Origin of the sequence: Ochrobactrum sp. SFR4 (assembly GCF_019730395.1) — a bacterium.
GTDB lineage: Bacteria > Pseudomonadota > Alphaproteobacteria > Rhizobiales > Rhizobiaceae > Pseudochrobactrum.
This window is the reverse complement of the sequence record NZ_JAAPBB010000008.1, coordinates 57672-173014: the sequence shown is the minus strand read 5'-3', so window position 1 is coordinate 173014 and position 115343 is coordinate 57672. Positions and strand designations below refer to the sequence as shown.

The 115343-nt window shown below is 51.7% G+C and carries 107 protein-coding genes, 1 other RNA gene, 1 pseudogene and 1 riboswitch (2 of these 110 cut by a window edge); of the genes and pseudogenes, 42 read left to right on the top strand and 67 right to left on the bottom strand.

Annotated features, from left to right (window positions below; translation table 11 throughout):
• The 5 genes from ruvA to HBA93_RS12180 all read right to left on the bottom strand — a co-directional run.
• Positions 1-87, bottom strand: partial view of a Holliday junction branch migration protein RuvA gene (gene ruvA, locus HBA93_RS12200; protein ID WP_121994086.1) — the 5' portion only. 531 nt of this gene lie to the left of the window's left edge; 87 of the gene's 618 nt are visible here — the first part of the coding sequence; it begins with the start codon at positions 85-87; its stop codon lies beyond the left edge, outside the window.
• Positions 84-617, bottom strand: a complete 534-nt coding sequence (gene ruvC / locus HBA93_RS12195) for a crossover junction endodeoxyribonuclease RuvC (RefSeq protein WP_022710526.1) — start codon at positions 615-617, stop codon at positions 84-86. Before ruvC ends, ruvA begins: the two co-directional genes overlap by 4 nt.
• 263 nt (positions 618-880) lie before the next feature.
• Positions 881-1387 (bottom strand): protease adaptor protein RcdA, encoded by a 507-nt coding sequence (rcdA, locus tag HBA93_RS12190; protein ID WP_028233530.1) that lies wholly within the window; start codon positions 1385-1387, stop codon positions 881-883.
• Between the two features lie 732 nt (positions 1388-2119).
• Positions 2120-3340 carry an OpgC family protein gene (locus tag HBA93_RS12185; RefSeq protein ID WP_121994087.1) on the bottom strand — a complete coding sequence of 407 codons (1221 nt, stop codon included), beginning with the start codon at positions 3338-3340 and terminating at the stop codon, positions 2120-2122.
• A gap of 44 nt (positions 3341-3384) precedes the next feature.
• A complete protein-coding gene (locus HBA93_RS12180) occupies positions 3385-3660 on the bottom strand; it encodes a hypothetical protein (RefSeq protein ID WP_221723430.1) in 276 nt (91 codons plus the stop codon).
• 74 nt (positions 3661-3734) lie between these two features.
• On the opposite strand from HBA93_RS12180, the gene HBA93_RS12175 reads away from it, so the two are divergent.
• The 6 genes from HBA93_RS12175 (at position 3735) to HBA93_RS12150 (ending at position 10206) form a co-directional block, all read left to right on the top strand.
• The gene (locus HBA93_RS12175) at positions 3735-4400 is read left to right on the top strand and encodes a thiamine phosphate synthase (RefSeq protein ID WP_221723429.1); all 666 of its coding nucleotides are present in this window, start codon (positions 3735-3737) and stop codon (positions 4398-4400) included.
• Between the two features lie 12 nt (positions 4401-4412).
• Positions 4413-5582, top strand: coding sequence for a tetratricopeptide repeat protein (locus tag HBA93_RS12170; protein ID WP_221723428.1), 1170 nt, complete (start codon positions 4413-4415; stop codon positions 5580-5582).
• A 335-nt stretch (positions 5583-5917) separates the two neighbouring features.
• Positions 5918-6478, top strand: coding sequence for an elongation factor P (gene efp / locus HBA93_RS12165; RefSeq protein ID WP_022710520.1), 561 nt, complete (start codon positions 5918-5920; stop codon positions 6476-6478).
• A gap of 445 nt (positions 6479-6923) precedes the next feature.
• On the top strand, positions 6924-7715 hold the full coding sequence (locus tag HBA93_RS12160; RefSeq protein ID WP_121994089.1) for an inositol monophosphatase family protein: 792 nt from the start codon (positions 6924-6926) through the stop codon (positions 7713-7715).
• A gap of 441 nt (positions 7716-8156) precedes the next feature.
• Positions 8157-9167 carry a MotA/TolQ/ExbB proton channel family protein gene (locus HBA93_RS12155; RefSeq protein WP_122092612.1) on the top strand — a complete coding sequence of 337 codons (1011 nt, stop codon included), beginning with the start codon at positions 8157-8159 and terminating at the stop codon, positions 9165-9167.
• Between the two features lie 10 nt (positions 9168-9177).
• Positions 9178-10206 (top strand): peptidoglycan -binding protein, encoded by a 1029-nt coding sequence (locus HBA93_RS12150; protein WP_121994091.1) that lies wholly within the window; start codon positions 9178-9180, stop codon positions 10204-10206.
• Between the two features lie 98 nt (positions 10207-10304).
• Here the strand turns inward: HBA93_RS12150 and HBA93_RS12145 are convergent, their stop codons facing one another.
• Positions 10305-12110, bottom strand: coding sequence for an ABC transporter transmembrane domain-containing protein (locus HBA93_RS12145; RefSeq protein WP_221723427.1), 1806 nt, complete (start codon positions 12108-12110; stop codon positions 10305-10307).
• Between the two features lie 183 nt (positions 12111-12293).
• Between HBA93_RS12145 and rpmE the strand changes: the two genes are divergently transcribed.
• Positions 12294-12515, top strand: coding sequence for a 50S ribosomal protein L31 (gene rpmE / locus HBA93_RS12140; protein ID WP_121994094.1), 222 nt, complete (start codon positions 12294-12296; stop codon positions 12513-12515).
• Between the two features lie 129 nt (positions 12516-12644).
• Here the strand turns inward: rpmE and HBA93_RS12135 are convergent, their stop codons facing one another.
• The gene (locus HBA93_RS12135) at positions 12645-13430 is read right to left on the bottom strand and encodes a glutamate racemase (protein WP_221723426.1); all 786 of its coding nucleotides are present in this window, start codon (positions 13428-13430) and stop codon (positions 12645-12647) included.
• Positions 13431-13717: 287 nt separating this feature from the next.
• The gene (locus HBA93_RS12130; RefSeq protein WP_121994096.1) at positions 13718-14464 is read right to left on the bottom strand and encodes a YebC/PmpR family DNA-binding transcriptional regulator; all 747 of its coding nucleotides are present in this window, start codon (positions 14462-14464) and stop codon (positions 13718-13720) included.
• A gap of 369 nt (positions 14465-14833) precedes the next feature.
• On the opposite strand from HBA93_RS12130, the gene HBA93_RS12125 reads away from it, so the two are divergent.
• Both HBA93_RS12125 and HBA93_RS12120 read left to right on the top strand, forming a co-directional pair.
• Positions 14834-15520: a GntR family transcriptional regulator gene (locus HBA93_RS12125; RefSeq protein ID WP_353619353.1), complete on the top strand. Its 687-nt coding sequence runs from the start codon at positions 14834-14836 to the stop codon at positions 15518-15520.
• Positions 15521-15859: 339 nt separating this feature from the next.
• Positions 15860-16435 carry a biotin transporter BioY gene (locus tag HBA93_RS12120; RefSeq protein ID WP_121994097.1) on the top strand — a complete coding sequence of 192 codons (576 nt, stop codon included), beginning with the start codon at positions 15860-15862 and terminating at the stop codon, positions 16433-16435.
• An 82-nt stretch (positions 16436-16517) separates the two neighbouring features.
• Here HBA93_RS12120 and HBA93_RS12115 read toward each other — a convergent pair whose 3' ends face one another.
• The 6 genes from HBA93_RS12115 to HBA93_RS12090 all read right to left on the bottom strand — a co-directional run bounded on the left by HBA93_RS12115 (position 16518) and on the right by HBA93_RS12090 (position 20340).
• Positions 16518-17264, bottom strand: a complete 747-nt coding sequence (locus HBA93_RS12115; RefSeq protein ID WP_121994098.1) for a TerC family protein — start codon at positions 17262-17264, stop codon at positions 16518-16520.
• A gap of 298 nt (positions 17265-17562) precedes the next feature.
• Positions 17563-18387, bottom strand: a complete 825-nt coding sequence (locus HBA93_RS12110; RefSeq protein ID WP_075657296.1) for a TIGR00282 family metallophosphoesterase — start codon at positions 18385-18387, stop codon at positions 17563-17565.
• Between the two features lie 48 nt (positions 18388-18435).
• Positions 18436-19026, bottom strand: a complete 591-nt coding sequence (locus HBA93_RS12105; RefSeq protein ID WP_122092617.1) for a 5-formyltetrahydrofolate cyclo-ligase — start codon at positions 19024-19026, stop codon at positions 18436-18438.
• Positions 19027-19218: 192 nt separating this feature from the next.
• Positions 19219-19377, bottom strand: a non-coding RNA gene (gene ssrS / locus HBA93_RS12100) — 6S RNA.
• A gap of 101 nt (positions 19378-19478) precedes the next feature.
• Positions 19479-19844: a cell division protein ZapA gene (locus HBA93_RS12095; protein ID WP_221723425.1), complete on the bottom strand. Its 366-nt coding sequence runs from the start codon at positions 19842-19844 to the stop codon at positions 19479-19481.
• Between the two features lie 223 nt (positions 19845-20067).
• On the bottom strand, positions 20068-20340 hold the full coding sequence (locus HBA93_RS12090) for a DUF4164 domain-containing protein (protein WP_028233611.1): 273 nt from the start codon (positions 20338-20340) through the stop codon (positions 20068-20070).
• 416 nt (positions 20341-20756) lie between these two features.
• On the opposite strand from HBA93_RS12090, the gene tkt reads away from it, so the two are divergent.
• The 3 genes from tkt (at position 20757) to HBA93_RS12075 (ending at position 25125) form a co-directional block, all read left to right on the top strand.
• Entirely contained in the window at positions 20757-22742 is a 1986-nt protein-coding gene (tkt, locus tag HBA93_RS12085; RefSeq protein ID WP_121994102.1) for a transketolase, read from the top strand.
• 96 nt (positions 22743-22838) lie between these two features.
• Positions 22839-23846, top strand: a complete 1008-nt coding sequence (gap, locus tag HBA93_RS12080) for a type I glyceraldehyde-3-phosphate dehydrogenase (RefSeq protein WP_075657293.1) — start codon at positions 22839-22841, stop codon at positions 23844-23846.
• Between the two features lie 85 nt (positions 23847-23931).
• Positions 23932-25125, top strand: a complete 1194-nt coding sequence (locus HBA93_RS12075) for a phosphoglycerate kinase (protein WP_221723424.1) — start codon at positions 23932-23934, stop codon at positions 25123-25125.
• Positions 25126-25192: 67 nt separating this feature from the next.
• Here the strand turns inward: HBA93_RS12075 and HBA93_RS12070 are convergent, their stop codons facing one another.
• Entirely contained in the window at positions 25193-26395 is a 1203-nt protein-coding gene (locus HBA93_RS12070) for a PQQ-dependent sugar dehydrogenase (RefSeq protein ID WP_502910105.1), read from the bottom strand.
• Positions 26396-26641: 246 nt separating this feature from the next.
• On the opposite strand from HBA93_RS12070, the gene HBA93_RS12065 reads away from it, so the two are divergent.
• Positions 26642-27667, top strand: a complete 1026-nt coding sequence (locus HBA93_RS12065) for a class I fructose-bisphosphate aldolase (protein ID WP_221723423.1) — start codon at positions 26642-26644, stop codon at positions 27665-27667.
• Positions 27668-27728: 61 nt separating this feature from the next.
• Here the strand turns inward: HBA93_RS12065 and HBA93_RS12060 are convergent, their stop codons facing one another.
• Complete coding sequence (locus HBA93_RS12060; RefSeq protein ID WP_022711757.1) at positions 27729-27896, bottom strand: hypothetical protein; 168 nt, start codon at positions 27894-27896, stop codon at positions 27729-27731.
• Between the two features lie 203 nt (positions 27897-28099).
• On the opposite strand from HBA93_RS12060, the gene HBA93_RS12055 reads away from it, so the two are divergent.
• Positions 28100-30028, top strand: coding sequence for a propionyl-CoA synthetase (locus HBA93_RS12055; protein WP_221723422.1), 1929 nt, complete (start codon positions 28100-28102; stop codon positions 30026-30028).
• A 150-nt stretch (positions 30029-30178) separates the two neighbouring features.
• On the opposite strand, the gene HBA93_RS12050 is transcribed toward HBA93_RS12055, so the two are convergent.
• Complete coding sequence (locus tag HBA93_RS12050) at positions 30179-30865, bottom strand: DUF1013 domain-containing protein (RefSeq protein ID WP_121994106.1); 687 nt, start codon at positions 30863-30865, stop codon at positions 30179-30181.
• Between the two features lie 143 nt (positions 30866-31008).
• The gene (locus HBA93_RS12045) at positions 31009-32013 is read right to left on the bottom strand and encodes an NAD(P)H-quinone oxidoreductase (protein ID WP_221723421.1); all 1005 of its coding nucleotides are present in this window, start codon (positions 32011-32013) and stop codon (positions 31009-31011) included.
• Positions 32014-32139: 126 nt separating this feature from the next.
• Between HBA93_RS12045 and HBA93_RS24760 the strand changes: the two genes are divergently transcribed.
• On the top strand, positions 32140-32436 hold the full coding sequence (locus tag HBA93_RS24760; protein WP_502910103.1) for a DUF1192 domain-containing protein: 297 nt from the start codon (positions 32140-32142) through the stop codon (positions 32434-32436).
• 241 nt (positions 32437-32677) lie between these two features.
• Complete coding sequence (locus HBA93_RS12035; RefSeq protein ID WP_221723420.1) at positions 32678-33964, top strand: MFS transporter; 1287 nt, start codon at positions 32678-32680, stop codon at positions 33962-33964.
• Between the two features lie 33 nt (positions 33965-33997).
• On the opposite strand, the gene HBA93_RS12030 is transcribed toward HBA93_RS12035, so the two are convergent.
• The gene (locus tag HBA93_RS12030) at positions 33998-34396 is read right to left on the bottom strand and encodes a helix-turn-helix domain-containing protein (RefSeq protein ID WP_221723419.1); all 399 of its coding nucleotides are present in this window, start codon (positions 34394-34396) and stop codon (positions 33998-34000) included.
• 68 nt (positions 34397-34464) lie between these two features.
• Between HBA93_RS12030 and HBA93_RS12025 the strand changes: the two genes are divergently transcribed.
• A complete protein-coding gene (locus HBA93_RS12025; RefSeq protein ID WP_353619352.1) occupies positions 34465-35850 on the top strand; it encodes an MFS transporter in 1386 nt (461 codons plus the stop codon).
• 96 nt (positions 35851-35946) lie between these two features.
• Here HBA93_RS12025 and HBA93_RS12020 read toward each other — a convergent pair whose 3' ends face one another.
• On the bottom strand, positions 35947-36129 hold the full coding sequence (locus HBA93_RS12020; protein ID WP_028233180.1) for a YdcH family protein: 183 nt from the start codon (positions 36127-36129) through the stop codon (positions 35947-35949).
• Between the two features lie 334 nt (positions 36130-36463).
• Between HBA93_RS12020 and HBA93_RS12015 the strand changes: the two genes are divergently transcribed.
• From HBA93_RS12015 to HBA93_RS11995, 5 genes are all read left to right on the top strand, one after another.
• Complete coding sequence (locus tag HBA93_RS12015) at positions 36464-36667, top strand: YdcH family protein (protein ID WP_033315775.1); 204 nt, start codon at positions 36464-36466, stop codon at positions 36665-36667.
• Positions 36668-36799: 132 nt separating this feature from the next.
• Positions 36800-37306, top strand: a complete 507-nt coding sequence (gene purE / locus HBA93_RS12010) for a 5-(carboxyamino)imidazole ribonucleotide mutase (protein ID WP_221723418.1) — start codon at positions 36800-36802, stop codon at positions 37304-37306.
• Between the two features lie 3 nt (positions 37307-37309).
• Positions 37310-38383, top strand: coding sequence for a 5-(carboxyamino)imidazole ribonucleotide synthase (locus tag HBA93_RS12005; protein ID WP_221723417.1), 1074 nt, complete (start codon positions 37310-37312; stop codon positions 38381-38383).
• Positions 38384-38624: 241 nt separating this feature from the next.
• On the top strand, positions 38625-38750 hold the full coding sequence (gene ykgO / locus HBA93_RS12000; protein WP_075657282.1) for a type B 50S ribosomal protein L36: 126 nt from the start codon (positions 38625-38627) through the stop codon (positions 38748-38750).
• Positions 38751-38881: 131 nt separating this feature from the next.
• Positions 38882-39607, top strand: a complete 726-nt coding sequence (locus tag HBA93_RS11995; protein ID WP_221723416.1) for a hypothetical protein — start codon at positions 38882-38884, stop codon at positions 39605-39607.
• Positions 39608-39704: 97 nt separating this feature from the next.
• On the opposite strand, the gene HBA93_RS11990 is transcribed toward HBA93_RS11995, so the two are convergent.
• From HBA93_RS11990 to thiB, 4 genes are all read right to left on the bottom strand, one after another.
• Positions 39705-41210, bottom strand: a complete 1506-nt coding sequence (locus tag HBA93_RS11990) for a M48 family metalloprotease (RefSeq protein ID WP_221723415.1) — start codon at positions 41208-41210, stop codon at positions 39705-39707.
• A gap of 360 nt (positions 41211-41570) precedes the next feature.
• A complete protein-coding gene (locus HBA93_RS11985; RefSeq protein WP_122092626.1) occupies positions 41571-42305 on the bottom strand; it encodes a thiamine ABC transporter ATP-binding protein in 735 nt (244 codons plus the stop codon).
• Positions 42302-43948 (bottom strand): thiamine/thiamine pyrophosphate ABC transporter permease, encoded by a 1647-nt coding sequence (thiP, locus tag HBA93_RS11980; RefSeq protein ID WP_221723442.1) that lies wholly within the window; start codon positions 43946-43948, stop codon positions 42302-42304. Before thiP ends, HBA93_RS11985 begins: the two co-directional genes overlap by 4 nt.
• Positions 43949-44018: 70 nt before the next feature.
• On the bottom strand, positions 44019-45020 hold the full coding sequence (gene thiB, locus HBA93_RS11975; RefSeq protein WP_221723440.1) for a thiamine ABC transporter substrate binding subunit: 1002 nt from the start codon (positions 45018-45020) through the stop codon (positions 44019-44021).
• Between the two features lie 67 nt (positions 45021-45087).
• Positions 45088-45198, bottom strand: a riboswitch (TPP riboswitch).
• 185 nt (positions 45199-45383) lie between these two features.
• On the opposite strand from thiB, the gene HBA93_RS11970 reads away from it, so the two are divergent.
• The 3 genes from HBA93_RS11970 to HBA93_RS11960 all read left to right on the top strand — a co-directional run bounded on the left by HBA93_RS11970 (position 45384) and on the right by HBA93_RS11960 (position 48392).
• Entirely contained in the window at positions 45384-46025 is a 642-nt protein-coding gene (locus HBA93_RS11970; RefSeq protein ID WP_221723414.1) for a thiamine diphosphokinase, read from the top strand.
• A 110-nt stretch (positions 46026-46135) separates the two neighbouring features.
• The gene (locus HBA93_RS11965; RefSeq protein ID WP_075657278.1) at positions 46136-46420 is read left to right on the top strand and encodes a YMGG-like glycine zipper-containing protein; all 285 of its coding nucleotides are present in this window, start codon (positions 46136-46138) and stop codon (positions 46418-46420) included.
• A 160-nt stretch (positions 46421-46580) separates the two neighbouring features.
• Positions 46581-48392, top strand: coding sequence for an ABC-F family ATP-binding cassette domain-containing protein (locus HBA93_RS11960; RefSeq protein WP_221723413.1), 1812 nt, complete (start codon positions 46581-46583; stop codon positions 48390-48392).
• 63 nt (positions 48393-48455) lie between these two features.
• Here the strand turns inward: HBA93_RS11960 and HBA93_RS11955 are convergent, their stop codons facing one another.
• Both HBA93_RS11955 and HBA93_RS11950 read right to left on the bottom strand, forming a co-directional pair.
• Positions 48456-49403: an aldo/keto reductase gene (locus HBA93_RS11955; RefSeq protein ID WP_221723412.1), complete on the bottom strand. Its 948-nt coding sequence runs from the start codon at positions 49401-49403 to the stop codon at positions 48456-48458.
• A 111-nt stretch (positions 49404-49514) separates the two neighbouring features.
• Positions 49515-49970, bottom strand: a complete 456-nt coding sequence (locus tag HBA93_RS11950; RefSeq protein WP_221723411.1) for a MarR family winged helix-turn-helix transcriptional regulator — start codon at positions 49968-49970, stop codon at positions 49515-49517.
• A 72-nt stretch (positions 49971-50042) separates the two neighbouring features.
• Between HBA93_RS11950 and HBA93_RS11945 the strand changes: the two genes are divergently transcribed.
• Entirely contained in the window at positions 50043-50396 is a 354-nt protein-coding gene (locus tag HBA93_RS11945; protein ID WP_022709937.1) for a DUF1428 domain-containing protein, read from the top strand.
• A gap of 62 nt (positions 50397-50458) precedes the next feature.
• On the opposite strand, the gene HBA93_RS11940 is transcribed toward HBA93_RS11945, so the two are convergent.
• From HBA93_RS11940 to HBA93_RS11930, 3 genes are all read right to left on the bottom strand, one after another.
• Positions 50459-50728: a DUF2312 domain-containing protein gene (locus tag HBA93_RS11940; RefSeq protein WP_075657274.1), complete on the bottom strand. Its 270-nt coding sequence runs from the start codon at positions 50726-50728 to the stop codon at positions 50459-50461.
• A 162-nt stretch (positions 50729-50890) separates the two neighbouring features.
• Positions 50891-51196: a DUF1244 domain-containing protein gene (locus HBA93_RS11935; RefSeq protein WP_221723410.1), complete on the bottom strand. Its 306-nt coding sequence runs from the start codon at positions 51194-51196 to the stop codon at positions 50891-50893.
• 18 nt (positions 51197-51214) lie between these two features.
• Positions 51215-52012: an N-formylglutamate amidohydrolase gene (locus HBA93_RS11930; RefSeq protein ID WP_221723409.1), complete on the bottom strand. Its 798-nt coding sequence runs from the start codon at positions 52010-52012 to the stop codon at positions 51215-51217.
• Positions 52013-52719: 707 nt separating this feature from the next.
• Between HBA93_RS11930 and HBA93_RS11925 the strand changes: the two are divergent.
• A pseudogene (locus tag HBA93_RS11925) lies at positions 52720-53112 on the top strand (DUF1036 domain-containing protein); the annotation flags it as partial.
• Positions 53109-54545, top strand: a complete 1437-nt coding sequence (gene pyk, locus HBA93_RS11920) for a pyruvate kinase (protein ID WP_221723408.1) — start codon at positions 53109-53111, stop codon at positions 54543-54545. The pseudogene HBA93_RS11925 and the gene pyk, both read left to right, overlap by 4 nt.
• Positions 54546-54714: 169 nt before the next feature.
• On the opposite strand, the gene HBA93_RS11915 is transcribed toward pyk, so the two are convergent.
• From HBA93_RS11915 to mtgA, 9 genes are all read right to left on the bottom strand, one after another.
• Positions 54715-55620 (bottom strand): RNA polymerase factor sigma-32, encoded by a 906-nt coding sequence (locus HBA93_RS11915; protein WP_221723407.1) that lies wholly within the window; start codon positions 55618-55620, stop codon positions 54715-54717.
• A 50-nt stretch (positions 55621-55670) separates the two neighbouring features.
• The gene (locus tag HBA93_RS11910) at positions 55671-55940 is read right to left on the bottom strand and encodes a hypothetical protein (RefSeq protein ID WP_221723406.1); all 270 of its coding nucleotides are present in this window, start codon (positions 55938-55940) and stop codon (positions 55671-55673) included.
• Complete coding sequence (locus HBA93_RS11905) at positions 55918-56496, bottom strand: CarD family transcriptional regulator (protein WP_121994125.1); 579 nt, start codon at positions 56494-56496, stop codon at positions 55918-55920. The genes HBA93_RS11910 and HBA93_RS11905 overlap by 23 nt, the downstream gene beginning before the upstream one ends.
• 437 nt (positions 56497-56933) lie before the next feature.
• Entirely contained in the window at positions 56934-57272 is a 339-nt protein-coding gene (gene fdxA, locus HBA93_RS11900) for a ferredoxin FdxA (RefSeq protein ID WP_121994126.1), read from the bottom strand.
• Positions 57273-57866: 594 nt separating this feature from the next.
• Positions 57867-58271: an RNA-binding S4 domain-containing protein gene (locus HBA93_RS11895; RefSeq protein WP_221723405.1), complete on the bottom strand. Its 405-nt coding sequence runs from the start codon at positions 58269-58271 to the stop codon at positions 57867-57869.
• Between the two features lie 4 nt (positions 58272-58275).
• Positions 58276-61347, bottom strand: a complete 3072-nt coding sequence (locus HBA93_RS11890) for a helicase-related protein (RefSeq protein WP_502910106.1) — start codon at positions 61345-61347, stop codon at positions 58276-58278.
• An 875-nt stretch (positions 61348-62222) separates the two neighbouring features.
• The gene (locus HBA93_RS11885; RefSeq protein WP_221723403.1) at positions 62223-63407 is read right to left on the bottom strand and encodes an acetyl-CoA C-acetyltransferase; all 1185 of its coding nucleotides are present in this window, start codon (positions 63405-63407) and stop codon (positions 62223-62225) included.
• Between the two features lie 301 nt (positions 63408-63708).
• The gene (gene rpmF / locus HBA93_RS11880; protein WP_022709922.1) at positions 63709-63891 is read right to left on the bottom strand and encodes a 50S ribosomal protein L32; all 183 of its coding nucleotides are present in this window, start codon (positions 63889-63891) and stop codon (positions 63709-63711) included.
• 259 nt (positions 63892-64150) lie between these two features.
• Positions 64151-64918 carry a monofunctional biosynthetic peptidoglycan transglycosylase gene (gene mtgA, locus HBA93_RS11875; RefSeq protein ID WP_122092637.1) on the bottom strand — a complete coding sequence of 256 codons (768 nt, stop codon included), beginning with the start codon at positions 64916-64918 and terminating at the stop codon, positions 64151-64153.
• A gap of 215 nt (positions 64919-65133) precedes the next feature.
• On the opposite strand from mtgA, the gene HBA93_RS11870 reads away from it, so the two are divergent.
• A complete protein-coding gene (locus HBA93_RS11870) occupies positions 65134-66054 on the top strand; it encodes a polyprenyl synthetase family protein (RefSeq protein WP_221723402.1) in 921 nt (306 codons plus the stop codon).
• Positions 66055-66114: 60 nt separating this feature from the next.
• Here the strand turns inward: HBA93_RS11870 and ispG are convergent, their stop codons facing one another.
• From ispG to HBA93_RS11845, 5 genes are all read right to left on the bottom strand, one after another.
• Positions 66115-67386, bottom strand: coding sequence for a flavodoxin-dependent (E)-4-hydroxy-3-methylbut-2-enyl-diphosphate synthase (ispG, locus tag HBA93_RS11865; RefSeq protein ID WP_221723401.1), 1272 nt, complete (start codon positions 67384-67386; stop codon positions 66115-66117).
• A 132-nt stretch (positions 67387-67518) separates the two neighbouring features.
• Positions 67519-68712 carry an MFS transporter gene (locus HBA93_RS11860; RefSeq protein ID WP_353619351.1) on the bottom strand — a complete coding sequence of 398 codons (1194 nt, stop codon included), beginning with the start codon at positions 68710-68712 and terminating at the stop codon, positions 67519-67521.
• Between the two features lie 172 nt (positions 68713-68884).
• Positions 68885-70210, bottom strand: coding sequence for a TRAP transporter large permease (locus HBA93_RS11855; protein WP_122011010.1), 1326 nt, complete (start codon positions 70208-70210; stop codon positions 68885-68887).
• Complete coding sequence (locus tag HBA93_RS11850; RefSeq protein WP_113945284.1) at positions 70207-70821, bottom strand: TRAP transporter small permease; 615 nt, start codon at positions 70819-70821, stop codon at positions 70207-70209. The genes HBA93_RS11855 and HBA93_RS11850 overlap by 4 nt, the downstream gene beginning before the upstream one ends.
• 206 nt (positions 70822-71027) lie before the next feature.
• Positions 71028-72026, bottom strand: coding sequence for a TRAP transporter substrate-binding protein (locus tag HBA93_RS11845; protein WP_121994221.1), 999 nt, complete (start codon positions 72024-72026; stop codon positions 71028-71030).
• Between the two features lie 185 nt (positions 72027-72211).
• Here HBA93_RS11845 and HBA93_RS11840 point away from each other — a divergent pair, with 185 nt between their 5' ends.
• Together HBA93_RS11840 and HBA93_RS11835 are read left to right on the top strand one after the other, a co-directional pair.
• A complete protein-coding gene (locus tag HBA93_RS11840) occupies positions 72212-74212 on the top strand; it encodes a sensor histidine kinase (RefSeq protein ID WP_221723400.1) in 2001 nt (666 codons plus the stop codon).
• A complete protein-coding gene (locus HBA93_RS11835; RefSeq protein WP_121994136.1) occupies positions 74209-74808 on the top strand; it encodes a response regulator transcription factor in 600 nt (199 codons plus the stop codon). The genes HBA93_RS11840 and HBA93_RS11835 overlap by 4 nt, the downstream gene beginning before the upstream one ends.
• Positions 74809-74876: 68 nt before the next feature.
• Here HBA93_RS11835 and HBA93_RS11830 read toward each other — a convergent pair whose 3' ends face one another.
• The 12 genes from HBA93_RS11830 to HBA93_RS11775 form a co-directional block, all read right to left on the bottom strand.
• The gene (locus tag HBA93_RS11830) at positions 74877-75908 is read right to left on the bottom strand and encodes a fucose-binding lectin II (protein ID WP_221723399.1); all 1032 of its coding nucleotides are present in this window, start codon (positions 75906-75908) and stop codon (positions 74877-74879) included.
• A gap of 155 nt (positions 75909-76063) precedes the next feature.
• The gene (pyc, locus tag HBA93_RS11825; RefSeq protein ID WP_221723398.1) at positions 76064-79522 is read right to left on the bottom strand and encodes a pyruvate carboxylase; all 3459 of its coding nucleotides are present in this window, start codon (positions 79520-79522) and stop codon (positions 76064-76066) included.
• A gap of 342 nt (positions 79523-79864) precedes the next feature.
• A complete protein-coding gene (locus tag HBA93_RS11820; protein WP_221723397.1) occupies positions 79865-80983 on the bottom strand; it encodes a branched-chain amino acid ABC transporter substrate-binding protein in 1119 nt (372 codons plus the stop codon).
• 242 nt (positions 80984-81225) lie between these two features.
• Positions 81226-82338, bottom strand: a complete 1113-nt coding sequence (locus HBA93_RS11815; RefSeq protein ID WP_028233388.1) for a branched-chain amino acid ABC transporter substrate-binding protein — start codon at positions 82336-82338, stop codon at positions 81226-81228.
• A gap of 295 nt (positions 82339-82633) precedes the next feature.
• Positions 82634-82978, bottom strand: a complete 345-nt coding sequence (locus HBA93_RS11810) for a DUF6867 family protein (protein ID WP_022709909.1) — start codon at positions 82976-82978, stop codon at positions 82634-82636.
• A 169-nt stretch (positions 82979-83147) separates the two neighbouring features.
• Positions 83148-83879, bottom strand: coding sequence for an ABC transporter ATP-binding protein (locus HBA93_RS11805; RefSeq protein ID WP_370637837.1), 732 nt, complete (start codon positions 83877-83879; stop codon positions 83148-83150).
• Positions 83879-85156 (bottom strand): ATP-binding cassette domain-containing protein, encoded by a 1278-nt coding sequence (locus tag HBA93_RS11800; protein WP_221723396.1) that lies wholly within the window; start codon positions 85154-85156, stop codon positions 83879-83881. The genes HBA93_RS11805 and HBA93_RS11800 overlap by 1 nt, the downstream gene beginning before the upstream one ends.
• Positions 85157-85173: 17 nt before the next feature.
• On the bottom strand, positions 85174-86568 hold the full coding sequence (livM, locus tag HBA93_RS11795) for a high-affinity branched-chain amino acid ABC transporter permease LivM (RefSeq protein ID WP_121994141.1): 1395 nt from the start codon (positions 86566-86568) through the stop codon (positions 85174-85176).
• Between the two features lies 1 nt (position 86569).
• On the bottom strand, positions 86570-87478 hold the full coding sequence (locus HBA93_RS11790; protein WP_022709905.1) for a branched-chain amino acid ABC transporter permease: 909 nt from the start codon (positions 87476-87478) through the stop codon (positions 86570-86572).
• A gap of 422 nt (positions 87479-87900) precedes the next feature.
• On the bottom strand, positions 87901-88902 hold the full coding sequence (locus tag HBA93_RS11785; RefSeq protein ID WP_221723395.1) for a 4-hydroxyproline epimerase: 1002 nt from the start codon (positions 88900-88902) through the stop codon (positions 87901-87903).
• 8 nt (positions 88903-88910) lie between these two features.
• Positions 88911-90188 (bottom strand): NAD(P)/FAD-dependent oxidoreductase, encoded by a 1278-nt coding sequence (locus tag HBA93_RS11780; protein WP_221723394.1) that lies wholly within the window; start codon positions 90186-90188, stop codon positions 88911-88913.
• Positions 90189-90306: 118 nt separating this feature from the next.
• Positions 90307-91200: a dihydrodipicolinate synthase family protein gene (locus HBA93_RS11775; protein ID WP_221723393.1), complete on the bottom strand. Its 894-nt coding sequence runs from the start codon at positions 91198-91200 to the stop codon at positions 90307-90309.
• A 294-nt stretch (positions 91201-91494) separates the two neighbouring features.
• Between HBA93_RS11775 and HBA93_RS11770 the strand changes: the two genes are divergently transcribed.
• The 4 genes from HBA93_RS11770 to HBA93_RS11755 all read left to right on the top strand — a co-directional run bounded on the left by HBA93_RS11770 (position 91495) and on the right by HBA93_RS11755 (position 93279).
• Positions 91495-92157: a GntR family transcriptional regulator gene (locus tag HBA93_RS11770; RefSeq protein ID WP_122092649.1), complete on the top strand. Its 663-nt coding sequence runs from the start codon at positions 91495-91497 to the stop codon at positions 92155-92157.
• 172 nt (positions 92158-92329) lie between these two features.
• Positions 92330-92614, top strand: a complete 285-nt coding sequence (locus HBA93_RS11765) for a hypothetical protein (protein WP_221723392.1) — start codon at positions 92330-92332, stop codon at positions 92612-92614.
• A 141-nt stretch (positions 92615-92755) separates the two neighbouring features.
• The gene (locus HBA93_RS11760; protein ID WP_162994584.1) at positions 92756-93055 is read left to right on the top strand and encodes an ElaB/YgaM/YqjD family protein; all 300 of its coding nucleotides are present in this window, start codon (positions 92756-92758) and stop codon (positions 93053-93055) included.
• Between the two features lie 77 nt (positions 93056-93132).
• Complete coding sequence (locus HBA93_RS11755; protein WP_162994585.1) at positions 93133-93279, top strand: hypothetical protein; 147 nt, start codon at positions 93133-93135, stop codon at positions 93277-93279.
• A 104-nt stretch (positions 93280-93383) separates the two neighbouring features.
• On the opposite strand, the gene HBA93_RS11750 is transcribed toward HBA93_RS11755, so the two are convergent.
• The 7 genes from HBA93_RS11750 to HBA93_RS11720 all read right to left on the bottom strand — a co-directional run bounded on the left by HBA93_RS11750 (position 93384) and on the right by HBA93_RS11720 (position 101678).
• On the bottom strand, positions 93384-93791 hold the full coding sequence (locus HBA93_RS11750) for a F0F1 ATP synthase subunit epsilon (protein ID WP_121994146.1): 408 nt from the start codon (positions 93789-93791) through the stop codon (positions 93384-93386).
• Between the two features lie 176 nt (positions 93792-93967).
• Entirely contained in the window at positions 93968-95449 is a 1482-nt protein-coding gene (gene atpD, locus HBA93_RS11745; protein ID WP_121994147.1) for a F0F1 ATP synthase subunit beta, read from the bottom strand.
• A gap of 17 nt (positions 95450-95466) precedes the next feature.
• Positions 95467-96357 carry a F0F1 ATP synthase subunit gamma gene (locus HBA93_RS11740; protein WP_121994148.1) on the bottom strand — a complete coding sequence of 297 codons (891 nt, stop codon included), beginning with the start codon at positions 96355-96357 and terminating at the stop codon, positions 95467-95469.
• 22 nt (positions 96358-96379) lie between these two features.
• Positions 96380-97909 (bottom strand): F0F1 ATP synthase subunit alpha, encoded by a 1530-nt coding sequence (gene atpA / locus HBA93_RS11735; RefSeq protein WP_121994149.1) that lies wholly within the window; start codon positions 97907-97909, stop codon positions 96380-96382.
• Positions 97909-98469: a F0F1 ATP synthase subunit delta gene (locus tag HBA93_RS11730; RefSeq protein WP_022709893.1), complete on the bottom strand. Its 561-nt coding sequence runs from the start codon at positions 98467-98469 to the stop codon at positions 97909-97911. The genes atpA and HBA93_RS11730 overlap by 1 nt, the downstream gene beginning before the upstream one ends.
• 531 nt (positions 98470-99000) lie before the next feature.
• Entirely contained in the window at positions 99001-99390 is a 390-nt protein-coding gene (locus HBA93_RS11725) for an AGROH133_08824 family phage infection protein (protein WP_221723391.1), read from the bottom strand.
• A 152-nt stretch (positions 99391-99542) separates the two neighbouring features.
• The gene (locus HBA93_RS11720; RefSeq protein WP_121994151.1) at positions 99543-101678 is read right to left on the bottom strand and encodes a primosomal protein N'; all 2136 of its coding nucleotides are present in this window, start codon (positions 101676-101678) and stop codon (positions 99543-99545) included.
• Positions 101679-101945: 267 nt separating this feature from the next.
• On the opposite strand from HBA93_RS11720, the gene fsa reads away from it, so the two are divergent.
• Positions 101946-102599 carry a fructose-6-phosphate aldolase gene (gene fsa, locus HBA93_RS11715; protein WP_121994152.1) on the top strand — a complete coding sequence of 218 codons (654 nt, stop codon included), beginning with the start codon at positions 101946-101948 and terminating at the stop codon, positions 102597-102599.
• A gap of 196 nt (positions 102600-102795) precedes the next feature.
• Here the strand turns inward: fsa and lptE are convergent, their stop codons facing one another.
• Together lptE and leuS are read right to left on the bottom strand one after the other, a co-directional pair.
• Entirely contained in the window at positions 102796-103377 is a 582-nt protein-coding gene (gene lptE, locus HBA93_RS11710) for an LPS assembly lipoprotein LptE (RefSeq protein ID WP_221723390.1), read from the bottom strand.
• On the bottom strand, positions 103364-105979 hold the full coding sequence (leuS, locus tag HBA93_RS11705; protein ID WP_221723389.1) for a leucine--tRNA ligase: 2616 nt from the start codon (positions 105977-105979) through the stop codon (positions 103364-103366). The genes lptE and leuS overlap by 14 nt, the downstream gene beginning before the upstream one ends.
• Before the next feature lie 114 nt (positions 105980-106093).
• Between leuS and HBA93_RS11700 the strand changes: the two genes are divergently transcribed.
• Together HBA93_RS11700 and acs are read left to right on the top strand one after the other, a co-directional pair.
• Complete coding sequence (locus HBA93_RS11700; RefSeq protein WP_221723388.1) at positions 106094-106786, top strand: YggS family pyridoxal phosphate-dependent enzyme; 693 nt, start codon at positions 106094-106096, stop codon at positions 106784-106786.
• Positions 106787-107088: 302 nt separating this feature from the next.
• Positions 107089-109044, top strand: a complete 1956-nt coding sequence (gene acs, locus HBA93_RS11695; RefSeq protein ID WP_221723387.1) for an acetate--CoA ligase — start codon at positions 107089-107091, stop codon at positions 109042-109044.
• 20 nt (positions 109045-109064) lie between these two features.
• Here acs and HBA93_RS11690 read toward each other — a convergent pair whose 3' ends face one another.
• Both HBA93_RS11690 and HBA93_RS11685 read right to left on the bottom strand, forming a co-directional pair.
• Positions 109065-109943, bottom strand: coding sequence for an NAD-dependent epimerase/dehydratase family protein (locus HBA93_RS11690; RefSeq protein ID WP_221723386.1), 879 nt, complete (start codon positions 109941-109943; stop codon positions 109065-109067).
• 134 nt (positions 109944-110077) lie between these two features.
• Complete coding sequence (locus HBA93_RS11685) at positions 110078-110278, bottom strand: hypothetical protein (protein WP_221723385.1); 201 nt, start codon at positions 110276-110278, stop codon at positions 110078-110080.
• Here HBA93_RS11685 and HBA93_RS24525 point away from each other — a divergent pair.
• Positions 110257-110484, top strand: a complete 228-nt coding sequence (locus HBA93_RS24525; protein WP_221723439.1) for a GNAT family N-acetyltransferase — start codon at positions 110257-110259, stop codon at positions 110482-110484. The genes HBA93_RS11685 and HBA93_RS24525 overlap by 22 nt on opposite strands.
• Positions 110485-110502: 18 nt before the next feature.
• Here the strand turns inward: HBA93_RS24525 and HBA93_RS11675 are convergent, their stop codons facing one another.
• Complete coding sequence (locus HBA93_RS11675) at positions 110503-110754, bottom strand: DUF1674 domain-containing protein (RefSeq protein ID WP_122092660.1); 252 nt, start codon at positions 110752-110754, stop codon at positions 110503-110505.
• 149 nt (positions 110755-110903) lie between these two features.
• Here HBA93_RS11675 and htpX point away from each other — a divergent pair, with 149 nt between their 5' ends.
• The 3 genes from htpX to HBA93_RS11660 form a co-directional block, all read left to right on the top strand.
• Positions 110904-111944 (top strand): zinc metalloprotease HtpX, encoded by a 1041-nt coding sequence (htpX, locus tag HBA93_RS11670; protein WP_221723384.1) that lies wholly within the window; start codon positions 110904-110906, stop codon positions 111942-111944.
• On the top strand, positions 111941-113401 hold the full coding sequence (locus HBA93_RS11665) for an RsmB/NOP family class I SAM-dependent RNA methyltransferase (protein ID WP_502910097.1): 1461 nt from the start codon (positions 111941-111943) through the stop codon (positions 113399-113401). Before htpX ends, HBA93_RS11665 begins: the two co-directional genes overlap by 4 nt.
• 283 nt (positions 113402-113684) lie before the next feature.
• Positions 113685-115343: the 5' portion of a heparinase II/III family protein gene (locus HBA93_RS11660; RefSeq protein ID WP_121994162.1), read on the top strand. Its footprint extends 69 nt past the window's final position; 1659 of the gene's 1728 nt are visible here — the first part of the coding sequence; the start codon lies at positions 113685-113687; its stop codon lies beyond the right edge, outside the window.

Genomic DNA, 115343 nt, shown 5'->3' with positions numbered 1-115343 from the left:
GAAAGCCACATAGCCGACCCCATGCACATCAAGAATGACGTGATCGTCAGCAATTTCATCGACAACACCTTTCAGTTTCCCGATCATGATATGGCTGCAATCCTCCCGCTTTTCTTCAGTTCCGCCAGATTATACAGGCTGTGCCGGTTATGGGCATGACAAATGGCAATCGCCAGCGCATCCGCCGCATCACTGGTATCAAAGCTCGCCCGTGGCATTAGTACTTTGACCATCATATGAATTTGCTGTTTTTCACCGTGGCCGACACCGATGACCGATTTCTTCACCGCATTCGGCGCATATTCAGCTACACGCAATCCGGCCTGTGCCGGCACCAGCAGTGCAATACCGCGCGCCTGCCCCAGCTTCAGCGTAGCACCTGCATCTTTATTGACGAAGGTATGCTCAACAGCCGCTTCATCCGGCATCATCTGATGCAGAACAGCGCTTAACCCTTCATGCAGCTGGCATAAACGCGAGGCAAGATCCATTTTGTCATCAGAGGTGACTGTTCCGGCTGCAATAAAATGCAGGGAATTACCCATGGACTCAATCACGCCCCAGCCGGTGCGGCGCAAGCCCGGATCAATACCAATAATGCGAATCGCCTGTTTCATATGCTGACCTTACCTTGTGTAAGGTGCATTCAACAATCAAAATGTGAACAAAATGGAAACATCGCTATTTAAAGACGGGAGAATATGTTAAAGCATGTCTGGCTCAAATGGATTCATTTAGCGGTCGCGAACATGCGACAATTAAATGAAACCAGAGCGTGTCGCGTTTAATTATATCCACTGCGTTCGCTCTGTCTTTTTGTCTTAACGCATGTCGCTATCGGAAAACCGGCACCCACTTTTCCGCGACATGCTTAGGCAGATCAATTGCTGCCAAATGCTGTACGCAGCAGAATGATCTGATCCGAAACCGGATTACCTTTGCACTCAACCAGTTCACGGATCGGCTGATGATAGCTGTCACCATCCATGCAACGCACACGATCCTGAAGATGCAGCGAATGCGCAATCATATCGCGGAAAGCCTGCGGCAGTTCTTTCCAGCCTGCGGTTTTTTCACCGGCAGAATGGGTTTCCAGACTGACCTTTGCCTTCTCTTTTGCCACCATTTCGCGCGGCATATCGCCGGAACGGCTGGCACGCAGCAGCAAAAGCCAGGAGGCAATATGCATCAGACGCGAGGTCAGACGCATGGATTCAGCGGCATAAAGTGTTGCAGCCTTATGAGACAGAGAACGCGCAGCGTCTTTCCCCTCACCGTCAAGATAAGCGGCGGCTTCTTCCACCAGCGCCATACCTTCACTGTAAAGCGGTTTGAAACTGTCTGAAAACACCATACGCTCCGACAGACGGATCATATTGTCCGGCACTCTGTTTTCGCTGCGATGTGTCTGTTCCATCATCTTGTTCTGCTCACTGGCAACTGCAGCTCACTGAACCGCAGTTGTAATTTTTGACAAGCATTCCGATCTCATAAGGCACCGCATTTCCTCCGGTTTATAACCGGCCAAACAGGCGAATCCCCTATAATCAGGCTGCACTTCACTTGTTTGCATCACAAAGCGTGATCGTAAAAAACCGTTTGGCTATGGCCTATCCAAGCAAAATGCACGCTCATACACGCTCGCGCAATAATATGGTTAAAGAAAGATGAATTATAATTTTGTGCTTGCCAGAGTAAATAATGCCATCCAAGCGAATAAAGCCAGCTTGTTCAGGTAGTTAAGCAGAATCGCCTATATTTTCCGGCAACAGCAACGCCTGCCCGCAGATTTTCGCAGAAACTCTTTATCCACAAAGCGGCTCTCAACTGCGGATAAACAAAGCAAGCTCAGAAATAAAAAAAGAGCCGCAAAAGCGGCTCTCAGAAGTTTAACAGGGAGGCGTCATACAGAGGGACCAAGTCCACTCGGTAAGAATCCGGCAAAACCGGATAGCCCTATATTCTTTTGTTAACTTTAATATTTAGTTAATGCGGTGAGTTCAGTTTCTAGAGCGTGTCGCGTTTAATTGTATCCACTGCGCTCGCTCTATCCCTTATTTTTACGCATGACGTTATCGGAAAACCGGTGTCCACTTTTCCGCGACATGCTCTATCTCTTTCAGGAAGCAGGAACCGAACGCGGCTTCACAGCTATAGGAGCTGGTTTCCGGCTTTCTGCTGCTCGTGCAGATCTTGCGATTTCCGGCACAGGACTTTTCGAAACCGCTTTGCCTTTCCAGCCGATGCGTGGCAGCCATTCCAGATAATAGACCAGCGCAAACTGAGCCATAATACCACCCGCGATCAGCAAGGTATCAAAGGACAGGCTCACCGGATAAACATGGCGCAGTGCCTGACCGGCCATCGCCAGAATAGTACCCGCCACAAAAACCGGCAGCGAATGCTTACCCAGCAAAGCCAGCGGATGGTTCATATCAAGACGGGCTTTTTCCGACAGCGCAGGAATACCGGCAATAACATAGGCAAGCGCCAGCACATGCAACAAACGGGTTGCCGAGAGATAGGTCTTGTCAAAACCCGTCAGCACCGCAGGCAGTCCGAAGGAAATATCCCAGTTCGGATGCGGGACGCGCAGCCACAGCAGGGAGAAAACCAGATAAGAAATCGCCGCAATCATCAGCGGACGGTTCTGATCAAAGCGGCCGCCCTGCTTCACGTAGGCCATGGCACCAATACCGATGGCGAACAGAAACTGCCACGACAGCGGATTGAGGAACCAAACGCCCTGCGTCGGATAATTCATCGGCGCAATATAATAATAACCGGACAGAAACCAGATCGAACCGGAAATCGTCAGCATCAGCGAAATACTGATCCGTGACAGATAAAGCATAACCGGCGCAAACAGCATCAGCACCAGATAGAGCGACAGGATATTATTATAGCCGAGCTGGTGGCCAAGCGTGGCCAGACCGACAAAAGCCTGAGCAGGCTGCTCCATCACAGTCTTGATATTGATCATTTCCAGCATTTCCGGCCGCTTCATATAAATGGCCGTAAAACCGAAAATCGCCAGCGTGATGAGCGTTGTCATCATCTGCGCCATATAAAGCGTCATCGACCGGCGTGCCATTTTCAATGACAGCAACAGACGATTACCTTCAACAAATTTGGAACTATAGGCAAGCGCAACAGCCAGACCGGAAATCAGCACAAAAGCTTCAGCGGAATCGGAAAAACCGAATTCGCGATGCGTGAACTTTTCATAAATTGTGCCCGGAACATGGTTGATGAAAATCGTCAGCAATGCCAGCGCCCTGAAAACATCAAGACGCGTATCGCGCATTTTCACCATCTGTCCTGCATTATGTATTGTCATTGCCAGCCTGCCTTTTGCCTGACTTGCCTGAATGTTTTCATCTCTTAAGAAACGAAAACATGTCCTGCAGACAGTTTTTGTCTGCATACAACAATACGACTCAAATGGGACACGAAAGCGGCTAAGCCACCGCTTACCCCCATCACATTATTTTCCAGAACTAAACAAAACGGCAATGACAATAAGTTGTTAGCGTCACGCACAAGGGAAAATTCAGGGAAAAAGGACAGCGCTCTGATGTTTTTCTGCCTGTCTTTAAAAACCGCGTTATCTTTTGGCAAATATGCTCTAAACAGAAGATAATGACCGGTATATTGCATATTTTACTCTGTGCAATTCCCGAACTTTGCCATTTTTATGGGCTATTGGCGCCCGCTCAACGAGGCTTTATCTGATGAAATTTCCTGAAAACCGTCCGCGTCTGGTGCTGGTTGTCCCCTCTCCTTCTTCAGAAGGGCATACAGCAGACACGCTGCTTGCCACGCTGGATAAAGCGCTGACCGCAGGCGACATTGCCAGCGTCATTCTCGACAACGGGAAAACCGACGAAGCATCCTTTCAGGCTTTTGCAACACTGGCCGTTGGCAAAATTCAGGCAGCAGGCGCCGCAGCCATCATCCTGAACGACACCCGCACTGCCGGCCGTGTCGGCGCAGACGGCGTGCATATTGAAGGTTCTCTGGCCGATATTGCAGATGCTGTTGAGCGCTATACGCCAAAAATGATTGTCGGCACCGGCAATGTGAAAGAGCGTCACACAGCACTGGAAGTCGGCGAATTACAGCCGGACTATATGTTCTTCGGCAAAATCGGTGCAGATACCAAACCGGAAGCCCATCCGCGCAATCTTTCACTGGCTGAATGGTGGGCGGCAATGGTCGAGATTCCGGCTATTTTGCAGGCCGGTGCACAACTGGATGACCTCGCGGCTTGCTTCGCCACAAATGCGGAATTTATCGCATTGGGTACGGCTGTGTTTTCCGCAGAAGATCCTGCACAGGTTATTGCCGATGCAAACCGCCGGCTCGATGAGATGAGCGCCGCTGAGACTGAAGAGTAACAGAGTTAGACCATGCTGAAAAAATCCGTTTTGTTCAACAGCACCTGTGCCTTCTGGTTGGTTGCCGCAGCGGCATCTATACCGGCAACCACTGTAATGGCTGCGGAGGCCGCAAAACCGGCACCTGAGAAAACAGTGCCGGAAGCTGACAAGCCCAAAACTGATAAGACAGAGACGGATAAACCGGCAGACCCGACCGGCGCATCTATGGATGTACCGGCGGTTTCAACTGGTTTCACTATTCCGGAACTTGCCGGATCATGGTCGAAAAATCAGACTGAAAAAGCCGATATGCTTCAGCAACCGGCAACGACCGATGCCATGCCCGCTTTTAACGAGAACCGGTTCGGGGACAAAATTGCTGATCCGGCCTTCGGTGCATTTCAGCGCGGTCTTTATCTGACAGCCTTCAATCTTGGCATGGAACGCGCCAAAGCCGGTGATCCGGCAGCGCAAACACTGGTAGCTGAAATCTATGCCCGCGGCCTTGGCGTCAAAGCTGATCAGAAACAAGCAGCACACTGGTATGGTCTGGCCGCAGAAAAAGGCGAGCATGAAGCCCAGTTCCGCTACGCCGCCATGCTGCTTCAGGGCATCTACGTCACCAAGGACGCGAAAAAAGCTGAAGAACTGATGCAAAAAGCGGCCGAGGCAGGCAATGCCATGGCGCAATTCAATTATGCGCAAATGCTGATGATGCGCCGTCCCGGAGCCAAAGGGCTGGATGAAGCCGCACCATGGTTCCGCAAAGCGGCAGATGCCGGACTGGCCGATGGTGAATATGCTGTCAGTCAGCTGCTTGCCAATGGCACGACAACTATCAAACGCGATGATGCGCAGGCGCGGGAATATTTATTACGTGCTGCCCGCAAAAATTATGACACGGCACAGCTTGATCTGGGCACATGGCTGGTCGAAGGGCGTGGTGGCGAGCGCAATTATGATGCCGGTTTCCGCTGGATGCTGACAGCAGCGCGCGGCGGCAATATTGCAGCCATGGCGCGTGTGGCACGGCTTTATCGTGACGGCATCGGCACAGACGGTAATTCGGTTGAGGCTGCGGCATGGTATATTCTGGCGCGGCGCTCAAAACTCAATGCCAAAGACCTCGATTCTTTCATGGACGGGCTGACAGATGAAGAAATTCAGCAGGCCATCGCCCGTGCAAACAATCTGCGCTGACCGGTAAAATTGCATTTTTACTAACATAGAGTGCTGTGCGCCCGATCAGGTGCACAGCGCTCTAACACTTTAAATGGGAGCATAATTTTCGCTTAAACTGATTCAAGTTTAAGAAATTATGCTCTAGTGCAGCCTGAAGTCCGGCAAAGCACCGTATCAGACTTGCTAAAATTGCAGATTTATGGTCTTGAAAACCCCGATTGATATGGCTTGAGAGCCCTCTGATACCGCCTGCGGCATTTTTTGCCAAACCGCCACCGGTTTTGCGCGAAGCGACGCAGAATTTCAAAGGGTAAATCAGAGAAAATTTCACACTAATTCCGGATTTAACGAACATGAAGATCAACGGTAACGAAATCCGTCCCGGCAATGTCATTGAGCACAATGGCGGCCTGTGGGCAGCAGTTAAATGCAACGCGGTTAAACCAGGTAAAGGCGGCGCCTATAATCAGGTTGAACTGAAAAACCTTATCGACGGCACCAAGCTGAATGAACGTTTCCGTTCTGCTGAAACTGTTGAGCGCATCCGTCTTGAGCAGAAAGACTTCTCTTTCCTCTATGAACAGGGTGAAGCTCTGATTTTCATGGATACCGAAAGCTACGAACAGCTCGAACTGAACAAAGACTTTGTTGGTGAACGCGCTGCATTCCTGCAGGACGGCATGATGGTCACCGTTGAAATGCACGAAGAACGCCCGATCGGCATTCGTCTGCCGGATCAGGTTACACTGGCAATCACCGAAGCTGATCCGGTTGTTAAAGGCCAGACAGCGGCTTCTTCCTACAAGCCTGCAATTCTGGAAAACGGCATCCGTATTCTCGTGCCGCCTTTCATTGAATCCGGCGAACGCGTTATCGTTGACACCAACGAACTGACCTACGTATCCCGCGCCTGATCCGGCTCGAAAGACACCCTGTAATCTTCAGGATTTAAATATTGTTTCATCCGCAAGGCATGCTTTGCGGATGAAAAAGCTGTTAAGCACATTGACATTTGTGAATAGATCCAGAAAACGAAAGCACTTTTCGGAGAATGTGCGCGTGCTCATATTAGTGGGCTGCGTCGATCTGATCCGGCCGTGCCGGACTATGCTCTAAACAGTCTCTCGCTTTTAGCTCAGATATTATTTATGCATGATCTCTATGCATATAAAAGATTATCCGGCGAACAGACGCTGCTCACATTTAACGTCTGTGCCAGCCGGTTTCCACACATGAAAACTGCCCCTCGTCTTTGGTGAGGCTTAGCGGTTTTCTCTTTGACACGAACGCATAAATTGTACCGGCCGGCGATGCAGACTTCAGCCAGCACCGGACTTATGCACTGACAGGACGAAAAATATGGCGCGCTCAGCAATTCTCAACGTTATGGTTCAGGCCGCAATCAAGGCCGGACGCTCACTGGCGCGTGATTTCGGTGAAGTACAGAATCTGCAAGTCTCGCTCAAAGGCCCGGGCGATTATGTAAGTCAGGCCGATAAAAAAGCCGAAGATATTATTTTCAGCGAACTGCGCCGTGCGCGTCCTGATTATAGCTTTTTGATGGAAGAACGCGGCGCGGTTGAAGGTGCTGACAGCCAGCACCGCTGGATCGTTGATCCTCTCGACGGCACCACCAACTTCCTGCACGGTATTCCGACCTTTGCCGTTTCCATCGCTCTTGAGCGTCAGGGACAGGTTGTTGCCGGTGTGATCTACAATCCGGCAACGGACGAACTTTATACCGCGGAACGTGGTGGCGGTGCATTTCTCAACGACCGTCGCCTGCGCGTTGCAGCCCGCTCCAAGCTTTCCGACGCCGTGATTACCCATGGTATGCCGCATCTGGGTCGCGGCAAACACGGTCATTATCTGATTGAACTGCGCAATGTTATGGGTGAAGCCGCCGGTATGCGTGCGTTTGGCGCCGCTTCTCTGGAACTCGCTTATGTCGCTGCAGGCCGTGTTGACGGCTACTGGGATGAGCCGCTCTCTCCTTGGGATATGGCAGCCGGTATCCTGATGGTGCGTGAAGCCGGTGGCTTTATCTCCGACAAAAACGGCCAGCAGGATATGTATGAGCAGAAAAACATCGTAGCCGGTAATGAGATCATTCACGGCCAGCTGCTGCGGACAATCAAAAAGCCGGTCTGATTAAAACTATCAGGCTGAAATCATCAATCCTCCGTTCATCTCTGATGTGCGGGGGATTTTTTTATGCCCTGCTCCCGTTTTCACCGCTCTAGAGCGGTTTACGTCCAGATTGGATCATAGCGCTCGCTCTAGATTCTTTATTTGGTCGCATTATCACTGCCGTCAAGTTGATCCAACTTGACTGTAAAATGCTCTAGAGCGCGTCGCATTTAATGATATCCGCAGCGCTCGCTCTATCGCCTTATTTTTACGCATGTCGTTATCGGAAAACCGGTGTCCACTTTTCCGCGACATGCTATAGCTTGCCACAGTCGGAAATATGACAGGAATAAAAGTTTCAGTTTTGAAAATTTTGCAGTAGCGTCCTGTATCACAAAGCGGTTTCAGACAATGCAGAACAGCATCTGAAGCAAAACACATCAGGCTCAGCGAGAGAATATTATGGCGCAGCGGGATATCAGCATGGGAACAGAATACGACCCGAACCGGCTTTCCAGCCCGCGGCAGGTCATGATGATTATGATTATATTCCTCGCTCTTGTCGCTTTTCTGGCTCTCGTTCTGGCACGGCAGATCCAGACCTTCTTTGTCACCAATCCCGGCCTCAACGGCCTGATTCTCGGCGTATTGCTGGTTGGTATCATACTGGCTTTCATTCAGGTTCTGCGGCTTGTACCGGAAATCCGCTGGGTCAATTCCTTCCGCGACGGTGATGACGGCGCGACGGATCCGGTTCTGCTTGCACCAATGCGTGCAATGATCGGGCGTCGCCAGTCTATGGCACTATCCGCCACATCCATGCGCTCGATCCTTGATTCCATTGCTACCCGTCTTGATGAAAGCCGCGATATCTCCCGCTATCTCATCGGGTTGCTGGTGTTTCTCGGCCTGCTCGGTACATTCTGGGGCTTGCTGGAAACTATCGGCTCCATTGGTCAGACCATTCAGTCGCTTGACCCGAAATCCAATGATACCGGCACTGTGCTGGATTCGCTCAAGAGCGGATTGCAGGCACCGCTCAGCGGCATGGGCACGGCTTTCTCGTCCTCCCTGTTCGGTTTGTCAGGCTCGCTGATTCTCGGCTTTCTCGATCTGCAATCCGGCCGCGCCCAGAACCGTTTCTATACGGAACTGGAAAACTGGTTGTCCTCGGTTACCGATCTTAATTCCGACCTGCGCGTTGACGCGGAAAACGGCAGCACAACGCTGGAAGAAATCCGCCTGTTCTCTGACCGCCTGCAAACAATACAGGACGGTAACGGCACCAGCCAGCGCACAACCGCAGCTCTGGCCAATCTGGCAGACGGCGTGCAGGCATTGGTAAAAACCATGCGCCATGATCAGCAGAGCATGAGTGACTGGGTTGAGCGGCAGGCCGAGGAGCAGAAAGCTCTGCGACAAACAGTCGAGAAGCTGAACACAATCCTCTCCGCTACCAAGCGCGAACAATAAGGCAGAACCGATGGCCTTATCCCGCAACCGCCGCAGTGAACGCCAAGTGGATTACTGGCCGGGCTTTGTTGACGCCCTGTCCACATTGCTTTTGGCGATCATGTTCCTGCTGTCCGTCTTTGTGCTGATGCAGTTTCTGCTGTCACAAGAAGTCAATAACAAGGATTCCGTGCTGAACCGGCTCAACAGCCAGATCAGCGAACTGACCGAGCTTTTGTCGCTGGAACGCGGCAAGGGGCAGGATCTGGAAGATACTCTGGCCGGTCTTCAGGCTTCGCTCACCGCTGCTGAAAATGAAAAATCCCGCCTGCAAAGCCTGCTGTCCTCCGGTGGTTCCGGTGCGGCTGCGGAGCAACGTGCCGGTGAGTTGTCTGCTACGCTGGATGCGGAAAAACAAGTCAGCGCACGAGCCTTGTCGCAAGTTGAATTGCTTAATCAGCAGATCGCAGCCCTGCGCCGCCAGATCGGTGCGCTGGAAGACGCACTCAATGCATCCGAGGCCCGTGACCGCGAATCCAATACCAAGATCGCCGATCTCGGCAAAAGGCTGAATGTGGCACTTGCCCAGCGTGTGCAGGAGCTAAACCGTTACCGCTCGGACTTCTTCGGACGCTTGCGTGAGATTCTCTCCGATCGTGAAAATATCCGCATTGTCGGTGACCGCTTCGTCTTCCAGTCAGAAGTTCTGTTCCCGACCGGTTCGGCAGATATCAATCCGCAAGGCCTGATTGAAATGAAAAAACTTGCCGATGCGGTAGTGGAACTGAACAAGGAAATACCGGACGATATCAACTGGGTGCTGCGTGTGGACGGGCATACGGATAATGTGCCGCTCTCCGGCACAGGCCGTTATCGCGACAACTGGGAACTATCCTCAGCGCGTGCAACGGCGGTAGTTAAATTCCTGATTGCCAATGGCGTACCGGCAAATCGTCTGGTTGCTGCCGGTTTTGGTGAGTATCAGCCTTTGGAAGCTGACGACAGTTCCGATGCCCGCAGCCGCAACCGGCGTATCGAGCTGAAACTGACTGAAAGATAACAAAAAGCCCCGTTTTAAACGGGGCTTTTTCATTTCAATGCGTTTGCTGAAATTGCAACTATTTTTTTAGTTTACGCCTGCTGAAACTGCAGGCTTTGTTAATTTACCGCCTGCTGAAACTGCAGGCTGGCAAGGCGGGCATAAATCCCGCCGGACTGGCTCAGGCTTGCATGGGTGCCCTGCTCAACAATGCGCCCCTGATCCATAACCAGAATATGATCCGCCTTCAGCACGGTTGCCAAGCGATGCGCGATCACCAGTGTCGTGCGCCCCTGCATCAGATGTTCCAGCGCTTTCTGCACCAGCATTTCACTCTGCGCATCCAGTGCCGAAGTCGCTTCATCGAGCAACAGCACCGGCGCATCCCGCAGCAAAGCGCGGGCAATGGCAATACGCTGACGCTGGCCACCGGAGAGCATTACACCGCGTTCACCGACCGGTGCATCATAGCCACCTTCAAGCGCCATGATAAATTCATGTGCCTGCGCAGCCTTTGCGGCAGCTTCAATTTCCGCATCACTGGCATCCGGTCGTCCGAAAGCGATATTTTCACGAATACTGGCAGCAAAAATCGTCACATCCTGCGGTACAAGCGCAATATTGCCGCGCAGATCATCCAGCGACAATTGCCGCAGATCCTTACCATCCAGCAGGATTTTCCCCTGCAACGGATCATAATAACGCAGCAGCAAGGCGATCAGTGTCGATTTACCGGCACCGGAGGCACCGACAATCGCAACAGTCTTGCCCGGTTCAATCACAAAGCTCATATCGTGAAGGGCTTGGTGCTCCGGTCGTGTCGGATAAGCAAACTCCACATGGGAAAATTCAACGCGGCCTTCAGCACGGATAAGTCTGACCGGCTGTGCCGGTGAAGCGACAGCTGATTCTTCATTCAGCAATTCCACCAGCCGCTCCGCCGCACCGGCAGCCTGTGCCAGTTCCGCCCAGACTTCTGACAAAGCACCAAGAGAACCTGCCGCCACCACTGCATAAATCAGAAACTGCCCCAACGTGCCTGCAGACATCCGGCCGTTCATCACATCATGGGAGCCGAACCAAAGCACGGCCACAACACTGGCGAAGATGATGAAGATTGCAAAAGCCGTCAGGATTGAGCGGGAGAGAATCGATTGCTGTGCCGCATCATAAGCGTGATCAACCGCGCCGGTATAATGCGCAATCGCCGGTGCTTCATGGGTAAAAGCCTGTACGGTGCGCACTGCGGCAATTTTTTCTCCCGCATAGGCAGTCGCCAGCGCCAGCTCATCCTGCGCACGGCGCGAACGGCGGCGGACAGAGCGGCCAAAGGCCACCAGCGGCAATACGATGAGCGGAATAGCGGCCAGTACCAGTGCCGATAATTTAGGACTGGTGACCACCATCATAACCACCGCACCAATCACCAGAATCAGATTGCGCAAAGCAATAGAAGCCGTGGCGCCGACCGCAGATTTCACTTGTGTTGTATCGGCTGTCAGACGGGAAACAATCTCTCCGGACTGCACTTCATCAAAAAAAGCAGGCGAAAGACGGGTAACATGGGCAAAAACATCGCGCCGCAGGTCAGCAACGATGCGCTCCCCCAGCGTAATCACGAAATAATAGCGTGCAGCAGAGGCCACAGCTAGCACCGCAGCCAGAACCATTAGAGCAGCAAAAGATGTATCAACCAGGCTGCTCGAAGCCGATATCAACCCGTTATCCAGCAAGCTGCGCACAGCCACCGGCAGAACCAAGGTCGCCATTGCGGCAGTGACCAATGCAACCAGCGCACCGGCAACTGAGCGGGGATATTGACGGACGTATGGAAAGATTCGCGCCAGCGGCTTTAAGGACCGGCTTGGCTTTTTACCGCTCCCGGCCTCAGAAACCGCTTTGTTTTGTAAATTCGTCGCTGTCATTCTGCTTGCTTGCTATATTGCGCCCTTGTTATTAGCTGCTGCCTGATGTATAGGCTCCCCAACCCTTTTGGAAGCCGTAGCCGTATTGTCTGCAGCTTCAATGAGACAAGTGGGCGTATCTGCCGCAGTTCCGGTGATGGCCGGAGCGTGGCTAAATGCCATAAACCTTTCAGGAAGCTGACTATGAAAGCAGACATTCATCCGGATTACCACACCATCAAAGTTGTTATGACCGATGGTACTGAATACTTCACACGCTCCACCTGGGGTAAAGAAGGCGATACGATGAACCTCGATATCGATCCTTTGAGCCATCCGGCATGGACCGGCGGCAACCAGCAGCTGATGGACCGCGGTGGCCGCGTTACCAAGTTCAAGAATCGCTTCGGCAATCTGGGTATCTAATTCCCGGCTTCTTGATGAAATTAAAAAAGCTCCGCAATGCGGAGCTTTTTTTATGGCCGGCCTCTTTGTTTTTTGCGCATTTACCTTACGCAAAACCGGTTCCCACTTTTGCTGGAAATGCACCAGGTTCTAATAAGGCCGCACCGGTTCCAGAGGAATATCCACGCCAATCGCACTAAGCATCCGGCGGAATGTCGCCAGATCGTAGCGCTCATCTTCCGTCACCAATGCGCGGATTTTCCCCTGCCCCTTAGTGCCCTGCCCGATCCTTGAAACCATATCTTTGGCGGGGTCGAGAAAATGGCACTGCGGACGGGCATTTTCGAAAAACCGGCGCAACCATGGCAGATGTGTGCTGGAAAGGGTCAGCACATCAATCTCCGGATATTTAGCAAAAACCTGCGCCAGAAATGCATCAACCGCTGCCTGTGTTTTCTCCGGTGCAAACAGAAACTCACCTGATTCTACCAACTCCACCATCGGCGAGGCATTAATCAGCGCCACACGGTCACTGTAAGCACTGTGTTCAGCCACGAATTCACCGATCATCGGGCTTTCCACCAGCGACTGAACGCCCATGATCCCGACTTGCCCGCTATGGGATAATCCCCATGCTTCACGCAGAGGCGGATAGACGCCAAAAAGCGGCAGATGAATATCCTGACTGAGCTCCTCCAGCACCATGATCGACGGCGCATTGGAAGCAATGACAATCGCACAAGGATTGAAGCCCGAGAGATAATCAATCGTGCGACGCATCACCTGAATCAGTTCAGCGCGGCTTTTGCCGCCATAGGGAAAACTGGCACGGTCAGCAAAATAAATAATATCCTGATGCGGCAAACGGTTGCGTATTTCCGCAACGACAGCATAACTGCCGATACCGGAATCAAAAACAGCAATCGGTCTGTGCATAGATTATTCTCCCGTTTCCGTATTGCGGAACGGTGTCCGCTTCCAAAGCGATTTACATCCGGATTGGATCTCAGCACCCGCTCTCGATTCTTTGAGTTGTCGCATTTCACTGCCATCAAATTATTCAACCTGACGGTGAAATGCTCCAGCCCATCCCGGATATGCTCTATCAATTTAGTGTCCCGATTTTACCTGCCAAGGTCAACAGGACGATTATATGGCACAAAAAGAAAAACCTCCGGCAACGTCAGCTGCCGGAGGTTTTTATATTGAGCAAGGATGCTAAATTATACGCTCAGCTTGGCCAGCACTTCTTCGCTGACTTCAAAATTGGCGTAGACGTTCTGCACATCATCATCGTCTTCCAGTGTCGAAATCAGACGCAGAACGGACTGCGCCCTTTCTTCATCAACCGGAGCTGAAGTTTGCGGCTTCCAGACTGCCTTGATGGATTCAGCTTCGCCAAGTGCTGCTTCAAGCGCTTTGGAAACTTCACCGAGATCTTCAAAAGCACAGATAATAACGTGACCTTCTTCATCAGACTGCACGTCTTCAGCACCGGCTTCGATCCCTGCTTCCATAACGGTGTCAGCATCGCCGGCAGCCGGCTTATAAACGATCTCGCCAACACGGGAGAACATGAAGCCCACGGAGCCGGTTTCCCCCAGCGCACCGCCGGATTTGGTGAAAGCAGCGCGCACATTCGATGCGGTACGGTTGCGGTTGTCTGTCAGTGCCTCAACGATAACGGCCACACCACCCGGGCCGTAGCCTTCGTAGCGTACTTCATCATAGTTCTCGGAATCGGCACCAGCAGCTTTTTTGATCGCGCGCTCGATATTGTCCTTTGGCATGGACTGCGCTTTAGCGTTCTGAATTGCCAGACGCAAACGCGCATTCATCGTCGGATCAGGCAGACCCTGCTTGGCTGCAACGGTAATTTCGCGTGCAAGCTTGGAGAACATTTTCGACCGCATGGCATCCTGTCTGCCTTTGCGGTGCATAATATTTTTAAACTGTGAATGGCCGGCCATAGCACCCCTGTTCAGGTTCTAAAATTTGGGCACGGGATTGAATATGCGGCGCAGCAAGAGCGAGGCATCCGCATTCATCCCTGCGGAATGTGCGCTTTATAAGGAAAATGGTGCGCCACGTCCAGCCACACCACACCGCACTTCTTTGCAGGCAGCTATAATATCGTCTTTTCATTGCTGATGATAGTTTTTTACGCCGGTTCCGGGCGCTGCAACTGGACAGGGTCTGATATGCACCTTATCAATAATGTGAATATATTATGCCGCATCCCTGGCATTAAGCTCATTCTCAAACCTTTATTTGAAACTCAGAATGCTCTATCCACGGGCAAGCTCTGAAACTGCCCGTTAAACCGGATATAGATTGACGTGACCGAACAGCCAGCCGCACCGCGACAGAAAAACGACACGATAGCCGCACAGATCAGCAAGATTCTGTCGCAGCGCATCATCGCCGGTGAGCTGGAACCGGGTGCAAAACTGCGTCAGGATCACATTGCCGATGAGTTCGGCACCAGCCATGTACCGGTGCGCGAGGCTTTTCGCCGTCTTGAAGCGCAGGGGCTTGCCGTGTCTGAGCCGCGCCGTGGTGTGCGTGTCGCTTCTTTTTCGCTCGCAGAAATCCGTGAGGTTGCCGAAATGCGTGCAGCGCTGGAAGTGCTGGCACTGCGCCATGCCGCACCGCATCTGACCCGCGCCATTCTGGATGAAGCGGAGGAAGCCACCCATGCCGGAGATAACTCCCGCGATGTGCGTTCATGGGAAGCAGCCAACCGCAAATTTCACCGCCTGCTGATCACGCCTTGCGCCATGCCGCGTCTGCTGGCAACGATTGATGATTTGCATGATGCCAGCGCACGCTTTCTGTTCGTCTCATGGCGTGCGGAATGGGAAGCCCGTACCGATCATGATCATCTGGCTATTCTTGCAGCACTGCGGGACGGCGATGTGGAGCAGGCAGCGAATATTCTCACCCGCCATGTTCAGTGGATCGGGCGTAAGCCGATTACCAGCCCGTCGGGCAAAGTGCGTGATGCCTTTGCAATTGTCGGTTAAATAAAACCAGTTCCGCATAAATTATCTATAAAATATATCAATTCATAAGCCTCTGAACGGGTGCAAATACTTAAACCCGCTTCATGCAATGCATAAGCTCAACCCGGCTCTGTCTACGACCCGTTTATAAACAATTTTACGACAATTCTGTCTGGCCAAGTCGTATAAATTGACCTAATGATTTTTACGATAGATGCACATTGCAAACTATCTATAATTTCACCAGAGTGTGTCGCATTTCATTTTACCCGCTGCACCCGCTCTTAGTTTTTATTTATCGCATGATCGTGTTGTCCGATAAGATCACTTGAATACACACCATGCTATAAGGAGCTTTTCATGTCTCTCGCACATGCAGTTCGCAAACCGGCTTTCAGCCCGCTCAATCTCGGCAATCGCAGCGCAGCCATGAAATTGTTTGCTGTCATTTCCGGCACCATGATTCTCGCACTGACCTCCCAGATCACAGTGCCTATGCTGCCGGTACCAATCACCCTGCAGACACTGGTTGTACCGCTGATCGGCGCACTCTATGGCTGGCGTCTTGGCGCACTGACCGTGCTTGCATGGCTCGGTGAAGCAGCAATGGGCATGCCGGTTCTCGCCGGCGGCAACGGCACTCTGGCAGCTTTCGCGGGCCCGACAGCCGGCTACCTGTTTGCATTCCCTGTTATCGCAGCCCTTACCGGCTACCTGGCTGAGCGTGGCTGGAACGGCAGCAGCCTGCCAAAAGCTTTCGCCGTTTTCCTGACCGCCAATATTCTGGCTCTGGTTCTCGGCGCAGCCTGGCTGAGCCTGACAATCGGTGTTGAAAAAGCTGTACTGGTCGGCGTTACACCATTCCTGATCGGCGCACTGATCAAATCCGCACTCGGCGCCTCGATCCTGAAAGCCTCTTTCCGTAAAGACGCTTAATAGCTTTTGAGCCTGGAAAAAGTAAAAGCCCCGTTGCAGATCACTGCAACGGGGCTTTTTCATACGCGGATTTTATACTGATTTACTCAGCAGGCTTATTACGGCGGCGTGCCAGCATATTCAGGATTTCGACCAGCGCCGAGAAACCCATAGCGGCATAGATATAGCCTTTTGGCACATGGAAGCCAAAGCCGTCGGCAATCAGCGTCATACCGATCATCAGCAGGAAACCCAGCGCCAGCATGACAATAGTCGGGTTCTTACCGATAAAGCGTGACAGCGGATCAGCAGCCAGCAACATTACAGTTACAGCACCAACAACAGCGATGACCATGATAACGATCTCATCAGTCATACCAACCGCAGTGATGATACTGTCAACCGAGAATACCAGATCAAGCAACAGGATCTGCGTAATGGCAGCACCCATGCTCAGCATTACCACTTTACCGGCACCGGCTTCATGACCATCATTTGGATCAACTGTATGGTGAATTTCTTTGGTCGCCTTCCAGACAAGAAACAGACCACCGGCAATCAGAATAATATCGCGCCATGAGAAAGCATGACCGAAGGCTTCAATCACCGGATCTTTCATCTGCACGATGATAGAAATTGTGAAAAGCAGGCCGAGACGCAGGATCAGCGCAGCGCCAATACCGATACGACGGGCTTTGGCCTGCTGATGTTCAGGCAGTTTATTGGTGAGAATGGAAATAAAAATAAGATTATCAATACCGAGAACAATTTCCATGACCAGCAATGTGATCAGAGCAGCCCATCCCGCAGGGCTGTTTAAAAAACCAAAATACTCAGCGAAAAATTCCATTCAGGCGCCCTTTGCGTCGAACAAGTGTTGATGCATCTGCTGCATTAATAATGAAATCGCGTCTTGAAACATAAACCTGCCCTTATCGGACAAAGATCAAGCTGAACTAAAACGAGATATCCCGCAATCTCTTGAAATCACGAAAAAAGCACATGGGAAAAGAATGTTTGTTTTTCAATAAAACAGAAGCCCAACATTTTATTTCTACCTGAAATATTTCGCATATTCAGCTAAACAAAACCCGCACCTCCGATAAAAGATGCGGGTCTGAACATTTTTACTCAATACAAGTTCGATTTTAACGCCAGAAAGACGGGATCGTTTCTTCAAGCCGTGGCCCGATGCGCAGAGGTGCCGCCTTTTCTGCCAGACCTGTGCGATCTGAGATTTCAACTCCGATGCCGCTGATAGTTGCAGGGCCGCTGGCAGCCTCAAAGCGCCCCTTCGGCACTTTAGAGAGGAAGCGGTTGAGCGGCTCTTCTTTATCCATACCCAGCGATGAATCATAATCACCGCACATACCGGCATCTGACATATAGGCTGTACCATTGGTCAGAATCTGGCAGTCAGCGGTCGGTACATGGGTATGTGTTCCCACAACCAGACTGGCGCGACCATCAACAAAATGGCCGAAACACTGTTTTTCACTGGTGGCTTCCGCGTGGAAATCAAAGATCACCGCATCTGCCTGTTCACCAAGCGGGCAGGCTCCGAGAATTTCCTCACCGGCCTTAAACGGATCATCCAGATCGGGATGCATGAAAACGCGCCCCATAATATTGGCGACCAGCACACGTGCACCGTTTTTAGCAATATAAAGACCGGAACCTTTACCCGCAGTGCCTTTCGGAAAATTGGCAGGGCGCAAAAAGCGATCTTCGCGGCGGGAGAAGTCCAGAGCCTCGCGCTGATCCCAGACATGGTTGCCGGTGGTCATGACATCAGCACCGGCACGAATGGTCTCATGGAAGATTTCTTCCGTCACCCCGAAGCCACCGGCAGCATTTTCACCATTAACGACGACAAAATCCAGTTTCAGATCAGAAATCAGACCCGGTAATTTTTCAAAAACTGCTGTGCGGCCGGAGCGGCCAACCATATCACCCAAGAAAAGAAAACGCATAGATCCTTCAAACCTGCTTTTGGATTTTCCGCAAATATCACGCAAATATCACACTGGCGATGCCGCAATAAGTCCGGTTTCAGTCAGAATATAATTCAATGCCACATCATGCGGCTCATGGGCTATGTGATCTACCCGTTGGGCATCAAACGCAACACCTATCAGCAGCGGATGCTTATTTTTATGGTGTAAAGCTGCAATTGCACGGTCATAATAGCCTGCACCATAGCCGATCCGGTTACCTGCCCGGTCAAATGCCGCCAGCGGAATCAGCATAATATCCGGATCAACAACCGGCGCATCTGCCGGTGGCCCCATTGTACCAAAGCCCGTCTCAACCAGTGCATCCCCAAAAGACAGAGAGCGGAATTCAATAGTCTGCTTATCCAAAATCGCCGGCACACAAAGCGTCATGCCGCGCGCTTCAAGCACCCGCATCAGCGGCCGCGGATCAATTTCCGAGCGGATCGGCCAGAAACCGGAGACACAGGCCTTCTCAGGCAGAGTTATGCCGTTCAGAAAGTTCTGAACAATGGTCTCAGAAGCAGTGTTACGGAAAATTTCAGGGAGAGCATTGCGTGCCTGCAGAACAGATTTTCGCAAATCGGCCTTCTGCATTTTCAGATCACCATCCGCCATGCTCTTTTTCCTTTACTTCACACACCTAGAGCGCCGTGTGCCAGACTTGGCACACAAAGGTCGCTCTAACACTTTAAAATTAGAGCATAATTTCACCTTAAACTGATCCAAGTTTAAGGAATTATGCTCTAAACGCCTCTTTCCGAATAAAACAGAAAGACGCGAAAAAAGGCAAATGTGAAAAAGGAAGAGCGGCGAACCACAGCGACCGATGAAGCGATTGATCCCGGGAACCTACAACGTAGGTGGGCACCATATGAAGAAGCCCTCGAGCCTCCTCAGGGACAGTTCCCTTAGAGATCAATAAGGCCCCGGGGATGTTAAACCTTCTGTCGTGAAGAGCAGTACGCCTGTATTTATTATAGGGATTCTGATGCCGCTGTACCAGAGGGCATTCTCGCGAATACAGATTTTTTTTATTCAACTCATCACAATCAATCAGAGCTACCCGATCAATTGCCGCGTGGTGCAATTTTTTTAGCCAGACCTTCAATCTGCTGGGCTGCACGTGCCACTGCCTGCGTCAAAGCGCTGTCGCTTTTATCGGCGCGGGACAAGGCATCATCGCGGGAGCGACGCAGCGTTTCCGCTTCATTTTCCAGCCCCTGCAAGCGCTTTTGCAATTCGGCCAGCTCGTCCATCACCATGATACCCGCCATAACGGTCAGGCGCAGATCACCGATTTCACCGAATGAGCCTTTGAGATGCATGACATACTGGTCAAAACGATCAGCCAGACCGGAAAGATGCTCTTCCTGCCCCTCGTCACAGGCCATACGATAGGCTTTGCCATCGATTGTCACTGTTACTGTAGCCATGGGACCTCCGTTCTGCCGTTTTTTATTATTTTGCCGTGCAAGCTATAGAATATAAATAGCTGCTAAATTTTGTCCGGCAAGCATCTTAGAGCGGTTTATGCCCAGATTGGAGCAGAGTGCTCGCTCTGGACTCTTTATTCTATCGCATTGTCACTGCCGTCGAACTGATTGAACTTGACTAAATCAAGAATGTCCAAGTTCATGAACTTGACTGTGAAATGCTTTAACGATCGAGAACCGTGCGGATTGTTTCCATGGCTGTTACCAGCCGCCGCGAGACTTCACGATTGGCCGTCTCCAGCCGTTCGGCACGAGCCTCAGACAAATCAAGTTCCTGTGCCAGTTTGGAGCGGTCAGCATTCATACGCTGCACTTCTTCTTCCGCTTCCACAAAGTCCCCCTCTTTTTCAAGCCGTAATTCAACAGCCTGCTCAAGAGTTGTCATTGCTTTTTCCAGTTGTTCAATCGCCTGTCTGAGCGTAATTTCTGAAGCCATATTCTTTCCCTTTGCCGATAACGGCTTTTCAAAATAAGGCCGAATCGTCATGCCGGAAGCGGCAGATTTGCCATCACTTTAATAAGCACAATGCTGTGAAGCAACAAATGTCACACAAAGGCGTTAACTCATACACCATAATTACAACAGCGTTTGACAAGCCCAGTTGTAACTTCAACCGTTTTAAGCACGCACACTGTGTCGCATGCAGGCCTGAAATCCCCTGTTATGCGTGCAGAATGCCAGCGCTTTGTTGACTCTCTTCATGCAAATGTTATGTGTCGCCAACCCTTGCAGCAGAGCTCTTTTTATCTTTTTACTGCAAGTTATGTCCTAATGCTCACAAATCTGCCGATGTCTGAGGCTAACAGCTCTTTACACATTCTGCAGGCACCACAGGAAAGACAGCTGAAACCATGAGTAATTCCGATAAACAGAACCAGATGGCCAACGCAATCCGCTTCCTGTCTGTGGATGCAGTAGAAAAAGCCAATTCTGGCCATCCGGGCCTGCCGATGGGCGCAGCTGACATTGCGACCACGCTTTACACCCGCTTCATGTCCCATGACCCGCAGAACACCACATGGCCTGACCGTGACCGTTTTGTCCTGTCCGCAGGTCACGGCTCGATGCTGCTTTATTCCCTGATGTATCTGACCGGCTATGAAGACATCACGCTCGACGAAATCAAAAATTTCCGTCAGCTCGGTCACCGCACCGCAGGTCATCCGGAATTCGGCCATGCTGCCGGTATTGAAACCACGACCGGTCCGCTCGGTCAGGGTATTGCCAATGGCGTTGGTATGGCACTGGCAGAACGTATTCTGAATGCAGAATTCGGTGACGCGCTCGTAAACCACCACACCTATGTTCTGGTTGGTGACGGCTGCCTGATGGAAGGTATCAGCCAGGAAGCCATTTCGCTGGCCGGCCACCTCAAGCTGAACCGTCTGATCGTTCTCTGGGATGACAATAACATCTCCATCGACGGTCCGATCTCCCTGTCCGATTCTACCAATCAGTGCGCCCGCTTTGAAGCTTCCGGCTGGAACACGCTGAAAGTTGACGGTCACGATCAGGATGCAATCGCCAAGGCTATTGAATTTGCCAAAGCTTCTGACAAGCCGACCATGATTGCTTGCAAAACCACCATTGGTTTTGGTTCGCCGCATAAGGCAGGCACCAGCAAGGTTCACGGTTCGCCGCTCGGCGCAGAAGAAATTGCGGCCACCCGTAAGGCACTCGGCTGGGAATATGAGCCATTTGTTGTCCCGCAGGATGTGCTTGATGCATGGCGTCTGGCCGGTCTGAACTCCGCAAAGAAGCGTATCGAATGGGAAAAGCGCTTTGCTGCCGCTGACGCATCGGTTCGTGCAGAATTTGAACGCCGTATGCGCGGCGATCTGCCAAGCGCCTTCGATCAGGCGATCATCGACTATAAGAAAAAACTCTCGGAAGATAAGCCGAAGGTTGCCACCCGTAAATCTTCGGAAATGGCTCTGGAAGTTATCAACGGTGTTGTACCGGAAACCATCGGCGGCTCCGCTGACCTTACCGGCTCCAACAACACGCTGACCTCGCAGACCAAGCCGATTACACCGGATAATTACCATGGCCGTTTCGTCCATTACGGTATCCGTGAGCTTGGTATGTCCGCTGCAATGAACGGTATGGCGCTGCATGGCGGTGTTATCCCTTATTCCGGCACCTTCCTCTGCTTCTCCGACTATGCGCGTCCGGCCATGCGTTTGTCCTCACTGATGGGCATCCGCGTTGCTTATGTCATGACCCACGATTCCATCGGTCTTGGTGAAGACGGCCCGACACACCAGCCGGTTGAACATCTGGCTGCATTGCGCGCTATTCCGAACCATTTCGTATTCCGTCCGGCTGATGCGGTTGAAACTGCAGAATGCTGGCAGATTGCACTGAATTCGACCAAAACACCGTCGACACTGGCTCTGACCCGTCAGAACCTGCCGACCGTGCGTACCCAGCACGATGATGACAATCTCTGCGCCTATGGTGCCTATGAACTGGCAACGGCTTCGGATGATGCAAAAGTCACCATCTTCGCCACCGGTTCCGAAGTTGAAATCGCGCTCAATGCCCGCACACAGCTGGAAGCCAAAGGCATTCCGACCCGCGTGGTTTCCGTTCCTTGCTTTGAACTGTTTGAAAACCAGACAGCAGCCTACCAGAAAGCACTGATCGGCAATGCGCCGGTACGTATTGCGGTTGAAGCAGCAATTTCCATGGGCTGGGAACGCTTCATCGGCGAAAACGGCGCATTCATCGGCATGAAAGGCTTCGGCGCTTCCGGCCCGATCAATGATCTCTACAAGCATTTCGGCATCACTGCAGAAGCTGTGGTTGCCGCAGCAGAAGCCAAGCTGGGCTAATTTATCAGGAGTAATCAGGTGACCTGATTACTCCTTTTTCTCTCTCAGCCTGCAAAAGCAGACTGAAAAACATCGAACAGTTTCGGGAGTCATAATATGGCAGTTCGCGTCGCTATTAACGGTTTTGGTCGTATCGGCCGTAACGTCCTGCGCGCCATCATCGAATCGGGTCGTACCGATATCGAAGTTGTAGCAATCAACGATCTGGGTCCGGTTGAAACCAATGCGCATCTGCTGCGCTATGACAGCGTTCACGGCCGCTTTCCGGCAGAAGTGACTGTCAAAGGCGACACCATCAATGTTGGCCGCGGCGCGATGAAAGTTCACGCTGTGCGCAATCCTGCTGAACTGCCATGGGCAGCTGAAGGCGTGGATATTGCTCTGGAATGCACTGGTATTTTCGCAACCCGCGATAAAGCTGCTGCTCATCTGGAAGCCGGTGCAAAGCGCGTTATCGTTTCCGCGCCTGCGGACAATGCTGACCTGACCGTTGTTTACGGCGTCAACCATGACAAGCTGAGCAAAGATCATCTGGTCATTTCCAACGCTTCCTGCACCACCAACTGCCTTGCACCGGTGGCTCAGGTTCTCAATGACGCAATCGGCATTGAAAAAGGCTTCATGACCACGATCCACTCCTATACCGGTGACCAGCCGACGCTGGATACCATGCATAAGGATCTGTATCGTGCCCGCGCTGCTGCCCTGTCGATGATCCCGACTTCAACCGGTGCGGCTAAAGCTGTTGGTCTGGTTCTGCCGGAACTCAAAGGCAAGCTCGACGGCGTTGCAATCCGCGTACCAACCCCGAATGTTTCCGTTGTTGACCTGACATTTGAAGCAAAGCGCTCCACAACTGTTGAAGAAATCAACAATGCAATCCGCGAAGCTGCCAATGGCCGCCTCAAAGGCATTCTCGGCTTTACTGATGAGCCGCTGGTTTCTATCGACTTCAACCACAACCCGCATTCATCCGTATTCCACATGGATCAGACCAAAGTTATGGACGGCACTATGGTGCGCATCCTGACCTGGTACGACAATGAATGGGGCTTCTCAAACCGCATGAGCGATACTGCGGTTGCGCTTGGCAAGCTGATCTAAGCATCTGCTCGGACCAAATATGCCGAAGCCGCGTGACCTCACTGGACGCGCGGCTTTTTTATTCCGCAAAAACCGGAGACCTCATATGAATTTCCGCACTCTTAAAGACGCAGATGTTGCTTCAAAGCGCGTGCTTGTCCGCGTTGACCTGAACGTACCGATGCAGGACGGCAAAGTCTCGGATACCACCCGTATTGACCGTATCATTCCGACCATCAATGCTTTGCGTGAACGTGGCGCCAAAGTCATTCTGCTTGCTCATTTCGGTCGCCCGAAAGGCGAAGTCAAAGCTGAATTCTCGCTGGAACAGATCGTGCCTGCTTTGGCACATGCCGTTAAGCATCATGTTGCTTTCGCAAAGGACTGCATCGGTGATGCAGCTGCTGCAGCCGTTAACGCCATGAAGGACGGCGATGTTCTGCTCCTTGAAAACACCCGTTTTCACAAAGGCGAAGAAAAGAACGATGCCGATTTCGTCAAGGCGCTCGCTGCCAACGGCGATATCTATGTCAATGATGCTTTCTCGGCTGCGCACCGCGCTCATGCCTCGACAGAAGGTCTGGCGCATGTTCTGCCAGCTTTTGCCGGTCTGACCATGGAAGCCGAGCTGACAGCACTGGAAAAAGGTCTCGGCCAGCCAGCCCGTCCGGTAATCGCGATTGTCGGCGGTGCCAAAGTTTCCACCAAGATTGACCTGCTTTCCAACCTCGTTGAAAAGGTTGATGCTCTGGTGATCGGCGGTGGTATGGCCAATACTTTCCTTGCAGCACAAGGCCACAATGTCGGTAAATCGCTCTGCGAACACGATCTGGCCGATACAGCCCGTGCGATCATGGCAAAAGCGGAGAGCGCCAATTGCGCCATTATTCTGCCGGTTGATGCTGTGGTTGCATGGCATTTTGCAGCGGATGCCCCGCACCAGAATTATGGTGTGGATGCAATCCCGCATGACGGCATGATGCTGGATGTGGGCCCGCTCTCGGTTGACCGCATCAATGCGGCAATCAGCGATGCTTCCACTCTTGTCTGGAACGGCCCGCTCGGCGCTTTTGAACTGCATCCTTTTGATGCGGCGACTGTATCCGCAGCCAAACATGCGGCTGAACGCACCAAACAGGGCAAGCTGGTTTCCGTTGCCGGTGGTGGTGATACTGTTGCAGCGCTGAACCACGCCAAAGTCAGCGATGATTTCTCCTATGTCTCCACCGCAGGCGGTGCTTTCCTTGAATGGATGGAAGGCAAACCGCTTCCGGGTGTAGACGTGCTGAAAAAGCACTAAGACACATACAATAAGAAAAAGCCCGCTGAAATCAGCGGGTTTTTTCAATTATCATTACTGGGATCACTTATCGTGGTGTCAGACGCAGCAGGCGCCCCGGAATATCATCTTCGATCACATAGACGGAACCGTCTTTGGCAATCGCCACATCGCGGATACGGTTTTCCATATCATAGCGTTCCGCTTCATCGGCACTGCCATCCTCTTTGAACTCAACCCGTATCAAAGCCATGGAAGCAAGACCGCCAATCAGAGCAGAGCCTTTCCAGTCTTTAAACAACCCGCCCTCGTAAAAGGCTAGTCCGGCAGGGGCAATCACCGGTGTCCAATAAACAACCGGCGGTTCAAATTCCGGTCTTGTCTGATGGTGCGGGATCGGTTCACCACTATATTGCGTACCATTCGACACGACCGGCCAGCCGTAATTTAAACCCTGTTTAATCAGGTTCAGCTCATCCCCGCCTTTGGGGCCCATTTCATGCAGCCATAATTTGCCATCGGGCGCAAAAGCCAGTCCGTAAGGATTGCGGTGGCCGGTTGTCCATGTCAGCGCCCGTGCATTATCCTCATCCTGCCCTGCCAGATCGGCACGCGGATTATCCTGTGGCACAGAACCGTCGCGGTTAAAACGCAGCACTTTACCCAGTGCCAGTTTCGGGTCTTGCGCGGTTTTCGGGTTCATCCGGTCGCCGGAGCTTAAATACAGATATTTTCCGTCCGGTGAGAAAGCGATAATGCCGCCCGGCTGCCCCCATTTGCTTTTCGGCATCTGCCGCCACATTACGGTCAGATCATCAAGTGTGGCCTTACCATCCTTTTCGCTTAATTCTGCCCGTGCCAGCACCAGCGAACTGACAATATCTTTCCCGCTGCGTTCCGGCTCAGCATAGGTAAAATAGACCAGCCGGTCAGAGGCAAAATCCGGCGAGACAGCAATATCCAGCAGGCCGTTCTGTCCTTCAAAAGACACAGCAGGCACATTGCTGATTTCGGTCTTTTTACCGGCCTGATCAGCCAGAAAAATATGCCCTGCTTTTTCCGTTACCAGCAGGCGTTGATCCGGTAAAAAAGCAATCGCCCACGGCGTATTGAATTCGGCAATTTTCTGCACATTAAACGGATTTTCAGCAACCGCTGCGCGGCCACCGGCATTAACAGATTGGGATGCAAAAACCGGCGAACTGAACAGGCCGGCTGCTATTGCAGATGCCAGAAAACAACGAATGCCTGTATGTTTCAGACCTGTAATCTTGACGCGTCCGTTCAGCACGCTCTCCCCCTTGACCGGTTGATTATGACTGGCTGTATCAAACGCAATCCGGCGGCTGTTGACAAGTCTGTTGTGCAGATAAACTTATCCGGTAATTTTAACCAGTTTTAAGAAAACTTGTCCGAACTTAATCGGTTAAAATTAATTCAATCGGTTCAAGTGCTTGGCACAGTATTTGTTTTATCCGGCACATCTGCTATCGGCTGGGTACCAATTTCCAACGCCCTTCTTAACACGGAGTTTTTTATGAGCGAACGTCTCGAAGATATTGCAGTTGCCATGGTAGCAAAAGGCAAAGGCATTCTTGCCGCCGATGAAAGCTCCGGTACAATTAAGAAGCGCTTTGACAGCATCAACCTGACTTCGACAGAAGATGCACGCCGCGACTACCGCGAAATGCTGTTCCGTGCAGATGATGCGATGAAGAACTACATCTCCGGCGTTATTCTCTATGATGAAACCCTGCGCCAGAGCGCCCGTGACGGCACTCGTCTTGCAGACCTCATCAAAGCAGCCGGCTCGATCCCAGGTATCAAGGTTGATACCGGTGCCAAGTCTCTGGCCGGTTTTGCTGACGAAACCATCACCGAAGGTCTTGATGGCCTGCGTGAACGCCTGAACGAATATTACGAACTCGGCGCACGTTTTGCCAAATGGCGCGGTGTTATCGCAATTTCCGACAAGCTGCCGACATGGGGCGCAGTTCGTCAGAATGCACAGGCACTGGCTCGCTATGCAGCTCTGTGTCAGGAAGCCGGTATCGTGCCGATCGTTGAGCCGGAAATCCTGATGGACGGCGTACCGGGCAACCATTCCGTTGAACGTTGCTACGAAGTGACCGATCTGGTTCTGAAAACCGTTTTCAACGAACTCTATGATGCCCGCGTTAAGCTCGAAGGTATGATCCTCAAGCCAAACATGGTTATCGACGGCAAGAACGCCCGTAAGGCTTCTGTTGAACAGGTTGCTGAACTCACCGTTCGCGTTCTCAAAGCCAATGTTCCTTCCGCGGTTCCTGGTATTGCATTCCTCTCCGGCGGTCAGTCGGATGTTGAAGCAACTGCACATCTCTCCGCAATGAATGCCGGTTATGATATGCCTTGGAACCTGACCTTCTCCTACGGCCGCGCTCTGCAGGCTGCTGCCATCAAGGCATGGGGCGGTAAAGACGAAAACGTTCCTGCAGCACAGGCTGCCTTCACCCACCGCGCCCGCATGAACGGCCTTGCCGCGACCGGTGCATGGACTGAAGCACAGGAAAAGAATGCTTAACCAGCTTTCTTATTAAATTAAAAAGCCCGCGTTTAACGCGGGCTTTTTTTATATCTGACCTTTAATAACCGGTATGAGCCTGCAGCAAGACTGTAATCATCATCACGGCAATGGCAGCAACGGCGATTTTCCAAAAATCACTGCGCCGCTTCAACCCCGGCAGTCCCAATGGCTTAAGCAGATGTAATCCCATCAGGATCAGCAATAAAACCGGTGCAATCTTTGCCATTGCGCATCCTCTGAATATTATTACGACCTGACTTGTATCTTGCCCCCTCTTTAGTCGAATGGACGTCACTTTAACAGTGTGGATTAATATCGGCTGAGGAGAATGGCGTAGTTTATATTTTTCAAAACCGCACAAAGATCCGGTGAAAGTTATTCTGCGCCTGAGAGGTGCAAGCAAAGCTTGCATTGCAATGGGAGGAATACATGACTTCGGCTTATCCCGAAATTTATCAGGCATGGAAAAATGATCCCCAAACTTTCTGGGGCAAAGCATCCGCACTCATTGACTGGTATAAACCAGCGACAAAAATCTTTGACCCTGCACAAGGCCCTTACGGACGATGGTTTGCAGGCGCTGCATGTAACACCTGCTACAACATGCTTGACCGCCATATCGAGGCCGGTCGCGGTGATGTTCCCGCTATTCTCTATGACAGTCCTGTCAGCGGCCAGAAGGCTCGTTTTACCTATAGCGAGACTCTGGAACAGGTGATGCGGCTCAGTGCCGTGATGCAGGATTTCGGCATTCAAAAAGGCGATCGGGTACTGATTTATATGCCGATGGTGCCGCAGGCATTATTTGCCATGATGGCCTGTGCCCGCCTTGGTGCAATTCATTCTGTGGTTTTTGGCGGTTTCTCAGCCGATGAGTTGGCAGCACGCATTGATGACGCCACCCCTGCCCTGATTATTGCCAGTTCCTGCGGGCTGGAAGCCAATAAAACGGTCAGCTACAAACCGCTACTCGACAAAGCCATTGCCAGCGCCAAACATCAGATAAAGCATTGTCTGATCCATCAGCGTGAACAATGCCGATGCGAACTCATCACAGGCCGCGATCACGACTTTACAGAGCTTTGTGAGCAGGCAGCAGGACGTGATGTGCCTTGTACATCCGTTGCCGCCACCGATCCGCTTTATATTCTCTACACTTCCGGTACCACAGGCAAACCTAAGGGTGTGGTGCGCGACAATGGCGGCTATATGGTTGCGCTAGCCTGGTCGATGGGCGCGCTTTATGACATTCGTGCAGGTGATATTTTCTGGACAGCATCAGATATCGGCTGGGTCGTCGGCCATTCCTATATTGTCTATGCCCCGCTGCTGATCGGCGCCACAACAGTGCTGTTTGAAGGCAAACCGGTCGGCACGCCCGATGCCGGTACATTCTGGCGCGTCGTTGCCGAGCACAAGGTGAAAGTGCTGTTCACTGCCCCAACCGCTCTGCGCGCGATTAAGCGAGAAGACCCCGAAGGTAAGCTTCTGCATCAATATGATCTCTCTACCCTTGAAGCACTTTATCTCGCCGGAGAACGCGCTGATCCGAATACGCTGGAATGGGCAGAGCAGATGCTCAACCGCCCTGTGATTGATCACTGGTGGCAAACCGAAACCGGCTGGCCGATTGCCGGCAATCCGCGCGGCCTTGGCATATTGCCGGTCAAACATGGTTCCACCTGCGTGCCAATGCCCGGTTATGATGTACAGGTGCTGGATGATGCCGGACATCCGGCAAAAACCGGTGAGCTGGGCAATATTGTCATCAAACTGCCGATGCCGCCCGGCTGCCTGCCGACTTTATGGCAGGCCGACCAGCGCTTCCATGAAGCCTATCTTGATGAATTCAAAGGTTATTATAAATCCGCTGATGCCGGTTACATGGATGAAGACGGCTATATTTTCATTATGAGCCGCACTGATGACATCATCAATGTTGCGGGACATCGCCTGTCTACCGGCTCGATGGAAGAGGTGATTGCCGGTCATCCACAGGTGGCAGAATGTGCGGTGATCGGCATTGCCGATAAGCTCAAAGGACAAATTCCTTGCGGCTTTATCGTGCTCAAGGCCGGTGTGACACAAGCCCATAGTGAAATTGAAGCAGAATGTGTGGAACGGGTACGCGATCAGATCGGGCCTGTTGCCGCGTTGCGCACAGTTCTGACAGTCAGCAAATTACCCAAAACCCGCTCCGGTAAAATTCTGCGCTCAACCATGCAAAAAATTGCTGACCACGAGCCATGGAAAATGCCTGCCACAATCGAAGACCCGCAGACACTGGATGATATCCGTGACTGTCTTCATAAACGCGGCATCGGCACCTGCTCGGAAAGCACCAAGCCCGCTGCTTAAAGCATTTCCAGCAACAGTGGGAACCGGTTTACGTAATACCAATAATCAGAGCGGTTCCAATGTTTCAGTCATAACTGGAACCGCTCTGATACAAAAAAAGCCGCCGGAGATAATTCGGCGGCTCTTTCAAACTACAAATACAAAGAGATCTTACAGATCGTCTTCTTCGTCTTCCGGCGCGCTCTTCATCGAAGAAAGCTTGGCGAAGACTTTATCCGCATCCAGCTCATCCGATTCGTCATTACGGCTGTAATCCAGATTTTCTGTTGCCGATGCCGGCAGCAATGTATCACCGGATTCCGGCTCAATCGGACGATTGCGTGCTGCGCGGTCAACTTCGATATCCAGATCAATCTGCGAGCAGAGACCCAATGTTACCGGATCCATCGGCTGAAGATTGGCCGAGTTCCAGTGAGTACGGTCACGAATTTGTTCAATGGTCGATTTGGTGGTGCCGATCAGACGGGAAATTTGGGCATCTTTCAGTTCCGGATGGTTACGCACCAGCCAGAGAATCGCATTCGGGCGGTCCTGACGCTTGGACAAAGGTGTATAACGCGGGCCTTTGCGTTTGGCTTCCGGTACACGCACTTTTGGTTCGGACAGTTTCAGACGGTAATTAATGTCTTTTTCAGCCCGCGCAATTTCTTCACGGGAAAGCTGACCGGTAATAACCGGATCAAGACCCTTGATACCCTGTGCAGCTTCACCATCTGCAATCGCTTTCACTTCAAGCACATGCAGTTTGCAGAAAATTGCAATCTGGTCAAAAGACAGAGCAGTATTATCGACAAGCCATACGGCTGTTGCCTTAGGCATAAGAAGCTGAGTGGCCATAAGATATAATCCTCTCGTTCGCCCGCTCCGGTAGCGCGGGACGTGGGGTAAACCACAATTTCCGGGAATTCGTTCCCTCTATAACCAAATTTTACACAATGAGCAAGAAAACCCTGCACAGGAATTCAGCGCATTCTCAGTGGTTATGCGACGTCGAGGACGATTTTACCGATATGATTGCCCTCTTCCATACGTTCATGGGCACGCCATGCATCTTTCAGCGGATAAATCATATCCATCACCGGAGAAATAGTGCGGCTTGCCAGCAACGGCCAGACTTTTGATTCCAGTTCCGCCGCAATCTGCGCTTTGAAAGCAACATCACGCGCACGCAGGGTCGAACCGGTATGGGTCAGACGTTTAGTCATCAGCTTGGCAAAATTGGCTTTCGCTTTGGCTCCGCCAAGAAAAGCGATCTGCACAATGCGTCCTTCAACCGCCGCCGCATCATAATTACGGTCGACATAATCCCCGCCAACCATATCGAGAATAACATCTGCACCCTTGTTATTGGTGGCAGCTTTAACCTGCTCGACAAAATCCTGCTCACGGTAATTAATCGCAACATCCGCCCCAAGCTTCAGACAGGCAGAGCATTTCTCCGCAGAGCCGGCCGTCACAATTACTTTGGCACCCAGTGCCTTGCCAAGCTGAATTGCCGTTGTACCGATACCGGAACTGCCGCCGTGAATCAGCAATGTCTCACCGGTCTGCAACTGTCCGCGCTGCACCACATTGTGCCAGACCGTGAAAAGTGTTTCCGGAAGAGCCGCCGCTTCCACATAGCCATAACCGGATGGCAGTGGCAGCGCATTGCTCTCATAAACCACAGCATATTCAGCATAGCCGCCACCTGCCAAAAGAGCAGTCACGGCATCACCGACCTTATAGCGCTGCACGCCTGTGCCAATAGCCACCACATCACCGGCCACTTCCAGCCCCGGCAAATCTGAAGCACCGGCAGGCGGCGGATAATGCCCTTGTCGTTGCAACACATCAGGACGGTTCACACCCGCAGCTTTCACACGGATCAGAATTTCGCCTTTGCCCGGATGCGGCACGGCACGCCTGACCGATTTCAGTACCGATGGCGCACCGGCCTGTTCAATCGCAATTGCCGTCATCTGGGAAGCAAGTTCTGTTGTCATATCCGCTCCTTAAATTCTCTGATCCGCCCAAAGCGCTTTCCCTGATCTAGCCATATTATGCAGAAAAGATGCAATCCATAAAAATCATATCGCTAATGATGCAGGTTTGTGAGATGCTGAAAACTTATGTGGCCTGCCCGCCCTGCATTTAAAGGCAGACAGGTCACGAATATTGCGAACCATATTGAAAGCTGCCGTGGACAGGCTGCAGCAGGAAGTGAGGAAAACGCCATGTTCTTTGATAATGATGCGCAGGAAAAGCCAGCATTCACCCACTCTGTCGGTGAGGATGTCACCCTGCTTTCAGCCGCTGAAATCGACAACCGTATTGCTCTGCTTAAAGCGGAAATCCGCCGTCTCGAAACCGATCGCAATGACAGAAACAGCAGCCGCGCAGCCGCTGAGGCACTGTTTCGTCTGTAAGCCTTTGCTATTTCCGGATGTACCAAGTTTCAGAACCTCTGCTCTCAAACAGGCGGAGGTTCTTTTAATTTTACCTGACACAATATCTCATCAATACAAAGCCTTGCACTCTTTCAAGTGATAGGTCAGCATGGTTACACTCAATCTGTCCGAAGCGGCAATTTCACCTTGCAGTTTCGGACGAACAGGTTTCAAGATCAGAAAACTGTAAAACAGCCTGCAATAAAATAAAGGATTCTGCGTGTTCCGTTCTTATGTCCAGATTTTCGCACTGCTTTGCGGTACCGCTTTTCTGCTGATCGGTTCAGGTCTGCATGGTCTTTTATTGCCACTGCGCGGAAATGTGGAAGGCTTCTCGGTTACGGCTCTGGGTCTGATTGGTACGACATGGGCAGGCGGTTTCGTTGCTGGCTGTATTTTTGCACCGCGTCTGGTGCGCCGTGCCGGACATGTGCGGGCTTTCGGCTTTTTCGCATCAACTGCGGCGATTGTGGTTTTGCTGACCGGCCTGATGGTTGACGCTTCAATCTGGGTGGTTCTGCGCGCCATTACCGGTTTTGCCATGGCCGGTATTTTCATGGTGATTGAAAGCTGGCTGAATGAAAAAGCCACCAATGAAACACGCGGTAAAATTTTCGGCCTCTATATGATGGTCAACTACGGTGCTGTCATGACCGGCCAGATGCTGGTGATTACCGGCGATGTCGAAGGCAGTTCGCTGTTTATGATTGCCGCGATCTTCTTCTGCCTTGCGCTGCTACCAACCGCAGCATCCAAAGCATCTTCGCCGCGCCCGCTGACCGAAGTCCAACTTGATCTGAAAAAGCTTTATTCCAATTCTCCGGTTGCCTTTGTCAGCGTTATTCTGATTGGTATTGCCAATGGTGCATGGGGTACACTCGGTGCGGTTTTCGGCTCGCTCAGCGGTATTGATAAAACCACAATCGCGCTGATGGTCAGCTTCACCATTACTGCCGGTGCATTAATGCAAATACCTGTCGGACGTTTTTCCGACCGTATTGACCGCCGTTATGTCATGGCCAGCGTTGCCGGTTCCGCAGCTCTTATCGGTTTTCTGATTTTTGCAATCGCACCAACCAACGGCACACTCATTCTGGTCATGACCGCATTATACGGTTCGCTTGCTTATGCGATTTATCCGGTTGCGGTTGCCCACGCCAATGACCACGCAACACCTGAGACTTTCGTCAAGGTTTCCGGTGGTTTGCTGCTGCTTTATGGTTTCGGCACCATGCTCGGGCCGCTGATTGCTGCGGAATCGATGAATAATTTATGGCCTTCCGGCCTGTTTCTGGTCACTGCTTTGTCCCATCTGACCATTGCCGGTTATGCTATTCTGCGCTCACGTAAACGCGCATCACCTTTGCCATCGGAAAAAGAACAGTTCCAGAGCATGGCTGCCGAACGCCCTGCCACACAGGAAAGTGTGCTGCTTGATCCGCGCTCTGAAGCTGCACAGGAAGATAAATCCGCCCCTGTACCGGAACCGGCAAAATCAGAGGACTGACGCACGAATAGTTAGCTCTTTTACCCAATATAGCTATTTACGGGCATGGAGCGCTGCCTGCATCAGCCTGCGGAATTTCGGACATTCCGTATGGGTTTCTGCAGGGCATTCAGCCACATGCCGCAAGGCTTTGCTGAGTGTTGCCAGCTGGCGGACCTGCAAATCCAGCTGGTCTGCCCGCTGATGCAATGCCTGCCGCGGCAGATCAGCCGAACCGTCTTTTCCAAACATGCCTTTCATCTCGGACAGCGGAAAGCCCGCTATCTTCCCCAGCGAAATCAAAGCCAGTTGCTGCAGCACTTCCGGTGCATATTGACGGCGCAAACCATGGCGGCTGAAGGATTCGATCAGCCCGATCTCCTCATAATAACGGAGTGCGGAAGGTGACACTCCGCTCTTCTCCGCCAGCACACCTATATCAAGAAGTTTCATACTTGACCTCAAGTTGACTTGAAGTGGCAATGTAACAGCGACTCAAACAAGCCACAAGAGGAACCGCTGTGCGTTTCGCCCTCTCAGACACTTCCCCACGCCTTGCAATCCTTGCTCTTTCAGGTTCCATACTGCTGGCCTCCATGGCCGTGAGCATCACCGCTGTCGCATTACCGGCGCTCAGCAGAACATTGGATGCTCCTGTGTCTGCGGTTCAGTGGATTGTGCTGATTTACCTGTTGTCCGTCACAATAGTGATTGTGCTGGCGGGGCGTTGTGCCGACCTGTACGGCCAGCGTTTTATCCTGCTGACCGGCCTGATAATATTTACGGTCAGCTCGCTGCTCTGTGCTGCAGCACCAAATCTCACACTGCTCATTGCAGCCAGAGCAATACAGGGCATAGGCGGTGCCATCCTTATGGCATTACCGGTCTCAATCATAAGAGGCATGGTTTCCGGCGAACAGACAGGCTCCGCCTTGGGGCTTCTCGGCTCCATGTCAGCAATCGGTACAGCGCTTGGCCCTGCACTCGGCGGCGTCCTGATTGCTGTCTTTGGCTGGCGTTCTGCCTTTCTCCTGCTGGCAATATCCGGTTTTATCTTGCTGGTTCCGGCAATCAAAGCGATACCGGCGTCACCGCCAAACCATATAACCAGCCGCTCGCTGGATCTGTCAGGCGCGGCCTTACTGGCTATTATGCTGTTTCTCTATGCAGTGATAACGACCGGAAATAAAAACGGACTGAACTGGGATATGGCTGTCACCATTCCGGCGGTTCTGTTTGTCCTGATAATTTTTGTAGATGTTGAAAGCCGGTCTTCTTCGCCGCTGGTGCCTCTGTCACTCTTGCGCAATCCTGTTATCAGCGCCTCGCTGATAACCAACCTGCTCATCAGCTCAGTGATGATGGCGATGTTGGTGGTCGGGCCATTTTTCTTGTCATTCGGCCTGCTGCTGAGGGAAGCGACAACAGGACTGGTTGTCGCTGTTGGTCCTGTTGTTGCGGCGCTGGCCGGTATTCCTGCAGGACGTATCACGGACCGGTTCGGCATAAGACGCGCGCTGGTTTGCGGGCTGGCTGTCATGAGCATTGCGCTCATCTGCATGGCTTTACTGCCCGTCAGATTCGGAACTACAGGATATATTTTATCTCTGATAATGCTGACACCGTGTTTTCAGCTGTTTCTGGCCGCCAATAATACAGCCATCATGCTTACAGCACCCGAAGACCAGCGCGGTATCTTGTCCGGATTGCTGGCCCTGTCACGCAATCTGGGACTGATGACCGGCGCGTCTGTCATGACCACAATATTTATTACAGCACTCGGACAGGAAGAACTTGTTCATGCAACAGTAAAATCCGTCGGATTTGCCTTTACTGTCACTTTACTGACGGCGGCAGGACTCGCACTGCTTTCGCTGATAATCACGCTCATCAGCATAAGAAAATAAATCCGGTGCGGGCCTGATATCCGGCCTGCACCTCATCTTTCAGAGCCTGCCCATCCGGCGGTTCTGTCTGAAACTGTGCTTTACAGTTTAGCGTAGTTAATGTCGGGTGACTTGTGTCCTAAGCTTTTCTATCTGTTCCTTCAGATAAAGCTTTTTGCGTTTAAGATCGGCGATCGTCAGCGTATCAGTAGCTGGCAATGCTGCGGCGTCGGAAATTTCCTTTTCCAGTGCATCATGCTTCTTTTCCAGTGAGGCAAGATGGGATTCAAGTGCCATTATTGCTTCTCCTTTATATTTACGCGTCACTCTCATTTTGTCAGCAGATCAGGCTCCAAGACCCGTTCGGCCTGCAGGAACTTGCTTGTGACAGCTCCCAGCCTCGAACCAGACTATGACAAAACAATGACAGTCTTGCATGAGATTTGATTAATGTCGAATTCATATTTGGCACATTTCAACTTTGCCAAATTTGTGCTACGGCAAAGCTGAAAAAGGGCGGATTATACTGACCTGCGGTGCTTCTGTGAAAATCGTAACCTGTAATGGTGCGCGATAAATGCAGATGTCCGTGGTTCTGTTCTCCCCGTGAAGACAAGATCAGATGGAATATGCCATGGCCGATCAGGAACAAGCCGAAATTCGCCTCTCCGTTGCACGGTTGCGCCAGGAACACACGGATTTTGATCTTGCCATTAATGCGATGATGCAAACCGGCTGTAATCAGCTCAGCATTCAGCGCATGAAAAAGAAAAAACTCGCGATCAAAGATCAGCTGAGCAAGCTGGAAGATAAAATCATTCCGGATATTATTGCCTGAACTTGGGCATGAATTCGGGCCTGAACCTGATCCGATCACTTCATATTCTCACCGCAGATAAAAGACCGGCAGACTTTTGCGAAGCCTGACCGATTTTTTATTTTTTAAATCCAGCACCTGACAGGACATTTCATGGCAGATAACACACCAACTTCCCCGAAAGTCGCCATCATTATGGGCAGCCAGTCTGACTGGCCGACCATGCGCAATGCAGCGCAGGCACTGGATACGCTGGGGGTTACTTATGATGCCCGTATTATTTCTGCGCACCGTACGCCGGATCGCATGGTTGAATTTGCCAAAACGGCACGCGATCAGGGCTTTCATGTGATTATCGCCGGTGCAGGCGGTGCCGCCCATCTGCCGGGTATGGTTGCATCCATGACGCCGCTGCCGGTTTTTGGTGTTCCGGTACAGTCCAAAGCGCTGTCGGGTCAGGACTCGCTGCTTTCCATCGTCCAGATGCCTGCGGGTATTCCTGTCGGCACGGTAGCCATCGGCAATGCCGGTGCCACCAATGCTGCACTGCTTGCCGCTGCGGTTCTCGCACTGCATGACAAGCCGCTGGCAGACCGTCTGGATGCCTATCGCAAAGCCCAGACCGATGCCGTGGCTGCTGCCCCGAAAGATGAGGGCTGAGCCATGCTGCAAGCAGGATCAACAATCGGGATTATCGGCGGCGGTCAGCTTGGCCGTATGCTGGCCATGGCGGCAGCGCGCCTGAGCTTCAAAACCATTATTCTGGAACCGCAAGCGGATTGCCCTGCCGCACAGGTCGCCAATCACCAGATCGTGGCTGCCTATGATGATCGCGCCGCCTTGCTGGAACTGGCTGAAGCCTGCGATGTCATCACCTATGAATTTGAAAATGTGCCGGTAGAAGCCGCACAGTTTCTCGCAACAAAAAACATTGTTTCCCCGCCACCGCTGGCTCTGGAAATCTCGCAGGATCGCGTTGCCGAAAAACAGTTTCTCAATGAGAGCGGCATTGCCACCGCGCCATGGCGTGTGGTTGACGATGTGCAGGATCTGGTCGCAGCGTTTGGCGCGCTGAACGAGCGCGGCATTCTGAAAACCCGCCGTTTCGGCTATGACGGCAAAGGTCAGGTGCGCCTGAACAGCCTCGATAATGACGCTGCGGCTGAAGCCATTGCTGCCATTAAAAATGCTCCGGCAATTCTTGAAGGCTTAGTGGAGTTTACCCGTGAAGTTTCTGTCATTGCCGCACGCGACAAGGCAGGCAATGTCCGCCTTTATGACATTGCAGAAAATGTTCACAAGAACGGCATTCTCGATACCTCAACCATACCGGCATCGGTCAGCTCTGAAACCGCAGCAGCCTGCACCGAGGCCGCACAGAAGCTGCTTCATGCGCTGGATTATGTCGGCGTGCTCGGCTTTGAATTTTTCGTTCTGCCGGATGGTTCTGTAGTTGCCAATGAATTTGCACCGCGCGTGCATAATTCCGGTCACTGGACAGAAGCGGCCTGCGCTGTTTCGCAGTTTGAGCAGCATATCCGTGCTGTGGCCGGCCTGCCGCTCGGTGATCCGCGACGCCACAGCGACTGCGTCATGGAAAACCTGATCGGTGATGATGTGCTCAAAGTCCCGGCGATTCTGGCAGAATCGGATGCGGTGTTGCATCTCTATGGCAAGGCCGAAGCACGTGAAGGACGCAAAATGGGGCATGTCACACGCATTAAAAACGGAAAATAACACCGTTTTGCGGGTTCTGTGCGCATCAATGGTTGACAATTGACCCATTCATTGACTATTTCACCTCAACCATTCAAACGTGCTCTTTGGCTCGCTCTGAAACATGCTCCCAATACGGGAAACGGTTTTGGGAACAAGGCATGTATAGAAACAAAGAGCTGGAACGAGCGCAGCGTTTCTAATGAAATGAGACACGTTCCAGGAATATGCCCAATTCGGGCCAAACACATTGGTGAGTAACATGAAGATCAAGAATTCGCTTAAAGCGCTCAAAGGCCGTCATCGTGACTGCCAGCTGGTTCGTCGTAAGGGCCGCGTATACATCATCAACAAAACTGCTCCTCGCTTTAAAGCCCGCCAGGGTTAATGAGCTGAGCGGGAAAGTTTAACAACGATCCCAGTGCAGTAAGTTGCAGAGAATTTTAACAGCGCCGGTATTAATTTACCGGCGCTGTTTTTATGCCTTTAATCAGCCGGTTTCTGCTTTATGATAGCACTATGACCAAGACACGCAGCTCCCTCACCGTTTCTCTGATATCAGCCCTGATGATAACGGGTGCTGCGGGCTTTGCTGCGGCAGAAGATATCAGCACCACCGGCAAGACAGAATTGCAGCCTATGCCGCCTGCAGTGACAATACCTGAGGCTCCGAAACCGGCACCAATCAACAACACGGCGGCAAAGCCCAAAGAGAAACCGAAAAACCCCGATGTGGAAATGACAGGACCGCTCACTGAAACCCGCAGGAAAGAACAGGAACAGCTGTTCACGGATTTGCGCAAGGCATCCACGCCGGAGAAGTCCCATGCCATAGCCAGCCGCTTACGCCAGAGCTTTGTGCGCACCGGCAGCGATAGTCTGGATCTGATGCTGCGCTGGGCTGAAACCGCCCTCAACCAGTCCCGCGAGGCCGAGGCGCAGGATTATATTGACGAGGTGATGGCACAGCGCCCTGACAATGCAACGGTCTGGCAATTGCGCGCCCGCCTGCATCTGCGCCGCAACGAGCTGGCTCCTGCCCTCAATGACATCAGGCAGGCAATGATTTTAGAGCCGCGCAATTTTGATGTTCTCATCAATTACGCAACTTTGCTGCGCGAAACCGGAAACCGCAAAGGTGCCCTCCGGCTTTATGAACAGGCTTTGAGTGTTTATCCGATGATGAAAGAAGCGCAGGATGAAATGCTGAAGCTCACGGAAGCCGACAGCGATACCGCCCTCTGAGCCCGCATTTAGAGCATAATTTTAAAGTATTAGAACGACCTTGTGTAGTGCCAAGTCTGGCACACGCGCTCTAAAAGCCCCTTACGGGGCTTTTTACTTATTCGCTGATGATTTTCACACGGTCGCCTGCTGAAACCGTACCGCCGCTCGGAAGAGCATTCAGAAGGCGGAAGAGATCAAGCTTACGATTTGTTCCCTGCATACGGTTGGCCAGTGAGCCCAGCGTATCTCCGGCTTTCACACTGATAACACGGATACGCAACGGTTTTGCTGCAGCCTGTTCCGCCGGTGTCAGCACGCGGAAGCTTTGTGTAGTCGCCTGCGTTGTTGCGCTCAAAGCACCGCTGTTTTTCGGTGCAGCGACGAGGAAGCGATAAACCTTCTGGCCGGAAGCGATAACAACAATTTCAAACTGCCACTTGTCCGCACTGGCACGCGCAGTGGCTGCAGGCAGACCATTGATTGTGGTTGTCTGTACAGACTGCTCATCAAGGCCCGTCACCCAGCCGCTGCGCAGATAGGCTGCAAGATCACCGCCCTGCGGCAGCGCTGCACCGTCAAAGCGGATAGCCAGTTCACCCAGGCCGCTAGCCATAACGGCATTGGCTGAATTATCAATCGTAAAGCCTTGCGGAACACTGAAAGTCACCCCAAGTTTCGGGTGAATAAAGGTGCGCTCACGCACAAAGCCTTCTTGCGGCGTGTCACCATAGAGCAGGCCGTCAATTCCGTTCAGGAATGAAGGACGGTCGGTAGTGCCGACACCCGGTGCACCGATGCGGCGTGCATGGCCGATGGCCAGATCAACGCGCTGCGGTGTGGCCGGATGGCTGGCCAGAAAGTCGAGACTGGCGTCGGTCGCGCCGGAGACTGAGCGGAAACCCGTATAGGCTTCCATCGACTGCAGAAAGCGCGCCGAAGCAAACGGGTCATAACCCGCAGCACCAATCATCTTAATGCCGATAGCATCGGCCTGTAATTCCTGATTGCGCGAGAACTGGGCAAGACGCAATTTGCTGCGGATTGCCGCCTCACGTCCTGCCGCATCATCATGCAGCACCTCGGAAGCAACGCGCTTGGCAAGCACCGATTCCGCTTCTTTTGCCTGCCGCAGAATACCATGATTGGCAGTAACATGCCCCATTTCATGCGCGATAACAGCAGCCACTTCAGATGAATCATTGGCAAGCGCCAGCAAGCCGCGGGTCACATAGAGATAGCCCCCGGGCAGAGCAAAAGCGTTGATATTAGGGCTGTTGAGAATTGTAATGCGGTATGTCTGGTCAGGATTGTCAGAAACCGTTGTGAGATTGCCGACGATCTTTGCGACCATGCGCTCAAGTCTGGCATCTTTATATTCCCCGCCATAGGTAGCGAGAATACGCGGATGCTGCTGTGCACCGAGTTGTGCCAGCTTGTCATTCTTGCTGACATTGGCAACCGTTACCGGATTGGACGACGGACCGATCACATCGGGATCGCTGAAATCTACAGTACGGCAGGCAGATAAAAGCGCAACCAGACCAATAGCGGCTGATCGTTTGAAAACTGGAGAAATAGAGGGCTTTTCCGCTGCGGAAAACCGTGCTGCCCTTAAAAACATATCCAGTGTCGTGTCCCCGTTTTACTTCAAAGCTGAATTGGCGGTGCAGGTTGCACGGCTTGTTCAGCGATTCTGTCTGCTGGTCTGTAAACGAATTGTCCGCAATATAAACAATGCGCTTCTGAATAGAAGTGAAATGATTTTTGCGGCATTTCACAAATTGTCAGCTATTGCATCATTAGTAGATATAGGCTGCTTCTCTGTTTAACCAGAGCCGGTCGTATTAAATGATTGTAATGCGTCCGCTCCGGATCGCCTGAACAACCTCATATGTGGCGACCCGATGCGAGCATTTAACTGCGCAATGCTTTGTGTCAATATCACGTCATTCAATATGATAATCTGATTATCATATTGTAATCAGGATGTTTTATGCCCCGACGTGCCCATATAGTCACGCACCGGCTGAGGGCCGGAGGACGAGAGCATCACAGCTGCATCCCCCTGCTCTCTGATTTGCCCCTCTTTGAGAAAAAACAGCGTTGAATCGAAACGCAGTGCATCTTCCGGTGTATGCGTCACCATCAGAACAGTGATGCCGGTTTCCTTTTGCAAATCACGGATCAGATCCAGCATTTGCTGACGCAAAGCAGGACCAAGAGAAGCAAAAGCCTCATCAAGCAACAAAACAGGCTTGTCACGCACCAATGCGCGGGCAATCGCAACACGTTGCCTCTCACCGCCGGAAAGCGCTTCCGGTTTGCGGTTTTCTTTACCGGTCAGCTCCACACGGTCAATGGCATTCTGAACTGCTAGCCGGTCTGCCTCACTCAGTTTGAGCGAAGGCGACCGCCCGAGGCTGACATTGGCACGCACATCAAGATGCGCGAACAGATTATTCTCCTGAAACACCATAGTAACCGGTCGTCCGGCGGGGGCTTCGCTGCTGATTTCCTCATCACCGATCAGAATACGGCCGGATAACGGTGCTTCAAATCCGGCAACCAGATTGAGCAATGTCGATTTACCGGAACCGCTCGGGCCCACAATCACACCGGTTTCACCGGCCTTTAAATGCAGGTTAAACAGCATGTCTGTCGCCCCAAAGGAGAAACGAACATTGTCGAGAGTAATTGCAGCATTATGTCGTGTCATGAGGCATTCCGCTCAGTAGATTTGCCTGAATTGATCCGGCTGCCGGTTTTATCAGTGATAAGCATCAGCGCAAAGCAGATAGCGGCAAGGATCAGGGCAAGGCCTGCCGCGTCACTGGTACGATAGCTACCCATGCGCTGCAGCAGAAGATAAGGCAAGGTTTGCACCGCATCGCTGCCGAAAAGAGCAATCGTGCCGAGATCCCCCATGGACAGTGCCATGGCAAAGATAAAGCTCAGGATAAGCGGGCGGCGGATGACCGGCCAGTCGATCAGACGCAGACGGTTAAGCCCGCTGATACCGAGCGAAGTGCAGAGCCGGTTATTCTGTGCCGCTGCGCTGTCCCATGCAGGACGCAGCAAGCGCACCGCAAAAGGCATGGCCATGACACCATTCACCGCAATGACCATGAAAGGCGCGAGCGTGAACACATCGGTGAACTGGCGCAGCAATATGAACCAGCCCGCACCGATCACAATCGGCGGAATAATCAGCACCAGGCTGGAACCGCTGTCGAGAGCGGTGGTGAAAAAGCTGCGCAGCCGCTTTGGGGATTTAAGATTTTGTGCGGCGCTATATTCACGTGCAGTGACCAGCGTAAGCGACAACACGACACAAAGACTGGCTGCGCCAAAAGCCAGCAAAAGCGAGGTGATAATTGCCTGCTGTACCACGGCTTCATTCAGCAAACGCCACAAATCAGAGCCCAGACCGGACAGAACCATCCCCAGAACAGGCAAAGCAATGAACAGGGTGGCAAAGAGGATAATGATACCTGATGAGATTTTCGACCATTTGCCGTGGTGAATATAATCACGGTTGGTCGTAGCCAGAGACAGACCTTCTTCGGTTGGCTTGCCGGTCAGACGCAGCAGACATAAAACGCCAATAGTCAGCAGTAATTGGGTGAGTGTGAGAGCAACAGCACGCGCCAGATCAAAATCAAAATGCAAGGCCTGATAGATGGCAACTTCCAGCGTAGTCGCGCGGGGGCCTCCGCCCAATGTCAGCACAATGGTAAAAGAACTTGCGCAGAGCATGAAGATCAGCCCTGCAATACCACTCAGATTTCGGGCAATCACCGGCCATTCGATCAACCGGAAGCGAGCAAAACCGCCCATACCCAATTGCGCTGAGAGTTTCCAGTAATCCTGCGGAATGGATTCGAGACTGGCAAGCAGCAAACGTACCGCAAGCGGCATATTGAAAAATACATGTGCCAGCAAAATGCCGGTCAGGCCGTAAATATCCGGTATCAGCGGCAGCCCCAAAGCCGTACTGCCTTGTGCGATAAAACCATTGCGCCCGTAAATACTGGTAATGCCGAAGACGGCGACCAAGGACGGCAATGTCAAAGGCACCGCGAAAAAGCGCAGCAGCAATTTGCGACCGCGAAATGCGGTATTGGCGTGGAGTGCACGGGCAACCGGCAACGCAAACAGCACTGAGAGCAGAACCGACAACAATGCCTGCAGCAACGTAAATCGCGTAATATTCCATAAATAGCTGTCAAAAGCGGCCAGAGCATCACTATCGGATTGCAGCCCCTGAATGCCAAGTGACAGCAAAGCACCGCCGGTCAGAACCAGCAGCAGAAGCAGCGCGATAAAGCCTGAAACAGTTTTAAAACGGAAGGCCTGCATATTTCTCCGTAGCTGCCCCGCCACAGGTGCGGCGGGTGCAGTCATATTCAAGGTCATAGACAGTTGTGTCTTAGCGGCTCATGGCTTTCAGCCACTCATCAACCCATGCTTTGCGGTTTTGTGCAACGGTTTCAGAAGCAATCAGCAGGCTCTTATCCGGTTTTGGCAGAGCATCAAAAGCCGCATCGAGCGGCGCAGATGTGTCATAGGCCGGATACATCCAGTTGGTCTGCGGAATAACATCCTGAAAACCGGCTGTGGTTATGAATTTCAAAAACTCTGCAGCGCGCGGGTTTTTTGCGCCGTTTATCGTCTGGCCGGCCAGTTCAATCTGGAGATAATTACCTTCTTCAAAAGTCACCGCCTTATAACGCTCGGTTTTATCGGAGATCATGTGATAGGCGGCAGAAGTCGTATAGGACAACACCATCGGTGCTTCACCTTTGGTGAACAGGCCATAGCCCTCAGACCAGCCCGGTGTAACTGTCAACACGCGTTTGCTGAGCTTTTGCCACTGCTCCGCAGCCTTGTCGCCATAGAGATCTTTCACCCAGAGCATCATGCCCAGGCCCGGTGTGGACGTGCGCGGATCCATCAGAATGATTTTCTGCGAAGCATCACCGTCAATCAGTTCCGCCATGGATTTCGGCGGATTTTTTAGCTTTTCACTGTCATAGATCACAGCGAAATAGCTGTAATCATAAGGCAGGAAAACCTCGTCCTGAAAATTGTCAGGCACATTACTTTTCACATCGCCCAATCCATGCGGAGCGAACAGACCCGTGGCTTTGGCATCATTAATAAGATTGGTATCAAGCCCCAGAACAATATCTGCCTTGGTGGATTTGCCTTCCAGTTTCAGGCGGTTGAGCAAAGCCACACCATCGGCAACAGCGACAAAATTGACAGTGCAGCCGCAGGATTTTTCAAAATTCTCTTTAACCTTCGGGCCCGGCCCCCAGTCAGATGTAAAACTGTCATAGGTATAGATCGTCAGATCCTGAGCCTGTGCTGCACTGACACCAAGGCTTAAAACAGACAGAAAACCGGTTGTGAGAAGTAGATTTCTGATAAGCATGAGATAACAGCCGCGCGGGCTCTCCTCTGGTTATGAATTGATCCAAGGATTGAGCGCCGGAAGCCGGACAGCATCTAATCCCTCCGCCGGTACAAACCGGATCAGGTTCAGCGGGTTAGCCGGAGACCGGCCTCTCAGCCTTCGGAAACCGAAGGCACCCCGTTAGAGCGGGCGGACAATAGGATAAAACAGCGTTACGGAGCAAGAGGATTGTTAGAGCATGTCGGGCTCAAATGGTTTCAGTTGAGTTGCCGCGAACATGCGGCAATTAAAAAATCCGGAGCGAGCACAGTAGGTACGATTAAACGCGACACGCTCCAGGCTTCCGGTCTGTGAAACAGCGTGATATGCAACACCATGTCAAAATTTCTCATTCTTCTCGGCGGTGATCTGACCGCCACTTCGCGGCTGAAAAAGCAGATTGCCGGTGCACGTGTTTTGGCGGCAGACAGCGGTATGCGCCATGCGGCCGGCCTTGGCGTGGTACCGGAACTATGGCTCGGTGACTTTGATTCCACAGACACGGTACTGGCCACACAATATGGACACGTTGAGCGACAGGTCTTTCCCGTTGCAAAAAATATGACCGATGGTGAGCTGGCATTGCATGAAGCCTATGAACGCGGCGCAACAGAAGTGATTTTGGCCGGCGCTTTTGGCGGCGAGCGCACAGATCATACATTTCTGCATCTCAGCATGGCTGTGGCGCAGGCACATAGAGGACGAAAAATATTTCTCTCCAGCGGCCATGAAGAAGCAACACCGCTGATCTACGGGAAAACCGGTTTTGACCTGCCGGAAGAGACATTATTCAGTATTCTGGGATTTGAGACATTAACCAGATTATCAATTTCCGGCGCCGAATGGCCACTGGATAATGTGACTGTACCATTTGGCTCTTCTTTAACGCTCTCAAATAGGGTAAAAGAAAACTTAACAGTGACGTTAGGTGGAGGGGCGGCAATTTTAGTCGCATCGCCTGCCATTGATTCAATCTGATGTGACTGAACGTAAAAACCTGTAAATTGTTTTGATAGTTGCCGTCTTCTTTTTGCTATAAAATGCAGGAGATTATGGCAAGTGAGTAGCCTCAACGGGAGTAACTTTAGATGAAATCACGTCTTTCTATGATCGCAGTAACAGCAGTGCTCGCGTTTTCGACTGTTGCCTGTACAACAGGCGAACAGCGCACCGCCGGTTACGGTGTGGGCGGCGCAGCACTCGGCGCGCTTGCCGGTGGCGCAATTGGCGGTAACGGCCGTGGCGCCCTGACTGGTGCTGCAATCGGTGCGGTTGCCGGTACCCTGCTCGGTGCAGCACAGACCCGTAACGGTGTTCAGTATTGCCGCTACCGCGACAATTACGGCCGCGTTTACGAAGCGCCTTGTAACTAATTGTTACAATATTGAATTTAAAAACAGGCCGGTTTCCGGCCTGTTTTTTTATGCCTTCGTATCAAGTTCAGGAAATTTGCCGCGAGGGTTCCTGTTTGCAGCAATATGCAGTAATGAGCAGTAACAATCTTCGGCCTCTCTTTTTAAAGCGTAATTATCCATGGCTCCTCCTCTTCTCCGACTTGACCAGATCAGCCTGACATTTGGCGGCACGCCGCTGCTGGAGGATGCGGGGCTGTCGATCAGCGAAGGAGAGCGTATTGCGCTGGTCGGGCGTAACGGTTCAGGTAAATCCACGCTTTTGAAAATTGCAGCCGGTATGGTTGAACCGACCGGCGGCGAGGTTTTCCGCCACCCTTCCGCAACCATCCGCTATCTGGCACAGGCACCGGATATGGATGGTTTTGCCAATGTACGTGATTATGTGGAAGCAGGTCTCGGCCCGACCGATGATCCGTATCGCGTGGCCTATCTTCTGGAAAATCTGGGACTGACCGGCGATGAAACACCTGAGCAGCTTTCCGGCGGTGAAGCACGTCGTGCAGCGCTGGCACGGGTCATTGCCCCGCAGCCGGATGTGCTACTGCTGGATGAACCGACCAACCATCTTGATCTCGCAACGATTGAATGGCTGGAACAGGAATTGCGCCAGATCCGCTCGGCGATTGTGCTGATCTCCCATGACCGTCGTTTTCTGGAAAATGTCAGCCGCGCTACGATCTGGCTGGATCGCGGTGTGACACGCCGTATTGAACAGGGCTTTGCGCATTTTGAAGAATGGCGCGACAAAGTTCTGGAAGAAGAAGAGCGCGATCATCAGAAACTCGGCCGTCAGATCGTCCGGGAAGAGCATTGGTTGCGCTATGGCGTTACCGCACGCCGCAAACGCAATATGCGCCGCCTTGGCGAGTTGCACACAATGCGCCATGAATTCCGCACCCATCGTCATGCGCAAGGCGTGGCAACGCTGCAGGCCAGCGATGTGAAAGAATCCGGCAAGCTGGTGATTGAAGCAGATAAGATCAGTAAAGCCTATGATGAGCGTGTGCTGGTCAAGGATTTCTCCATCCGCGTCAATCGCGGTGACCGTATCGGCCTTGTGGGTCCAAATGGTGCGGGCAAAACCACATTACTGTCGATGCTGACCGGCAAACTTGAACCGGATTCCGGAACAATCCGTCTCGGTGTTAATCTGGATTTTGCCGAACTTGATCAGAAGCGTGAGCTCAATCCGGATGAAGCCCTGTCGCATTACCTGACAGACGGGCGCGGTGAATCGCTGGTGGTGAATGGCGAGCAGCGCCATGTTGTTTCCTATATGAAGGACTTTCTGTTTCAGCCGGAACAGGCACGCACACCAATTCGTGAATTATCCGGCGGTGAGCGCGCTCGTCTGATGCTGGCACGGGTCTTGTCCCGTCCGGCCAACCTGCTGATCCTCGACGAGCCGACCAACGATCTGGATATGGAAACGCTGGATCTGTTGCAGGAGTTGGTGTCCGGTTTTGCAGGCACCGTTATTCTGGTGAGCCACGATCGTGACTTTCTCGACCGCACGGTAACATCGGTGATTGCACCGGAAGGTGACGGGCGCTGGCTGCAATATGCCGGTGGTTATACGGATATGATGGCGCAGCGTAAAGAAACAGCGCTGGCACGCCGTCAGGTAAAATCTGCAACGCCTGCAGGTAGTGACAAGGCCGAGGTTGCACCCGCACCAAAACGCGATGAAAAGCGCAAACTGTCCTACAAGCAGAAATTTGCACTGGAAACATTACCGGCAAAGATGGAAAAGCTGAGTGCAGAAATTACAGCACTTGAAGCGAAAATGGCTGATCCGGCGCTTTATACCAAAGATCCTGCGCAGTTTGCCAAGATCGCTGCTGAGATTGAAAAGAAACGCAGCGAGAATGAAACCCATGAAGAAGAATGGCTGGAACTGGAAATGCTGCGTGAGGAAATTGAAGGCTGATTTTTCCTTCGCACTGAAAAGATGAAAGCCTGCCTGAATGATATTTCAGGCAGGCTTTTTGTTTTATGCACTGGCTGTGTTCAAGTCGTTTAATGCGTCCTGATCGAGCGTCAGCTGAGTCGCTTTGATCAGCTCTTCCAGCTGCTCGATCTTTGTGGCGCTGGAAATCGGCGCTGTGATTGACGGCTGGGCCATCATCCATGCAACCGCAATCTGCGCCACAGTCACGCTATAGCGTTCTGCCACCTGATCCATCGCTTCCAGAATCTTCAATCCGCGCTCATTGAGATAGCTGGTGCCGACCCTGTTACCACGTGGGCTGATGCCCAGATCTTTCTCGCTGCGATATTTCCCCGTGAGGAAACCGGCCGCCAGCGTATAATAAGGAATAACGCCAACCTGATTGGCGCTCACAACCGGTTCCAGCGTGGTTTCATAATCTTTGCGGTCATAAAGATTATACAGCGGCTGCAATGAGTCATAACGCGGCAGATTATGTTTCTCTGAAATTTCCAATGCATTTTGCAGGCGCTCGCCGGTGATATTGGACGCACCGATTGCACGGACTTTACCGGCCTTGATCAAATCCTGAAATGTACCGAGGACATCCTCAAACGGCGTATTCGGATCATCATAATGCGACTGGTAGAGATCAATATAATCTGTCTGCAAGCGCTTGAGCGAAGCGTCAACACATTCACGGATATGGGCAGGCGCCATGGTAAAGCCTTCGCCCATATCGGCACCGACCTTGGTGGCAATGATCATCTTGTCACGACTGCCACGGCTTTTTAGCCAGTTGCCGATAACGGTTTCCGATTCACCGCCCTTATGCCCCTCTACCCAGCGGGAATAGACATTGGCCGTATCAAGAAATGTCAGGCCGGCATCGAGCAGACGGTCGAGTAAGGCAAAAGATGTGGTTTCATCAGCTGTCCAGCCGAACACATTGCCGCCGAAGCAGAAAGGTGAAACCTGTAAATCTGACCGTCCAAGTTGTTTCAAGCGCATTCCGTTTCCTCCGCAGGATATGCATTATTCGTTCGCAATGAATTATGACCAAAAAGATGCGGAGGGAAAGAAAAAGCGCGGCAAACTATTCTGATAACACAGCTTTGTGTTTTATACCGGAGTGATGTTCCCAAGGCTGAGCAACATAGAGCGTAAAAAATCGCCGTTACCATTCAGAAGATTGTTTTCCAGTTCTGCGTGGGTCTGCCGCCAGACAGGAACTGCTTCTGCCAGCAGAGCTAAACCTTTTGGAGTCAGCAACAATAAACGGCTGCGTCGGTCGGCAGCATCTGGTATAATTTCTATCAGTGCTTTTTTCTGAAGCGGTTTAAGTGCGGCCGTTAAAGTCGTGCGATCCATGGCCAGCAATTGGGCAACCGGTGCGATGGATGGCGGTTCAGGCCTGTTTAAAGCCATCAGCAAAGAAAACTGGCCGTTTGTCAGTCCGAAAGGCCTCAAAGCATCGTCAAAATAACGGGCTAAAGCACGGGCTGCGCGCTGTGCGTGCAGGCACAGACATGTATCACGGACTTCCAATGTGGTCGAAAATGGTACATTCATTGACATTTTACAATTATGTTGATATCAACATATTAAGTCAACGCAAGAATAAGGTTGCCCACAAGGAGGAGAATGAAAATGGGATATGTCGAGGGTTTTGTCGCTTCTGTGCCGGAAAACCGCAAAGAAGACTACCGTAAACATGCAGCTGAAGCGGCTGTGATTTTTAAAGAATTTGGCGCCACCCGCATTGTTGAGTGCTGGGGCGATGATGTGCCGGATGGCAAGCTGACGGATTTCCGCCGTTCCGTGCAAGCCAAAGACGGCGAAATTATTGTGTTCAGCTGGATTGAATTTCCGAACAAAACTGTGCGCGATACAACCTGGAAGAAAATGATGGAAGATCCCCGCATGCAGGCGATGGGTGAATCCATGCCTTTTGACGGCAAGCGGATGATCTATGGTGGTTTTGAAAAACTGCTTGATGTTTAACGCTGATTTTTAACAATAAAAAAGGGGGTGAAAGCCCCCTTTTTGTTTCAGCGGTGCTGAAATCAGCTCATGCCGAGCGCGTCCATATAAAGCTGTATCATCGCTTCTTCTTCCTGACGCTCATGCGCTTCTTTCTTACGCAGGCGGATGATGGTGCGTACGGCTTTGGAGTCAAAGCCGGAGCCTTTCAGCTCAGCGAAAACCTCTTTGATATCATCAGAGATGGTTTTCTTTTCTTCTTCCAGACGTTCAATACGTTCAATAAATGCACGCAGCTGGCCGACTGCAATGGACTGGGCGCTGTCGCCGGTAATATCGTCGCTCAATATCATTCTCCGATTATAGACAAGACCGTATGAAACGCCGGGCGAGTCGCAGGTCTTAAAACAGGTGGTCTTGGTTGCCTCACATGCAGCGCATGGTCAAGCAATGGATTTAAGAATCTTGAAATCTAAACTAGCCGCTAAGCGGTAAGATACTGGTTAAAATATCTGTTAGTGGCTTGGTTTTCGTGCAGAAAAAGCATCCTGCTGCGCCTGACTGGCCGGTGCCTGATATTTTTCCCGCCATTCATCATAAGGCATGCCGTAGATCTCGGCGCGTGCTTCGTCTTTGGTCAGCGCATTACCGTCGGCATTGGCGGCTTCCTGAAACCAGTTGGACAGACAGTTGCGGCAAAAACCGGTCAGGTTCATCATATCGATATTCTGAACATCGGTGCGGTTACGCAAATGCTCAACCAGCCTGCGAAAAGCGGCAGCCTCATAGGCCAGACGCTGATTATCCGTAATATTTGTCATGCAATTTCCTTTCGCAGCTCAAGCCCGTTCAACGAAATCGGTGCGTGAACCATAATGGCGGGTATCGTGAATACCATCCATCATATTGATATGTGCCAGCATCGGCGCAAGGCGTTCAGCCCAAACCTGCACACCTTCCGGCGTCGCAATCAGATCCTGCCGCACTTCAATCAGCACATTGGCATAGCCTTTGGCGGTACAGTGGCGGAACAATGTGTCATTACGCAGAGCGCCGTCATAGGGTTCATTATCGCCGACAGATAATGTGCCGTCTTCACGCAACATCGACAGAAGCGGTGTTATCGCCCGGTCATCATTATCCCAGAGCAATGCAACCTGCCACGGGCGCGGTATGGTTTTCCAGACCGGCGTATAGGAATGAACAGAGACGACAAAAGGAGCGCGGCTACCGGCTTGCAACATCTTGTTACAGGCTGCATCAACCGCATTGTGATAAGGGCGGTAAAAGCGGTTCAGCCGGTTTTCGCGCTCTTCTTCATGCATCGGATAATTGGCCGGAATAACAGCGCCGTCAGACAGCTGCATAATCAGCGTCGGATCATCCTCGCCGCGGTTCGGATCAATCAGCAGCCGCGAAAAACCGCCGAGCACAGCCGGACTGTTCAGCTTTTCTGCCAGCACTCTGGTCAGCATCTCAACGCCGATATCATAGGCGATATGGCGCTCAAAAACACGCGGCTCCAACCCGAGCGTGCCGTAATCCTCAGGCACTGCACGGCTGGCATGATCGGCAATCAGCAACAGACCTTGCGCAAAATCACCGTCAATGGTCTCAAAAGGGGAAAAACCTGTCATCTCGTTTCCGGCTATGGATTGGATGATCAACATATAAATGGATTGCAAGGAATTGCGAGCCATTTGTGACCGGCGCTCCATTTTGCAAGAAAGGCCAGAGCATATCTGGCCCAAATGGATAGACGTAAAAACAAATAGGTAGAGCACACGCAGCGGATATAATTAAACGCGATACGCTCTAGTATACGGTCGGAGTGTGGGCTATAGACAGAACAGCAATTAAATCGATTTGATTATAGTTGCGGCAACTGAAAACCACTGAATTCGCAAAACAGGAGGTATTTTTCAGACTGTGATCCGTCACTATCTGCCGGAGATGATTGCAAAGGTTGCCGATAGCGGCTTGACCGGCAAGGCAGGCTATTTTGCAATTAGTTCTGATTTACAGCGGAAAACTGACCTCAGGCTCTTGAGTCTGCCTGCAACTTGCGTGAATTATGCGGCTTTACGGCATCGCATTTTCATGGTGAAGCAGATACGGTGCCGCAACCCGGTTGTTTGCAGTGCTGTATCATTTGTTTCTGCCAAAAGCAGAGCCGGAACAAAAGATGCAGTCCGGTGATAATGGTCAGACTGTTACACCTTGCTGTCATATTTAAGCAGTACCGTGCGCTGAAAGGTTCTGGCGGATGCGTCTTCATTCTACCTTGTTCTATTGTCTGGCTTTTGTTTCAGTCACATTGATTTCTGTCGTTTTTTCCGCGCCTGAAGCCCGTGCCGATTTTCGCGTTTGCAATTCGACGCAAAACCTTGTCGGTGTCGCAATCGGCTATCGTGCCAAGAGCGGATGGATCACAGAAGGCTGGTGGCATATTAACGGATCAAGCTGCAAGACCCTGATCGAAGGCCCGCTGACCTCCCGCTATTACTATGTTTATGCTGAAGATTCAGAGGGCGGTGGCCGCTGGGACGGCAAGGTCAATATGTGTGTGGCTGAAAACGAATTCAAAATTAACGGCGTGAATGACTGTTTTGCCCGCGGTTATCAACGCTCCGGTTTTCAGGAATATGATACGGGCGAACAATCAAGCTGGATGGTGCAGCTGACTGATGATGCACCTGCCGGCAATGCCACAGTGACAGGAACCAATCACCAATGAGACGTGCGCGTAAGGTAAAGATCCTCGCAACACTTGGGCCCGCATCTTCGGATGAAGCGGTTATTGAAAAATTATTCGCGGCCGGTGCCGATGTCTTCCGCATCAATATGAGCCATGCTGATCACGATCTGATGCGCGAGCTGGTGCGCCGCATCCGCAATGTAGAGCATAAGCTCGGACGGCCGATCGGTATCCTCGCAGATTTGCAGGGACCGAAGCTTCGTGTCGGCAAATTCAAAGACGGCAAAGTTGAACTCACACCGGGTCAGATTTTCACGCTTGATGATGATGAAACACTGGGTGATGAAAACCGTGTTTTCCTGCCGCATCCGGAAATTCTGCAGGCCGTACAAGCTGGTGACCGCCTGCTGATCGATGATGGCCGGTTGGCTTTGCAGGCAGAAGAGACAGACGGTAAATCCATTCGCTGTAAAGTGATCTCCGGTACAAAAATCTCTGACCGTAAGGGCGTAAGCCTGCCGGATACGACTTTGCCGGTTGGCGCCTTGACTGAAAAAGACCGCCGCGATCTTGATGCCGTACTGCTTGAAGATATTGACTGGGTAGCGCTGTCTTTTATTCAGCGTCCGGAAGATCTGGCGGAAGTGCGCAAGATTGCGCGTGGCCGTGTTGCCCTGATGTCCAAGATTGAAAAACCACAGGCTGTAACCCGTCTCGATGAGATCATCGAATTGTCGGATGCGTTGATGGTTGCCCGTGGCGATCTGGGTGTGGAAATGCCTCTGGAAAGCGTTCCGGGCATTCAGAAACAGATCGTGCGCGCCTGCCGCAAAGCCGGCAAGCCGGTCGTCGTTGCGACCCAGATGCTGGAATCCATGATCTCTGCTCCGGTGCCAACCCGTGCGGAAGTCTCCGACGTGGCGACCGCTGTATTTGACGGTGCGGATGCGGTGATGCTGTCTGCGGAATCCGCCGCCGGTGATTATCCGGTTGAAGCGGTTGCAACCATGGCGCGGATTGCGGAGAAAGTGGAACGCGATCCGAACTATCCGTCCATCGTCAACAATCAGCGTTCCGAACCGGAAGCAACCGGTGCGGATGCAGTATCGCTGGCAGCCCGCCAGATTGCCACCACGCTGAACCTTTCGGCGATCATCTGCTACACTTCATCGGGCACCACAGGTCTCAGAGCGTCGCGTGAGCGGCCGCTGACACCGATTATTGCCCTGTCTCCGGTCGTTGAGACTGCACGCCGCCTGTCGATCGTCTGGGGGCTGCATTGCGTAGTCACTGAAGACGCGCGCGATCTGGATGATGTGGTCAACCGCGCCTGTCATATTGCCTATCGGGAAGAGTTCGCCAAACCGGGTGATCGTGTGATTATCACTGTCGGTGTACCGCTCAGAACCCCTGGCAACACCAATATGCTGCGTATTGCTTATATCGGCATGGACGGCCTGACAGGGATCTGATGATCAGCCTCACATGATAAAAAAGCCCGCTTTAAAGCGGGCTTTTTTATTGGCACATCAAGCCATGCTTATAGCATGTCGCAGCTAAATGGATTCATGCAGCGTTCGCGAACATGCACAAATAATAAAATCCAGAGCGCGCAATGGATTTCATTAAACGCGGCACGCTTTAGGCGTGATAGGCCGCAATGCCATTCTGGGAAAGCAAGGCAGCCCGCAGTTTTTCCAAAGCACGGTTTTCAATCTGGCGGACACGCTCCTTAGAAATACCAAGTTTTTCTCCCAGCATTTCCAGTGTTACGGCATCATCTTTCAAACGACGCTCGCGGATAATACGCAATTCACGATCATTCAGCACGGATAATGCCTGTTTCAGCCAGCTGACACGTCGCTCGCTGTCGATCATATTCTCAACAATTTCATCCTGCAGCGGGTGATCGTCGACCAGAAAATCAATCTTCTCCGCACTGCTACTGTCATCCGGCGAAACAGTCATGCTTAAAGAACTGTCGGGGCCAGATAATCTGGAATCCATCAGCTCCACGTCTTTTTCAGACACGCCGAGCTGATTGGAAATACGGGTATATAATTCGCGTTTTGCCAAGGTCTCATTGCTCTGCACCAGTTTGGCACGCAAGCGGCGCAAATTGAAAAACAAAGCTTTCTGCGTTGAACTTGTACCACCGCGCACAATGGACCAGTTGCGCAGAATATAATCTTGTATTGATGCTCTGATCCACCAGATCGCATAGGTGGAAAAACGCACATCACGCTCCGGCTCAAAGCGGAAGGCAGCTTCCATAAGCCCAACCGTCCCTTCCTGTATGAGATCAGCCATGGGAAGATCAAATTTACGGAAACGTCCGGCGGTGGAAATCACCAATCGCATATGAGATGAGGTAATTTCATCCAGTGCATGCTGATCGCCCTGCTCTTTCCAGCGCTGAACAAGTGCCTGTTCCTGTTCCCGTTCAAGATAAGGAGCAGCCATGGCACTGCGAATAAGATTTCGTGAGGATACAAAAGAGACGGTACGTTTCGTAACTTCGGTGGAGGAGGACGCTACAGGCTTCATTTCAATCTCCATAACGAAAATATCAACGCAACCTGCTTATGAGGATCACGTTATCCGCTAGGAGTTAAACGCATCAATGGAAGGCCGGTTCCTTCATCTTCTGCTAATTTTATGATTTTTTTGAACAGAGAGCTTGAAAAACATTTTTTGTGCTCCAGCACATGCTTCAGAACCGATACATGCTGCGCAATCATTGGCACGAAGCGAAGGTGTATACATAAAACAATAATGCCGTTCTGAATGAACAGAACGGCATTATTGTTATAAAGATTATGTTTCAGCCTGAGTGGCGCAAACTTACGCGGCTTCGGCTTCATCATCCTCAACTTCAGCTTCATCAGCTTTAGCACCGCGCTTCGGTCCTTTAGCCAGATTAGCTTCAATGAGGCGTACAGATTCTGTATCAGACAGCTTATTTACAGCTGCAACTTCACGCGCCATACGATCCAGAGCTGCTTCATAAAGCTGACGCTCGGAGTAAGACTGCTCCGGCTGGTTTTCTGCACGGAAAAGATCGCGCACAACTTCTGCAATGGAAATCAGATCACCGGAATTGATCTTTGCATCATATTCCTGAGCCCGGCGCGACCACATGGTGCGTTTGATACGGGCACGGCCCTGCAAGACTTTCAAGGCGCGCTCTACGAAATCACCTTCTGACAATTTACGCATACCAATGGTAGCTGCTTTCGCCACCGGTACTTTAAGGCGCATCTTATCTTTATCGAAATCAATAACAAAAAGTTCAAGCTTCATGCCTGCAACTTCCTGCTCTTCGATTGCAACGATCTGCCCCACACCATGCGACGGATACACAATAGACTCACCCGTCTTGAAACCCTGACGGACGGCGGCCTTCTTCTGCTGGGATGACATACGCTTCAATACTCCCTGTAGTGTCCGGCACCTGGAGCGCCGGTTTACACGCGGTGATACAATCAGTCCTGCAACCGGCCCCGCGGGAAACGGAACAAGCATAACAGCTGATTAAAACAAGTGCCGAAACAGAATGTAAAAGGGATGCTGAGGCAAAACTTAAGCAAAAAAAATCACAGGGTAAACGGTGGGAGCAAAATTTAAAAACAAACTTGCCCCGGCACTATTTCAGCCTGTAATTTATATCAGCCTTTCAGTGAATACCTTTAGCCGCCACGAAATGACGCCTGCTCATCGACATTAACGTGAACAGTAACACAAAAAACCGGCAGAATCAACAAAATGCCGTCACAAGCCGCCTGACCGGGCGTTTTGTGTTAATAAACCGTTAATTGACAGGGCTGATCCTGTGGTTATCCCGGCATATCAGCGGAGAATCAATCGCCTTCGCCAGGCTCTGCCGAGAAGAACTGCTCAAGCTTATTGGCGACGCCATCCATTTCAACGGCTTCCGGCATTTGATCTTTTTTAACGGTGAGATTTGGCCATTTCGCTGAATATTCAGAATTCAGCTCAATCCATTTATCAAGACCAGGCTCTGTATCCGGACGGATCGCTTCAGCAGGACATTCCGGCTCACACACGCCGCAGTCAATACACTCATCAGGATTGATGACGAGCATATTCTCGCCTTCATAGAAACAATCGACAGGGCAGACCTCCACGCAATCCGTATATTTGCAACGAATGCAGTTATCGGTCACGACATAAGTCATTGTCGAACTCCCAGAGCTTTGAACTGCCACACATAATCTGTGGCCAAAATTACAATCATATCATTTGGCATAATGCTCGGCAGAGCGTCAGGATAACTGACTGATCCTGCCATCCGGCCTGCGAAACCGGAATGCCGTTTTTCAGCAACTGCGCTATATCAAATACGGCAGAAAACCTGTCTGTCAGGTAAAGGCTTTAGTCGCAGCTTGCAAGGGGGTTTTCCCTCAGCCGCGACGCTCCGCCGCAAAAAAGAACCACATTCTGCATCACTGTATTTTCTGAAAAACTGCGTTCCCGCTGGCTTTTAACAAAGCACAATCCTTCCGCCGGATCATTCTTCATTCAGGACAGAAAACAAGCCAACACGAAGATTTGAAAAAACCGTCAAGCCCGACTCAGTATCTCAAGCATAGTTCAGCTTCCGGAAACACCGGCGAGGCTACTAAACCATACCCGAAATGCGACTCACATCAGCCCAACCGGCCAGAGCATGTTTGGCTCAAATGGGCTCATTTAGCATTCACAAACATGCGGCAATGAAAAGAATTGAGACGCGAGCGCTATGCGTAAGATTAAACGCGACACGCTCCGGCTCAAAGGTCATCAAAACCGGAACCACCTTGTTTCAGCCGTTCCGTTGCCCTGCGGTCGCGCTTTGTCGGACGGCCGGAGCCGGCATCCCGCCTTTCGCCAACAGCAGCCATCTGCTCTTCGGTCTTTTCAGTTGGCGGTGTCAGATCTTCATAGAGTAATTGCGCTTCAGGAAAAGAGCCGCGACGCTCTCCGAGTTCGCGCACTTTATAAATCAATATGCGGCGATCCAGTGTGACCGTCACCACATCTCCGATTTTAATACCGTAAGACGCCTGATCTATTTTATCGCGGTTAACGCGAACACGCCCGCCGGCAGCCAGTTTTGCCGCGAGCGAGCGTGATTTAACGACGCGGGTGAAAAACAACCATTTATCAATGCGTTGTTTTAAAGCGCCCGTATTCATGCGCTTATTTCTTCAACTGCTCTTTCAGAGCAAGCAGCTTGGCGAATGGTGAATCAGGATCAATCTGCACTGGGCGCTCATTGCGCTCAACGCGTTTCTGATCCTGAGCATGATCCCGCTTGCCATGACGCGGCTTGCTGTGATGTTCATTCCGGCCGGATTTCTGCTCACCGTTGCGGAAATCAACCCGTGCGGCTTTTTCAAACCGTTTGCTGCGACCTTCACGGTTCTGATTGTCACCAGCATTGTCTTTAGCTGCATCAGCCGGTGCACCGTCTTTAGCAGGCGCACGACGATTACCCTGAGGACGGTTGCGGTTCTGCTCGCGTCCCTTGCCCTGCTCGCGGCTGCGGTTATCATGACGACCCGGACGCCACAGCAGAACCATTTTCACTGGCTCTTCTGCAACTGCAGCATCAGCAGCTTCAGCCACTTCTGCAGCCGGTACTTCAGCTTCTTCCGTCTTCACGATTTCTGCCACAGCTTCCGGCTGTTCTTCAGTTTCAGCGGCAGCTTCCGTTACAGTTTCGCCTGCCTGTTTGGCAGCATCAGCTTCAGCAAAAGCATCCAGCTCTGCAAGCTTGGCAGCAACAGCCGGTGCTTCCATCGCTTCATGACGGTAGCCAAGGCTTTTCAGTACTTCTTCCATGTCTTCCGGCGTCGCACCGAGAATAGACATCATCGACGGCGTTACCATGAAACGGGCACCGTCATAAGCACCTTCAGCGCGCAGACCTGCACCCGGACGCCAGGCCAGAGCCGGGCGGATCAGATCAGCCAGACGTTCCAGAATGTCAAAACGCACTGCACGGCGGCCAAGTACACGATAACCGGCCAATGTATAGAATACCGGATCAAAATCCGGCTCAACCACAACCGATGTACGGCCGGCAGCCAGAACATGAACCACATCGCCGTAACCGGCGCGTTCACGACCATCATTGCTCAGCGCCCAGAGCAATGTCATCAGACCTGCCGGAGCCGGTTTCAGCAATGCTGGGATAAATACATGATAGGCACCGAAGCGTACGCCGAAACGACGCAGAGCTGCACGGGAATCCTGATCGAGACCACGGATTTCCTCAGCAATGTCACGACGCTGGATAACACCGAAGCTCTCAACCAGACGGAAAGCCAGACCACGGGTCATGCCGGTCAGGGCATCAGCCTCGGTCAGATCGTGCAATGGCTTGAGAACGGTCTCAATATGATGAGCGACAAAGCGGTCAATACGGCTCTGTACTTTCTCACGGGAAGCACCTGTCAGCTGCTCGTCAGCCAGCAAAACGCTGCGCGGGCGCATCACGCTGTCACCGGCAACCAGAGTTGCAACCGGAGCGCCGACCCAGCGCAGAATACCATCCGAGCCAAGGGCGAAATCGCCATTGGCCGCAGCAGAGAAGCGCTCTGCACGACGGTCATATTCAGCGGCCAGCGCTTTTTGTGCAGCCCCCTTTACCGCTTTCGCGTCCGGCCCTTCGGCCTTGACGTCGGCGGTAAATCGGAATCCTTCCAACTGCCCGACATTGTGGTCTTCGACAAGGACATCCCCTGTCGGGCTAATTTCTGCTTCTAGCATGGCATTCTCTCTCAGGCGCTTCATAAGCACGCTTGTCCTGCGGTCTACAAAGCGTTTCGTCAACCGTTCATGCAGCGCGTCGGACAATCTGTCCTCAATTTCGCGCGTCTTTTCTTGCCAATGTATCGGATCTGCCAGCCAGCCTGGCCGATGCGACACAAAAGTCCATGTGCGAATTTGTGCAATACGGTGAGATAGAGTGTCGATCTCACCATCAGTCCTGTCGGACCGATGCACCTGCTCGCTCATATAGTCTTCATCCACAAAACCTTTGCGGATGATATCCTTATAGATTGCGGCAATAATATCGGCATGTTGTGCCGGCGCAATCCTTCTATAGTCGGGAAGCGCACAGGCATCCCATAAAATTTCCACACGCTTGGGCGTATCCGCAAGCCGCATAATGTTTTCATCACGCGCCAGATTTTCAAGCGCCTGCATGTCAACCGCAGGTAGTGCCCGTGTCAACCCTTCCAAAGGCGCTGAACGGTCTAATGAGTGCTTCAATGCGCGAACAGATGAAAAATCAAACTGAGCCGTGCGCCATTGCAACACTTTAACCGCGTCGAAATTATGCGATTCTATCCGCTCGACAAGATCTTTATCAAACGGATCAACCTGACCGGTGACGCCGAATGTACCGTCGCGCAGGTGGCGGCCTGCACGCCCGGCAATCTGCCCGAGCTCACCGGGGTTCAGATCACGATACTGAAATCCGTCAAATTTACGCGCCTGCGCAAAGGCCACATGGTCAACATCAAGGTTAAGTCCCATGCCGATCGCATCGGTCGCGACCAGAAAATCCACATCACCGGACTGATAAAGCTCCACCTGTGCATTGCGGGTACGCGGGCTCAAAGCACCCATGACCACGGCCGCACCACCGCGCTGACGGCGGATCAGTTCGGCAATCGCATAGACTTCATCAGCAGAGAAAGCGACAATGGCACTGCGGCGTGGCAGGCGGGTGATCTTTTTCGAACCTGCATAAGCCAGATGCGACAAGCGCGGGCGGGTAATAATATTGATACCGCGCAGCAGCTTTTCGAGAATAGGCCGCATGGTTGCTGCACCCAGCAACAAGGTTTCCTGCCGGCCGCGCAAATGTAAAAGACGATCTGTGAAAATATGGCCGCGTTCCAGATCGGCAGCCAGCTGTATTTCATCAATGGCAACGAAAGCTGCATTGGTCTGGCGCGGCAGAGCTTCAACTGTACATACGGAATATTTCGCACCGGCCGGAATGATTTTTTCTTCGCCTGTGACCAGCGCCACTTTTTCAGGGCCGACTTTGGTAACCAGCTTATTATAGACTTCACGCGCCAGCAGACGCAGCGGCAGACCAATGATCCCGCTCTCATGCGCGAGCATACGCTCCAGCGCCAGATGAGTCTTGCCGGTATTGGTAGGCCCGAGCACAGCTGTTACATCGCGCCCGCTCACAATAAGCGGTGCTGTTCCCTGATGCAGAGACGCCGCCCCAAGCGGAGGCGTCAATGAGTTCTTCTGGTCATTCATGCGGAATTGATTATTCCCCGTCTCATGAAGTCGTTACACATGAAATCCGCCCCGCAGGTCAGCGCCATATTTTGCAATATAGCCAACCTGATCCGGCAAACCCCATTTTTCTGTCTGCCTGCCGTCAGTCAGTACAGATTGAGCAAAGCAGGTAGCATTATCTGCCTCTGACTAAAAGGGTAACAACGGCACCTTTATGACTTCTTTTGTATCAAAACTTCAGAAAATGACAGGAAACCATGTCGGCTCCTCATAAAAGCCCGGGTTTTTCAGAATTTTATGCGTATTTCAGGCGTTAGAATCCACTAAAATGCCCGCAAAAACCCTGTATCTTAATGAAAAGAACACGAGAAGAACAAAGAGGCTACGAATCAATGGTTTTCGCAAGTTCTCATTTTGTTTAAAACAACATCCTGTGTTTCTTGCAGTCAGAGACACAATATACAGATTCAGCAGCACAGGAACGGCGAGTTAAAAAACAGAGAAATTAACTTTTACCACCGACCGCACATAGTGATGTGGTAACATGCGCATAATACCAATTTAAAAACCCGTACAGCATTAATAAAGATTAAAAATACATTACCGGAATGCGCTACATTGCAGCGAAACAACATGCATTCATTAAGCTTTCGGCCAAACCCTGAACGAATCGGCGACGAATCGCTGCTATATGAAAGTTCCTGTTTCGTTTTCACAAAATACAGAGCCAAAACAAATTATAGATACTATATATAGTATTAGGCCTTTATGAAACGCAATTTCACTGCAACAAAAAGCCCCGAAAAGGTTAATTTTCTTCGGGGCTTCGATTTTCGTAACAATGGGCCTTGTTAACTTATCTGCAAATACGTTCAGTCGCGCTCAACACAGAGCGCAACCCCCATGCCGCCGCCGATACACAGGGTCGCCAGACCTTTCTTGGCATCACGGCGCTGCATTTCATAAAGCAGCGTGGTCAGAACACGGGCACCGGAAGCGCCGATAGGATGACCGATAGCGATTGCACCGCCATTCACATTGACAATTGCCGGATCAAGCCCCAGCTCACGGGTCACACAGCAAGCCTGCGCCGCAAAAGCCTCATTGGCTTCAACCAGATCCAGATTTTTCACTGTCCAACCGGCTTTCTCCAGTGCTTTGCGTGAGGCCGGAATTGGTCCTGTGCCCATCACTGCCGGATCAACACCTGCCGTTGCCCAGGAGGTGATGCGTGCCAGTGGTTTGATACCGCGACGCTCTGCTTCCGCTTCACTCATCAGTACGGTTGCTGCGGCACCATCATTAATGCCGGAGGCATTACCGGCAGTGACTGTACCTTCCTTGGCAAAAGCCGGACGCAGTTTCTGCAAAGCTTCAATCGTGGTGCCGTGGCGGATATATTCATCCTCACTCACAACCACCTCACCCTTACGGGTTTTGATGGTGACAGGCACGATCTCATCCTTAAAACGACCTGCGACTTGTGCAGCTTCAGCCTTGTTTTGGGAAGCAAGGGCAAAATTATCCTGATCCTCACGGGTCAGCTGCCAGCGATCAGCAATATTCTCCGCTGTCACGCCCATTGGATAGCCGTGGAAAGCGTCTGTCAGACCATCTTTCATCATGCTATCGATCATGGTCATGTCGCCCATTTTTGTGCCGGAGCGCAGATGTGCGCAATGCGGAGCCATCGACATGGATTCCTGACCGCCGGCAACAATCACCGACGCATCACCATTAGCAATCTGCTGCAAGCCCAGTGCAACAGAGCGCAAGCCGGAGCCGCAAAGCTGGTTCACGGCAAAACCGGTCGTCTCAATCGGGCAACCGGCAGCAATCGCTGCTTGGCGCACCGGATTCTGCCCCTGCCCTGCTGTCAGCACCTGACCGAAAATCACTTCATCAACATCAGCGGCAGCAACACCGGCGCGCTCCAGCGCAGCCTTAATTGCTGTTGCGCCCAGCTCATGGGCAGGCACATTGGCGAAAGCCCCGTTGAATGAACCGACAGGAGTACGCGCAGCGCTGGCAATAACGACTGTTGTTTCTTTGCTCATGACAGATAACTTCCTCACATCCCAATAATGCCTGTTTTCCGCATATACGCAGAACCGGCTTTCCTTCAGTATAACGTCAGTTACAAATGATGCTGGTACTAATTGCGATCAAGGTTTTGAATTTTTCGCATAACCCCGTGCTGCATTACAGGCAGATTGCCGTGCTTTTGCGCAAAATACGCCAGAAACAACTGGTCCTCGCTGCACAGGTGATGCGCTGGCGGAATAGACAGGCAAATTGCAAACAAAAAAAGACCGGCTGAAAAGCCGGTCTTTTTAAAAGCTCCAAGAAAAAGCGAAATTACGCTTCCTTTGGCTCCAGAACCTGACGGCCGCGATACATACCGCTTTTCAGGTCGATATGGTGCGGGCGACGCAGTTCGCCGGAGTTCTTGTCTTCAACATATGTCGGAGCCTTCAGCGCATCAGCCGAACGACGCATGCCGCGCTTCGAAGGGGAAGTTTTTCGTTTAGGTACAGCCATTGATTCTGCTCCAGTGATTAGTCAATCGAATGTCCGGTGCCTTAAAGCAAGGCTGTCACATCGGACATTGTTCCGGAAAGTTTTGCTGCCTATACACGCTCAAACGTCTTTTGACCAGCAGGACTCGCATTTTTTTTATGCAAATCCCGATTTACCGGCTTAAAAACCTGCTCAGAAATGTATTTCAGTCGCTGCCCTATAGCATCATTCCCGGCCAAAGGACAAAAGATTTCTCGCTTTTGCTCAAATTTTGCTGATTTTATTGCACGCAACCGACATAAGCACCGCTGTTTTGGGCTCTGCGCTCAATAATACGGGAAATACGTACCATACCGCGGCTTGGCTTGGATGCATCGCGGAGAATCGGATTCGGAAGTGTAACTGCGAGATAGGCAGCCTGCCGCGCCGTCAATTTGGATGCGGGACGCTTGAAATAATGCTGGGCAGCGGCTTCAACACCATAAATCCCGTCACCCCACTCCACGATATTGAGATAAATCTCCATCATCCTGCGCTTGGAAAGAATCAATGAAGCAGCCTGCGCCAGCGGGAATTCCAGCGCTTTACGTACATAAGAGCGCCCGTTCCAGAGAAAGAGATTTTTCACAGTCTGCATCGGAATCGTCGATGCGCCCCGGCTTGGCTCACCATCACTGCCCAGCACCAGCTTCAGCTGGTTCCAGTCAATGCCATTATGGCTGCAAAACTGCCCGTCCTCGGACATCATCACCGAATTGACCAGCACCGGCGCAATATCCTCCAGCGGCACCCATTGGCGCTCATAACCTTGCAGCGTCACCAGATCCTTGATCATCAAGGTTGATACCGGATGTACAAAAGGCAACTTATAAAGAAAAAGCAGAGCGAAAGGTGCAATTGCCAGCAACAGCAAAAAACGCTTCAGCCAATACCACGGCCGCACGCTCACCGGCTCCGCCACAAAGCTGGCGACGGTTTTCGGAGCTGCGGTTTCATGATGACCGTCCCCTTTATCTCCGTCCTCCTTATACATGACAAATTTTGTCATTGTGCCCGCAGTGTCTCCGTTACTTGCCATATCGTTACTGCATAATTTCGTCCGATTGAAAAGCCGGAGCGGCAAGACATATCAGTTTTCAGGCATTTTTTGTTGGTAAAAAACATTTCGCGGCTTTTCTGCATCACCTGTGATACAGAAATTTCATATTGAGCCGACCGGACAGGAGTTGATTATTACAGGCGAATGGTTCATGCCCTAGACCCATGAAAAACGATCATGACATTTCCGGTTTCGGTCAGCGGCTGGCAATCCATGCCGCATCTGTTGAACAATTACTGATCACGCTGCTGGATGAGCGCTCGCGTGCCGGTGAGGTTATCCGCCCGCCCCGCCTGATGGCTGCTATCCGTCATGGTGCTCTCAATGGCGGCAAACGCCTGCGCCCGTTTCTCGTCACGGAAACCGCACGTCTCTATGATGCTGATCCCCAAGCTGCATTGCGTGTTGCCGCAGCACTGGAATGCATCCATTGCTATTCGCTGGTTCATGATGATCTGCCCGCCATGGACGATGATGATACGCGTCGCGGCCAGCCAACCGTTCATAAAGCCTATGATGAAGCGGCAGCGATTCTCGCCGGTGATGGTCTGCTCACTTATGCTTTTGAAATCATCGCCGATGATGCCACAGAGCTGCCGGTGAAAACCCGTCTTGATCTGGTACTGGCTTTGTCACGTGCCTCCGGTGTCGGCGGCATGGTCGGCGGTCAGGCACTTGACCTGATGGCAGAAACCACCAACCCCGATGAAGCAGACATTATTACTCTGCAAGCAATGAAAACCGGTGCGCTGATCCGCTTTGCCTGTGAGGCCGGTGCGATTATCGGCAATGCCAGCACGGAAGAGCGTGAGCGCCTTGCCGAATTCGGCTCGGCTATTGGTCTAGCTTTCCAGCTTGCGGATGATCTGCTGGATGTCACCGCCGATGCGGCCACTATGGGTAAAGCCACGGGCAAAGATGCTGCCGCAGGCAAAGCCACGCTTGTTTCACTCCACGGCATCGACTGGACAAAGAAACAGCTGGCCGGTCTGGTCGCACAGGCAGAAGACCTGCTGGCACCATTTGGTGAAAAAGCACAGGTTCTGAAAGAAGCTGCGAATTTTATCGCTCTGCGCCAGAACTAAATTCAATAAGAATCGCAAATAAAAAAGCTCTCATATTTCATGAGAGCTTTTTTATTATTCTTATTCTGCGGCTTCCGGCTTTTTCGCGCCGAGCCCGTAACGGTTTTCAATATATTCGGCCACCATTTTCTGGAAGTCTTCAGCGATTGCCGGACCGCGCAATGTCGCGACCTTCTTACCATCTACGAAAACCGGTGCGGATGGTGTCTCACCGGTTCCCGGCAGAGAAATACCGATATCCGCATGTTTGGATTCACCCGGACCGTTCACGATACAGCCCATCACCGCAACAGACAGACCTTCAACACCCGGATATTTCTCACGCCAGATCGGCATGTTAGTGCGGATATCATTCTGAATGGTCTGCGCCAGCTCCTGAAACACTGTTGAAGTAGTGCGGCCGCAACCCGGGCATGCCGCCACAATCGGGATAAACTGACGGAAACCCATCACCTGCAGCAATTCCTGCGAGACCTGCACTTCGCGGGTACGGTCACCATTCGGCTCCGGTGTCAGGGAAATACGGATTGTATCGCCGATGCCCTGCTGCAACAAAATACCCATGGCAGCAGACGAGGCAACAATACCTTTCGTGCCCATACCGGCTTCGGTCAGCCCCAGATGCAGCGCATGATCGCAGCGCTTGGCAAGCTCCGCATAGACGGCAATCAGATCCTGTACCTGACTGACTTTGGCGGAAAGAATGATCTTATCGCGTGGCAGACCGATCTCTTCGGCCAGATCAGCGGAGATCAGTGCAGACTGGATAATTGCCTCGCGCATCACTTCCTGCGCGGTCATTGGTGCACCTGCGGCCTGATTGCGATCCATCAGAGTGGTCAGCAATTCCTGATCCAGCGAACCCCAGTTTACACCGATACGTACCGGCTTGTTATAGCGGATTGCCATTTCAATGATTTCGGCAAACTGCTTGTCTTTTTTATCTTTAAAACCGACATTGCCCGGATTGATACGATATTTCGCCAGCGCTTCTGCACAAGCCGGATGGTCTGACAGCAATTTATGGCCGATATAATGGAAGTCACCGATCAGCGGCACATTGAGGCCGAGGCGCTCAAGGCGCTCACGGATTTTCGGCACGGCGGCAGCAGATTCATCACGGTCGACCGTAATACGCACCAGTTCGGAACCCGCATGATGCAGCGCTGCAACCTGTGCAACGGTGCCGTCAATATCTGCCGTATCCGTATTGGTCATGGATTGCACAACCACCGGCGCATCACCCCCAACAATCACGCCGCCGACATTGACCCCGACAGATGTGCGGCGGGCAAAGGGATGAGCATAATAGTGCAGATTATCAGAAGCCATAATTATACAATCTTAAAGTGGGCAATCTTACAGTGATACAGAAACTTTTCGGTTCGATGCTGTTTCATAACCGTGACGGAACAGCTTTTGAACCGCAATTGTGACAGTCTTACAGCAGGTCGTTCAAAACTTCTATTCTCTTTTCTGATCTGCGGCACTTGCGAGTGATGAAAGCATAAACACCACCACCAGCATCAGCGCCAGCACCATATAGACAGGGCCGAAACCAACATGCCCGCCGATATAACCGATCAGCGATGGTGCAACCAGAATGCCTGAATAGCCCATCAATGTGACAAGACTTAACGCGGTGCCTGCATGGATACCGCTCTGATTGCCCGCCGCTGAAAAAATGATTGGCACAATATTGGCCACACCAAGTCCGGCAACGGCAAACGCCAGAATTGCTATCCACGCATGTGGTGCAAAACCGCTGACAAACAAGCCCAGTGCGGCAATAATGATCGACACACGGAATGTCCGTACAGCGCCGAAGCGGTTGCGCACGCCGTCGCCAAGAAAACGAACCAGCGCCATCGTTGCGGAAAACGCCGCATAGCCATAACCGGCTGTGGTCAGATCCGCTGAAAAAGCCTGCTGAATATAAACCGCCGCCCAGTCCAGCACCGCACCTTCCGGCACCATTGCAAACAGCGCCATCATACCGATCAGATAGATCACCGGCTGATTGGGCAGGCGGAAGCGGATTTTCTCGCTGCTCTGCGGCTGACGGTCAATCACCATCTTAGGCAGAGCAATCAGCATGATAATACCGGCAATGACACTCACCAGAATCGCATGACTGAATGCGCCCTGATAGTGCAGATAAAAACTGCCAAGTGCACTGCCTGCAAAACCGCCAAGGCTCCAGAAGCCATGAGAGGATGACATCAGCGCGCGGCCGAGCGTTTTCTCCACCGCAACGGCATTGGCATTCATCGCCACATCCATGCCGCCGAAAACCGCTCCCAACATAAACAGCACCGGAACTGCCAGATAAAGATTATTGGTAAGAGCAACAACAATCAGCCAGAACGCCACGCCGACGGCAAAGCTTTTGGTCACGCGATCCGAACCATAGCGCGCCAATAACGGGCCGCACAGCCCCATCGCCGCCAAAGCGCCAAGGCCGAAAACCAGAATGAGCAAGCCGAAGACACCTTCAGAAACACCCAACCGGCTCATCATCAACGGAATGTGCAAAGCCCAGCTGCCGGTTACAAATCCGTTGGAGAAAAATGCACCCGCCACTGCCCAGCGGTAATAACGCGCACCACTGTCTGCGACAGCAGGCTGCACTGTACTGATCCCTGCATCTCCGCTCACAAAACCGCTCCATCAGGTTCAGACATGAGTTCAGGCAAATATGCCCTGCTTTTCTGAGCATTTCACACGCATCAGAAATCAGCGCAAGTGTACAGCTGTCGCGTCACAGGATTTTTACAACAAAACAGGCGGCACAATGGCCGCCTGTTTCAAGGATGAAAGCTCAAACCTGCTATTTCATACCCAGCATATGCGGCAGCCAAAGCGTGATCTGCGGCACATAGGTAATCAGCCCCAGGAACACCAGCGTCGTAATAATCCATGGCAGGGTCGAGATCGTGACTGCCGTCAGCCCCATTTTCGAGATGGATGAGGCTACATAGAGATTGAGCCCCACCGGCGGTGTACACAGCCCGATCTCCATATTAACGATCATCATCACACCGAAATGCACCGGATCAACACCGAGTTTCACCGCAATCGGATAGAGGATCGGCGCCATAATCAGAACCACAGCCGATGGTTCCATCACCATACCGATCAGCAGCAGAATGATATTCACCATCAGCAGGAAGCCGATAACACCGAAGCCCTGCTCAACAATCCATGCACTCATCTGCTGCGGAATTTGTTCCGAAGTCAGAATGAAGGCGAACATCACCGCATTGGTGATAATATAGAGCAGCATGGCGCTCATCGCAGCCGATGACAGCAGCACGCGCGGCACTTCACGCAGCTTGATATCTTTATAAACAAAGACCGCAATCACGAAAGCATAGACCGCAGAAACGGCTGCCGCTTCGGTCGGCGTGAAGATACCGCCGTAAATCCCGCCCATAATGATGACAATCAGCATCAATCCCCAGACGGATTCACGGAATGCCTGCCAACGCTCTCCCCATGCAGCACGCTGCATCCGCGGATAACCGTTTTTCCATGCGCGCCAGATGGTTGTGCCACCCAGCATCGTTGCCAGCATCAGACCCGGCACCACACCGGCCATAAACAGCGTACCGATCGAGGCCGACATTACCGGCGCACCGTCCGGTCCTGTCACCACCATGCCGGAGGTTGCCACCGCATACATGACCATCACAATCGACGGCGGAATGAGAATACCAAGCCCGCCAGAAGTTGCGATAACACCGGTACCGAATTGCGGCGGATAGCCCTGCTTGACCATGGCTGGTATCAGGATTGAGCCCACAGCCATAACCGTTGCCGGTGAGGAACCGGAAATCGCCGCAAACAGCGAACAGGCAGCCACAGCGGCCAGCCCCATACCACCATACCAATGGCCAACCATGGAGGTCGCAAACCGGATCATCCGCTTGGCCACCCCGCCATGGGTGAGGAAGTTACCGGCAAGAATAAAAAACGGGATCGCCATGATCTCGAATTTTTCAATACCGGTGAACAACTTCAGCGCGATTGAATCCATCGGGATGGAGGTGAAGGAAAACAGAAAGGTAAAAACTGTCAGACCCAGCGCGATAGAAACCGGCATACCGGTGACCAGCAGCAGCGCAAGAATTAAAAAGATGATCAGAGCGGTCATCGGAATTCCTCCGCTTCTTCCATACCATCCACATGACCGTGATCATGGTGAACGATTGTACCGGTTGTCAGATAGAGCCACATTGCCTGTACAAAGCGGAAGCACATCAGCGCCGAACCAAGCGGAACCGCCAGATAGACAATCCACATCGGCATTTCGAGATCAGCGGAAATCTGGCCGGTTTTGGAAATATGCCAGACGAAATCCGCACCGATCCACGCAACAATTGCCGTGAATAAAATACAGGCCAGAAAGGCGATGATAATCATCAGGCGCTGATTTCTCGGTGACATGCGTTCAACCAGTACATCCACGCCGACATGGATGCCGATGCGCACCCCGTAAGCAGCACCGAATTTCGCCATCCAGACAAACAGATAGATACAGGCTTCCTGCGCCCAGGTCAGATTAATGGATGCCAGCCAGCGATAAAAACTGCGGGCATAGGCCTGCAGCTCAGGATAATTATTAGCGCGCGCCCATGACAAAAAATCTGCGGCAACGCCGATAGAATAACGGTGAGCAACCGCCACAAAGATCAGCACAACGGCTGATGCAATCAGAAAAGACAGCAATATTTCTTCGAAGCGGTCGAGGATACGCAACACCATGGGATGCTCCTCAGATGAGACAGCACCGTTTCATGGTGCTTTTGTTAGTCAAAATTTGCGCACAAAATATCCGTCGCAATGGCAGGCAATGCGCGCAACAGTGAAGAAAAAGATAAAGCGGAATATGTGCCTGCCCTGAGCACCAACATCAGGGCAGGCAAACCCGCTGCAACAAAGGGGGACTTTGCAGCGGAGTCCTAAGGGGATTAGTCTTTCATTCCGACGGCTTCATAAACCTGTTTGATCAGGTCTGCGCCCACACGGTCAGCCATTTCCGTATGAACAGGTTTGAGTGCCTCAACCCATTCTGCACGTTCTTCCGGTGTCAGATCGTAGAATGTTGTTGTCCCTGCCGCCTTCATCGCAGCCAGTGAATCGTCATTTTCTTTCTGGGCAATTTCGTTGGCATAAGCGGTTGATTCCGTCATCGCTTTATCAAGCTGCCCACGCACATCTTCCGGCAGACCTTCCCAGAAGGCTTTATTGACGATCACCGCATAGCCCAGATAGCCATGGTTCGAGACCGTGGCATGTTTCTGCACTTCATGCATTTTCTGGGTATACATATTGGACGGCGGATTTTCTGTACCGTCCACAACGCCGGTCTGCAAAGCCTGATACACTTCCGAGAAAGCCAGAACCTGCGGCACAGCACCCAATGCTTTCATCTGCGCTTCCAGAATTTTGGAGGACTGAATACGCATTTTCAGACCGAGAAAATCATCCGGCACATGCATGGCACTGTTTGCCGACATTACTTTGAAGCCGTTATCCCAATAGGCAAGACCGATAATTCCTTTGGCATCCAGCTTATCCAGCAGCGCACGGCCAACGGGGCCATCAGTGATTTTGCGCAGATCATTATAGTCTTTCATAATGAACGGCAGATCGAACACTTCAAATTCACGCACGCCGAGCGGGCCGAATTTTGCCAGTGACGGTGCCAGCATCTGCACTGCACCAAGCTGCAAGGCTTCCAGCTCTTCTTTATCCTTGTAAAGCTGCGAGTTCGGATAGACCTCGACCTTCACTTTGCCTTCGGTATAAGATTCAGCAAGTTCCTTGAACTTCTCAGCGGCTTTGCCTTTTGGTGTATCCGGTGCCACAACATGGCTGAATTTAATGGTAATTGCCTGCGCAAGCGCAGTTGTACTCACTCCAAAAGCGAGAATTGCAGCAAGACCGGCAGTTGTCAGAAATTTCATTGAGCGGCCCTCCCAAGCCTGCATAAACTCCCCCACGGAGTAAAAATCCAGATAAAATCCTAAAAGGAGTGGATCCGTAATTCTATTGTGGAAACCCACAGTATTTCTATTGTGGTTTACCACAGGCATAAATGCATGAAACTGGTTATGCTTATAAATATCATTCAGGATACTCAAACGATCATATGAGATTTCAACGCACAGTAAAAAATCCGCAAGACAGCAACAAAAGCCGGCCAGGCTTTCGCATAGCTGTACGCGACTATACGTTGATTATTCCCCTGCTCGCGATACTGCTGATTGTGACCCTGATCGTTGCGCTGATCTGGATGACCTCGCGTGACAACCGGTCTGAAACTGAGAAGAAACTGACAACCGACGCTTTATGGGTTGAGCAATATCTGCGCTTTCAGTTACAGACTTTTGAAACCGAATTGCGCGATCTCGGCGTCGATATTGAACGCGATGCACAGCAGACAGATAATCTGCGAACCAAAGCCCAGCATCTGATCGCAATCCACCCCGAGCTGATTGATATCAGCTGGTTTTCACCGGACGGCAATCTGCTGGAAAGTGCTCCTCCGGGGCTTAATGTTATCGCCGATTATAAACCGTCACTGGCGGAGCACAGCCGGTTATTCGGTAAACCGGTTTACTCACCACCGCGCCATACCAGTGAAGGCTGGGTCGTTGATATGGTGGCACCGGTCTATAATAATAATCGCTCTGCCGGTACGCTCTGGGTTATCATCTCACTGGACAGGTTGCTGTCGCGCAATGTGCCCTGGTGGGTTGCCGGAAAATATCAGGTGTCGCTCACGGATTCCGGCGGTGATCCGCTGATTTCCAAATCGAGCATTATGCCGACCAATGATCAGGCGCGGCATACGATCTCGTTCGATCCGCCGCTGACCGGCACCTATATCACTGTCACACCCTATCAGAGCCAACCGGCCATCGGCCCGATTGTCATTTCCGCCGCCATTATCGGCCTGACCATTCTGGTTATTATCAATCTCTGGATGGCCTATCGCCAGAACCGGCGCAGAGCCGCAGCAGAACACGCCCTGCGCACTGAATATGCTTTCCGGCAGGCGATGGAAAATTCCCTCACCATTGGCATGCGCGCCCGCGACCGCGACGGACGGATCATCTATGTGAATCCGGAATTCTGCCGCATGGTTGGTTATGAGGAAAAACAGCTGATTGGCATGATACCGCCGCATCCTTACTGGGCACCGGAAATCATGTCTGAAGGTCTTCAGCGCCAGAATGATATGCGCAGTACCGGTATTGCACCGCGTGAGTTTGAAACACGTTTCATTCGCCCTGACGGCAAGTTGATTGATATTCAGGTTTATGAAGCACCACTGATTGATGCGGATGGCACTCATATCGGCTGGATGGGCTCTCTCGTTGATGTGACCGAGCGTAAGAAGCTGGAAGAAGCCCGCCAGACGGAAGCTGAAAAGCTCCAGCATAATGCCCGTCTGATTACCATGGGGGAAATGGCCTCCACGCTGGCACATGAACTGAACCAGCCTCTGGCCGCCATTACCAGCTATGCAACCGGCAGTCTCAATCTGCTGCATTCAGGAACAGTGCAGCCCGTTGATCTGGCCGGCGCCTTGCAAAAACTCTCCGATCAGGCACAGCGAGCCGGCACGATTGTCCACCGTGTGCATGATTTTGTGCGCAAACGCTCCGTGACACAGGAGCAGCATGATTTATGCAAAATCCTGCAGGATGCAGCCAGCTTTGTCAGCAGCGATATTATCAAAGGCGGCGGGCGTATTGATATGAAACTGCCGGATACACCAGTGCCGGTACGTGCCGATGCCGTGCTGATCCAGCAGGTTTTGCTGAACCTGATCCGCAATGCCCGCGAGGCAGCGGCAGGCCTGCCGCGCAACCGGCAGGTCTTGCATATTGTGCTTGAAGCCGGTCACAATGAAGCCCTCATCACGATTACCGATCACGGGCACGGCATTCCGGAAGGCATGGAGAATGAGATTTTCACGCCCTTTATTTCCTCAAAATCGGAAGGCATGGGGATGGGATTACCGATCTGCCGTTCCATTCTCGAATCCCATAAAGGTCGCCTATGGCTACGGGCAACACCTGACAGGCAAGGTGCCAGCTTCTGCCTTTCTTTACCGCTGAGCACACAGGAAATAACACTATGACCGTCCATATTGTTGATGATGATGAAGCCATTCGCGACAGCCTGTCATGGCTGTTTCGTTCCCGTGGCGTGGGCGTTGTCACATGGCCGTCCGGCGAGGCTTTTCTGCAAAACTGGTCGCCTGACCTTCAGGGCTGTATTTTGCTGGATATGCGTATGGAGGGTATGTCCGGTCTTGAGGTTTTTGACAAGCTCATCAAGCTTCATGCCCGTCAGCCGGTGATTTTCCTGACCGGACATGGTGATATTCCGCTGGCTGTGGAATGTCTGAAACAGGGTGCGGCGGATTTTCTCGAAAAACCGTTCAACGACAATAATCTGGTCGACAGGGTTCTGGCCGCCTTGAATAAAGCAAAAGAGCGCGCCAGCACGGACCGACAGCGCGACGAATTGCGGCGCAAACGCGCCCAACTCTCACCACGTGAAAACGAAGTTTTGTCGATGATTTTAGAAGGTCTACTCAACAAGCAGATTGCCGACAGGCTGGATATCACCGTGCGCACTGTTGAGGTGCATCGCGCCCATATTATGGAAAAAATGGATGCCCGCAATGCCGTGGAACTGGCGCGGTTAATCAGTTTCAGCGAACAGGGCTAACCGGCAGCGTGGCGCTGTAAAACACTGCCGGTTCTCCTCGTCGGAGCATTATTTATCAGAACGCTCTGTTAGGTCAGCGGAGTATTAATCATAATGGTACATTCCGGAACATCATCCCAGACTTCGCATTGTGTGCTCATATTCACTGAAAGCGTGCGGGCACCAAATAGGCTATATGAATAATTTAACTTCTTCAGTTCGGAGTTTTCATTCAGAACCTCAATTCTGACTTTCCCGTTGCCCGACGGATATGTCCTTAAACCGATGAGCGTGTTATTCGCCCCGCTGCCGGAAAAATCATCTATCAACTGATCATCTACGTAGACATGAACTGTCTGCGGCCTCTCCGCAAAATTAGCATAAGCAGTGAGCCCAAACTTCGTATCAGGTGGTAATAAAAAGGTATATTGACCATCATCAGCTTTACCGTAATGACAGGAATTACCGCTCAGAATATCATCACTCACGGATACACATGCTTGTATCTTCTGAAATGTTACTCCGCCCCACCATTTTTGAATTATTGCAGGCCCCTTATCAATACTTCCTGCGACGAAGCTATATCTTATATAATTATCATCTTTAAAAATATAAGCGTGAGTAGCATCATTACTTTTCCACGCAAAAAAACTATCAAAATTTTCGGTAAATGATGGATATTTTGATATACCATTTATGGAATTTGCTATTGATTGCTTTAAAATCGTACCATCTTCAATATTATACGATATGCAATCAGATCCTTTAAAGAATAATACTGTTTTTATAAGAGTCCTGTCATGAATATCAGGCCATTCTGTTGCAGCATCAATACCATTCTCCGCACCTGTACCAATCAAACCAGGCCAACCCTCAGAAATTTCAGCAGGTCCTTCAACAATTATTTTTTCAATTATATCAAATTTCAAATACTTGCTTCCTTTGAAAAAATACAAGTACCCGTTAACATTGATCACATCATCTATATTATTTTGAAATTCAGGAGGGAGACTCCACCAGTTATATTCTATGGGCTTTGGATACCCTGTATTCGCACGATCGATAGTATCATTATAAACTATATTATCATCACTATTAAATAAAAAAGATACTGTATTCATGATAAAAATCCCAAATAAAAACAATAAATATGTAGCAACAAAATAAAAATAAGTAAATATTTTTCTCTTATATAAAAATAATCAAAATACAAATAAAAAAATAAAACGGCAGCTATACTTTAAACTTAACCGCCGTTCTCAATATTTAAATACACTCAAGAATATACGATCAACAGATCCTTGGCATCAATCTGATCACCGGCGCGTACCAGCACTTCCGCCAGCATACCGTCACGTTCTGCGTGGATTGCGGTCTCCATTTTCATCGCCTCAATGGAAAGCAATACATCTCCGGCTTTCACACTTTGTCCGCTGACAACTGCAACAGTTGAAACAATGCCCGGCATCGGCGAGCCGATATGGGTCTCATTGTTCAGCTCGGCTTTACGGCGGGCACCTTTGGCAGCACCGCGTGTGCGGTCCGGCACTTTGATGCGGCGCGGCTGACCATTCAGCTCAAAGAACACTGTGACCATGCCCTGATCATCAACATCGCCCAAAGCCTGATTGCGGATAACCAGTGTCTTGCCGCGCTCAATCTCGACAAAGACTTCCTGTTCCTGCGCCAATCCGTAAAAATAGACCGGTGTCGGCAGCACGCTTGTCGGCCCGTAAAGGGTCTGTGCACCAGCAAAATCGGTGAAGACTTTCGGATACATCAGATAGGATGCAAATTCCTGATCGCTGATTTTGCGCTCCAGCTTGGTTTCAATCTCTTTGCGCTCTGCTTCCAGATCAGCCGGTTGCAGCAACGCCCCCGGGCGCTCTGTAAACGGCTTTTCGCCCTTCAGCACTTTGGCCTGCAAATCCTTCGGCCAGCCTGCTGGCGGTTGGCCAAGATCGCCGCGCATCATCGAGACCACAGAATCCGGAAAGGCAATATCCTTAGCAGGATTGGTCACATCACCCGTCGTCAGATCCTGACTGACCATCATCAGCGCCATATCGCCGACCACTTTGGAAGACGGCGTGACTTTAACAATATCACCGAACATCAGGTTCACATCGGCATAAGCCTGTGCCACCTCATGCCAGCGGCTCTCCAGTCCCAATGAGCGTGCCTGCTCCTTCAGATTGGTGAATTGTCCGCCCGGCATTTCATGCAGGTAAACTTCCGAGGCAGGGCCTTTCAGATCACTCTCAAAGGCTGCATATTGATTGCGTGCCGCCTCCCAATAAAAGGAAATCCGGCGGATCGAAGCCGGATCAAGCTGCGGATCACGCTCACTGCCTGCGAGTGCTTCAACAATCGAGCCGAGGCATGGCTGTGAGGTATTGCCCGACAATGCATCCATCGCCGCATCAACAACATCCACACCACTCTCCACGGCCGCCAGCACTGTTGCCGCCGCAATACCGGACGTATCATGCGTATGGAAATGGATCGGCAGATCAGTTTCCTGCCGCAAGGCAGTGAAGAGTTTGCGTGCCGATTGCGGCTTCAGCAGCCCCGCCATGTCTTTAATGGCGATGATATGCGCACCGGCCTTCTCAACCTCGCGCGCCAGTTTCAGATAATAATTGAGGTCATATTGCGGACGTGCCGCATTCATCAAATCACTGGTATAGCAGATTGCCGCCTCGCAAAGCTTACCCTCTTCCAGCACGGCATCCATCGACACGCGCATATTCTCAACCCAGTTGAGACTGTCAAAGACGCGGAACAGATCAATGCCGCCGCGTGCTGCTTCACGTACAAATTGCGTCACCACATTATCGGGATAGCTCTTATAGCCCACACCATTGGCACCACGCAGCAGCATCTGCAACAGCAGGTTCGGCGCACCGTCGCGCACCTTGCTCAAGCGCTCCCACGGATCTTCAGTGAGAAAGCGCATTGCCACATCAAAAGTCGCACCGCCCCAGCATTCCAGCGAAAACAGGTTCGGCAGCAGGCGTGCATAGGTTTCGGCAATCTGCGCAATATCATAAGTACGCATACGTGTGGCAAGCAAAGACTGATGCCCGTCACGCATGGTCGTATCGGTCACCAGCACCCGCTTTTGCTCACGCATCCATTGTGCAAATTTCTGCGGCCCCAGTTCTGCCAGTTTTTGACGTGTGCCGCTCTGAATTTCTCCGCCCAGCACATAAGGCACTTTCGGTGCGGCCGCATTCATGTCCGGCAATGCGCGGCCTTTGGTTTCCGGATGACCATTGACCGTCACATCGGCAATATAGGTCAGAAGTTTGGTCGCACGATCCTGTCGTTTCACATGCTCGAACAGCTCCGGCGTCGTATCAATAAACCGCGTAGTATATTCGTTACTGCGAAATTTCGGATGCGTAATAATCGCTTCGAGAAAGGTCAGATTGGTCGATACGCCACGGATACGGAACTCCCGCAAAGCACGATGCATACGCAGGATCACTTCTTCCGGTGTCGATGCCCATGCCGTTACTTTCTCCAGCAACGGGTCATAATAGCGGGTGATGAAAGCACCGGAATAAGCCGTTCCGCCGTCCAGACGAATGCCGAAGCCGGTTGCCCCGCGATAAGCGGTAATCCGTCCGTAATCCGGAATAAAATTCTGCTCCGGATCTTCCGTCGTGATGCGGCATTGCAATGCATGGCCGCGCAGAACAATCTTGCTCTGCTCCGGTACACCGGATTCCTGCGTACCAATGGCCGCGCCTTCCAGAATACGGATTTGCGCTTTAACAATATCAATGCCGGTGACTTCTTCCGTCACCGTATGTTCCACCTGAATACGCGGATTGACCTCGATGAAATAGAACTTACCCGAGGAAACATCCATCAGGAATTCAACAGTCCCTGCCCCGATATAATGGGTGGCGCGGGCGATCTTCAGCGCATAATCGGCCAGTTCCTGACGCTGCGTATCATTGAGATAAGGTGCCGGCGCACGCTCAACCACTTTCTGGTTGCGCCGCTGCACAGAGCAATCCCGCTCAAACAAATGCACGGCATTGCCATGGGTATCACCAAGGATTTGCACTTCCACATGGCGTGCTTTTTCGACGAGCTTTTCGAGATAGACTTCATCCTTACCAAAGGCGGCCTTCGCCTCGCGCTTGGCCTCAGTCACTTCGCGCGCCAGATCTTTAGCCTCGCGAATAGCGCGCATACCGCGCCCGCCACCGCCCCATGAGGCTTTGAGCATCAGCGGATAGCCGATACTGTCGGCAATCTTGCGCACCGCATCCATATCATCCGGTAAAGGATCGCTGGCAGGCACCACCGGTACACCAACTTGCATAGCGAGATTGCGTGCCGCAACTTTATTGCCGAGGCGGCGCATTGTATCGCCTTTAGGGCCAATGAAGATAATGCCGTTCTCAGCGCAGGCATCGGCAAATTCAGGGCTTTCCGACAGCAGACCATAGCCCGGATGAATGGCATCAGCACCGGAGAGCTTGGCAACGCGGATCACTTCCTCAATCGAGAGATAGCTTTCAATCGGCCCCAGATCACGCTGCAGATGCGGGCCACGCCCGACCTGATAACTTTCATCGGCTTTGAAACGATGTAATGCAAGTTTATCTTCCTCTGCCCAGATCGCCACGGTTTTCATGCCTAGCTCATTTGCGGCGCGGAATACGCGAATAGCAATTTCAGAGCGGTTTGCGACAAGAATTTTATGGATAGGCAAAGCAGGTCTCCCTCACTGCAAAACTAGAGCGCCGTGTGCCAGACTTGGCACACAAAAGTCGCTCTAACACTTTAAAATTAGAGCATAATTTCACCTTAAACTGATCCAAGTTTAAGGAATTATGCTCTATTCTGACACATGCCGCTCGTTCCCGTGACCGGCAGAAATTCCGCCTGCATACTGATCGTTTTTTTTGTGAAAGAACAGCAAAAATACGTCTTAAAATAACAATGCCCGACACAAGTGCCGGGCATTACTGCGCTAATTATTCCAAAGTATTAGGCCTCTTTTCGACAAAGAGAATACTATTCTAATTCTGCAATAATTCCCTGATTTCAGGAATTATTTTTTCTGGAAGTAATTATATTTTCCGTCGTCACCTTTGCGCCATTCAAACATGACATAAGGCGAAAGATTCGGATCGCCTTTTTCATCATAGGAGATCTCGCCGAGAACCGTCTTGAACGGGCCTTTTTCCTTCATGGCTGTCGCAACAGTCATAGGGTCATTGGTACCGGCAGCCTTTGCCGCCGCAGCCAGAGACTGTACTGCCGCATAGGAATAGAAAGTATAGGCTTCCGGCTCAAATCCGGCATCGCGGAATTTCTTGATCAGCTCGGCATTGGCCGGATCTTCACGCGGATCAGGGCCGAAAGTGTTCAGCACCCCGGCAACCGCATCACCGGCAATCGAAGCCAGTTCATTGGACACAATACCGTCACCGGAAATGAACTGCGCCTTCAGATCCTGATCACCCATCTGACGGATAATCAGACCGGCTTCCGGATGCAGGCCACCCCAGTAAATCACAGTAATGCCGTCACGCTTCAGTTTGGCGATCAGCGCGGAATAGTCTTTTTCACCGACATTCACGCCTTCATAAACTGTCTCTTTCAGACCCAGCTCATTCATCGCGTTTTTGGTAGCGTCTGCAAGTCCCTGACCATAAGGGGTTTTGTCATGAACAATGGCGATTTTACCGTCTTTGAAATTATCGACGATATATTTGGCGGCAGCGACACCCTGATTGTCATCGCGGCGGCAGGTACGGAATGTATTCCAGAGACCACGGTCAGTATAAACCGGATTGGTCGTGCCCGGTGCAATCGCAAGAATACCGTTTTCAGCATAAACTTCCGAAGCCGGAATACTCACGCCCGAATTAAAGTGACCGATGACAAATTGCACACCATCGGCAGCAAATTTATTGGCAACGGACATGCCCTGCTTGGGATCAGAAACATCATCGCCATAAACAAGAACGATCTTTTCGCCGTTCAGACCGCCTTCTGCATTCACAACTTCAACAGCTGCTTCCACACCGTTTTTAATCTGTGCGCCATATGCGGCACCACCGCCCGTCAGAGGTGCACCAACACCGACCAGAATATCGGCCCATGATGAACCGCTAAAGGCCAGCATTGCAGACAGTGCAACACCGCAGAACAGAGACTTCTTCATATTTCCTACTCCCGTGAATATGCTCAAAAACTGACAAAAAGCAGATTTTGAGGTCGCCGGAACACCGGCATTTTTCTGTCGGAATGAGACATCCGGCAGAATTTCTTTCAACAGTTCGCCCCTATGAAAACCGCTTTCACACGGAACTGTTCTGAAACAAAAACTGTCTCTGCTGTCTGCAATACAGCATTCAATCAAACGGGGCCGGACTAAGCCGGCCCCGCTGGTTTTAAAAGACAGGTTTACTGCTGAATGTAAGTGAACTTACCGTCAGCGCCTTTTTCCCACTTATACATCACATAGCCCGGCAGCTTCGGATCACCTTTCTCATCGAAAGAAATATCTCCGAGCACAGTCTTGAATGTGCCGGACTTCAGTGCTTTCGCAACTGTTTCCGGATCATTGCTGCCTGCAGCTTTCGCTGCACCGGCCAGCGACTGCATCGCGGCATAGGAGTAAAGTGTGTAAGCTTCAGGCTCGAAACCGGCATCGCGGAATTTCTTTACCAGATCAGCATTGGCCGGATTGTTGCGCGGATCAGGACCGAAAGTATTCAGAGTTCCTTCAACGGCATTACCGGCAATGGAAGCCAGCTCATTGGAGACGATACCGTCACCGGAAATGAACTGCGCTTTCAGACCCTGATCGCCGAGCTGACGGATAATCAGACCAGCTTCCGCGTGCATGCCGCCCCAATAAATAACGGTAATGCCTTCCTGCTTCATTTTTGCGATCAGTGCCGAGAAGTCCTTCTCGCCAATATTCACACCTTCATACAGGGTTTCTTTCATACCTGCTGCATTGAGTGCTTTCTTGGTTTCATCAGCCAGCCCCTGACCGTAAGGGGTCTTGTCGTGAACAACAGCCACTTTGGCGTCTTTGAACTTTTCAGCAATATACTGACCTGCAACAATACCCTGCTGGTCATCGCGACCGCAGGTACGGAATGTGTTCCACATACCGCGATCGGTATAAACAGGGTTTGTTGCACCTGGTGAAATCTCCAGAATGCCGTTTTCCTGATACACTTCCGAAGCCGGAATTGTTACGCCGGAGTTAAAGTGTCCGATAACGAATTTAACACCGTCAGCGGCAAACTTGTTGGCAACCGAAATGCCCTGCTTCGGATCGGAAACGTCATCACCAAGAGTAAAAACGATTTTCTCTCCGTTCAGGCCGCCTTCAGCATTGATGACTTCTGCTGCAGCTTCGGCTCCTTTTTGAATCTGGAGACCATAAACCGCGTTCGGTCCGGTCAGCGGTGCGCCAATACCCACCAGAACATCCGCAAAAGCCGAGCCGCTGAAAGCCACGAGAGCCGACACTGCTACGCTGTAGAATAAAGATTTTTTCATATTAACTGCTCCCATTACAATGATTATGCCGGAAACCGTCTGCCGCAGATCAGTTTCCTTGTTTTATTAAATACGGAGATCAAAGTTTTGCGGTGCAATACCGATGATCGGCCGGTCATTTTTATTACAATCATTAAGCAGAAACCGGTTTCCCGGGCAGTTCATACCGGAGTGTTACACCGGCGTATCACAATACTCACTTCGTTCCCGCAAAGCGGAATATTGCAATTTCAAAACACCCCCAAATTCAATAATCAGTTCAGGGATGTTGTTTCTTGGTCCCTTAAATCGCCTGTTATTTCGACTTATAGGAAAATGGTGAGGTCTGTTCATAGAGCCAGTTATATTGACGCACCATCTGCTTCACCTTTGTGAAACGATAGCCAAGCGTGCCAATCACCAGCAACACAACAAAATCGACCAGATAGTAATGCAGCGACAGCAATGTCCCTTCAAACATCGCAAAATGAATAAAACGAACCATCGCTGTCAAAGGCAGGAGATAGAGCACAAACATTGCATATGGGCGCCATGTTTGTGCGCAGGCCCGCCCTGTCATCCATGCGGCCCAGCCGCCGAGAATGCAGGTAATCAACAAAAACAGCCAGAATGACGGCTCTTCATAGAGAATGCCTTGCATCAATAATTCTCCCCAATTCACCGGATTTCTGAACAGAATTTCCGGCTGGTGCAGTTTCCGGTAGCGAGGCTGATTTTTTAGCGCCCCGGCTTGTCAGAAACTGCGTTAATTCATCTAAAGCTGAACATTATGAAGAGTGCCGGACAATTTGTCTGTCCGGCTTTTCTCATCAATGACGTCCGCCTTCCAGATAGGCTGCGCGTACTTCCGGATTTGCCAGAAGCTCCTGCCCGCTGCCGCTCATAGTAATCACACCATTAACCATCACATAACCGCGATGAGCAAGTTTCAGCGCACCGAAAGCATTCTGCTCCACCAAAAACACAGTCAGTCCGGTGGTGCGGTTCAGCTCTTTAATCGCCTCAAAAATCTGCTTGACGATCAGTGGTGCCAGACCAAGCGACGGCTCATCCAGCATCAGCAATTTTGGCCGCGCCATCAAAGCACGGGCAATCGCCAGCATCTGCTGCTCACCGCCCGACAGAGTACCGCCGCGCTGATTGATACGTTCTTTAAGACGCGGAAACAGATCAAACATCAGTTTCACATCTTCATCAAAGTATTTTTGATTATCGAGACTGGCACCCATTTGCAGATTTTCCATCACGCTCATGCGCGGGAAAATACGGCGCCCTTCCGGAGACTGCGCAATACGCAGTTTTGCAATCTCGTGAGGCGGCATAGAAGTAATATCTTTGCCCTCAAAAAGAATACGTCCGGTGCGGGCACGCGGTGTACCGAAAATCGTCATCATCAGAGTTGATTTTCCGGCACCGTTTGCACCGATCAGCGTGACGATTTCACCGGATTTAACCGTGACATCAACACCTTTCAGCGCACAGATATTGCCGTAATAGGTCTCAACCTTATCGATAACCAGAAGCGGGTTCTGAGCCTGCATCATTTACCCCCCTCAGTTTTTTTAGTCGAATCTGTATCTTCGGATGTCTCATGGCTGGACGGTACTTTTCCGGCTTCCACACGGGATGAGAATTCCGTTTTTCCACCACTGGCCAGCTGACGGGCCTGCCCGACCCAGTCTTCACGGGCAATACGACCGTCAAAGCTCAGATACATTTCAGCCTGCTTGATATCGGCCTCTGTCCACGCAGCAATCTGATCGAAATGATAGATGCCATGGGCATTGAGCTTGGTCTCGTTGACGCTGCCAATCCCTTTTATCAGAGTCAGATTATCAGCAATGCCGCCACGCGGGGCATCCAGACCACCGGCAAGATGCTCCGGTGTAGCAACCTCATCCGCAGGATCAATATCTGCAAGCTGTGTGACCAGCTGATCAACTACCCCGACTTCACCGCCGGAACCTTCAATCAGATCGGTTACCTCATCATCATCAACGCCGAGATAGGCGGCGATGACTTTCGGATCATTCTGCACAAAACTCGGAGCGCCGTCAGAGATTTTTGTGCCATATTCAAGCACAATCACATGATCGGAAATTTCCATCACCACCGACATATCATGCTCGATCAGCAGAATGGACGTGCCTGTCTCTGCACGAATATCCAGCAAAAGCTTATTAAGCTCTGCAGATTCTCGCGGGTTCAAACCGGCCGCAGGCTCATCAAGGCACAACATTTCCGGATCGGTGCACATAGCACGGGCAATTTCCAGGCGGCGCTGATCACCATAGGGAAGATCGCCTGCCGGATCATCGGCACGGTGGATCAGATTGATCCTCTCAAGCCAGATACGGGCTTTTTCAATCGCGTCTTTCGCTGCCTTTTTATAGCCGGGAAATCCGAGCAGTCCCAGAAAAGTAAAACCGGATGACACCATCAGCGGATTATGCTGGGCAACCAGAAGATTTTCCAGAACCGTCAGACCGGTGAACAGGCGGATATTCTGGAAGGTACGCGCAACCTTGGCTTTTTTGGTAATCACAAAATCCGGCATCCGTTCCAGAAGGAACTTATCACCGTTTTTATGCTGCATCGTTACCATACCGCCGGTCGGCTTGTAGAAGCCGGTCAGGCAGTTAAACACGGTGGTTTTACCGGCACCATTCGGTCCGATCACCGCAGTGATCTCGCCGCGTTTGGCTTCAAAGCTCAGATCATTAATTGCCACCAGACCGCCGAAACGCATGGAAAGATGCTCGACTTTCAGAATGGTATCGGCGTTTTGTCTTTTTTCAGCAAGTTCAGAATTTGCCATAGTATTTATCCCCGCCATCAACCGTGACCTTCCTTGGTAAAGGAACCGGACACCAGCTTACGCTCATTCAGGAAGGCGCTTGGTTCACGATGACCGACAAAACCACGCGGTTTCCAGACCATCACAACAACCATAGCCAGACCGAAAATCAGCATACGATAGAGTTCCGGCGTAAAGCTTTGGCCGAACACGGCTTTCAGGAATGAAAGCTCGCGCAGGATTTCTGTACCGCCGATCATCACAATTGCAGCGATCGCAATACCGATCAGCGATCCCATACCGCCAAGAACCACAATGGCAAGAATAACCGCGGATTCGAGGAAGATGAAGGATTCCGGACTGACAAAACCCTGACGCGCACCGAAGAAGGCACCGGCAAAGCCGCCAAACATCGCGCCGGTTGCAAAGGCAGTCAGCTTAGTTGTTGTCGTATTGATACCCAGCGCACGGCAGGCAATTTCGTCCTCACGCAGTGCTTCCCATGCACGGCCGATCGGCATGCGGCGCAGGCGGATTGTGACCCATGCGGTCAAAAGCGCCAGCAACAAAATGACGTAATAGAGGAAGATTTTATAATGGGCTGCTGAAAACTGCAGGCCGAAAGTGGCAGCAAAACCATCAGGGCCGGCTTTGAACGGAATGCCAAAGAATGTGGCTTTGGCAATACCCGACACACCATAGGTGCCTTTGGTGACCGCCGTCCAGTTTATCAGCACAAGCCTGATAATTTCACCGAACGCCAGTGTAACGATAGCAAGATAATCCCCGCGCAGACGCAGCACAGGGAAACCGAGAATAATACCCCAGAAGGCTGCGAGAATACCGGCAACCGGCAGCAGCGTCCAGAAAGACAAACCAAAATAGGAGGACAGCAATGCGTAGGAATAAGCCCCCACCGCATAAAAGGCCACATAACCCAGATCCAGCAGACCGGCGAGACCGACAACGATATTCAGCCCCCATGCCAGCATGATATAGATGAGGATCTGTACACCGAAATTATCCACCCATTTCAGGGAACCCTGAAAACCGAGTGTCAGAACAATCAGCACCGGATAGATAAACAGGAACAGAATTGCCAGTTTCGAAAAGTTCTTGCGGAAGAACGAAACATCGCCGCTGGCTACAACCTGTTTTTCAGATTTCCCGCGCTTTGCCATATATGGCACAAGAAAAGCGCGATGCAGAAAACGGCCGATACCAGCCAAAGCAACGAGCGTAAACAGCAGCCCCCAGCGCTGAATCAGCACCAGCTCGTTATTGATATTCTGCTCGGTTTTGAAACCAACGATCAGTACGAACAGGCCGAAAGCCAGAATGGCTGCAATGATACCTTCGCGGATACCTGCTGCAAAATCTGATGGTTCAGCCTTCGGAGTACCTGCCGGAGAAGTTTGAAAAACATTGGTCATGTTACACCTTTTCAACTTCTGGACGGCCGAGAATACCGGAAGGCATGAAAATCAGCACAATCGCAAGGATCGAGAATGCGGCAACATCTTTATAATCAATCGAGAAATAGGCAGACCAGAGCGCCTCGATCAGACCGATCAGCAAGCCGCCGATCACTGCACCCGGAAGCGAGCCGATACCACCGAGAACGGCTGCGGTGAACGCTTTCACACCCGGAATAAAGCCGTCTGTAAACGAGATAACCCCGTAGAATGTGAGATAAAGCGTACCGGCAACGGCAGCCAGTGCGGCGCCCATAACGAAGGTCAGAGAAATCGTACGGTCAACATTGATACCGAGCAGCGATGCCATTTTACGATCCTGTTCACAGGCACGCTGAGCACGCCCCAAGGATGTACGGTTAACAATATACCAGAAGATTGTGAGCAGAACGATGGTAACAGCAATGATAACGATCTGTTTCAGCGAGATAATAACACTGGTACCGAATAAGGAATAAGAGTCATTAATCAGCGAAGGGATCGGCTTGTTACGCGGCCCCTGTGTTACCTGCACAAAGTTGGACAATGCAATGGACATACCGATTGCTGTAATCAGCGGTGCAAGCCGGAAAGAACCGCGCAATGGCCGGTAGGCAACCCGCTCAATGGTCCAGCTCCACATACTGGTCAGGATCATAGCGACAATCATCATCAGCAGGATTGCCAGCACAACCGGTACCGCACCAACAAATGTTGTCAGCAATAAAAAAACAATAAGCGCCATAAAGGCGCCGAGCATAAAAACATCACCGTGAGAAAAATTGATCATGCCGATAATACCATAAACCATGGTATAGCCGATGGCGATCAATCCATAGATCGATCCGAGCGTGAGCCCGTTGATCACTTGCTGGATAAAATATTCCATTGCAAAGTCACCCTTTTATGATCTGAATTATTGTCACCTTTAACAGGCTCTTCCCTTATATTTCAGATCGTTTACTCCTACTGCACAATCCGGCTGGTAAAATCCGCCGTGATACTGCCCAGCATTTATAGATCCGCCATATGCCCCGAAGGACAGACCGGCATTATTCATTAAAGCATTTCAGGCAAAATTCTCCCCCGATAGTTTCTGCGTAGTCAGACAAGTTTTCCTCTGTCTTTGGCTGAACATGCACCAAACCGGATAGCTCGCATACACAGAAACTATAGAAATAACGACTAGTAATATAGTATTACATTCCCCCTGCTCTGCTCCTGAAATTTAAGATTACTCATAATTTATTGTCGGTCAATCGCCCTTCTGCATTGTTTCAAAGATTGAACAATGTCCCGTTTGCGACGTCTTTAACGAACTACAAATCCGTGCGCGAAAGGATCACGGTCATCAATAAAAATCGTATTATATCCGGTCATGCGCGCCCAGCCGGCAACTGACGGAATTATTGCTTTCTTATCAGCAACTTGCACCTCAGCCTCCACACGTCCGTGGAACAGTGATCCGATCACGGATTCGTGAACAAACTCGTCGCCTGCCTTCAGCTCTCCGCGTGCCGCCAACTGCGCCATACGCGCCGAAGTACCGGTGCCGCATGGTGAACGATCAATCGCTTTTTCCCCGTAAAACACGGCATTTCGTGCATGAGCTTCGGGTTTCGTCGGTTTTCCTGTCCACAAAATATGGCTGAGACGGTTGATATCAGCCAGTTCCGGATGCTGAAATTTGTACAACTCATTGAGTCGCTGGCGTAAAACAGGGCTCCAGCCAATCAGATCCAGCACGGAATAATCGGCCAGATCCGTGTAATTTTGTTGCGCTTCAACAATTGCATAGAAATTTCCGCCATAGCTGACATCAACTTTCAGCATGCCGAGATCTGGACACTCCACTTCCAGACCTTCCGCGTAGAGAAATGCCGGAACATTAGTGAGCCGCACGCTCTCCACATATTGTCCGTTCTGCTCATATTCGATCGCAACTTTACCAGCCGGTGTATCCAGATTGATCTTACCTGGCACTTTCGGCGTAATCAGCCCCTGCTCAATCGCCATAGTCACGGTACCGATCGTGCCATGTCCGCACATTGGCAGGCAGCCTGATGTTTCAATAAACAGCACGGCCACATCACAGTCTTCCCGTGTCGGCGGATACAGGATCGAACCGGACATCATGTCATGACCCCGTGGCTCGAACATCAGTCCGGTACGGATCCAGTCATATTCTGCCAGAAAATGCGCCCGCTTTTCCATCATAGTTGAGCCATGCAGGTTCGGTCCCCCGCCGGCAACAAGCCGGACGGGATTCCCGCAGGTATGACCATCAACACAGAAGAAGGAATGTTTTGCCATGATGTTTCTCAAAAACGTTTCGGACTGAAAGCACTGACGGGCAGTGCGGTTGTTTCGTGATTAAGCAGTTGTGTCACCAGCCGTGCAGTTGCCGCCGACTGTGTCAGCCCCAGATGTCCATGGCCAAAAGCATAGACAATATCATTGGAGGCTGAAGAATAGCCGATCACCGGCAGTGTATCCGGCGTTGAAGGACGATAGCCCATCCATTGCCGTCCGCCCTCAATATTCATCTGCGGCAGAAACTGCTTTGCTTTTTTCAGCATAGCCTCAGAGCGCGCATAATTCGGCGGCAATGTCAGCCCTCCGAGTTCGACCGCGCCCCCTACGCGCACACCCGTTGTTAGCGGTGTAATTACAAAGGCATGGCCCGGGAAAGTCAGCTGACGGCGGATATCGTAAGCTCCGACCGGCAGCGTCGTATTATATCCGCGTTCTGTCTCCAGTGGCACCGCATCGCCCAGCTGGGCACTCAGATGATGTGACCAGGCTCCCGCAGCGACAATGAGCTTTTTACACTGCAGCTCGCCACCGTCAGCCAGCGTGACTTCAGCTCCGCCTTGCACATGAGCGACATTAGTAACCACGCCCTGCCGGTAACGGCTGCCCAATTTCTCTGCATAAGCCCATAAAGCTTTGCCATAGAGTTTCGGGTCGGAAACATTTTTCCATTTCGGAACAAAACAGCCAACCACAAAGCGCGGTGACAATCCCGGTTGCAAGGCTGCCAGTTCAGCGCCGCGTACCACAGTATAATCAATACCCGCCTGTTTCTTGGCTTCCCAGCCCGGCATAGCGGCCTGCAACTCGGCTTCACTTTCATAAAGCTCAAGATTGCCTTCATGATGGATCATATCCGTAACACCGGCGCGTTCAGCCAATGCCAGCATTTCACGCTCGGCAAGCTGCATCATCTGCCCTTGCACGACGGTACTGTTGCGCAGAGCCGAAGGGCTACTGGCACGCCAGAAGCGATAAAGCCATGGCAGCAATTTCAACAAATAAGACGGACGGATTGCAAAAGGCCCCAGCGGGTCCATCAGCCAGCCCGGCACTTTTTTCATCACACCTTTGGAAGCGAGCGGCAATACTTCAGAAAATGCCAGTGCCGCCGCATTACCGGAACTTGTCTCCTCACAAATACCGGTACGATCCACAATCAGCACAGAATGTCCTGCCTCGCTCAGCACAGCTGCTGTAGCGATCCCGACAATGCCTGCCCCGATTATAATAACTTCAGAATTATTCTGCTTCCCATCCACATTGACGCTATTGACCGACGCCATGTGCCCTCCTGCCTGCTACACTTATTATTATTTCAGCTGGTGCAGACCTTACGCCGTAAAATACATTCTTGCTATGAAAAAACCCCGATTATTTTTGAATTAACCGGGGTTCAGATTATCAGATTTTTGGCAGTTCAGGCCGTGTGGCCAGAGCCTGTTTTACAATTTTCTCGACCTGCGCGCGGCGCTCTCCGCTCAATGGCTGGCGCGGCAGACGCACACGGTCATTTGACTGAATCGCATACACTTCAATCAGCTTGAGGTTCTGCACCAGATAGGTTGAAACATCGAGATCAAGCAGCGGGCGCATCCAGCGATAAAGCGGTAGCGCTTCATCATAACGTTTCTGCTTAATGAGTTGATACAGAACCACAGTTTCACGCGGCAATGAGGTCACAACACCGGCAACCCAGCCGATTGCACCAGTTGTCAGCGCTTCAAAAGCCAGATTGTCTACGCCTGTGAAAAGATCAAAACGATCGCCGAACTGATTGACGATATCGATTGTGCGACGGATATCATCTGAGGATTCCTTGATCGCAACGAACAGATCATCCTTTGCCAGCTCCTCAAGGCATTCACCGGTCACATCCACACGATAGGCCATGCGGTTGGAATAGATCATCACCGGCAAACCACCGGCAGCAGCCATGGCCTTCAGCGTAGTGACAGTTTCCTGAGGATTGGTGAAATAGATCGGGCTCGGCACCACCATCAGGCCGTCTGCACCTGCTTTCGCAGCGGCTTTGGCAGCAGCAGCACCTTCACGTGTACCGGCCTCGAATACGGTCATCAGCACCGGACGCTTTCCGGCAACCGCACGGGCGGTTTTGAAAACTTCCAGCTTTTCCTCTCCCGACAACATCGGGCCTTCACCCAGTGAGCCGCCGACAACAAAACCATCAACACCCGCATCGATCTGCAGACCGAAGCAACGCTCCATTTCTTTATGATCCAGAGCATCATTTTCAGTGAATTTTGTCGTGACTGCCGGAAAAATACCTGACCACATAATCATTCTCCCAATTGATATATTTCTGATATATCTAAATTCAGGATGCACGTCAATTAAATTCTGCACGGGATAATGCAGGCTTATAAACACACTCCGGTCAGGATAACCGGCATTCATATTGAGAAAACCAGCTTCTTGTAGTATCTCTCAGAAAAATATCATTGAAATTTATACATCCTGCATATTGCGCTTCAGCGATATCGGCTTCGCAAAAACTAAAAGCAGAGAACAGATTTGCCGCTAATTTGCCGGCAGCAGCACTGCTCATCAATAATAAGGAAAACAGCCTTTATGTCAGGGCAGCCAGAACATTCCGACGACCAGCAGACAACAACCGCACTCAGCCTTTCGGATCAGGCTTACCGGCTGCTCGAACGCCATATTGTTACGCTGCAACTGCAACCGGGAAGCGTTACCAATGAACGGGTCCTGATTGAACTCACAAGTATGGGCAGAACACCGGTGCGCGAAGCTATTCAACGGCTGGCATGGGAAGGTCTGATGGAAGTGCGCCCGCGCTCAGGTATAGCGATTACCGCACTTGACCCCAAAGATTTCACCAAAGTTCTGGATGCAAGAGAAGGTGTCGAGCAAATTCTTTGCCGAGATGCAGCGCGTTATTCCGGTGCGTATGAGCATGAAAAACTGCGTGAAGCCGCAGTCATGATGAAACAGGCAGCCACAACACAGGATATCCCCCTGTTTCTGGATGCCGATAAAGCGTTTGATGAAGTTCTTGGCAGCGCCTCACTCAACAGCTACGCCACACGTCTGGCCGCCCCCCTGCAGAGCCACAGCCGCCGCTTCTGGTTCCGTCTGCGCCGTGACAACAGCCTGCAGGATTCTTCAACTGCCCATACGCAGATGATTGATGCAATTGTCGCCCGGGATGAAGCGGCCGCCATTGAAAGCGCAAAGAAGCTCATTACCTATCTGCGTACGCTTACCCCATAAGTGCCGTAATTTCTGCCGATAAGCCTGTTTCATTTCCGAAAGGCTTATCGGCTGCATATTTGTTTTTGATCCGCGTTTTTCATTCAGATTATTAGCAACACCCTGCCTGTTATTACTGTTCAGCAATGCCGGTTTTACGCAAACACCTGAGAGTGATTATCAGGGACCGGTTGTGACCAGCTGCAAAACTATTGATACCCTTGCCGCGAAATGGGACAAAACATCCGAACAATGGCCGGAAATTATCTTGCAGGCAAAAGTCAAAGCCGTGCATGAGGCCAATCCTATTGCCGTGACAGAGCTTTGCCCGAACCAGAAACTGCAAGTCATCTGTCTTGAATATGACAATAGCGCATTGAAAGCCGGAGACCATGTTGAAGTCAGCGGTATGCTGACCGGAAGCTTTGAGGGCGGAGTGATTATTGATCCCTGCTCCACCCGCTTGCAGCAGGACTAAGTTCCTCCTATCCGGCTGGGAAGGCAGGCAATTTATTAAATTCAGGAACTTATTTCGCGCTGCATCGTTATCTCTTTGAAAAGTTTTCTGAACCGGAAGATGCCCGTCTCCGGTTTGTGTCCATTAAACAAGGAGATCACTATGGCTTCCAAATTGCGTAATGATGCAGAAAAGACATTTGAAGACCAGATTGCAGAACTGAAAAGCGAACTGGCTTCGGTTACCAAGAAACTCTCCGAGCAAGGTTCTGCATTTTACGAGGATGCCCGCGAGAATGCATCCGAAACCTATGAAAATCTCCGTAAACGCGGTCGCGTTGCAGCAAGAGAAGTCAGACATCAGGCACAGGTCGTAACCGAAACAGCCAAAGAAAATCCATTGGCAACCGTCGCTCTTGTCGCCGGTATCGGTCTGGTGCTGGCATTGTTAGCCCGCCGTTAAGACCATAACTTTCAGCAAAACAGGAGTGATCCCTGCGATACGGGGATCACTGAACAACACCGCACATCTGAGGTCTTATGAATAAAAACGGATTATATATTCTGCTCGGAGCACTCATCGTCGTTATTATCGGCTTTTCGATTTACACCTATCAGCAGGAATCCAAACCTAAAGGCGTCGAATTGAAAATCGGTGAGCAAGGTGTGTCGATTGAGCAGAACTGATTTCGCAAGTCTGCAATCTGCTGCATAAATCCATTCAGATACAAAAAAACCGCGATAATTTTATCGCGGTTTTTTTTAGTTCAAAAGGCTGAAACCGCCCTGCATTATGCAGGCAGAATAGCACCTTCAAGTGTAGTCAGTTGATGCAGGAACAATTCTGCTGCTGTGCGATGCTCCGCTGAAGCAGCATCATCAATCAGTTGACGTGCATGCTCGATACGGGCAGCAATATCTTCACGCTTAACTTCATCAATATGAAGTGCGGATTCTGCAAGCAATGAGCATCCTTCCGGTGTAATGTCAGTGAAACCGCCGAAAACGATATAAGCGTCGCTCTTACCGTCAGCAGTTTTGACTGTTACTTTACCGGGAATAATGGTGGTCATCAAAGGAGCATGACCGGCCAGAACTGTCAGATAGCCTTCGCTACCGGGAATAACCACTTCGCTCACTTCAGCAGAGAGCAACAGGCGTTCCGGTGATACCAGTTCGAATTTGAAGGTTCCAGCCATGATTCTCACTCAAATTTCCTGAACGAACTGCTCTAGAGCAGTGTTCCGGCGTTGAATTCTATAGGTCAGCGTATCGAAATGACGCTGTCAGTTTTAACTGTTTTACAAAAGGGTCTGAAGAGACACACCTGTTGTAAGAACGGTCAGGCAGACCAAAGCCTGCCTGACCAATCACATTAAGCGGCCTGTGCCAGCTTCTGTGCTTTTTCAATCGCTTCTTCAATCGAACCGACCATGTAGAAGGCAGCTTCTGGCAGATGATCGTAATCACCGGCGCAAAGACCTTTAAAGCCCTTAATGGTATCGGCCAGATCAACCAGTTTACCTGGTGAGCCGGTGAAGATTTCAGCCACGAAGAACGGCTGGGACAGGAAGCGCTCAATCTTACGGGCACGGGTCACTGTCAGCTTATCTTCTTCAGACAATTCGTCCATACCAAGGATGGCGATGATGTCCTGAAGCGACTTGTAGCGCTGCAGAATTGACTGAACCTGACGGGCAACTTCGTAATGCTCTTCACCAACGATCATCGGGTCAAGCATACGGGATGTTGAGTCAAGCGGATCAACCGCAGGATAGATACCCTTTTCAGCGATCGAACGGTTAAGAACCGTAGTCGCATCCAAGTGCGCAAAGGATGTCGCAGGCGCAGGGTCAGTCAAGTCATCCGCAGGAACGTAAATTGCCTGCACCGAAGTGATCGAGCCTTTGGTTGTGGTGGTGATGCGTTCCTGCATCGCGCCCATATCCGTTGCCAGTGTAGGCTGATAACCCACAGCGGAAGGAATACGGCCGAGAAGCGCGGACACTTCCGAACCAGCCTGTGTGAAGCGGAAAATGTTATCCACGAAGAACAACACGTCCTGACCGTCATCACGGAAGCTTTCAGCGATCGTCAGACCGGAGAGAGCAACACGGGCACGCGCACCTGGCGGCTCGTTCATCTGACCGTAAACAAGAGCTGCTTTCGAGCCTTCGCCGCCACCCAGCTTATTAACGCCGGATTCGATCATTTCGTGATAAAGATCGTTACCTTCACGGGTACGCTCACCAACACCGGCGAATACCGAGTAACCGCCGTGGGCTTTAGCCACGTTGTTGATGAGTTCCATGATGAGAACTGTTTTACCAACGCCCGCACCGCCGAACAGACCAATCTTACCACCTTTAGCGTAAGGGGCGAGAAGATCCACAACCTTAATACCGGTTACCAGAATCTCGGATTCAGGTGACTGTTCGATATATTCAGGTGCCGGCTGGTGAATACCGCGGGTCGCGGCAGTCACGATCGGACCAGCTTCATCAACTGGCTCACCGATCACGTTCATGATACGGCCGAGTGTTTCAGGTCCTACCGGAACGCGGATCGCATCGCCGGTATCACGTACTTCCTGACCGCGAACCAGACCTTCGGTCGAGTCCATAGCAATGGTACGTACTGTATTTTCGCCAAGATGCTGAGCAACTTCCAGAACGAGACGGTTACCGAGGTTGTCGGTTTCCAGCGCGTTCAGGATCAGAGGCAGATGATCATCAAACTGGACGTCGACGACAGCGCCGATGACCTGCTTGATACGGCCGACTGCACCAGATGCAGCCGCGCCGGACTTAGCCTTTGCCGTGGTCTTGGTAGTTTTCGGTGTCGCTGCTTTAGCCATCGATCCTTACCTTCCGATTAGAGCGCTTCCGCGCCCGCAATAATTTCAATCAGTTCTGTGGTGATCTGAGCCTGACGCTGACGGTTATATGTGATCGACAGCTTGTTGATCATATCGCCCGCATTACGCGTTGCGTTATCCATCGCGCTCATTTTTGCGCCCATTTCACCGGCCACATTTTCAAGCAGAGCGCTGAAAATCTGGACAGAGATGTTGCGCGGCAGAAGATCATCAAGAATAGCAGCCGCATCCGGCTCATATTCATAGATCGCACCACCAGTAGAAACCGCTTCCCCGGCAGCATCCGCTCCACCATTGGCAGATGCCGGAATAAGCTGCTGAGCAGTCGGAACCTGATTAATCACCGACTTGAACTGCGAGTAGAACAGTGTCGCAACATCGAATTCGCCCTTATTGAAAAGTGCGATCAGTTTGCGACCGATCTGGTCGGCATTGGCGAAACCAAGCTGCTTAACTTCGCGCAGATCAACGTGATCGATGATCTGACCGCCAAAGTCACGACGCAGAATGTCCGCACCTTTTTTGCCGACAGTAATGATTTTTACTGTCTTACCCTTTGCCAGCAACTGGCGGGCATGTTCACGGGCGAGACGTGCAATCTGCGAGTTGAAACCACCGCACAGACCACGTTCCGCAGTAGCGACGATGAGCAGATGCACATCGTCTTTACCGGTACCCGCCATCAGTTTCGGTGCATCATCACCGCTTACATTCTGGGCAATATTGGCCAGAACTGCACTCATCCGCTGAGAATACGGCCGTGCCGCTTCGGCTGCTTCCTGGGCACGACGCAGCTTAGCCGCGGCGACCATTTGCATCGCCTTGGTAATTTTCTGCGTCGCCTTAACCGAGGCGATACGGTTTCTCAGATCCTTTAGTGAAGGCATCCGTTCATCCCGTCAGAGTTAATCAAGCAAAATTCTTGGCGAAAGCGTCGATAGCTGCCTTGAGTTTGCCCTTGATTTCGTCGCTGATTGCCTTCTGATCACGGATCGCGTCAAGCACATCTTTGTGCTCGTTGCGCAGCGATGCCAGAAGACCGGCTTCAAATTTACTGACCTGATTAACAGCCAGCTTATCGAGATAGCCGTTAACACCGGCGAAGATCACAGCAACCTGCTCTTCGGTTTTCAGCGGCGAGAACTGTGGCTGCTTGAGCAGCTCAGTCAGACGCGCACCGCGGTTCAGAAGACGCTGGGTTGAAGCATCAAGATCGGAACCGAACTGCGCAAACGCAGCCATTTCACGATACTGAGCAAGCTCACCTTTAATCGAACCGGCAACCTGCTTCATCGCTTTAATCTGAGCGGCAGAACCCACGCGGGAAACCGACAGACCAACGTTAACAGCAGGACGAATACCCTGGTGGAAAAGGTTGGTTTCAAGGAAAATCTGACCGTCTGTAATCGAAATCACGTTGGTCGGAATAAATGCAGAAACGTCACCGCCCTGAGTTTCAATAACCGGCAGAGCGGTCAAAGAACCGGCGCCCAGCTCGTCATTCAGCTTAGCTGCACGTTCGAGAAGACGGGAGTGAAGATAGAATACGTCACCTGGATAAGCTTCACGGCCCGGAGGACGACGCAGCAGCAGGGACATCTGACGATAAGCAACAGCCTGCTTGGAAAGGTCATCATAACCGATCAGAGCATGCTGGCCGTTATCGCGGAAATATTCACCGATTGCACAGCCTGTGAACGGAGCAAGGTACTGCAGAGGTGCAGCATCAGACGCAGTCGCAGCAACAACAACCGAATATTCCAGAGCGCCGCGCTCTTCGAGCACTTTAACCAGCTGGGCAACTGTCGAGCGCTTCTGGCCGATCGCAACATAAATGCAGAACAGCTTGTCTTTGTCAGGGCCGTTATCATGGATCGGCTTCTGATTCAGGAAAGTGTCGAGAATGATTGCAGTCTTACCGGTCTGACGGTCACCGATAACCAGCTCGCGCTGACCACGACCAACAGGGATAAGAGCGTCAATGGCTTTCAGACCGGTCGACATCGGTTCGTGAACCGATTTACGCGGAATGATACCAGGAGCTTTAACGTCTACGCGGCGACGCTCGGTTGCAACGATCGGGCCTTTGCCGTCGATCGGGTTACCAAGAGCATCAACAACGCGGCCAAGCAGGCCAGGACCGACAGGAACGTCAACGATGGCACCGGTACGTTTAACGGTATCGCCTTCTTTAATGTCACGGTCAGAACCGAAAATAACAACACCAACGTTGTCGCTTTCAAGGTTGAGCGCCATACCGCGGATGCCACCCGGAAATTCGACCATTTCACCGGCCTGAACATTGTCCAGACCGTATACACGGGCGATACCGTCACCAACGGAAAGAACCTGACCAACTTCGGAGACTTCTGCCTCCTGGCCAAAATTCTTGATTTGCTCTTTCAGAATTGCGGAAATTTCCGCAGCGCGGATGTCCATCAGCCGACCTCTTTCAGTGCAAGCTTAAGAGAAGAAAGTTTAGTGCGAAGGGAAGTGTCAATCTGACGCGATCCCAGCTTCACAATGAGACCGCCAAGAATCGACGGATCGACAGTGACATTGATTGTCACGTCCTTGCCGGCCACACTCTTCAGCGTCGCCTTCAATTCATTTTGCTGCGCCTGCGTCAGTTCGCGGGCAGAAGTTACATCAGCTGCAACTTCACCGCGGCTTTCAGCGGCGATCAGATAAAAAGCTTTAATCATGTCCGGCAATACGAAAAGCCGGCGATTACCAGCAACAACGCGCAGGAAATTGCCAACCAGACCGGTAATACCGGCTTTATCTGCAACTGCGGCGATTGCATGGAGTTGATCTTCAGCAGAGAAGACCGGGCTGTGGATCAGGCGGCGAAGTTCTTCGCTTTCACCGATCATAGCCTCGATACGGCCAAGATCCTTCTCCACCTGAGCAACGGATTTAGACTCAAGCGCCAGATCAAACAGGGATCCAGCATAGCGCTGAGCAACACCGGAAATGAGCGAAGACGATCCTGTCACGAATAACCATCTCTCTTGGTTGAAATCCCGCTTTTAACGCATAGTTTATCCATGCACAAAAACAGCGATTTTATTGATGTTTTTCAATACCCCCCGATGAAGTGCCGATTTGCACCGCCATCTGTGCCCTGCGGACGACCCGCCTGACTGCATTGAAATTCGAAAGCCGTCTAGCATAGACAATCAGGACTCGCAACACGCGAATCCCGCCGTTTCATGCGCTTTACAGTGCTATTTTAAAGCTGCCGACAAGTTTCAAGAGCTAAAGTTCTCAGGCATTGCAAGCTGAAGAAATCATCGCCGTTTATAATTATTCAAATATAACAAACACTTAAATAAAGATACGGGATGATTACACCGCGAATAAAATGCCGGATTATCCAAACAGGCATTTCACTAACCATTTGCAGAATTCCGGCAAAATTATGCTCACATTATACGATTTTTCTTTGGAGCATAATTCAGCCGCAACTGATTCCCGCTTCAGCCTCTCTCATACAGATTCTGCTGAGGTGCGGTCTCTTTCAAAAGTCAGGCAATGAATCCGAAGGCAAAGAGCAGCGGGCCTGCGGCCAGCATCAGTTCGACGATAACAGCAATCCAGTTGTAAAAGCTGTTAGCTTTATCCGACATCATCGAAATCAGGCGGCCAAAAAGAACAAAACCCCAGACACAGCCCAATGCGATCCACAAGAACGGCTGTGCAAATAACAGACAGGCCACACCAAGGCCGATATAGGGTCCTGCGATCGTCGCCCGTACCGACGAAAGAGCATTCGCACGCAGATCAGGAGCGTTGAGACGCAAAATTTTCAGCGAAATTCCCGGCGCAAACATCAGGATCAAACCAAAAAGCAACGTGATTACGCCCACAGTCCATGCCAGCCATTCACCCTGACTTGAAGGTAGATAAAACGCCACGTTACACCTCTTAAAACCGTCGCTGTGCCTTCGTTAATAGCACCAAATATAACTCATTGAACGAGCTATATTCCTGACCTGCGACCAAGGAAAGTAAAATATCAGCAGACAGGATCAGAGCAGTCTCATCAGAACGTCTTAATCCACGCAGATTACAGGAAGCTTTGCGGATCAATATCCACCTGCACGCGTAAGGAACCGCGCGCTTTTGGTGCTGCCTGCAGCAATGCCCGCAAATAGGACTGCAGATCAGAACGCTTGGAACCCTGCACCAGCAACCGGAAGCGATGCCGTCCGCGAATCACTGCCAAAGGCGCTTCAGCAGGCCCCAGCACTTCAATCTCGCTATCCCTCGGCGCTGCACGGCGCAATGCACGCGCATGGCTCTCTGCTTCTGCTCTGCTGTCAGCCGAAATAATCAGCGCAGCCAACCGTCCGAAAGGCGGCAGCATTCCGCGCTGACGTTCATCGATTTCACGCTCATAAAAAGCCTGCGCATCACCGGCAATAATTGCCTTCAATACCGGATGATCAGGCTGATAGGTCTGAATGAGACCAACACTTTTACGTCCCGTGCGCCCTGCACGGCCTGTCACCTGATTGAGCAGCTGGAATGTGCGCTCTGCGGCGCGCGGATCACCATTGGCAAGGCCGAGATCCGCATCAATAACCCCCACTAATGTAATCAGCGGGAAGTTATGCCCTTTGGCAACCAGCTGGGTGCCGATTACAATATCAGCCTCCCCTTTGGCAATCGCCTCCATCTCCATACGCAGCCGCGTCACCCCGCCCAGCATATCGGATGACAGCACGATAATCCGCGCATCAGGAAATGTTGCAGCAGTTTCCTCGGCAATACGCTCCACACCGGGACCGCATGCCACCAGATGATCCAGCGCCCCGCAGGACGGACAGGCATCAGGACTTTTCTCGTGATAGCCGCATTGATGGCACATCAGCTGACCACGGAAGCGATGCTCCACCAGCCAGCTTGAACAATCCGGACATTGAAAACGGTGCCCGCAGACGCGGCACAAAGTCAGCGGCGCATAACCACGTCGGTTGAGAAACAACAAAGCCTGTTCTTTGCGTTGCAAAACCTGCCCGACAGCTTCTGTCAAAGCCGGCGACAAAAACCGTCCTGCCGGTGGCGGTGAGCGGCGCATATCAACCGGTTTCAGATCCGGCAATGCCGCATCGGCATAGCGCCCCTGCAGCGGCACATAGCGATAGCGCCCCTGATTGGCATTGACCAGACTCTCAATAGACGGCGTTGCTGAAGCCAGAATAACCGCAAACTTGCCGATCGAGCCGCGCACCACTGCCATATCACGCGCATTATAAAATACGCGGTCTTCCTGCTTATAGGCAGGATCATGCTCTTCATCGACAATAATCAGACCCGGATTGGCAAAGGGCAAAAATAACGCCGAGCGTGCACCGGCAACGACTTTGACAGTACCCTCCGCAATCTGCCGCCAGACACGCTCTCTTTGGCGTGGCGCCAGATCGGAATGCCACTCTGCCGGACGCGTACCAAACCGGCTTTCAAAACGATCGAGAAACTGTTGAGTCAGTGCAATTTCCGGCAACAGGATTAAAACCTGCTTGCCAAGCTCGACAGCGCGCGCCACGGCCTCAAAATAGACTTCTGTCTTACCCGATCCCGTCACGCCATGCAGCAGCGATACTGAATAGACTTGCTCTTCCACAGCTTCGACAAGACATTGTGCAGCGCCCTGCTGATCTTCAGACAGATCCGCCTGCCCGTAAAACGGATCAGGTTCCCCGACCACCGGCAGCGGCGGGATCATCACCTCTTCAAACAGCCCCTGCGCTTTAAGCCCTTCAACCACGCTGCCGGAAACTCCTGCCGCATGGGCAAGGCCGGACTTGGTCCAGCTCAGACCATTATTGGCAACCTCCAGCACTTTTTCACGCGCGGCTGTCAGTCGTTCAGCCTTGCCGCCGATATAGCGCAGACCCGGAATAAAAGGCTCAGGATCGAAAGCTGCGGGTGCACGCAACACCATGCGCGCCACCATCCCCGGAGGCGAAAGCGTATAATCAGCCGTCCAGCGGATAAAGCGCAGCATATCGCGGCTGACAAGCGGGCAGTCAAAAACATGCAGAATGGATTTCAGCTTTTTCGGGTCAACCTGATCGCTCACATCATCAGTGACAATACCGGCAACCTCACGCGGTCCCAGCGGCACGCGCACAATTGAACCGGCCTGAACGTCCATATCATCAGGAACCAGATAACTATAGGGACGTTCCGCCGGCATCGGTACTAAAACCGGAACAACACGGTGCGTCTTTATCTCTGTTTTCCCGTTCAAAAAATTATCCCGATCAGTTCCGGCATGCTGTTTTCACCGGTATTTTTCACAACTGCACTTAACCGCAAACACCGCTTATATTCAATTCTTGATGAGATGTGCTGTTATTCACCAAATGCAGTTTCGGTTTATGGAAATATGCGTTAAACAATCCTATCTTTGTCGGATATAATACCGTCTGTACAGCAAGCCCATAACGGAGGATAAGCTGAAATGAAATTCTTTGTGGATACCGCCGATGTCAAAGACATCCGTGAACTCAACGATCTGGGACTGGTTGACGGCGTTACCACCAATCCATCGCTGATCCTGAAATCAGGCGGCAACATCATTGATGTGACCAAGGAAATCTGCTCGATCGTCAAAGGTCCTGTTTCCGCAGAAGTCACTGCAACTGACTATGCAGGCATGATGAAAGAAGCAGCTGTGCTGGCGAAAATCGCCGACAATATCTGCATCAAACTGCCGGTTACGCTTGATGGTCTGAAGGCCTGTAAGGCTCTGACCTCTGATGGTCATGAAACCAACCTGACCCTGTGCTTCTCAGCCAATCAGGCGCTGCTCGCAGCCAAAGCCGGTGCGACCTATATTTCGCCTTTCATCGGCCGTCTCGATGATATCGGTCTGAATGGTATGGATCTGATTGGTGAAATCCGCACCATTTTCGACAATTACGATTTTGAAACCCAGATTCTTGCTGCTTCCATACGTACAGTGAACCACGTTAAGGAAGCTGCACTGATCGGGGCTGATGTTATCACCGCTCCGCCTGCCACACTGAAAGCTCTCGTCAAGCATCCGCTGACAGACAAGGGTCTGGAAGCATTTCTGGCAGACTGGGCAAAAACCGGCCAGTCGATTGCTTAATCAGGCAACGCCTTCATAAACAAAAAGCCCGCTTTACAGCGGGCTTTTTTATATTCAAAACAATGTCGCAACGTCTCAAAAAGCGGATGATCGTGACGAAAATGGTGATTTTCGAGAACCGGAGCGGAGCGTACTTATAGTACGTGAGCACCGGAAGAGGAGAAAATCGCCATTTGCAGGCCGATCAGGCGTTTTTTTATGGGAGTTTCTGCATATCCTGAGCGAGCGAAAGTACCAGATACTGCGCCAGCTCTTCTGCTGCCCGCTGCTGTGCATCTCGCTGGGCACGCAGGTTCGCAAATTCCTGACGCGGGCGGTCATAAGATGAACTGACCTGACGGCGCCCGGTGGCCACAACCTTACCGTCCCTGTCACGCAGCACATAATTAGAGCTCATACGGACAGTACCGGCAGATGCACGGCCTTCCGTTTTATCCCCAACATCGACTTCAACAGCAGATTCTGTTGAAGTCGAGAAACCAAGCGCCAGATGATAGGCCGGCTGCGACGGTTCCCCTGCCCCGCCGGACAGACCGAAGATCAGACGGTTACGCACCGCCTGCGCCGGAATGGAATCCACATCATCCACTTTAATGGAAGTCAGCTTGGTTTTAACGCTGGAAGGCACACCGCCGACACTAACAGTACCGCTTGATGAATAAAGCGGCTGCACCGTACAACCGGCAACAAAAGCTGACAGGACGAGACCTGTCAGCACTGCCAGCCGCGTTTTGCGGATCGGAGATTTGTCTTTAGTATGATGATCAGACAACGACATTCACAATCCTCTGCGGTACAACAACGAGCTTTTTAGGCTGACTACCGTTCAACGCAGCCTGAACAAAGTCAAGAGCCAAAACCGCTGCTTGCACTGTTGCCTGATCTGCATCACGCGCAATTGTAATGTCACCACGCTTCTTGCCGTTGATCTGTACCGGCAGCGTAATGTCATTTTCAACAAGCAATGCTTCATCAATCACCGGCCAGCCACGGATGGCAACCAAGTCCGTCGCGCCCAGAACCGCATTACACTGTTCAGCCAGATGCGGCATCATCGGTGCAATCATGCTGATAAACATATCCGTCGCTTCACGGGTGGCAGCTTTGGTCACATCGTCTGCTTTACCGGCAGCAACAGCCTGCAAAGGTGTGCTCAGCACATTCAGCAACTCATAAAGACGGGCAATCGCACGGTTGAAGACGATTTTCTCAATATCGTCGCCAACGGCTTTCACAGTCTTATGGGCAGCTTTAGAGATTTGAGCGGCATCACCTTCATAGGCAGCTTTTGGTGCAACACCTTTCAGGTTTTCACCGGCCTCAGAAATCAGACGCCAGACGCGCTGCACAAAACGATGCGCACCTTCCGCACCGGCTTCTGTCCAGACAATATCGCGCTCCGGCGGAGAGTCAGACAGGGTGAACCAGCGCGCAGTATCCGCACCGTAAGACGAGATAATATCATCCGGATCGACAACATTTTTCTTCGACTTCGACATTTTTTCAATCGAGCCGATATCAACCGGCTCACCGGAATCCAGCATAGTTGCCGAACGCACGCCGTTTTTATCTTCGATACGGATTTCCAGCGGCGATACCCACTGACCATTATGCTTATAGGTTTCGTGAACCACCATGCCCTGAGTGAACAAACCCTTGAACGGCTCTTCCACTTCCAGATGACCGGCCACTTTCATGGCGCGGGTGAAGAAGCGCGAATAAAGCAGATGCAGGATCGCATGTTCCACACCGCCGATATACTGATCAACCGGCAGCCATTCATCAGCAGCCTTGCGGTCGGTCGGTTCATTTTCCCAGGGAGCAGTGAAACGCGCAAAATACCAGGATGAATCAACAAATGTATCCATCGTGTCAGTTTCACGACGGGCTTTGCTGCCGCATTTCGGACAGTTGATATGGCGCCAGCTGTCATGACGATCCAGCGGATTGCCAGGACGGTCAAACGCAACATCATCCGGCAGCTGCACCGGCAGATCATTGCGCGGTACAGGCACGGTTCCGCAGGATTCGCAATGAATCATCGGAATCGGGCAGCCCCAGTAACGCTGACGGGAAATACCCCAGTCACGCAGACGATATTGTGTTTTGCGGAATGCCTGCGGCTTGCCATAGAGGTCAGTCTTTTCCAGACGATCTGCCACCTCATTAAACGCAGCTTCCGGTGTCATACCGTCGAGGAAACGCGAATTGAACAGCGTGCCTTCGTCGCTATAAGCCGTATCAGTGATTGTGAAGCTTGCCGCATCTGCACCGGCAGGCAGAACAACCGGTGTGACGGTCAGCTTATATTTATTGGCGAAATCCAGATCGCGCTGATCGTGCGCAGGACAACCGAAGACCGCGCCTGTACCATATTCCATCAGCACGAAATTGGCGACATAGACCGGCAATGTCCAGGACGGATCAAACGGGTGTTGTACGCGCAAACCAGTGTCGAAACCTTTTTTCTCAATGGTTTCGAGCGTGGCAACAGATGTGCCATGCTGACGGCATTCAGCAGCAAAAGCAGCCAGACCTTCGTTGGTTTCAGCGAGCTGTTTTGCCAGCGGGTGATCGGCTGCAATAGCCACAAAAGACGCACCGAACAGCGTATCCGGACGGGTCGTATAGACCTCAATATCACCTTCCCGTTCAGCTAGCGCAAAACGCAGCTGCAAGCCTTCTGACTTGCCGATCCAGTTCTTCTGCATCAGGCGCACTTTATCCGGCCACTGGTCAAGCGTATCCAGACCGGCAAGCAGTTCTTCACTGAAATCAGTAATCTTGAAGAACCACTGGGTCAGCTCACGCTGTTCAACCAGCGCACCGGAGCGCCAGCCACGGCCGTCAACAACCTGCTCATTGGCCAAAACAGTATTATCGACCGGATCCCAGTTGACCTTGGATGTTTTACGGGTCACCAGACCTTTTTCAAACATATCAAGGAACAGCATCTGCTGACGGTGGTAATAATCCACGTCACAGGTCGCAAATTCACGCGACCAGTCCAGCGACAGACCCATGGTTTTGAGCTGACGCTTCATGGTCGCAATATTCTGATAGGTCCATTCTTTCGGATGAACCTTGTTCTGCATCGCCGCATTTTCTGCAGGCATACCGAAGGCGTCCCATCCCATCGGATGAAGAACGTTAAAACCGCGTGCGCGCTTATAGCGGGCAATCACGTCGCCCATTGCGTAATTGCGCACATGGCCGATGTGAATGCGGCCGGACGGATAAGGAAACATTTCCAGCACGTAATATTTTTCGCGTGGATCATCATTGGACGTTTCGAAGATCTTGTTTTCTTCCCAGATCTTCTGCCAATGGGCTTCGCTTACGCGCGGATTATATCGTTCGGTTGCCCGTTCAGTTACCATGGCTGTATTTACTCATGCAAAGAGAATGGAATATGTAGTGCGACCTTCATCATGGATTGGCCAAAGCGTCAACCTTCTCCCATAGTGAAGCGGCAGAAAAAGGAGATTTATACCATGAATGCACCCGCCAGCACCCTTGCTGACAATCTCAAAGCAGTTTGCACGGCCATTGCGCAAAGTGAACACGAAGCGCAGCGGACAGCAGGTTCGGTGCAGTTGGTTGCGGTTTCCAAGACCTTTGATGCCGCAGAAATCACGCCTGCACTGGAAGCCGGACAACGTATTTTCGGTGAAAACCGCGTTCAGGAAGCTGAAGCCAAATGGCCGCAACTGCGCGAGCGCTTCTCCGATATTGAGCTTCATCTCATCGGCCCGCTGCAATCCAACAAAGCGGCGGATGCTGTGGCTTTATTCGACGTGATTCAGACTGTTGACCGCGAAAAGATTGCCGCAAGCCTTGCCGGAGAAATCAGGAAGCAAAACCGCGCCGTCAAATTATTCGTTCAGGTCAATACCGGCAGTGAAGAGCAAAAAGCAGGCATTGATCCGCATGAAGCTGTTGACTTTGTTGCCCGCTGCCGCGATGTCCACGGTCTGGAGATTGCTGGTCTGATGTGTATTCCGCCGGTTGATGAAAATCCGGGGCCGCATTTTGCTTTATTGCGCAAACTGGCAGCAGAAGCAGGCGTCTCTGAATTATCGATGGGAATGTCCGGTGACTTCGAGACCGCCATTGCTTTCGGCGCGACTTATGTACGTGTCGGTTCAGCAATTTTCGGCAGCCGTCCGCCTTTAACAAAAGCCTGACCAAATCTTCTTTCCAGACTGTGCAGTTTTTCACTGTAATCTTACAGTACAACAACATGTCGCAAATAATTGTCTTGCTTCACCCTGTAACAATTATAAACTCCGGCGCAATCTCAGTCATTTATGCCGGAGATAGGATCTCGTTTGACCAATACGGGAGCCTTATCAGGTGTTTTCTGCCTGCCGCCCTGTGGCGTCATCAGACTTTCGCCTGATTTACGATGTGAGCCGTGCGCATTAACAATGGTGCGGCTTTTTATGCAATGTGCCGGCAAGGAGGGCCGCCGGCGCGAGGAGGAACTATGTCCGAGAAGAAATATCCCGTATTGCCGGAGGCGAAGGCGCGCGCGCTGATCGACAATGACACTTATCTTTCATGGTATAATGAAAGCATCAGCGACCCTGACGCATTCTGGGGCAAACACGGTAAACGTATTGACTGGTTCACACCTTACACCAAGGTGAAAGATACGTCTTTCGAAGATAATGTCTCCATCCGCTGGTATGAAGACGGCGTCACCAATGTCTCTTATAACTGTATTGACCGCCACCTTGAAAAGCGCGGAGATCAGACCGCGATTATCTGGGAAGGCGACAACCCTTATATCGACAAGAAAATCACCTATCGCGAGTTGCATGAAAATGTCTGCCGCCTTGCCAATGTGATGAAAAAGCACGGCGTGCGCAAAGGCGATCGCGTTACTATCTATCTGCCGATGATTCCGGAAGCAGCCTATGCGATGCTGGCCTGCGCGCGTATCGGCGCAGTGCATTCGATCGTCTTTGCAGGTTTCTCGCCGGAAGCGCTGGCAGGACGTATTATTGACTGTGAATCCACATTCGTGATCACATCGGATGAGGGTATTCGCGGCGGCAAACCTATTCCGCTGAAAGAAAATACCGATACCGCAATTGATATTGCCGCCAAGCAATATGTTTTTGTAAACAAGGTCTTGGTTGTTCGCCGTACCGGCGGCAAGATCAACTGGGGTCGCGGCCGTGATCTCTGGTATCATCAGGAAGTTGCCAGCGTCGATGCGGCTTGTGAACCGGAACCAATGAAAGCTGAAGACCCGCTCTTCATCCTTTATACATCCGGTTCCACAGGTAAGCCGAAAGGCGTGCTGCACACCACCGGCGGCTACCTCGTTTATGCCTCGATGACCCATGAATATGTCTTCGATTATCATGAAGGCGATATTTACTGGTGTACAGCGGATGTGGGCTGGGTCACCGGTCACTCCTATATTGTCTATGGCCCGCTCGCCAATGGCGCCACCACGCTGATGTTTGAAGGCGTGCCGAATTTCCCTGATCAGGGACGTTTCTGGGAAGTGGTCGACAAGCATCAGGTCAATATTTTCTATACCGCGCCAACGGCAATCCGCGCTTTGATGGGTGCCGGTGATGAATTCGTAACCTGCAATTCGCGCAAATCCCTGCGTCTGCTCGGCTCGGTTGGTGAACCGATCAATCCGGAAGCATGGGAATGGTATTATAATGTGGTCGGCGATCAGACCTGCCCGATTGTTGATACATGGTGGCAGACTGAAACCGGCGGCATTCTGATTACCCCGCTGCCGGGTGCGACCGATCTGAAACCGGGTTCGGCAACCCGTCCGTTCTTCGGCATCAAGCCACAGCTGGTGGATGCGGAAGGTGCTGTGATCGAAGGTGCTGCCGACGGTAATCTCTGCATCACCGATTCATGGCCGGGTCAGATGCGTACACTCTATGGTGATCATCGCCGCTTCATCGAGGCCTATTTCACCACCTATAAGGGCAAATATTTCACCGGCGACGGCTGCCGCCGTGATGAAGACGGCTATTACTGGATTACCGGCCGCGTCGATGACGTGCTGAATATTTCCGGCCACCGTCTCGGCACTGCGGAAATTGAATCGGCACTGGTTTCGCATCACTCGGTATCGGAAGCTGCCGTTGTCGGCTATCCGCATCCGATCAAAGGTCAGGGCATCTATTGCTATGTCACGCTGATGACTGGCGAAGCAGAGCATGATGAAGATGCATTGCGCAAAGAACTGACCAAGCATGTGCGCAGTGAAATCGGACCGATTGCAACACCGGATATGATCCAGTTTGCACCGGGTCTGCCAAAGACCCGTTCGGGCAAGATCATGCGCCGAATCTTACGCAAAATTGCAGAAGATGATTTTGGCGCACTCGGCGATACATCAACTCTGGCCGATCCGGCAGTTGTGGATGATCTGATCGAAAAGCGTCAGAACCGTAAGTAACAGAACAAAAAAAGGCCGGTTCAACCGGCCTTTTTATTTATATAGGCATCAGCCATTGCTGTCATATCCGGCTGACCGTCATGATAAGCAAAACCAGCGACCTCCAGATCACTGCCATCAATAATCAGATCTTCAAAAAGCTGCTCATACATGGCTTTTTTGCCCAAGAGTGTCAGACCTGCTTTCATCAGCGGGCGTGGCACTGGTACCATTCTGTTCGCTTTGCCCATTGCCTGTCTCAACCTAGTGACAAGCTGTTTTGTCGACAGCAACACCGGATCAGACAGATGAAAAATCCGGCGGTCAATTTGTGACTGACCGGCCAGAGCCATAAATTCCAGTGCCCGCACCACATTATTACAAGAAACAAAACTACGTTGATTATTGGCACAACCAAAGGGCAGAGGCACAGCACTGTCACAAAGTTTCAGCAGTAAGCGCAGATTACCGGGGGCACCGGCACCATAGACCAGCGCAGGCCGTGCAATACCGATCTCAATGCCCTGCATTTTCAAAAGCCCTTGTTCCGCCAGCGCTTTTGCATGCCCGTAATCAGACAGCGGACGATAGGACAAATTTGTTGTCAGCGGTGACGGATGCCCCGCTACCACATTAATTGTCGAAACAAAAATAAAGCGCTTCACGCCCGCCATGCGTGCCTGTTCAGCCAAAGCCACAGCCAGCCGGTGATTAACCGCATCCATCTCTGCGGGAGAGGCAGCATTGCTTCCGCTTCTATGCGCAATGCCTGCACAATGGATGACGCATTCTATACCGGAAAAATCAGGTGCACTCAGTTCATGACGCGCAATAATCCGCACCTCATGCGCCTGCTCCCGCAGATACACGACCAGTCTACGCCCGATAAACCCGCCTGCACCGGTAACCGCAATTTTCATCTGTCAAATCCGTATCTGAAATCGTACTTTCTCTGATAGCAATGCTCTGACAATAATCATACCGCTTTGCAGCCAAATGAGACCGGATCATGCATTTTCACTTCAGCCCCGCACGTTCAGAAGATTTCAGCAGATTATTGGAGCTGCGTCTGCTCACCATGCGGGAAAGCCTTGAACGGATCGGCCGTTTTGACCCTCAGCGGGCATTTGAACGTTTTCAAAATAGTTTCCGGCCGCAACATACTCGTCTGATTATCGCGGATCATCAGTTCGCCGGATGTGTTGCGCTGGGGCCTGACGAAAAGACTGGCTTCTGGAGCATTTTTACGTTGCACCGGCGTTTCAGGGGCTCGGTTTAGGGAGCCTTGTTTTAGCGCAACTGATTATCGAAGCCGAACAGGCGAGGAAAATTATAAAGCTCAGCGTTTTACAAAAGAGCGATGCTGCACGATTTTATGAAAAACACGGCTTTCACAAAACCGGCGAGGATGAATGGGACATTTACTATACCCGCCTCCCCGCCATTTCACGTGAATCATAAAAACGGAAAAATCCACCTTTAAAAATCAATCGTGCGGCCTTTGATTTCCCAGTCACCATAACGCGCCGGATCTTTGCCGCCACGACCACCGATTTCTTTTGCAGTTTCGGTTTGCTGTTCAACCTCACGTCGTGCTTCAGCTTCCAGCAAAGCGCGCTGGGCAGCAGGCGGCAGGTCTTCAAACTTTTTGCGCGGTGCAGGAGCATCAGATTTCTGATAATCTGCCAATGAAACCACATTATTATTCGCTGATGCTGTTTCATTATCCATGGGTTTTGTCCTGTCCGTCTGCAGCATATATCAAATTAAGTTTTAGCAGTGCTATCATAGCCCTTGTCTTATTGAAGATATAGTGTGCAGGCTCCATTTTATCATCACATGAAAATGACCTTATTGACGAACCGGAACGGAGATACTGAATGAACATGATGCGTACTGCCATGCTGATTGCCTTCATGACAGCCATGTTTATGAGTATCGGTTATCTGATCGGCGGCTCAGGCGGCATGATGATTGCTCTGGTGATAGCTGTTGCCATGAACTTCTTCAGCTACTGGAATTCCGACAAGATGGTGCTGCGTATGTATAATGCGCAGGAAGCCGATGAGAATACCGCGCCGGAATATTACCGCATAGTACGTGAGTTGTCGGATCGTGCCGGCCTGCCGCAGCCGCGTATCTATATCATTCACGAAGACCAGCCCAATGCTTTTGCCACCGGCCGCAATCCGGAAAATGCTGCCGTTGCCGCCACAACCGGCCTGCTGCAGCGCCTGAACAAGCAGGAAGTTGCCGCCGTGATGGCGCATGAACTGGCACATGTGCAGAACCGCGACACGCTGACCATGACGATCACTGCAACCCTTGCCGGTGCTATTTCCATGCTCGGTAATTTCGCAATGTTCTTCGGCGGCAATCGGGAAAACAACAATTTGCTGAGCACAATCGGCACCATTGTCGCTATGCTGGTTGCGCCTTTTGCGGCGATGATTGTGCAGATGGCTGTCAGCCGTACCCGTGAATATGCTGCTGACCGTCGCGGGGCGGAAATCTGTGGCAACCCACTCTGGCTGGCCTCCGCTTTGAACAAGATTGCGCGTGGCGCCCATGAAACCGTAAATGAAGAGGCCGAGCATAATCCGGCAACCGCGCATATGTTTATTATCAACCCTTTGAGCGGTCGCGGCGCGGATAATCTGTTCTCTACCCACCCTGATACGGCAAACCGTATTGCTGCATTGGAAGGTATTGCGCAGGAAATGGGCATTAATTCTGTCTATGATAATACAGATAATGGTTTTCAGAACCGTCAGTCTGGTGCATATAGCCCGACAAATAGCCAATCACAGAACCGCCTGCGCAGCACACCGACACGGAATAATCCGTGGGGGCAGGCAGCGGGCAGCGATTCTTCACCGGATGACGAGCCGGAAAAACCCTATAAAGGACCATGGTCTTGAGCGATAACAAACCTGCCGCTAAACGCACCGGCTTCCATCCGCATAAGAAGCCGTTTAATAAGCAGGGTCAAGGTCAGTCTGTGGCTGAACCAAAAGCAGACCACACGCTGGGGCTGTCTGAAGCCGAATATCGCGCAAAGCTTGAAGCAGAGCATCCGGGGCTGAATGTGCGCCAGTGCGCCGCCAAACTGCTCAATGCTGTGGTTGCCAAAAATACATCGCTGGACGGCCTCACCGATGCGCATCACGGTCACCCGCAATATATGGAACTGGATGACCGCGACCGCTCGCTGGTACGCGCCATTCTCGGTACCGCATTGCGCAACCGCAACACCATTGAAACGGCACTGTGCAAACTGCTCGACCGGCCGCTGCCAGCCAATGCGACTGCCTTGCAGCAATTGCTCCATGTCGGTGCGGCACAGATCCTCTATCTCGATGTGCCGGATCATGCGGCCGTTGATCTGGCTGTCACTTCAGCCAATATCGATCCGCGCAACCGCAAATATGCCAGTCTCGTCAATGCCGTGCTGCGCCGCCTCACCCGTAATAAAGAGCGCGCCATTGAGCTGAAAATTCCAAATGGCCCTGAATGGTATATTGAAAGCCTGACCAAGACCTATGGCAAGAAGCAGGCAGAAGCTATTCTGGCAATGCAGGCCTATGAACCTTCCATCGATCTGACAGTCAAAAGCAATCCGGCTGCATGGGCTTCAAGCCTTGGCGGTACGCTACTGCCAAACGGCTCCGTGCGTCTCGGTGCTTTTGAAGGTGCCCTAACCTCGCTCGAAGGTTTTGCGGAAGGTGAATGGTGGGTGCAGGATGCAGCCGCAAGCCTGCCTGCAACTTTGCTCGGCGATATTAAAGGCAAACGCGTTGCCGATCTTTGCGCTGCACCCGGCGGCAAGACTGCACAATTGATTATGGCCGGTGCCAAAGTCACCGCGTTTGATATTAATAAAAACCGCCTCAAGCGCCTGAAAAGCAATCTCGACCGGTTGCAACTGGAAGCAGAGCTGATCGCGACCAATATTCTCGACTATCAGGCGGACGAACTGTTTGACGCCATTCTGCTCGATGCCCCTTGCTCATCCACCGGCACTGTACGCCGTCATCCGGATGTGCTCTGGACCAAAACACCGGAAGATATTGTCAGGCTTTCACAAGTACAGGCCAATTTGCTCCGCCATGCACTTTCGCTGGTTAAACCGGACGGCATCATCGTCTTCTCCAACTGCTCGCTCAATCGCGAGGAAGGGGAAGACATGGCGCAGGCCATTCTGGCGGAAGGCGTGCTGAAATCCGAACCATTCAAGCCTGAAGAGTTGAAGGGAATGGAACAGCTGATTACAGATCAGGGTTTCCTGCGCTCGACACCAGCTGATTTGCCTCACGATGAGCCGAAAATGGCTGGCATGGATGGTTTCTTTGCCGCCCGCTTCCGTCGTCCGGCCTGAAAACCAGCGAATAATTTATCTGTTTCTTATAAAAACGTACTGATCCACATCATTCCGCAGTTCTTGGTTAACAAAGAGTTCACTATTGCCGTGGAATGATAGATCATAGCGCATGAATAACGAAGCATATCCTCGCCGGATTAGTCCGGTGCCGATATGCTCCAGAGCGCGTCGCGTTTAATCATACCCGCTGCGTTCGCTCTGGATTCTGTTAATTGTCGCATGTTCGCGGTAGCTCAAATGAATTCATTTGAGCGCGACATGCTCTAAGGAGTACCCTGCCGTGAATGTCGCGCTGAGCGAAACCCCGCATCTGTGGACACTGGCCGTTGCCCAAGGCTGGCGACGTTTCAGCAGACGTGTGCGGCGCGGGCCGATGTTTCGCTGGCGTTTTTCCGGCTTTACACCTGAGCGCGTGCTGATTGCCCCCCCGGATTTGCGCGTTGCTGATCCGCAGCTGGCACAGGAATTTTATCACGGTCGCTATGCGCTGGCCGGCCGGCTGGTGGAAACAGGCGGCATCTCCCCTTTTGCCATTGAACCGCCAACGGATGCGTGGGAGGCCTCGCTGCATTCCTTTGGCTGGCTTCGTAATATGCGTGCCGCCGGAACTGAGTTGGCTATGGTCAATGCCCGTGCTCTGGTGGAAGACTGGATCCGCATGCATGGCAAGCGCATTGAAGGCATTGCATGGTCGCCGGAAATTACCGCGCAGCGCATCATTGCATGGCTGCAGCATTCTAACATTATTCTTGCCACCTCAGATCTTGCCACCTATCGCAAATTCATGCGCTCACTGGCGATGCAGGTACGATATTTACGCACCATGACCGGTGTGATGGATGATGGTGAAGATAAGTTACGCGCACGTATTGCGCTGGCTTTTGCCAGTCTTGCACTGCCGGTCTCGCAATCCATGGCGCGTTCGGCACGCCGTCACCTCGAATATGAGCTGAACCGGCAGGTACTGGCCGATGGCGGCCATATTTCACGTAATCCTGCCGCTATTCTGGAATTGCTGGCCGATCTGCTGCCACTGCGCCAGACCTATAGCAACGGCAATGAAGCACCACCGAAAGCGCTGATTGAAACTGTTGAACGTATGCTTCCAGCCTTGCGTTTCTTCCGTCATCAGGACGGCAGCCTTGCGCTGTTCAACGGTGTTGGGCCGACTTTGCCGGAGCGCCTGATTTCCGTATTGCGCCATGATGAGACAGACGGTGCGCCGCTCACTCATGCCCCGCATTCCGGCTATGAGCGCCTGCATATGGGCTCGACTACTATCATTGCGGACACAGGGTTGCCGCCGCCGGTCACTGCCTCGCGCGATGCCCATGCCGGTTGTCTGGCATTTGAAATGTCCTCCGGTCGCCAGCGTTATATTGTCAATTCCGGTATCGACCGTTACGGCCCGCCGGAATTCCGCCCGCTTGGCCGCACCACAGCAGCCCATTCCACGGCAACGATCAACGACACATCCTCGTGCCGTTTCAGTCTCAATTCCAGCATTTCCAGCGTTCTCGGCACACCGATTATCGCCGGACCAACCAGCGTCAGACGTCAGCGGCTGGAAGGCATGGGCGAGCAGGGTTTTGTTGCCAGTCATGACGGTTACGTGCGACTGTTCGGTTATACCCATGAGCGTCAGGTAGTTCTGTCACACAATGGCAGCCTGATTGAAGGTGTTGACCGCTTTATCAAGTCGCATCTGAAAACCACGCGCAGCGGTAAAAACAAACAGCAATCCGATCTGGTGACTGTACGTTTTCATATCCACCCGCAGGTTTATATCCGTATGGATGAAGACGGCGTGGTGCATCTGACCGCCGATCACGATGACAGCTGGGCTTTTTCCTGCGCTGATGTCATGCCGCAGCTCGAAGATTCCATCTTCTTCGCCGGTTTCCGTGGGCCTGTACGCTCACGTCAGATCGTGCTGACC

What these genes read in the sequence shown, in the direction of transcription:
- HBA93_RS11950 (WP_221723411.1), bottom strand. Translation starts at nt 49,970, where the DNA reads ATGTCAATGAATGTACCATTTTCGACCACATTGGAAGTCCGTGATACA.
- HBA93_RS11905 (WP_121994125.1), bottom strand. Translation starts at nt 56,496, where the DNA reads ATGTCATCCCAGCAGAAGAAGGCCGCCGTCCGTCAGGGTTTCAAGACG.
- HBA93_RS12075 (WP_221723424.1), top strand. Translation starts at nt 23,932, where the DNA reads ATGAATTTCCGCACTCTTAAAGACGCAGATGTTGCTTCAAAGCGCGTG.
- HBA93_RS11755 (WP_162994585.1), top strand. Translation starts at nt 93,133, where the DNA reads ATGAATAAAAACGGATTATATATTCTGCTCGGAGCACTCATCGTCGTT.
- HBA93_RS12045 (WP_221723421.1), bottom strand. Translation starts at nt 32,013, where the DNA reads ATGACAACAGAACTTGCTTCCCAGATGACGGCAATTGCGATTGAACAG.
- rpmF (WP_022709922.1), bottom strand. Translation starts at nt 63,891, where the DNA reads ATGGCTGTACCTAAACGAAAAACTTCCCCTTCGAAGCGCGGCATGCGT.
- HBA93_RS11940 (WP_075657274.1), bottom strand. Translation starts at nt 50,728, where the DNA reads ATGATATTGAGCGACGATATTACCGGCGACAGCGCCCAGTCCATTGCA.
- atpD (WP_121994147.1), bottom strand. Translation starts at nt 95,449, where the DNA reads ATGGCTAAAGCAGCGACACCGAAAACTACCAAGACCACGGCAAAGGCT.
- thiP (WP_221723442.1), bottom strand. Translation starts at nt 43,948, where the DNA reads ATGCAGGCCTTCCGTTTTAAAACTGTTTCAGGCTTTATCGCGCTGCTT.
- HBA93_RS12115 (WP_121994098.1), bottom strand. Translation starts at nt 17,264, where the DNA reads ATGGAATTTTTCGCTGAGTATTTTGGTTTTTTAAACAGCCCTGCGGGA.
- HBA93_RS11675 (WP_122092660.1), bottom strand. Translation starts at nt 110,754, where the DNA reads ATGGATAATGAAACAGCATCAGCGAATAATAATGTGGTTTCATTGGCA.
- HBA93_RS11805 (WP_370637837.1), bottom strand. Translation starts at nt 83,879, where the DNA reads ATGCAGGCTCAGAACCCGCTTCTGGTTATCGATAAGGTTGAGACCTAT.
- efp (WP_022710520.1), top strand. Translation starts at nt 5,918, where the DNA reads ATGAAGATCAACGGTAACGAAATCCGTCCCGGCAATGTCATTGAGCAC.
- acs (WP_221723387.1), top strand. Translation starts at nt 107,089, where the DNA reads ATGTCCGAGAAGAAATATCCCGTATTGCCGGAGGCGAAGGCGCGCGCG.
- HBA93_RS12130 (WP_121994096.1), bottom strand. Translation starts at nt 14,464, where the DNA reads ATGGCCGGCCATTCACAGTTTAAAAATATTATGCACCGCAAAGGCAGA.
- leuS (WP_221723389.1), bottom strand. Translation starts at nt 105,979, where the DNA reads ATGGTAACTGAACGGGCAACCGAACGATATAATCCGCGCGTAAGCGAA.
- HBA93_RS11740 (WP_121994148.1), bottom strand. Translation starts at nt 96,357, where the DNA reads ATGCCTTCACTAAAGGATCTGAGAAACCGTATCGCCTCGGTTAAGGCG.
- HBA93_RS12090 (WP_028233611.1), bottom strand. Translation starts at nt 20,340, where the DNA reads ATGGCTTCAGAAATTACGCTCAGACAGGCGATTGAACAACTGGAAAAA.
- HBA93_RS11915 (WP_221723407.1), bottom strand. Translation starts at nt 55,620, where the DNA reads ATGAAGCCTGTAGCGTCCTCCTCCACCGAAGTTACGAAACGTACCGTC.
- HBA93_RS11690 (WP_221723386.1), bottom strand. Translation starts at nt 109,943, where the DNA reads ATGAAAATTGCGGTTACCGGTGCAGGCGGGTTTATCGGGCGTAGACTG.
- HBA93_RS11895 (WP_221723405.1), bottom strand. Translation starts at nt 58,271, where the DNA reads ATGAATACGGGCGCTTTAAAACAACGCATTGATAAATGGTTGTTTTTC.
- pyk (WP_221723408.1), top strand. Translation starts at nt 53,109, where the DNA reads ATGAGACGTGCGCGTAAGGTAAAGATCCTCGCAACACTTGGGCCCGCA.
- HBA93_RS11830 (WP_221723399.1), bottom strand. Translation starts at nt 75,908, where the DNA reads ATGAATACAGTATCTTTTTTATTTAATAGTGATGATAATATAGTTTAT.
- HBA93_RS11955 (WP_221723412.1), bottom strand. Translation starts at nt 49,403, where the DNA reads ATGCGCTTGAAACAACTTGGACGGTCAGATTTACAGGTTTCACCTTTC.
- HBA93_RS11970 (WP_221723414.1), top strand. Translation starts at nt 45,384, where the DNA reads ATGTCAAAATTTCTCATTCTTCTCGGCGGTGATCTGACCGCCACTTCG.
- livM (WP_121994141.1), bottom strand. Translation starts at nt 86,568, where the DNA reads ATGACCAATGTTTTTCAAACTTCTCCGGCAGGTACTCCGAAGGCTGAA.
- HBA93_RS12155 (WP_122092612.1), top strand. Translation starts at nt 8,157, where the DNA reads ATGGCGCAGCGGGATATCAGCATGGGAACAGAATACGACCCGAACCGG.
- HBA93_RS12135 (WP_221723426.1), bottom strand. Translation starts at nt 13,430, where the DNA reads ATGCACAGACCGATTGCTGTTTTTGATTCCGGTATCGGCAGTTATGCT.
- HBA93_RS12030 (WP_221723419.1), bottom strand. Translation starts at nt 34,396, where the DNA reads ATGAAACTTCTTGATATAGGTGTGCTGGCGGAGAAGAGCGGAGTGTCA.
- HBA93_RS11945 (WP_022709937.1), top strand. Translation starts at nt 50,043, where the DNA reads ATGGGATATGTCGAGGGTTTTGTCGCTTCTGTGCCGGAAAACCGCAAA.
- rpmE (WP_121994094.1), top strand. Translation starts at nt 12,294, where the DNA reads ATGAAAGCAGACATTCATCCGGATTACCACACCATCAAAGTTGTTATG.
- HBA93_RS11960 (WP_221723413.1), top strand. Translation starts at nt 46,581, where the DNA reads ATGGCTCCTCCTCTTCTCCGACTTGACCAGATCAGCCTGACATTTGGC.
- HBA93_RS11930 (WP_221723409.1), bottom strand. Translation starts at nt 52,012, where the DNA reads ATGACAGGTTTTTCCCCTTTTGAGACCATTGACGGTGATTTTGCGCAA.
- lptE (WP_221723390.1), bottom strand. Translation starts at nt 103,377, where the DNA reads ATGTCGTTGTCTGATCATCATACTAAAGACAAATCTCCGATCCGCAAA.
- HBA93_RS11820 (WP_221723397.1), bottom strand. Translation starts at nt 80,983, where the DNA reads ATGAAGAAGTCTCTGTTCTGCGGTGTTGCACTGTCTGCAATGCTGGCC.
- HBA93_RS11850 (WP_113945284.1), bottom strand. Translation starts at nt 70,821, where the DNA reads ATGGTGTTGCGTATCCTCGACCGCTTCGAAGAAATATTGCTGTCTTTT.
- fdxA (WP_121994126.1), bottom strand. Translation starts at nt 57,272, where the DNA reads ATGACTTATGTCGTGACCGATAACTGCATTCGTTGCAAATATACGGAT.
- HBA93_RS12160 (WP_121994089.1), top strand. Translation starts at nt 6,924, where the DNA reads ATGGCGCGCTCAGCAATTCTCAACGTTATGGTTCAGGCCGCAATCAAG.
- htpX (WP_221723384.1), top strand. Translation starts at nt 110,904, where the DNA reads ATGAACATGATGCGTACTGCCATGCTGATTGCCTTCATGACAGCCATG.
- HBA93_RS12150 (WP_121994091.1), top strand. Translation starts at nt 9,178, where the DNA reads ATGGCCTTATCCCGCAACCGCCGCAGTGAACGCCAAGTGGATTACTGG.
- tkt (WP_121994102.1), top strand. Translation starts at nt 20,757, where the DNA reads ATGAGTAATTCCGATAAACAGAACCAGATGGCCAACGCAATCCGCTTC.
- HBA93_RS11770 (WP_122092649.1), top strand. Translation starts at nt 91,495, where the DNA reads ATGTCAGGGCAGCCAGAACATTCCGACGACCAGCAGACAACAACCGCA.
- mtgA (WP_122092637.1), bottom strand. Translation starts at nt 64,918, where the DNA reads ATGACAAAATTTGTCATGTATAAGGAGGACGGAGATAAAGGGGACGGT.
- HBA93_RS11870 (WP_221723402.1), top strand. Translation starts at nt 65,134, where the DNA reads ATGAAAAACGATCATGACATTTCCGGTTTCGGTCAGCGGCTGGCAATC.
- HBA93_RS11935 (WP_221723410.1), bottom strand. Translation starts at nt 51,196, where the DNA reads ATGACAAATATTACGGATAATCAGCGTCTGGCCTATGAGGCTGCCGCT.
- purE (WP_221723418.1), top strand. Translation starts at nt 36,800, where the DNA reads ATGGCAGATAACACACCAACTTCCCCGAAAGTCGCCATCATTATGGGC.
- HBA93_RS11760 (WP_162994584.1), top strand. Translation starts at nt 92,756, where the DNA reads ATGGCTTCCAAATTGCGTAATGATGCAGAAAAGACATTTGAAGACCAG.
- HBA93_RS12110 (WP_075657296.1), bottom strand. Translation starts at nt 18,387, where the DNA reads ATGCGTTTTCTTTTCTTGGGTGATATGGTTGGCCGCTCCGGCCGCACA.
- HBA93_RS12060 (WP_022711757.1), bottom strand. Translation starts at nt 27,896, where the DNA reads ATGGCAAAGATTGCACCGGTTTTATTGCTGATCCTGATGGGATTACAT.
- HBA93_RS11835 (WP_121994136.1), top strand. Translation starts at nt 74,209, where the DNA reads ATGACCGTCCATATTGTTGATGATGATGAAGCCATTCGCGACAGCCTG.
- HBA93_RS11885 (WP_221723403.1), bottom strand. Translation starts at nt 63,407, where the DNA reads ATGAGCAAAGAAACAACAGTCGTTATTGCCAGCGCTGCGCGTACTCCT.
- HBA93_RS12095 (WP_221723425.1), bottom strand. Translation starts at nt 19,844, where the DNA reads ATGGCTACAGTAACAGTGACAATCGATGGCAAAGCCTATCGTATGGCC.
- HBA93_RS12120 (WP_121994097.1), top strand. Translation starts at nt 15,860, where the DNA reads ATGTCTCTCGCACATGCAGTTCGCAAACCGGCTTTCAGCCCGCTCAAT.
- HBA93_RS11995 (WP_221723416.1), top strand. Translation starts at nt 38,882, where the DNA reads ATGACCAAGACACGCAGCTCCCTCACCGTTTCTCTGATATCAGCCCTG.
- HBA93_RS11775 (WP_221723393.1), bottom strand. Translation starts at nt 91,200, where the DNA reads ATGTGGTCAGGTATTTTTCCGGCAGTCACGACAAAATTCACTGAAAAT.
- HBA93_RS11750 (WP_121994146.1), bottom strand. Translation starts at nt 93,791, where the DNA reads ATGGCTGGAACCTTCAAATTCGAACTGGTATCACCGGAACGCCTGTTG.
- HBA93_RS12145 (WP_221723427.1), bottom strand. Translation starts at nt 12,110, where the DNA reads ATGACAGCGACGAATTTACAAAACAAAGCGGTTTCTGAGGCCGGGAGC.
- HBA93_RS11840 (WP_221723400.1), top strand. Translation starts at nt 72,212, where the DNA reads ATGAGATTTCAACGCACAGTAAAAAATCCGCAAGACAGCAACAAAAGC.
- HBA93_RS12015 (WP_033315775.1), top strand. Translation starts at nt 36,464, where the DNA reads ATGGCCGATCAGGAACAAGCCGAAATTCGCCTCTCCGTTGCACGGTTG.
- HBA93_RS11815 (WP_028233388.1), bottom strand. Translation starts at nt 82,338, where the DNA reads ATGAAAAAATCTTTATTCTACAGCGTAGCAGTGTCGGCTCTCGTGGCT.
- ruvC (WP_022710526.1), bottom strand. Translation starts at nt 617, where the DNA reads ATGAAACAGGCGATTCGCATTATTGGTATTGATCCGGGCTTGCGCCGC.
- HBA93_RS11780 (WP_221723394.1), bottom strand. Translation starts at nt 90,188, where the DNA reads ATGGCGTCGGTCAATAGCGTCAATGTGGATGGGAAGCAGAATAATTCT.
- ispG (WP_221723401.1), bottom strand. Translation starts at nt 67,386, where the DNA reads ATGGCTTCTGATAATCTGCACTATTATGCTCATCCCTTTGCCCGCCGC.
- HBA93_RS12005 (WP_221723417.1), top strand. Translation starts at nt 37,310, where the DNA reads ATGCTGCAAGCAGGATCAACAATCGGGATTATCGGCGGCGGTCAGCTT.
- atpA (WP_121994149.1), bottom strand. Translation starts at nt 97,909, where the DNA reads ATGGACATCCGCGCTGCGGAAATTTCCGCAATTCTGAAAGAGCAAATC.
- HBA93_RS12055 (WP_221723422.1), top strand. Translation starts at nt 28,100, where the DNA reads ATGACTTCGGCTTATCCCGAAATTTATCAGGCATGGAAAAATGATCCC.
- HBA93_RS11965 (WP_075657278.1), top strand. Translation starts at nt 46,136, where the DNA reads ATGAAATCACGTCTTTCTATGATCGCAGTAACAGCAGTGCTCGCGTTT.
- HBA93_RS12185 (WP_121994087.1), bottom strand. Translation starts at nt 3,340, where the DNA reads ATGACAATACATAATGCAGGACAGATGGTGAAAATGCGCGATACGCGT.
- HBA93_RS12050 (WP_121994106.1), bottom strand. Translation starts at nt 30,865, where the DNA reads ATGGCCACTCAGCTTCTTATGCCTAAGGCAACAGCCGTATGGCTTGTC.
- gap (WP_075657293.1), top strand. Translation starts at nt 22,839, where the DNA reads ATGGCAGTTCGCGTCGCTATTAACGGTTTTGGTCGTATCGGCCGTAAC.
- HBA93_RS11785 (WP_221723395.1), bottom strand. Translation starts at nt 88,902, where the DNA reads ATGGCAAAACATTCCTTCTTCTGTGTTGATGGTCATACCTGCGGGAAT.
- ykgO (WP_075657282.1), top strand. Translation starts at nt 38,625, where the DNA reads ATGAAGATCAAGAATTCGCTTAAAGCGCTCAAAGGCCGTCATCGTGAC.
- HBA93_RS24760 (WP_502910103.1), top strand. Translation starts at nt 32,140, where the DNA reads ATGTGGCCTGCCCGCCCTGCATTTAAAGGCAGACAGGTCACGAATATT.
- HBA93_RS11700 (WP_221723388.1), top strand. Translation starts at nt 106,094, where the DNA reads ATGAATGCACCCGCCAGCACCCTTGCTGACAATCTCAAAGCAGTTTGC.
- HBA93_RS12175 (WP_221723429.1), top strand. Translation starts at nt 3,735, where the DNA reads ATGAAATTTCCTGAAAACCGTCCGCGTCTGGTGCTGGTTGTCCCCTCT.
- HBA93_RS11720 (WP_121994151.1), bottom strand. Translation starts at nt 101,678, where the DNA reads ATGCCGGCGGAACGTCCCTATAGTTATCTGGTTCCTGATGATATGGAC.
- HBA93_RS11790 (WP_022709905.1), bottom strand. Translation starts at nt 87,478, where the DNA reads ATGGAATATTTTATCCAGCAAGTGATCAACGGGCTCACGCTCGGATCG.
- HBA93_RS11990 (WP_221723415.1), bottom strand. Translation starts at nt 41,210, where the DNA reads ATGTTTTTAAGGGCAGCACGGTTTTCCGCAGCGGAAAAGCCCTCTATT.
- HBA93_RS11910 (WP_221723406.1), bottom strand. Translation starts at nt 55,940, where the DNA reads ATGATGAAGCCGAAGCCGCGTAAGTTTGCGCCACTCAGGCTGAAACAT.
- HBA93_RS11800 (WP_221723396.1), bottom strand. Translation starts at nt 85,156, where the DNA reads ATGGCAAATTCTGAACTTGCTGAAAAAAGACAAAACGCCGATACCATT.
- HBA93_RS11810 (WP_022709909.1), bottom strand. Translation starts at nt 82,978, where the DNA reads ATGCAAGGCATTCTCTATGAAGAGCCGTCATTCTGGCTGTTTTTGTTG.
- HBA93_RS11855 (WP_122011010.1), bottom strand. Translation starts at nt 70,210, where the DNA reads ATGACCGCTCTGATCATCTTTTTAATTCTTGCGCTGCTGCTGGTCACC.
- HBA93_RS11845 (WP_121994221.1), bottom strand. Translation starts at nt 72,026, where the DNA reads ATGAAATTTCTGACAACTGCCGGTCTTGCTGCAATTCTCGCTTTTGGA.
- HBA93_RS12180 (WP_221723430.1), bottom strand. Translation starts at nt 3,660, where the DNA reads ATGCAATATACCGGTCATTATCTTCTGTTTAGAGCATATTTGCCAAAA.
- HBA93_RS12105 (WP_122092617.1), bottom strand. Translation starts at nt 19,026, where the DNA reads ATGGCGGATGGTGATCTGAAAATGCAGAAGGCCGATTTGCGAAAATCT.
- fsa (WP_121994152.1), top strand. Translation starts at nt 101,946, where the DNA reads ATGAAATTCTTTGTGGATACCGCCGATGTCAAAGACATCCGTGAACTC.
- HBA93_RS12170 (WP_221723428.1), top strand. Translation starts at nt 4,413, where the DNA reads ATGCTGAAAAAATCCGTTTTGTTCAACAGCACCTGTGCCTTCTGGTTG.
- HBA93_RS12065 (WP_221723423.1), top strand. Translation starts at nt 26,642, where the DNA reads ATGAGCGAACGTCTCGAAGATATTGCAGTTGCCATGGTAGCAAAAGGC.
- HBA93_RS11985 (WP_122092626.1), bottom strand. Translation starts at nt 42,305, where the DNA reads ATGACACGACATAATGCTGCAATTACTCTCGACAATGTTCGTTTCTCC.